The following is a 113945-nucleotide window of genomic DNA, read 5'->3' on the forward strand; positions in this document are numbered from 1 at the left end:
GGCTGCTCATGCCGCTGCCCACCAACGAGGCGCAGGAGTCGATCGCCCGCCGGCTCGCCCAGCACCGCAACGTCGCCGTGCAGGGGCCACCCGGCACCGGCAAGACGCACACCATCCGTAACCTGATCTGCCACCTGATGGCGCACGGCAAACGGGTGCTCGTCGTCGCCCAGAAGGAGGACCCGCTGCGGGTGCTGCGCGACGGCCTGCCGGCGGAGATCCAGCCGCTCTGCCTGGCGGTGCTCGGCCGCTCCACCGACCAGCTCGTGCAGCTCCAGCTCGCGGCCCGGGAACTCTCCGACCGGGGCGCCACCCTGGACCGTCGCGCCGAACAGCAGCGGGTGGACCGGCTGCGCCGGCAACTGGAGGAGGCCGAGCGGGACCTCGGGCTCGCCCTGGCCGGCCTGCGCGCGCTCGCCGAACACGAATCCGCCCGGTACGAGATCGACGGCGTCCGGCTGTCCCCCGGCGACGTGGGCGGGTGGCTGCGCGAACGGGCCGACCGGTACGGCGACATCCCCGACCCGCTGGCCGCCGACCTGGACACCCCGCTGACCGGGGAGGAGTTCAGCGACCTGCTCGACATCGCCCGGCGTACCCGGCGACCCGACCGGGCGCAGGCGTTGCGGGAGTTGCCGACGGCGGCCGACCTGCCGACCGCCGAGGCGATCCGGGACGACCGCCGGGAGCTGGCCGCGACCCGGCACGAACTGGACCGGCTCGCCGACGCCGGGGTGCTGATCGCCGAGGTACGCGCCGTCGGGCAGCTCGCCCTGGAGGAACTCGGCGGGCAGCTGCGGGAGGCACTGACCCTGCTCACCGAGCGGGAGGGCGCGTGGACCGACCGGCTCGGCGCGCTGTTGCAGGCCGACGCGAACTGGCGGATCCGGTGGGAGGACCACGTCGCCGCCAGCCAACAGGCGCTCGCCGACCTGGCCGCCGCCGCCCGGGTCATCGCCGGGCACGAGGTCGCCGTCGCCGAGCTGCACCTGACCGAGCCGCGCCGGCTGCTGGCCCTGCTCGACGAGCTGCGGCAACGCTTCGCCGCCGGCAAGGGCGTCAACAAGCTCTTCCAGGGCACCCTGGCCCGGATCGCCACCGACTGCCGGATCGACGGCGAGGTGCTGCGCAGCGCCGACGACGTCGACATCGTCGTCGCGTACGTCACCCGGCGTCGGCTGCGGCAGGCCCTGGCCACCCGGTGGGCGGAGTGGCGCGCGCCGCTCGGCCTGCCCGCCGAGGTCGGCGACGAACCGGAATACTGGACGGGTCGGCTGCTCACCGCCGCCGCCACCGCACTGGACTGGGACCGGCGGCGCTGGCCGACGCTGCTGCGCACCGTCCGCCGGGTGCTGCCGCGCGCCGAACACACAGTCGACGTACGCCGGCTGACCGCGCTGATCACCCTGCTCGGCCGGGCCACGGCGGTGTTCGTCCACGACGAGCTGGTGGCCGAGGAGCACCGGCTCGACGCGCTGCTCCAACGCGGCATGTCCGGCGTGGACGCCAGCGACCTGTGGCGGCTGCTCGACCACAGCTACCAGGGTGACCTCGACGGCTGGGACGCCCTACTCGACGAGGTGCGCCGGCTCGCCGCCCTGCGCCCCGAGGCACAACGCTTCGCCCAGCTCACCGGGCGGCTGCGGCCCGTAGCCCCGGACTGGACCGCCCAGCTCGAGGACGGGACCGCCGCCGCCCTGCACGGCACCGGCGCGGACTGCCTAGACCGGTGGCGGTGGCGGCGCGCGCAGACCTGGTTCGACCAGGTCGTCGGCAGCGTCGACCCGGTGGCGCTGGGCCGGCGCGTCGACCGCACCCGGGAACGCATCCGCCAGCTCACCCGGGAACTCGTGGTCGCGTCCGCCTGGTTGGAGGTGTCGCTGGCGCTGGACGACCGGCGGCGGGCCGCCCTCGCCGACTGGACCACCGCCCTGCGCAAGATCGGCAAGGGGACGGGGAAGAACGCCGCCCAGTGGCAGGCCCACGCCCAGAAGGCGATGACCGCCGCCGTGGACGCCGTGCCCGTGTGGGTGATGTCCGTCGACCGGGCCATCGAACAGTTCGCCGGTGGGGCGCGGTTCGACGTGGTCATCGTCGACGAGGCGTCGCAGGCGGACCTGTTCGCCCTGCCCGTCCTCACCCTGGCGCAACGGGCCGTCGTGGTCGGCGACGACCAGCAGATCGGCCCGCAGCTCTCCTTCGTCGGCAGCGTCACCGGCCTGATCAACTCACACCTGGTCGACGTGCCGTCGGCCGAGCACTTCGACCCGGAGAGCAGCCTCTACGACCACGCGGTCCGCCGCTCGCCCGAACGCATCCTGCTCACCGAGCACTTCCGGTCCGTCCCGGCGATCATCGGCTTCTCCAGCGACACCTACTACGGCGGCGAGATCGAACCGCTGCGCACCGACCGGCCCGCCGGCATCGGCGACCCGGTCGTCGCCGTGCACGTGCCCGAAGGCATCCGTCAGGACCTGCCCACGTACGGCAACGTCAACGTCGCCGAGGCCGAAGCCCTCGTCACCCGGGTCGCCGCGATCGTCGCCGACCCGGCGTACGCGGGCCGCAGCGTCGGCGTGGTCAGCCTGCTCAGCACCAGCGGGCAGGCCCTCTACCTGCTGGCCCGGCTGCGCGAGGAGATCGGCGAGGAGGAGATGGAACGCCGCCGGCTGCGCGTCGGCGACTCCTACACCTTCCAGGGCGACGAACGTGACGTGGTGCTGGTGTCGACGGTCGTCTCCCCGCACCAGGGACCGGTCGCCGCCTTCACCAAGCGCGACCACCACCGCCGGGTCAACGTCGCCGCCTCCCGGGCCCGCGACCAGCTCTGGGTGTTCCACTCGGTGCAACCCGACGACCTGCGCCCCGACGACGCCCGGGGGCTGCTGCTGCGCTACTGCCAGAACGTCACCACCGCCGAGGAGGCGTACGACGACCTGGAGCGGCGCTGCGACAGCGACTTCGAACGCGAGGTGCTGCGGCGTGTGTTGCGCCGGGGGTTCCGGCCGCTGCCGCAGTTCCGGGTCGGCTCGTACCGGATCGACTTCGTGCTGCCCGCTCCGGACGGGCGGCGGCTGGCGATCGAGTGCGACGGGGACGCCTACCACGGGCCGGAGCAGTGGGAGAGCGACATGCGCCGGCAGGCGGTGCTGGAACGGGTCGGCAACTGCGTCTTCGTACGGATCCGGGGGAGCGTGTTCAGCCGGGACCCGGAGGCGGCGCTGATGCCGCTGTGGCAGCGCATCGAGGAGCTGGGCATCGAGGGGAGCAGGGCGGCCGAGACTTCCCCGCGTGCGTGACTACCGAATGATCCGGCACCTGACGAAGCGGATTCCTGGAGACGCGTTGGCGACCCTGCCGCAGCACACAGAGGCAGGATTCGGGTGTCGCTGACGGAGGACCACCGCTCCGATCTATAGCATCAATGCTATGACCTGGGGTGGCGTGGAGCTGGAACCAGAAGTTCGAGAATGGTTGGAGGAACTGCCAAGCGCAGACTTTGCCCGGGCGGCGTTTTTATATCGACCTCCTTGCCGGTCGAGGTGTTCTTCTCAGCGAACCCCACACCAGGCAGCTTGACGGCAAATTCAGGGAGTTGCGCTTCTACCTGGAGCACGGCACGGTGCGGGTGACCTACCGGATCACCTCCGGACGCAGGATCATCCTGCTCACGGTGTTCCGGAAGTCGCGGATGCGGGAGGACCGGGAGATCCGGCGGGCTCGACGGGCGCTTGAGCGGTGCATAGCCGAGCGACATATCGTGAACGAGGGGGCAGAGCGGTGAGTGACCGCGTCGACTGGAACGATCTGCGTGACCGCCGGATGGCCGAGCCTGGCGTCGCCGAGACGTACGAGGCGACCCGGATCGCCTTCGAACTGGGTCAGGAGGTGCGGCATCTGCGGGAGGCCGGTGGTTGGAGCCAGAGCCAGTTGGCCCGAGCCGCCGGGATGACGCAGTCCGCCGTGGCGCGATTCGAGGCTGGTGGGACGGTCCCCACGCTGCCTGTCCTGGAACGGCTGGCCCGTGCCCTCGACATGCGGCTGGACGTCAGGTTCACCCCGAACGCCGACGCTGCCTGAACAACTCGACGCAGCACCCCGCTCAGGCGGCGATGGTGCGGGCCGCCGCGTACAGGTCGGGCGGTAGCGGGGTCGCCAACTCCCACACGATCCGCATCGGCCGTTCGCCGCTGTGCTGCCGGTAGGTCATCGGCCCGGCGTACAGGTAGGCCGGAGCGCCGAGGTCCCGGTCCGGCACCCGGGTCTCCCGCACGAACAGGTGCACCGTCGAACCCCGCGCCGCGTGGTGGACGTACCGCTGCCCCGTCGCCGAGGACTCCGACGTGGTGCTCTGCGACTCCCACTGGAACAGCCGCTCGGTGATGGCCCGGTCGGCGTACATGGTGGTGGGGGAGTAGTGCTGCTCCGACTTGACCAGGGTGACGAAGAACAGGTCCGCCTGCTCGGCTGGCAGCCACTTCACCCCTTCCCGCAGCGACCCGGGGTTGGTCATGCCGAACGCCGCGCACGCCTCGTTGCGGCTGTACCGGGCGTGCACCCGCAGTACGCCGACCGGCGCGGTGACCCGGTGGATGCGGTCCCGCAGCACCTCGGCGACCTGGCGCAGCTCGGCGCAGCGGGCCGGCTCCGCCCACAGCCGGTTGAGTCGTTCCTCCCCGGCGGCCAGCGGCGCTTGCGGCCCCCACAGGTCGAAGTGCAGCATGTGCCACAGCCGCCCGTCCGGCGGCGGCTCGCCGGCGGCGACCCGGGCCAGCAGGTCGAGCCGGTCGACGTCGTCGAGGTGCAGCATCCGTCCGATGGCCCGGCCCAACTCGCGGTCGGCCGGCCCGGGGGTCGAGGTGTCCAGGCCGGCGAGCCGCCGCAGCCCGGTCCACCCACCGGTCGACGCGGACCGGTAGATGTCCTCCACCTCCAGGCCGGTCTCCCGCAGGAACTCGGCGAGGCCGATATCGCCGAGTTGCCGCAGCTCGGCCACCAGGCCCTTCTTCGAGGTGGGCAGCGCGGTGCGCAGGTTGTCGAGCACGATCTTCTCGGCGACCCGGTCGAGCTGCACGTGGCAGCCGCTGGGCAGCGACGGAAAGCCCTGCTCCACGGCCGCCTTGATAGCCCGACGACTGACCCCGGTCAGCGCCCGCCAGCGCAGGTCGAACCGGAAGTTGGCGTGCTGCGCGCCGATGAAGTCGAGCACGGTCAGGCACGGCTTGTCGTCGTCGAGGCGCAGCCCACGGCCCAACTGCTGAAGGAAGATGGTGGCGCTCTCGGTGGGCCGCAACATCAGGATCGTGTCGACCATCGGTAGGTCGACTCCCTCGTTGAACAGGTCGACCGTGAACAGCACCCGCAGCTTCCCGGCCTTGAACTCCCGCAGCAGCCGGTCGCGCTCCGCGCGGTCCGCCCGCGAGGTCACCGCCGCCGACGGTACGCCGTGCCGGCTGAACCAGTCGGCCATGAACCCGGCGTGCCCGATGCCCACGCAGAACCCGAGCGCCCGCATCCGCCCGGCGTCCACGGTGTCCCGCACGGCCTTCAGGATGATCCGCGCCCGTGCGTCGTCACCGGTGTAGACGCCGTCGAGGTCCGCCAGGTCGTACCCCTGGCCGCGCCGCCACCGCAGGTGCGACAGGTCCGTGTCGTCGTGCACCCCGAAGTACTGGAACGGCGCGAGCAGTTGCCGCTCCAGCGCCTCCCACAGGTGCAGCTCCACGGCCGCCCGGCCGTCGAACCACCGCCGCACGTCGCCGCCGTCCGCCCGGTCGGGCGTCGCGGTGAGCCCCAGCAGTACGCGCGGAGCGAGCCGCTCCAACAACCGGGCGTACGTCGGCGCTTCCGCGTGGTGGAACTCGTCGACGATCACCATGTCGTACGCCTGCGGGTCGATCTCCAGCCGGTGCAGCGACTGGATCGAGGCGAAAACGTGCGTCCAGTCCTTCGGCACCTGGCCGCCCACCAGGGTTTCGCCGAAGCTGCCGTCCCCCATGACCTGCCGGAACGTCGACAGGCTCTGCCGCAGGATCTGCTCCTGATGCGCGACGAACAGCAGCGAGTCGACGGTTTTGTTTCTGTGTAGCCGCCGGTAGTCCAGGGCGGCGACGACCGTCTTGCCGGTGCCGGTCGCCATCACCACCAGGTTGCGGTGCCGGCCGTGCACCTGCCGCTCGGCGTCCAGGTCCGCCAGGATCTCCGCCTGGTACGGGTACGGCCGCACGTCCAGGTTGGCGATGGGTGTCGGTGCGTCCTCGCGCCGTTCCCCGCGCAGCGCGTTGCGCAGCCGCTCGGCGTCCCGCCCGGCGTCGTAGGTCTCGAACGCCGGGTCGTTCCAGTAGTCCTCGAACGTGGCGGTGAACGTGTCGATGACGTGCGGCTGCTCGACGTTCGAGATCCGGACGTTCCACTCCACCCCGTCGACCAGCGCGGCCTTCGACAGGTTGCTCGACCCGACGTACGCGGTGGTCAGGCCGTTGCCCCGGCGGAACAGCCACGCCTTGGCGTGCAACCGGGTGGTCCTGGTCTCGTAGGAGACCTTGACGTCGGCTCCGAGTTCGGCGAGCCGGTCGAGGGCCCGTTGGTCGGTCGCGCCCAGGTAGGTGGTGGTGATGACCCGCAGTTTGCCACCGCGCCGGATCAGCTCCCGAATCGCCGGTTCGACGATGCGCAGGCCGTACCACTTGATGAACGCGCAGAGCAGGTCGACGCGCTGCGCCGACGCCATCTCGTGGCTGACCTCGTGGCCGATGCGGGGCTGGTGCCTGCCGTTGACCAGCAGCGCGCCGGTGGAGAGCGGGGTGGTGGGGCGCTGCGGGAAGGTCGGTTGTGCCGGGGGTGTGGGTGGGGCGGCGATGGCGTGCAGGAGGTTTCTGGCGTCGGCGATCTGGTCGTGGTGGTCGGTCGCGGCGGGGCTGAGGGTGGCGACGGCCTCGGCGATCCGGTTGGTCAGCTCGACCTGGTGGCGCAGCTTGTCATCGCCGTTCGGGACGGCTTGCAGGGCACGGCTGATCAGGGCGGCGAGGTGACGGGTGAGGGGGTGGTGGGAGTCGGCCGGGTCGAGGGGGTGGTGCTGGACCCGGGTCGGATCCAGGGAATTGAGGCGTGCAGAGAACTGGTGGGTGACCAGATGCTCGTAGATACCTGCCTCAAGCTCGTCCATAATGGTGGAGGTTAACGGGTCCCCCCGTCGGCGCGGGTGGCTGGATCGTCAGCCGTAGGCGTTTGTTGGCGTGACCACGCAGCACGTACGGCCGCGACGGCACGTGGGGAAACGATCCGAGTCGAGCAATACCATCGCTTCCCGCGAATACGCCGTTGTCGGCGCTCGATACCATCCATTGCTGTGGATGATCTGACGGTCGAGCAACGGGCCACCAAGCTTCTTGGGGGCGGAAACGCCGACAAGGAGGACGTGCGATTCTTCCTGTCCCGTCTGTTGCAGATCCAGGAGGATCAGGGGCGCAGTGCCAGCCGGGCGCTGGCACGGGGAGTCGGCCTCGGGCTGGTATTCGTCGTCCTCACCTACGGCAAGCTGCTGGAGGTGGAGTTGCTGGGGGTGAAGGTCCAGGACATCTCGGCCGTGCGGGTCGTCATTCCGATCGCCGTGATGTTCATGGTGCTTCGGGCGGTGACCCTCCTGCGACTCTCCCTCTTCTACCGCCGCGTCTTCGGCGAAGTAGTGGGGCGGCATCTGCCGAGCTGGCAGGACTCCGGGCTCGTCCCGTTGCTCAGCCCCTGGAACGGACCGATGTCGACCCATGCCAGCGCGGTACGACTCGATGTCGGCGAGCACCCCGGAATCAACCGCCTGCACCGGGCGATGAGATCCCTGGACGCATGGTCGGGCGTCGTTGTTCTGACGGGTTTCCAGGTCTACGCATTTGTCGTGCTGTTTGACGATCCGAAGATTCCCGCCGTCGTCGCCCTCGTCTCGCTCGCCGTGTCGTTGGTGCTGATGGCTTTCGTCGCTGTCTACCTGGTGCTCGCCAGGCGAGGCATACCCTCGGCTGCGGCGAGCAGCATTCTGGCGTAGTGGCCGAGGATTCCACCGGGATCCTGGAGCCGCCCAACGATTTCCTGACATTCCGGCCGTACGTTTCCGGCATGACATCGAAGCCAATGTCCGGCCTGCGGAACCGTGTCGGCGTCGGGGGCGTGCTCACCGCGCTCGTGACGACGACGCTGGCCGGGATCGCTCAGCAGCCCGCCACCGCCACACCCGGCCCCGTCGCCACCCATGTCGTGGCCGGCACCGCCGCCGAGCGGCAGGCGGTGCTGGCGTACTGGACGCCGCAGCGGATCGCGGATCTGAAGACCCCGTCGGCGCAGGTACCGCCCGTGGCGAAGCCCGACGGCGCACCCTGGACCCGGGCGGACGCCGTGTCGCGTACCGTCGGCAGGCTCTTCTTCACCGACCACGGCGAGGACGCCAGCTGCACGGCGACGGTGCTGGACAGCGCCAACCGCAGCACCGTGGTGACCGCCGCGCACTGCGTCAACAACACCGACCTCATCGGTGAGGACAACCAGTGGTCGCGCAACGTGCTGTTCATCCCCGGCTACCGGGACGGTCGGGCACCGTACGGCAGGTTCGTCGGCCGGCTCTCGGTGGCCCCGTCGACGTGGCTGCTCAACGACCAGATCGAGAGCCTCTACGACTCGTACGACCAGGCGTTCGTGGTGCTCCACCCGAACAGCGACGGACGCCGCGTGCAGGACGCGGTCGGCGTCGCCCAGCGGATCGGCTACGACGTGCCCGGTGCGCGGGTGGTGCACCAGTTCGGCTACCCCCGGGCCAGCTCCGACGAGGCCCGCGAGGGCCTGCCCGAGTACACCGGTGAGCGCCTCGCCTACTGCGTGGGTCCGGCGGTGGAGCAGCAGGCGACCGAGGACTGGCCGGAGCCGCCCGGCCAGTGGGGGACCGCGTGTGTGATGGGTGGCGGCTCCAGCGGCGGCCCGCGTTTCGTGGACTTCGACCGGCACACCGGGCTCGGCACCGTCGTTGGCGACAACTCCCACGGCTACCTCCCGGGTAAGCGCTACCTGGTGGGGCCGCAGTTCAGTACGGCGATCACCCGCCCCCTCTTCCAACGGGCGCAACACAGCTGATCCGGTCCGGGTCGCCCGTCGAGATCGGCACGCCTTCCGGGGGGAACACCAGCACCCGTACGTCGGGCAGGTCGGCGAGCGCCTGCGTGATCATCGGCTCGACCACCGTCCAGTCGAGCCCGCCGGCACCGCAGCCGAGGGCGGGCACCGCCACCGAGCGGATCTGCCGTTCCCGGACGACCCGGGCGAGGTCGGACAGGCCCGACCGGATGTCGGGCAGCTTCGCGGCGGCCCGCCAGTGCCCCTTGGTGGGGAAGTTGATGACATAGCGGTGGCGGCCGGCCCGGCCGGAGTCGACCACGAACATCCGGCCCAGCCGCACGTCGTTCGCCGCGCAGGCGGCCCGGTAGGCGGCGTAGTTGGCGGGGTGGGCTTGCTTGAACTGGAGGGCGATCCCCTTGCCCATCACCCCCACGGTGTTGACGGCGTTGACGAGCGCTTCGGCGTCAGCGGTGAGCAGGTCACCGTCGCTCAGGACGATCATTCGTACCTCCCTTCCCTGGTGGTGCTGTCGTACCAGTCGGGTGTGACGTGGACGTCCTGTCGGCGCAGGCCGGTAGGGTGCCGGGAACGCTGGGGAGGAGAGGTCGATGCTCGGGCTTGAGGTGCCGCCCGCCGTCGAGGCGGAACGGGTCGTCGCGGCCGTCCTGGCCGACCTGCGCGCCGGGGACCACCGGGGCGTGGTGGTCGACTCCCCGCCCGGGGCCGGCAAGTCGACCCTCGTGGTGCGGGCCGCCGTCGAGCTGGCCGCCGCCGGCGAGCCGCTGATGATCGTGGCGCAGACCAACGAGCAGGTCGACGACCTCATCGACCGGCTCGCCACCAAAGCTCCTGAGCTGCGTATCGGCCGGCTGTCGGCGACCGACTACCGGCCGTCGGAGCGGGTGCGGGGGCACGACACGGTCCGGGTCGCGTCGAAGGTCGCCGATCTGGGCGACCCGGCCGTCACCATCGGTACGGCGGCGAAGTGGGCCACGGTCACCGAGGGGCGGTGGCCGTGGGCGATCGTCGACGAGGCGTACCAGATGCGCTCGGACGCCCTGCTGCGGGTGGCCGGGCGGTTCGAGCGGGCGCTGTTCGTGGGCGATCCCGGGCAGCTCGACCCGTTCTCCACGGTCGAGACGTTGCGCTGGACGGGCCTGAGCTGGGACCCGATGCAGGCGGCGGTGGCGGTGCTGCTGCGGCACAACCCGGAGTTGCCGGTGCACCGGCTGCCGGTGTCCTGGCGGCTGCCCGCCTCGGCGGCCCCGGTGGTCGCGGCGGCGTTCTACCCGTTCACCGGCTTCCGCGCCGGCACCGGCCCGGCCGACCGGGCGTTGACGCTGACCCGGCCGGGGCCGGGCGACGCGCTCGACGCGGCGGTGGAGTTGGCCGCCGGCACCGGCTGGGCGTTGCACGAGCTGCCGGCGCGGCACACCCTGCGTACCGATGCGGAGGCCGCCGCCGCGTGCGCCGCGCTCGCCCTGCGGGTGCTGGCCCGGGGCGCGGTCGCGGTCTCCGAGCATGCGCCGGACGGCGCGCCGGTGACCGCCGACCGGATCGCCGTCGGCGCGGCGCACCGCGACCAGGTCGCCGCGATCCGCGCCCACCTCGGCCCGGCCGGGGCGGACGTCACGGTGGACACCGCCAACCGGCTCCAGGGCCGCGAGTACGACGTGACGATCGTGCTGCACCCGCTCTCGGGCCGACGGGACGCGACGAACTTCCACCTGGAGTCGGGGCGGCTGTGCGTGCTGACCTCCCGGCACCGGCACGCCTGCATCGTGGTGGCCCGCGCCGGCATCGGTGAGCTGTTGGACGCCCACCCGTCGACGGAGTCGGTGCACCTGGACGTGCCGGTGAAGTTCCCCGACGGCTGGGCCGCCAACCAGACCACCATGACGTTCCTGGCGGGGCACCGGCCGTCGACGGGACGGTGAACTGCCGGTACGCGACGATCCGTACTGAGGGGTGTGCGGACGACGGAGTTGGTCACCTGCCCCCGGAGCGCGTTCGACTGGCTCGGGCCGGCCGGGGTGCGCGCGGTGGTGATCCGCTGGCTGCGCCTGGTCGCGGCGGACGCCGAGCTGGCCCCGTTCCTGATCGGGCTGGACCGGCCCCGGCTGGCCGGCCGGCTGACCGCCCAGCTGGCCTCGGCCCTGGGCGGCCCGGCTGGCGGCCCCGGCTCCGGTGGCGGTGGGCGGGCGGCCGGTGGGGCGTGGCGGCGGCTCGGGCTGACCGACGAGCAGCACTGGCGGGTGCTGGACTACCTGGCCGCCGTGCTCTGCGGCCTGGGACTGCCGGTCGACACGATCGTCGCGGCCCAGCGCGCCGTCGCCGGGGAAGCCCACGCCTGACGGCGGTCAGCCCCAGGTGTCGCCGTACTCGCGGACCCCGTCGACGTCGAGGGTGATCCGGCTGTTGGCGGTCCACGCGCCGGTGGCCGCCTGCCAGCTCGGGTCGTCGCGTTCGTCGATCGCCGTCCAGTTGGGCCGGTGCAGCCGGAGCTGGATCGGCCCGGAGGACGCGCCGGGGGCCAGCACGCCGGTGTCGAAGGTCAGCTCCACCCAACCGGGGAAGGGGGTGCCGGGCACCGGGTAGACGGTCGGGGTCGGCGTCGGGCCGGGCGGCGGCGCGGGCGGCGGAAAATACTGGAGGGTACGCCGGATGTGCTCGCAGCCCAGCGTCGCCCAGTCGCACTCGGTGGTCAGGGCGGCGTTGCCGTTCTCGAACCGCAGGTGGTAACGGACCCGCACGGTGGTCAGGTCCAGCGGCCGGCTGCCGGTGTTGGTGACGTTCAGGCGGAACTGGGCCTGGTTGTCGGTGGGCGCCCAGTCGAGGTTGAGGTAGTCGACCTTCGCCCGCCCGTACGCGGTGCGCACGGTGGTGACCGGCGAGGTGTCGGAGTAGCCGCCGACGGCGTACGCCTGGAGCGCGATCCGGTAGTCGGTGCCCGGCGCGAGGTCGGTCAGGGTGACGGCGTTGGTCTCCGTGCTGCCCAGCCCCCGGTAGGCGTTCGGCCCGATCGGCGAGCGCACGTCGTAGGTGATCGTGCCGCCCGGCTCGCCCTTCCACGTCGACGGGGTCCAGGTCAGGCTGAGCCGGTGCGGCTCGTTGGCGACCACCACGGGTGCGCCGGGGGTGGTCAGCGCCGGGGTGTCGTCGGCGCGGGCGGCGCCGACCGCGACCAGGCTGGCGAGCGCGGCGGCAGCGGCGGTGGCGGTGACACGACGGGCACGCATACCCCGGATGGTACGGATATCGATGCACGTGCATCAATGACGGAGATGGTGTCGCTGATTCGCCAACGTCGTCAGCTCGACAGCGTCCGACCACCATCTGCCGTCCCGGCAGGGAGCGCCACCGGTGGCCGGACGCGACGGAGCGGAACCCTGGCCCGGGCCCGCTCCGTGGTCGCGCCGCGTCCCGGCGGCGGAGGTGTTCGCTCAGGCGGGGATATAGTCGAACTCGTCCGGGTTCGGGCCGGTCCGGCCGGCCTCGCCCTTGTCCAGCCCGCTGATCCGCTCCATCGCCGTGTCGTCCAGGGTGAAGTCGAAAAGCTGGAAGTTCTCCTCGATCCGCTTCGGGGTGGTCGACTTCGGGAAGACGATGTCGCCGCGCTGCACGTGCCAGCGCAGCACCACCTGGGCGGGGGTACGGCCCACCTGCTCGGCGACGTCGACGACCGTCGGGTCGTCGAGCACCCTGCCCTGGGCGATCGGAGACCACGCCTCGGTGAGGATGTTGTGCTCCCTGCCGTACGCGCGCACCTGCTCGTTGGTGAGGTACGGGTGCACCTCGACCTGGTTGACCGCCGGCACCACGTCGGCCTCGGCGGCCAGCCGCTCCAGGTGCGGCACCTGGAAGTTCGACACCCCGATCGAGCGGGCCCGGCCGTCGCGCTGGAACTCCTCGAGCGCCTTCCAGGTGGAGACGAAGTCGCCGTCGTAGCGGGTGGGCAGCGGCCAGTGGATGAGGAACAGGTCGACGTAGTCCATCTTCAGCGCGGCCAGCGTCGACTCGAACGCCCTGCGGGCGTCCTCGGGGCGGTGGAAGCCGTTGTTGAGTTTGCTGGTCACGAAGACGTCGCCCCGGTCCAGCCCGGAGGCGCGGACCGCCTCGCCGACCTCCGCCTCGTTGCCGTACATCTCGGCGGTGTCGATGTGCCGGTAGCCGATCTCCAGCGCCCGGCCGACGGCCTCGGCGGTGTCCTTCGGCTCGATCTGGTAGACCCCGAAGCCGAGCTGCGGGATGGTGTTGCCGTCGTTGAGGCTGATGTCGGGAACGGTGTTGGCCATGTCGGTGGGTTACCCGGTCGGGCGGTTTCCTCACCGCCCGACCGGGGTGATCTGAGACAACCGGCCCGTTCAGCCCCAGATCGCGGTGGCCCACTCCGGGTGGTCGACGAACGGGTTGCGGTTGCCCTGCCAGCGTTCGTAGATGCGCTGGTTGCGGCGCTGCTCGAAGGCGTCGGGCGGGTCCTGGCGGTGCCACTGCAGCAGCACCGGCAGCCGGCCCAGGTAGGGCGCGGAGCCGTTGGTGACCGAGTTGTTCATCTCCAGGTTCGGCCAGCCGTCGTCGCCCTCGTACCGGATCGCCATATACATGATCATGCGGGCGACGTCGCCCTTGACCGCGTTGCGGGGCTCGAACGAGTCGGCGTCGCTGTAGCTGCCCGGGGCCTCGGCGACCGCGCTGCCGCCGGTGTCGAAGTCCTTGTTGCCCCGGGTGGAGTTGACCGTCACGTCCTCGGGACGCAGGTGGTGCACGTCGGTGCCCGGCCCGGTGGCGGTGCCGAAGTCACCGTGCGACTTGGCCCAGACGTGCTCCCGGTTCCAGTCGTTGGCCCCGCCGCCGTTGCTGCTCTTGCTCTGCGACCGTCCGCTGTAGAGCAGGATCACGTTGTTGGCGTTCGCCGGGTCCTGGTCGGTGTCCTTCAACGCCTCCCACACCTGGTCGTAGCTGAGCTTCGTCTGGGTCCTGATGATGGTGTGCAGGGACGTGCGCAGCGCGCTGCCGGTCTTGCCCATCGCGTTCGCGTAGTACGTCGAGTCGTAGGGCCCGGTGGAGCCCGTCGGCACCGGGGTGGGGGAGGCGGTGGTGGCGGTGGGCGTCGGGGTGCTGCCGCCGCCGAGGCTCATCGCGGTCGGGCTCTTCAACCCGCCGTGACTGAAGTACGCGGTCAGCGTCCCGGTCGCGGTGACCTGCCGGCCGCGCAGCGACGGGTTGGTCAGCAGCCCGAACGTGCTGCGGTAGTCGGCGGTGATCTGGACGTAGAGCATCCGGCTGGTGCCGGTCTCGGTGGCCGTGTCGGCCAGGGCGATGGCGGTGTCGGCGGTGTAGCCGGAGGTGAGCACCGTGCTGGTGGCGGTCGGCTGGCCGATGACGTACCCGGTGACCGTGGCGGTCCGGCCGTCCTGGGTGGCGAGTGCCTGCGCCACGGTCGACGTGGCCGCCGCCGACGCCGACGTCGCGACCACCGCCACCGGGACCGCCAGGGTGACGGCGGCGGTGAGCACGGTGACCAGCCGCCCGGTTCGCGGGCGGATGCTGCTCTTCATATCCATGCCCGGCGATGTTATCGGCCGGAACCCGCCTGGCGGGAGGTCGCCGAGGTGAATTCCCGTCGCGGCGTGGTGCCGGGCCGCGCCGGACGCCGGTCGGGCCGGGACCGTGCGGTCCCGGCCCGTCGCCTCACTTGACCAGCGGCTGGCCCTGCTTGTCGCGGAACGCGCCGACCAGGATCATGATCAGATCGATGAACGCCCAGATGCCGAACCCGCCGATGGTGATCAGCTGGAGCACGCCGGTGCCGACCTTGCCGGTGTAGAACCGGTGCGCGCCGAGCACACCGAGGAAGAAGCAGAGCAGCAGCGCGACGACCCAGGACTTCTGGGTGGTGACAGGAGCGGTCACGACGGTCCTTTCTCAGGTGGAGACAGCCGCGGGAGCGTATCCACCGGCCCGGTGCCGCACAAGATCGAGACCGGCGGCTCCGTCCGGACGGACGAGCAGGTCCGGGCCGGTCAGGCCGGCTTCTCCCGTCTGCGGGCCGACGCCGCGTCGCCCGCTGCTCCCGGCCGGCGCGGCCGGGCCGGGGCCGGTTCAGCGGGCGCGGACGGCGGCGGAGGCGGCCCGGAACCCGATCGTCCGGTCGACCAGCCGTTCCACCAGTTCCGCCTTGCGCAGGCCGGCCACCCCGCGCAGGCCGAGCCGGGCGGCCAACGCGCGCAGGTCCCGCATCGCCCACGGCGTCAGGTACTCCGTACCGTCCCGGCGGTGGACGAAGGCGTCCAACGTGGCCGACGCGGCGGCCAGGTCGACGCCCGACGGGGCGGACGGTCCCGCCCCGACCGGCCGGTCCGGACCGTCCCGGAGCGGGGCCACCGGGGCGACGACCAGCCGGGCCCGCCCCTGCGCCAGCGCGAGGGCGTCGGCGGCCGACAGCCCGGCCAGTAGTTCCCCCACCCGGGCCAGGACGACGACCGCGACGTCCCCCGCCGACTCCGGACCGCTCACACCGTCACCTCGCGGGGTTGCAGGTGGGCGATGAACTCGGTGGTGATCTGCCGCAGTTCCTCCTGCACCACCGGTGCGGTGACCCGGTGCCGCAGCACCACCGGAACGCCGCGCGGGGTGTTCCCGGCGAACAGCGTGACGTTCTCCCGTAGCGCGGTGGGGAAGACCGGCAGCCCGAGCGCCCGTACCTGGTCCAGGTAGCCCTGATGGGCGGCGATCGGCCGCTGCGCCGTCAACTGGATCATGGTGAAGACCACCCCGGCCACGTCCGGGGCGACCTTGTGGTGCCGGCGACTGGTGGCGAACCGGCGGGCGTCGGCGTTGTACCGGTCGACCAGTTCCCGGACGCTGCCGCAGAGATGGTCGATGCCGAGGGTGGACAGGTAGTCGGCCCGGGCCGGGATGAGCAGGTGGTCGCTGGCGATGACGGCGGACTGGGTGACCACGTTGAAGTTCGGCGGGCAGTCGATAAGCACCAGGTCGTAGCCGTCGAGCGCCGCGTCGTGCAGCCCCTCGGCCAGCGCGCCACGGACCCGGAACAGCTCCCGGTCGTAGTCCTCCCCGTCGGCCACGCCCCGGGCCAGCGCCAGGTCGATGTCGGCCAGGCCGAGGTGCGAGGCGATCAGATCCAGCCGGCCGGCCCCGGTCAGGTGGGCGTTGGCCGGGCCGGGGGAGACCACCAGCTCACCCAGCGTAACCGCCGGGGTGTCCCCGCGCAGGCCGTCGTACCAGCGTTTCACGGTACGGCCATCGCGCAGCCGTTCCCGCCAGTCGTCCGGGTCGTAGAAGCTGAACGTCAGACTGGTCTGCGGATCGAGGTCGATCAGCAGCACCTTCATCCCCCGGTTCGCCAGTTCGGCCCCGAGGTTCGCGGTCACGGTGGTCTTGCCGACCCCGCCCTTGTAGTTGATCACGGACACGACGTACACCGACGGCACCTCCCCAGAGGGGGAACCGTAGCCGCCCGGATGGCGTCTGACCATCCATGATGCCCATCCCGGCCGGTCACGCTCCGCGATCGGGCGGCCGGCTCGCCGCCGTCGGCGTCGGGCTCGCCGCCCTGGCGGTGCCGCTCTGGGCGGTCGGCATGACCGTGTGGCAACCGCTCACCGAACCGGTCGGCCCGTGGTCGGAGCGGCTCCCCGAGGCGTCCACCTACTGGGCCCGTGACCTGCGTTTCCTGGCACTGATGGCGGTAGCGTCCGGGCTGGTGCTGGCCGGTGGCGGCCGGCGTTCGTGGCTGGTGCCGGCCGTGCTGCTCGGCGGTGGCGCGCTGGCCGCCGACGTCGCCGTCGACCGGGCCGACCCCACCGGCCCCGGCGCGACCGTGTCACTCGTCGCCGCCGGCTGGCTGGCCGTCGCCATCACCGTGCTGCTCGCCGTACGCCGGGACGGCGCGACCGGTGTGGACGGTCCCCACCGCCGGGCGGACGGGACCGGCCCGGGAGACACGCCCGGCGCGGCGGTAGTGGCCAGGTCGGACCGTACCGTCTTTCCGGCGGGCCCGCTCCGGACGGGCGGCCGGGACCGGGCCGTCCTGGCCGGGGTGGCCGCCGTCGCGGCGGCGCTGGCGCTGACCGCCGTGCTGACCCGGTCGCCGACCGACCGGGAACCCGCCCTCGGCCCGGCGACCCTGGCCACCGCTCTGCTCCTGCTGGCGGTGACCGTGGCCGGTGCGCTGGCCGCCGCTCCCGCACGAGGTCGACGTCGCCTCGTGCTGGCGGTGGGGCTGGCCGTGGCCGGTGGGGTCGGCCTGCCGCTGATCCGGCTCGTCGGGCCGGCCGACCGGCTCGTGCCGGTGGCGCTGCTCGGCGCGGTCCTGCTGCTGTGGGTGACGCTGCTGACCCGGCCCGCCCTGCCGGCGCGGCGCTACCCGCTGCCCGGCGCGGTGGCCCTGCTCGCCCCGGGCGCGCTGTGGCACGTCGCGCTGCTGGTCAGCACGGCCCTCTCACCGGGCGCGCCGTTGACCGCGTTGGCCGGCAACAGCCCGGTCGGCGGTGGCGACCCGGACGTGCTCCCCGCGCTGGCCGGCCTGGTCGCCGGCCTCGGCACCGCGCTGTTGCTGGCCCGGACGGCGGGCGTCCCGGGGCGGCGCGGTCACCGCCCGGATTTGTCGGCCGGTGGGTCGGCGCGCCCGGCCAGCGCCGAGCGGCGGTACCCGTAGCACGCGTAGATCAGCCCGCCGAGCAGGAACCAGGCGGCGAACCGCAGCCAGGTGACGTGGTCGAGGAAGCTGATCAGCCAGATCGAGAAGATCACCCCGAGCGCCGGCACCACCGGCATCCCGGGCAGCCGGAACGTCCGTGGGGCGTCCGGGCTGCGGTAGCGCAGCACGATCACCGCGACACAGACCACCACGAAGGCGAGCAGGATGCCGATGTTGGTCAGCTCGGCGGCCTGCCGGATCGGTAGGAAACCGGCGATCACCGCCGAGGCCACCCCGACGATCCAGGTGACCCGGGTGGGCACCCGTCGGACCGGGTGCACCTTGGCGAACCAGGCCGGCAGCAGGCCGTCGCGGCTCATCGAGAACCACACCCGGGTCACCCCGAGCATGAAGGTGAACATCACCGTCAGGATGCCGATGATCGCCCCGACGGCGATGACGCTGGCCAGGCCCGAGAGCCCCACCGAGGCGAACGCGGAGGAGAAGCCGCTCTCCGGGTCGATGTCCCGGTAGTTCTGCATCCCGGTCAGCACCAGGGTGGCCAGCACGTACAGCACCATCGAGATGACCAGCGACCAGACGATCGCCTTCGGCATGTGCCGGCGGGCGTCGCGGGACTCCTCGGCGGCGGTGCTCATCGCGTCGTAGCCGAACACGGCGAAGAAGACCGTGGCCGCGCCGGTGAACGCCCCACCGAGCCCGAACGGGAAGAACGGCGAGTAGTTGGCGGTGCGGACGTGGAAGAAGCCGACCACGATCACCAGCAGCACCACGGCCACCTTCACCCCGACCACGACCGTCTCGAACCGGGCGGCGGTCCGGATGCCCAACGTCAGCAGGAAGGCGATCAGCAGGCAGAGCAGCACGGCGAACAGGTCCACCACGTGCCCGTCGCCGGTGCCCGGGGCGCCCAGCATCCAGGCCGGCAGGTCGACGCCGAGCTGCCCGACGAGGAAACCGAAGTAGCCGGAGATGCCGATCGCCACCACCGCCACGATCGCGGTGTACTCCAGCAGCAGGTCCCAGCCGATGAACCAGCCGACCGCCTCGCCGAGCACCGCGTAGCCGTAGGTGTAGGCCGAGCCGGCCTTGGGGATCATGCCGGCGAACTCGGCGTACGACAGCGCCGCCGCCGCGCTGGCCAGCCCGGCGATCAGGAACGACACCAGCACGGCCGGCCCGGCGGTCTCGTTGGCGACCGCCCCGGCCAGGGCGAAGATGCCGGCCCCGATGATGCCGCCGACGCCGATCGCGGTGAGTTGCCACAACCCCAGCGAACGGGACAACCCCTGGTCGGTCTCGTCGGCGATCTCCTCGACCGGCTTGCGGCGGAAGATCCCGCCGCGGTCGACTGTGGAGGCCATCGTCGTCCCCTTCCGCCGGAGTACATCCACCTTGGTTGATACTCCCTGTGCGGCGGATGCACAATCGGCAACGACCCGGTCACGCTCGAACGGGACGCCGGGCCGGGGCACCGGGCTACGGCTGCGGCGGGGCCTGCCCACCCGGGCGCGGAGCCGGCCGCCAGTACTGCCGTCCGCCCTCGTCCCGGACGACCACCCCGATCCGGGCCAGCTCCCCTCGCAGTTCCCGGACGTCGCGCGCCCGGTCGGCGTCGACGGCCCGCTGCCGGGCGCGCAGCAGCGGGTCCGCCCCCGGCGGCAGGTCGGGCAACCCCTCCACCCACCGCCGGTACGCCTCCCGGTGCGGGTCGGCGTCCCGCCACGGCCACCCGTGCCCGTCGAAGGCGTCCCGCAGTCGCCGCCGGCTCAGGTCGGAGCGTTCCCGGGCCAGCTCCGCGCCGGCCGGACCGAGCAGCACCAGCTCCCTGCCGTCGACGAAGACGGCGGTGACGGTGCGCCGGGGCAGCTCGCGGTCGACGCCGTCGCGCCGCCACCGCACCCCGCCCCGGTCCACCGTGACGATCAACCGTTCCCGGGTGCCGACGTGGGCGACGAACAGGCCGGCCAGCACCCCGAGCGTCACGCCCCCGGCCAGCGCCCGCCGGTACGGCAGCCCGGCGACCAGCTCGAACCACCCCTGCACCGGAGCCCAGGGCAGCCCGGCCACCCAGTCGGCGACCAGCGGCAGCAGGCCACCCACGGCGACGCCCAGCAGCGGGAAGCCGACCCACAGCACCACCAGCTCCCCGACGTCACCACCGACCCTGGTCGCGGCGTCCGGCTCCCGCCCCCGCATGGTCAGTGCACCTCACGCCGCAGCGTGCGCACCATTCCGACGGCGAGCGGCGCGACCACCCAGACCAGCAGGGACACTCCGAGCCGACCCCACTGCCCGGCGGTCATGTCCGGGCCGAGCAGCGGCTCCATGGTGATCGAGGTGTCCAGCCAGCGGGCCGGGCCGTGCAGGGCCGCGATCATCGCGGACAGGATGCCCCACACGGTCGGCAGCAGCAGCGAGGTGACGATCGCCAGCGGGGTGTTGAGCAGCAGCAACCCGAATCCCGCGCCGATCAGCACGTTGATGGACTGGAACACGGCGGCGTGCCCGGCCAGTGTCCAGTCGAAGTCCCAGCTCCCCGACCCGCCGGTGACCCCCGAGAGCACTGTGCCGACGGCGGCGACGGCCAGGCTCACCAGCACCGACGCCAACGCGGCGAGCAGCACGGCGGCGAGCTTGGCGACGATCACCCGTTCCCGGCGCGGCACCAGGGCGAACGTGGTCAGCGCGGTGCGTTGGGACCACTCGGCGGTGATCGACAGGATGCCCAGCACCGGCAGCAGCAGTGCCACCGGCGCCAGCGACGCGGTGAAGAAGTTGGTGAAGGTCTGCGCGGCGTCGTCGACGAAGCGCAGTTGCAGCGCGACGATCGCGGCGGCGATCAGCCCGATCGAGGCCAGCAGCCAACGGCCGGCCCGGGTGTCGCCGAGCTTGCGCAGCTCCACCCCGACCAGCCGGGTCAGGGACGGCCCGGCCACGACCGGCCGGACGGTGGTGGGGGGAGTGGTCGTCATGGTGGTCACTGCACGGCCTCCTTGGTGCTCGCGCCGGCGGTCAGGGTGAGGAAGAGCTGTTCCAGGCCACCGCCGCCGGCCGGCCGCAGCTCGGTCAGGACCAGTCCGGCGTCGGCGGCGGCCTGCCCGACGGCGTCGGGTTCGGCGCGGACCACGCACCCGCCGTCGGCGCTGGCGGTGGTGTCCAGCCCGGCCCGGTCGAGGGTGAGCCGCAGGGCGTGCGGGTCGCGGGCCCGGACCAGGGTGCCGGCCCCGGCCAGCAGTTCGTCCTTGCCGCCCTGGGCGACCACCCGGCCGCCGCCGATCACCACCAGCCGGTCGGCGACCGCCTCCACCTCCCGCAGCAGGTGGGAGGAGAGCAGCACGGTGCCGCCCCGGTCGGCGAAGTCGCGCAGCAGGCCGCGCATCCAGAAGATCCCCTCCGGGTCCAGGCCGTTGGCCGGCTCGTCGAGGACCAGCACCCGGGGCTCACCCAGCAGCGCCAGCGCCAGGCCGAGCCGCTGCCGCATCCCCAGCGAGTACGCCCCGACCCGCCGCTTCGCCGCCACCGGGTTCAGGCCCACCCGGTCGAGCACCGCGGGCACCCGGTCGGCGTCCACGCCCATGATCCGGGCGGCCAGGAACAACGTCTCCCGCCCGCTGCGCCCGACGTGCTGCGCGGAGGCGTCCAGCAGCACGCCCACCTCGCGGCCCGGGTTGGGCAGCTCGCGGTAGGGCTGACCGGCGACGGTGGCGGTGCCGGAACTCGGGCGGGTCAGCCCGCAGAGCATCCGCATGGTGGTGGACTTGCCCGCCCCGTTCGGGCCGAGGAAGCCGGTCACCGTGCCCGGTTCGCAGCGGAACGAGACGTCGTCGACGGCGGGATGCGGGCCGTACCGCTTGGTGAGGTGGTCAACTGCGATCATGCCGTCGAGCCTGTCCCAGCCACCCGGCCGGGCGCTGCGGCCGGCGGTCGAGGGCCGCCCCTACCTCGGTCTACCCGAAGACCTCGACTTTGGTTGGTGTCCGCGGCGCCGTTCGGCTTTCTAGCATGGGTGGGTGAGTGCTGCCGTCGTACCCGATCATCCCTGGCTGCTGCCGGGGGCGCTGACGCCCGAGGCGAGGGCGGCCCGGCGGACGCCCCGGGACTGGCTGGTCGACACGGTGGCCTTCCTGCTCGCCGTCGGCTGGGCGCTGGTGGCGTTCGGGGACGCGATGTCGCCCGACCCGCAGTTCGCCCACAACGCCGGGCCGTCCTGGCTGGTCGGGGTGGACCTGGCGGCGGGCCTGAGCTACTGCGCGGCGCTGTGGCTGCGTCGGCGCTGGCCGGTCGGGCTGGCCGTGGCCGGCCTGCCGCTGGCGCTGTTCTCGGTGACCGCCGGGGTGGCGATGCTGGTCGTGGTGTTCACCGTGCTGATCCACCGGCCGCTGCCGATCGGCGCGGCGCTGGTCAGCTTCCACCTGGCGGTCATCCCGCTCTACACCGTCGTACGCCCCGACCCGACGCTGCCCTACTGGGCGACGGTGGCCTGGACGCTGATGTTCGTCGGGATCGTGGTGGCGTGGGCGCTGTTCGTCCGCGCCCGCCGGCAGTTGGTGCTGTCGCTGCGGGACCGGGCCCACCGGGCCGAGGCCGAGCAGCAACTCCGCGTCGACCAGGCCCGCCAGTTGGAGCGCACCCGGATCGCCCGGGAGATGCACGACGTGCTGGCGCACCGGATCTCGCTGCTCAGCCTGCACGCCGGGGCGTTGGAGTTCCGCCCGGACGCGCCGCCGCAGGAGGTGGCGCGGGCGGCCGGGGTGATCCGGGGCAGCGCCCACGCCGCCCTCCAGGACCTGCGCGAGGTGATCGGGGTGCTCCGGGCCGACACCGCCGGCGGCGACGCCGCACCGGAACGCCCCCAGCCCACCCTCGCCGACGTGCCCGCGCTGATCGCCGAGTCCCGGGCCGCCGGGGTCCGGGTCACCCTGGTCGACGAGGTCGCCGAACCGACGCGGGTGCCGACGGCGGTGGGGCGCAGCGCGTACCGGATCGTGCAGGAGGGGCTGACCAACGCGCGCAAGCACGCCCCCGACACGACGGTCGGCGTCCGGCTGGCCGGCGGCCCGGGGCGGGAGCTGGCGGTGGAGATCCGCAACCCCTGGCCGGTGGGCACCTCCGCGCCGGCCCTGCCGGGCGCCGGCACCGGGCTGGTCGGCATCGCCGAGCGGGTCACCCTGGCCGGTGGCCGGCTGACCCACGGCCGGGACGGGGCGACCGGGGACTTCCGGCTGGCGGCCCGGCTGCCGTGGCCGGCATGAGCCGCCCGGCCGGTACCGCCGCCCGGCTGCCCGGCGGTGCCCGGTGACCGGCACGACGGACGGCGACGCCGCCCCGGTGCGGGTGTTGATCGTCGACGACGACCCGCTGGTCCGCGCCGGGCTGTCGATGATCCTCGGGGGTGTGCCGGACGTCCGGGTGGTGGGCGAGGCCGCCGACGGCGACGAGGTCCCCGCCGCCGTCGCCCGGTGTACGCCGGACGTGGTGCTGATGGACATCCGGATGCCCCGGGTCGACGGGCTGGCCGCCACCGAGGCGCTGCGGGCGTTGCCGGACCCGCCGGAGGTGCTGGTGCTGACCACCTTCGACGCCGACGAGCAGGTGCTGCGCGCGTTGCGGGCCGGGGCGGGTGGTTTCCTGCTCAAGGACACCCCGCCCGCCGAGATCGTCCGGGCGGTGCTGCGGGTGGCCGCCGGTGAGGCCACCCTGTCGCCGACGGTGACCAGGCAGTTGATCAGCCACCTGACCGTGGGGCCCACGCCGGGTCCGGACCGGCGTCGGGACCGGGCGCTGCGGCTGCTGGCCGGGCTCACCGAGCGGGAACACGAGGTCGCGGTGGCGCTCGGCCACGGCCGGACCAACGCGGAGATCTCGGCGGAGCTGTTCATGAGCGTGGCGACGGTGAAGGCGTACGTGTCCCGGCTGCTGACCAAGCTGGCGCTGAACAACCGGGTCCAGGTGGCGCTGCTGGTCCACGACGCGGGCCTGGTGTGACGATCTGAAGCACCCAGATTCGATGACCCTCATTTTTGGTGGTATCAAATCTGGGTGCATCGGAGCGGGGTATGCACGGCTTCGTGGGGCGGGACCGGGAACTCGCCCTGCTCGACGGCATGCTGGCCGAGGTCAGCCGGGGAGGGCGGGCTGGTCGCCCCGGGCGGGCACTGCTGATGCGGGGGCGGCGTCGGGTCGGCAAGTCCCGCCTGGTCGAGGAGTTTGTCGACCGGGCCGGGGTGCCGGCACCTGTTCTTCACCGCGTCCGCCCAGCCCACCGCCGACCCGTACCTGCGCTTCTGGCTCACCTTTCTCGGCCCGTACCTGCCTAAGATCGAGCGCGGGCGGGGCGATCTCACCCTGGCCCGGCTGCGTACTTCCTGGACGTCCTGGCGGGGGCGGGCGATCGAGCCGGTGGTACGGGAGTCGCTGCGCCGGCTGCCCGCCGGCCACCTGCCGGCGGACACCGGCGTGGTGGGCGGCTACTGGACCCGGACCAACGATCCGGAGATCGACCTGGTCGGGGCGGACCGTGGACCGGTCGCCCGGCGGATCACCGTCGTCGGCTCGGTGAAGTGGCTGGAGAACCGGCCCTTCGACGGGCACGACCTGGGACGGCTCACCCTGCACCGGCCCCGGCTGCCCGGTGCCGACGAACAGGTGCCGCTGCTGGCGGTGACCCGGGCCGGCGCGGTGGTGGACGGGGTGCGGGTGTTGACGCCGGAGGATCTGCTCACCGCGTGGGGGGATTGAACCGCCGCCGGTCACCGCCCGTACCACTGCGCGAGGATGCGTTGCGGCGATTCAGCCGCAGTCGCTGCCGAGTTGCGGGAGGCCTGCCGTGCGAGTTGGTGAGCAGTCGACGGACCCCATCGATCAGGTTCTGGGCGAGGTGCCGGTGCCCGCCTCGTTGACACCCGAGGACGTCCGGCTCGCGGTGCGAGCGGTCGTGGTGCACGCCGCCGAGGAATGGCCCAACGGGCCGCTGTGCCGCAACGACGGCGCGTCGTACCCGTGCCGGCTGCACCGCTGGGGGCGGCGGGTGCTGGAGAACCACGGGCTGAACGAGCGTCAGATCGACGCGCTGATCCGGCACGGGAACCCGTTCGTGCACGTGCCCTTCCCGTTCACCTACACCACGCCCCGGCCCGGCGCGGCCCCGGCGCGGACCGCCCCGGCGGCCGGCTACCCGGCCCGTGGCCAGGCCGGTCGGCCGGTCGCGCCCGGGGCGCGGCCCGCCGCGGCGGGGATGCGGCCGGGTGTGCGCTCCGGCGTTCCCGGCCGGCCGGTGACGCCCCCCGCCGCCGCGCCGCGCTGGCCCCGGGCGAGCTGAGCGCCCGGCCCCGGTGCCCCGACGCCGGCCCGGCCCTGGTGATCCCGTGGGGCCGGACCGGCGTCGGCCGTCGTCTCGGTCAGCGGCTCACGCCGCAGTCCGGAGCGGCCCAGCTGGTGCGGTTCGTCGAGTTGTCCCGGTTGTTCTCCCGCCGCGAGTCCACGTGGACGTGGTCGTCGTGACCGGGGTAGCCGGGGCCGTAGATGCCGCTGAACCCGTGGTCGCGGGAGGCGCGGGCGATCTCGCAGAGCGACCTGTTCTGCGAGGTCACGTCGGCGGCGTTGCCGTAGAGGTGCTGGCTGTCCGAAGCCCCACCGACCTGCTTGTTGCAGCTGGAGTCCCGGAACCCGCTGGTGACGTTGAGCGGCTTGTCGCCCAGGCCGCGCCGCAACGCCTCCAGTTTCCACATGGTGCGCACCGCGTTGGCCTTGGTGTCGGTGGCGGAGAGCGGACCACCGCTCCAGCCGCCCTTGCCGCAGCCGCCGTCCAGCTCCCGGTAGCTGAAGTGGGCCGGCGTGCAGTCGTTGTCCTGCAACTGGTAGAGCTTGCTGAAGGTCTGCTTGCCGGCGACGCCGTCGCTGCGCAGCCCGTACGCGCTCTGGAAACGCTTGACCGCGGCGGCGGTCTCGGGGCCGAAGTCCCCGTCGATCCGGACGGTTCCCCCGCGCCCCGCCCAACCGGCCACCCGGATCTGCAACTGGCGGACGTCGTCTCCGGAGCGCCCCTGGTAGAGGTCGCGTTTCCAGGTGTAGCAGCCGTCGGCGTGGGCCGCTGGCGCGGCGGCCACCGTGGCGATCGCGGCTCCCGGCAGAGCCAGGGCGAACGCGACGAGTGCCCGCTTCACAGTGTTCTGGCGCACAGAAGTCCTCCCGATTGGAAGTGAATGGGGTGGTGAACAGGCCATCGCCCGGGACGTCCTGCAACTTCCACCTTGACAGCTACCTGGACGATTCGCGGCAATAAAGGGGAATCGTCCTCGCAGTCGGCGATAGCTGGGTATTGCCTGTGAATGGCGATGAATGGCGATTCGGGCAGGAGGGGTCAGCCGGTGACGGGAGGGACGCCAATTCCGACACCGGTGAAGTGCCCCGAAACGGATCAGCCGGGCACCGAGGGTGATGTGGGTCCGTGACCCGGACCCGGTAACGTCGTCCCGGCGGCGACGGGGAGGTGGGACGGTGGCGCGGGGCGGGGTCTTCTGTGTCGAGGGGCAGTGGCACCGCGACCTCAACGAGCGCGGTTCCGTGCTGCCCACCCTCGACCTGCTCGAACGGCTCGGCCGCATCCGCTACATCCACAAGGACGCCGCCACCCGCGACGAGCTGTTCTACTTCCTCGACCGGTGGCTGCTCAAGCAGTACGCCGACCACCGGGTCGGCTTCTTCGCCATGCACGGCGAACCCAGCCGGCTCTGCCTCACCGACTGGGACTCCGTCGAGCTGTCCGACGTCGCCGAGCGGATGGCCGGCCGGGGCGAGGGCCGGCGGCTCTACTTCGGTAGCTGCTCGGTGCTGCGCGCCTCCGACGCCACCCTGCGCGATTTCCTCGACGTCACCGGCGCGGCCCTGATCTGCGGCTTCACCCGCGAGGTCGACTGGGTCGAGTCGGCCGCCTTCGAGACGGTGCTGCTCGACGTGCTCGCCAACGGCCAGCGGCACAACGCCGCCGAGCTGCGGATGGGTTCGGCGCACTGGGCTCCGCTCGCGGCGTACCTCGGCTTCCGGGTGATCTACGCCAACGGGCGCGCCTGGCGGCCCGCCGCCCGGCCCCGGGTCCCCGCCCAACCGGGCCGGGTCGGCGGCCGGTCCGGCTGACGCCCGGCGGGCCTGGTAGAACCGGGGGATGGCACGCAGCGTCGCAACCAACACCCGGGTCGACCGGGACGCCCTGCTCGACTTCGTCCGGCCCCGGCACCGGGTCCTGCTGATGACCACCCGCGCCGATGGCCGGCCACAGTCCTCCCCGGTCGCCTGCGGCGTGGACGCCGCCGGACGGCTGGTGATCTCCACCTATCCGGAACGGGCCAAGGTCACCAACATCCGCCGTGACCCCCGGGTCTCCGCCTGCGTGCTCTCCGACGACTGGGACGGCCCGTGGGTGCAGGTCGACGGCGTGGCCGAGGTGCTCGACCTGCCCGAGGCGCTGGACCCGCTGGTGGAGTACTTCCGCAGCATCGCAGGGGAGCACCCGGACTGGGACGAGTACCGGGCGGCCATGACGGCGCAGGGCAAGTCGCTGATCCGGATCACCGTCGAGGGCTGGGGCCCGATCGCCACCGGCGGCTTCCCCGCCCGCCTCGCGGACTGACGTCCGGTACGACGCCGGCCGCCGCTCCGACACGCCGGCCGCCGTCGCGCCGGCCGTCGTCGCCCGGTCAGTACGCCGCCGTGAACCGCATGTTCTCGTAGCGGGGCTCCTCGATCTCGTCCACGATCGCCACCGCCAGGTCCTCGTAGCTGAGCACCGAGCGGCCCTGCCCGTCGGTGACCGGGTGCTCGGTGCCGGTGCGGTACCGGCCGGTCCGCTCGCCGGGGTGGAACTCCACCGGCGGCGGCGAGACGTACGTCCAGGTCACCCCGTCGGCCGAGGAGCGGTACAGGGCCAGGGCGTCGGCCTGCCCGAGCGCCGGTTCCCGGTACCCGTCGGGGAAGTCCGGCTCGTCGAGGAACGGGGTGTCCCGCGCCGTCAGCAGGGTCGCCCCGCCGCCGACGTGGATCACCCGGGGCGGATCGGGCAGGTCACGCAGGACGGTGACCAGGTTCTCCGCCGCGGTACGCCACAGCGCCCGCTCACCGCCGCCGACCGCCACCACGATCACGTCGGCCTCCGGGGCCAGTTCGGCGACGCTGCGCGCCGAGGTCACGTCCCCGGTCACCACGCGTACCCCCGCCGGCAGCCAGGTGACCGCCTCCGGGCGACGGACCGCCGCGGTGACCCGGTGCCCCCTGCCGGCCGCCTCGGTGGCGATCCGTGAGCCTGCGGTGCCCCCGGCGCCGTACACCACCACGTTGCCCATGCCGTCCAGGCTAGGCAGCGGGTCGCCGTCGCGGTGGTGTAACGGGCGATCCGGCCGGTACGGGGAGTGTTGCCAACATCGACTACGGTCGGTCCGGTTCCGATCCATCGACCACGGGGGAAACATCATGACCGATCTCTCCGTACCACGCCGGTTGCTCGCCTGGAGCGCTCCGGCGGCCCTCGCCCTCGCGGTGACCGTGCCGGCCGCGCCCGCACTGGCCGCCCCGGCCGACCGGCATCCGACGCCGGCGGTCGCCGGCCCGGTCGACCGGGACCTCGACGGCGACGGGGTGCCGGACCTGGTCACCGTCGGCGGCACCGTCGGTCTCGGCTCCGGTGTCTGGTCCGCGACCGGCCTGACGTCCCGCCGCACCGGCGTCGGCACCGGTCGGGTGCACACGCCGGCCGGCAACATCGGGTTGTTCGGCAACGGCGTCGGCGGCACCAACTCGCCCGCCGAGTTCGACGGGGCGCAGGTGGTCACGGGACGCTTCTTCGGCGGCGACCAGCAGGACTTCCTCGCCTACTACCCCGGCGGCGCCGCTGCCGGGTACGCCAGCATCATCCGGGGAGCCGGCGACGGCACCATGCTCAACCCGTACCTCAGCGGCAACCAGATCTCCGTCGGCAGCGAGCAGCTCGTGGACGACGACGGCAACGCGCCGCTGCAGGTGGCCAACGCCTACGGAGCCGACGGCGTCAACCCGGAGTATCCGGATCTGATCTCGGTGACCGGCGACGCCACCAACGGTCACCGGCTGGTCTACCACCCCAGCTTTCCGGTGCCCGGCGGCTACCTCTTCCGGGTCGCGTTGGCCGACGCCACGCCGACCGGGGGCACGGACTGGCAGAACTGGACCATCGCCAGCACCGAGACGGCCACCGGGGTGGCGATGTACCTGCGCAACGCGGCCACCGGCGACCTCTTCCTCTGGACCGGGGTCACCCTGGTCGACAACGGTGACGGCACCGGTTCGCTGACCCACACCCAGTACCACGTCGCCAGCAACTGGAACACCGCCACGACGATCACCACGATCTCGGTGGCCGACGTCAACGCCGACGGCGTCCCCGACCTGTGGGCCGTCCGCCCGGACGGCACCGTCCGGGCGTACCTCGTCTCCGGCCTGTCGGCCGGTGGTCCGGCGACCGTGCGGGCCACCCGCGTCCAGCACCTGGTCTGAGCCGCGATCGGGCCGCCACCCGGTGGTGGCGGCCCGTCGGCTCAGCCGACCAGGGCGGCGTAGACGAGCTGGCGGAGCTGGGAGCGCAGCGGGTAGGTGCTCGACGGCATCAGCTGGGTGAACAGCAGCGCGGTGATCTCCTCGGCCGGGTCGACCCAGAACGCGGTGCTGGCCAGCCCGCCCCAGTAGTACTCGCCGACGCTGCTCGGCACCTTGGCCGGGACCGGGTCCTGCACCACGGCGAAGCCCAGGCCGAAACCGATGCCGTCCAGCACCGTCTCGGCGAACCCCTGCGGCTGGAGCGACGCCAGGTCGCCGCCGCCGGGCAGGTGGTTGCGGGTCATGTAGCGCACCGTGCGGGGCCCGAGCAGTCGTACGCCGTTGAGCTCGCCGCCACGCAGCAGCAGCTGGGTGAACCGGTGGTAGTCGGCGGCGGTGGAGACCAGCCCACTGCCGCCGGAGAAGCACTCCGGGCGGGTCAGCGCGGCGGCGCCGAGCTGGTCGGCGCGGACCGCCCGGCCGGTGCCCGGGTGCGGGGTGTAGAGGGCGGCGAGCCGTTTGGCGTCGGCCGGGTCGACCCAGAACCGGGTGTCGGTCATGCCCAGCGGGGTGAGGACCCGTTCGGTGAGGAAGTCGGTCAGGCTCCGCCCGGAGACCACCTCGACGAGCCGGCCCAGCACGTCGGTGGAGACCCCGTAGTTCCAGCCGGTGCCGGGCTGGAACAGCAGCGGCAGTTTCGCCATCCCGGCGCTGGCCCCGGCCAGGTCGAGCCCCGGCGGGACGCCGAGGTCGTAGCCGGCTGCCCGGTAGAGCGCGTCGACCACCGAGGTCTGCGCGAACCCGTAGGTCAGCCCGGCGGTGTGGGTGAGCAGGTGCCACACCCGGATCGGCTCGACCGCCGGCACCGTGTACGGCTTGAGCGCCGACCCCTTGTCGAAGACCCGGACGTCGGCGAACTCCGGTAGCCAGCGGCTGATCGGGTCGGTCAGCTCGAACCGTCCCTCCTCCCACAGCATCATCGCCGCGACCGAGGTGATCGGCTTGGTCATCGAGTAGATCCGCCAGATGGTGTCCGGCTCGACCGGGGTGCCCGCCTCCACGTCGCGCAGCCCGTACACCGAGGAGTGCGCGACCTCGCCACGGCGGGTGACCACGACCTGCCAGCCGGCCAGCCGGCCGTCGTCGACGTACCTGCCGAAGTGCTTGTCGATGCGGGCCAGCCGGGCCGGGTCGAAGCCGGTACGGGCCGGGTCGCTGCTGGGTGCCACGCTCACCCGCCGAACCTACTAGCCGGTACGCGCCGGACGGAAGGTGCGGCGGCGGTGTCGGTGCTCGCACCTAGGGTGGGACGGTGCCGCAGACCATCGAGGACGAGACGTTCCGCCACACCGACTGGTACGCCGAGGAGCTGACCGACAGGCACTTCGTGCGTTGCGTCTTCACCGACGTCGACCTGACCGAGGCGGTGAGCCGGGGCGCCTCGTTCACCGGGTGCGACTTCGGCGGGGTGTCGTTCAACGCCTCCCGGCACACCGACTCGGCCTTCGTCCGCTGCGGGTTCCGCCGGTGCAACCTGTTCGAGGCCGAGTTCACCGGGTGCAAGCTGGTCGGCAGCACGTTCGACCAGTGCGCGCTGCGTCCGCTGCGGGTGTCGGGCGGGGACTGGTCGTTCGTCGGGTTGCCCGGCGCCGACCTGCGGGGCGCGCAGTTCAGCGACGTACGGATGCGGGAGGCCGACCTGTCCGGGGCGGACCTGAGCGGCGCGACCCTGGCCCGGGTCGACCTCTCGGCCGCCCAGCTGCGCGCGGCCCGGTTCACCGGGGCCGACCTGCGGGGCAGCGACCTCACCGCGCTCGACCCGACGACCGTCGAGCGGGCCGGCGCGGTGATCGACCCGCAGCAGGCGATGGTGCTGGCGCAGGCGTTGGGTTTCGAGATCCGCTGACCGGCCCGGACCTGTCCATCTCTCCGTCATTGCGGCTCTGAGCTGCACTTTTCCATCGGGTAGGAAACTTTCCATCGGGATCACTCGGTAACAAACTGGAAACGCCCACCCGCTGGCATATGGCGCATCACGGCCCTGAAATGAAAACGTGAGAACGCTCACGCCGCGACCGCACCCCCTCCCCGACCGGTCGCGGGCGTCGGGCTGGGGAGTGGGACACGCGTGAACGACCAAGAGACCTGGCGGATCGGGCCGGGCCCGACGACGCGCAGCGCGCAGCGGCGGGAGGCCCGTCGTCGGCAACGTCGCCGCTGGGCGATCGAGGCGGTGGCCGCCCTGGCCTGCCTCGCGGTGCTGGTGACCTATCTGGGCCCGGATTCGGACCCGCCGGAGCCCGATCTGGTGCTGCCGGCCGGCGCGCCGACGCCGGCCGGTTATCCGACCGGGGCGGCGGGGCTGGGCGAGTCGGCCGAGGCCGGGATCGCCACGCCCGGCCTGCAACCCCGGGAGCGCACCCCGTCGCCGAGCGAGCCGCCGACACCGACGGTCACCCCGGCGGCGTCCTCGTCGCCGGCCGCGCCGACGCTGGGCGTCTCCCGGGCCGACGTGCCCGCCGAGGTGGACCTGACCGCGCTGGGCACCCGGGACTGGGTGCACTGGGGGCTCAACCGGCCGGAGACCGTGGTCCGCAAGAGCGGCGGCACCGGCGAGATCCGGGACGAGGGCGGCCGGGGCGCACGCGACCGGTACGACACCAATCCCGAGCTGTTCGGGTGGCGCGACGGGTCCCCGGTGCCGGCCGTCTCCGCCACCGGCGCCGGGGTGTTCGTCTGCGGTGCGGGCAACGGGTTCGCGCTGTCGGTGGCCGGCGACGGTGAACCGCGTACGGTGCACCTGTTCGCCGGGATCTGGATGGCCCAGGGGCGGCTGGACGTGCGGTTGTCCACCGGCGGGTCGACCCGCACGCTGCGGCTGGAGGACCCGCACACCACGCACACCGCCCAGTTCGTGATCAAGTTCCGGGTGCCGAAGGGCGAGCGGCTGCTGATCCGCTGGACCGTCGAGGGGACCTTCCGGAACAGCTGCGGCAACGTGAACCTTCAGGCGGCGGCGGTGCGTTGAGCCGTTCGCCCCTTTCCGGGGCTTATGTCGGGATAGCGTGGCCGGGTCGATGCCCACGAGCCACCCGGAGACGCCGATGCCGACCGACGAACAGGTGCTGGACAGCCCCGAGGGCTGGGTCGCCGACCACATCCGCCGGTACGTCGCCACCGGCGGCGCGGAGGGGCACGAGTGGCAGCCGGGCGTGTTCACCCTGCTGCTGACCACCCGGGGCCGGCGCAGCGGCCGGCTGCGCCGTACCGCCCTGATCTACGGCCGGGACGGCGACGACTACCTGATCGTCGCCTCCCAGGGCGGCGCGCCCCAGCACCCCTCCTGGTACCTCAACCTGCTCGACGATCCCGAGGCGGAGGTGCAGGTGGGCCCGGAGACGTTCGGCGTGCGGGCGCGCACCGCCGAGCCGGCCGAGCGGGCCCGGATGTGGCCGACGATGACCGCCATCTGGCCCGCCTACGACGAGTACCAGAGCAAGACCGACCGGGAGATCCCGGTGGTGGTGCTGCACCGGCGCTGACCGGGCCGGCCGGGCTCAGCAGACGATCGGCTTGACCCAGGAACACTCCCGGCCCTCGGGCACCCGGGGCGCCTCCGGGGCCACCGGGGGTGCGGCCCGCGCCGTCCCGCCGTCCCCCTCGCGGTAGCTGGCCAGCGCGATGGCGATCTGGTCCTCCAGCCCCTTCACCGACGAGGTCAGGTAGTTGTTGAACACCACCGAGAAGGCGAGCAGCCGACCGTCGCCGTCGGTGGCGTAACCGGAGAGGCCGGACACCCCGGTCAGGCTGCCGGTCTTGGCGCGCACGTTGTCCGCCGCCGGGGTGCCGCGCATCCGGCTGCGCAGGGTGCCGCCGACGAGGCGGTCCGGGTTGCCGGCGACCGGCAGGGCCGCGTACCAGGTGTCGAACCAGGGTTCCCGGCGGACGGCGGCGAGCAGCGCGACGAACTCGCCGGCCGGGATCAGGTTGCGCCGGGACAGCCCCGAGCCGTCGAGCTGACGCAGGACGCCGGTGTCCACTCCGGTGTCGGCGACGTACTCGCTGATCGCGGCGAGCCCGGCCGGCCAGCTGCCCGACCCGGAGATGACCCGGCCGATCTCCTTGGTCAGCACCTCGGCGTGCCCGTTGTTGGACAGTTTGAGGAAGGGCACCAGCAGCTCGGCCAGGGTCATCGAGTCGTGCCGGGCCACCGGGGTGGCGTCCGTCGGGGTGGCCCGGCCGGGCACCGTCCGCCCGAGCACCCGTACCCCGTGCCGGCGCAGCGCGTCCCGGAAGACGGCGGCGGCGTAGCCGGTGGGCTCCCCGACGGTCATCCAGTCGCTGACCGCCGCCGCGCCGGCCGCGATCCGGCCGGTGACCACGATGGTGTTGCCGCCGTGCGTCCGCTCGAACGACAGCGTCGTCTCGCCGTCGGCCACCGTCTCGGCCCGGTTGTCGATCCGCAGGTAGCCGTTGGGCGGGGTCATGGTGACCACCGGCCGTGCCCCGGCACTGCCCGCCGGGGCGGCCCGCACGATCACCGTGCCCGCGTCGTAGTCGGTGTCCGGGGCGAGGGTCAGCGCGGAGACCTGCGCCGCGTAGTAGTACGACTCGTCGTCCCAGGCCCACTCCGCGCCGAGCCGGGTGGCGTCGTAGCGGGTGTCGTCGGCGACCAGGTTGCCGGTCACCATCCGTACGCCGCTGTCGGCGACCTGGGCGGCCAGCGCGTCGTAGTCGGCGGCCAGCATCGTCGGGTCGCCGCCGCCGCGCAGGTAGAGGTTGCCGGAGACGAGGCCGGCCCGTCGGCGGCCGTCGGTGAGCACGTCGGTGCCGAACCGGTGCCCGGGGCCGAGCAGCGCCAGGGCCGCCGTCGAGGTCAACAGCTTGGTGTTGGAGGCGGGCACCAGGCGGCGGTCGCCGTTGCGGTCGTAGAGGGTCCGGCCGGTGGCGGTGTCCACCACGACCACCCCGGCCTGCGCCCCGGCGAGCAGGGGGTCGGCGAGGACGGCGTCGATGGTGGCGTGCAGCCGGGTGGCCGCCGGGGTGGGTGACTCGGCGGTCGCCGGCAGCGCACCGGCGGCGGCCACGGTGGCGACCAGCGCCACCAGCGCGAGCGTCCGGGGGAAGAGACGACGATGCATGCGACGACGCTGCCACGAAGGTTTCCGTCGGGCAAGCCTCGGCACCGTAGATTTTCTTCCGTGGCTGGTGGCCCCGGGCCGGTGGTCGGCCGGTGGGTCAGGTCGGGTCCGGCGCGGCCGGGTCGGGCGCGTCGGGTTCGGCGCGGAAGTGCCGGCTCGGCTTCACCAGCAGCGGTGCGGCCAGCGCGGCCAGTGCCCCGCCGAGCAGCGGGAAGACGATGAACACCCACAGCTGGCGTAGCGCCGCGCCCCCCTCGAACACGGCCGGGCCGAACGACCGGGCCGGGTTGATCGAGGTGCCGTCGAGGGTGATCCCCACCAGGAGCACCGCCACCAGCGCCAGGCCGATCGCCAGGCCGGCGAAGCCGGCGTGCTCGACCCGGCTCGTCACCACCAGCACCACCAGTACGAACAGGAACGTCAGGACGACCTCCAGCACCGCCGTGCCGCCCTGGTTGATGTGCACCCCGTAACCGTTGGTGCCCAACACCCCGGTCTGGTCCGCCACCCCGCCCCAGCGGACCAGCCCCCAGATGGCGAAGCCGGCCACCGTGGCCCCCACGAACTGCGCCAGCCAGTACGCCACCGCGCCGACCGCGGAGATCTTGCCGGAGAGCAGCACCCCCAACGTCACCGCGGGATTGAGGTGCGCGCCGGAGAGCGGGCCGATCGCGTACACCAGCCCCACCAGGACGAACCCGAAGGCCAGCGCCACGACCACCACGCCGCCCTGAAGCTGGGCGAACACGGCGGTGCCCACCCCGACGAAGACCAGCAGCAGGGTGCCGATCAGTTCGGCGGCGTACCGTCGGGCAGCGTCCATGCGTTCAGGGTAGAAAGCCGCAGGGCCGTGAGGAGCGGAAACGGGGATCTCCGACAGACCCCGCTCTATTTGACGAACCCCTGGGCAGGGGGCACGGTGGGGGGAGAGGGCCGCGCGGCGGCGCCCCCGGAACGCCCGGCGGGCACCGGTCCGCCGCAGGGGCGCGCATCTGTCGTCGCGCCACGTTCCGCCCGACAACTCCCGAGGAGTCCCATCATGCTCACCATGACCGACAACGCCGTGCTCGTGATCCGTGACCTCGCGGCCCAGCAGGACGTCGCCCAGGACGGTGGGCTGCGGATCGCCGCCGACACCGAGGCCGGCGCGCTCACCATCGAACTGGTCCCGGTGCCGGCGCAGGGCGACCAGGTGGTCGACACCGAGGGGGCGCGCATCTTCCTCGACGCCGAGGCCGCCGAACTGCTCAACGACAGCTCGGTGGACGCCTCCGTCGACGACGAGGGCGTGGTGCAGTTCGGGTTCACCGAGCAGGAGTGACCCGGTCAGCGGCCCCGCCGGTGCTCACCGCCCCGGTGCGGGCGGGTGAACCCGGTGCGGTCCTCGGCGGACGTCGGCGGGCCGCGACGCCGCCCGTCGGCCGGGCCGGTCAACGCCGCCAGCACGTGCGCCAGGTGGTGCGACGTGCTCCACGCCGTCCAGTTCGCCGGTGAGCCCGCGCCGGTGACCCGGCGGGCCCGGCGCAGCAGCTCGTGGTCGCCCCAGGAGAGGCCCGCCCCGGCGGGCGGCCAGTGCGGGGCGGTGACCAGCGTGCGGCACAGGTCAGCGAACCGTTCGTCGCCCCGGCCGCCCCGCCGCGACCAGCGGTAGATCCACCAGCCGTCCTCGGCGGTGTACCGCACCGTGGGCAGCCGGTCGCCCGGCTCCACGCCGCCCGGCGGCGCGGGCGACACCCCGTAGTCGCCGTACCCCACGCCCAGGTCGGCCAGCCGACTCCGGAGCAGCCAGTCCCAGCGGTCCACCCGGACCGGCTCGTCGGTGGGCAGCCGGGACAGCGACGGCGGCATCCCGCCGGCCGCCACGGTCACCGTGCGCCAGGCGTGCCGGCGGGCCCAGTCCACCACCCGGCGCACCCGGGGCTCGGCGACGCGCAGGTCGGCCGGGCAGCAGACGTCACCGGCGTCGACCAGCAGGTCGCACTGCTCCGGGACCAGCCCGGTGCGCCGCCACACCCGCTCCACCGCCGCCGTCGTGGCGTCCGGGCCGGTGCGGTCCCGGCCGGGCCGCAGCCGGACCACCGCCCCCCGGGCGTACGCCCGGCACGCCGCGCCGTGCGCGGCCAGCCGCCGGTCACCGCAGGTCAGGCCGACCACTGGCTGCACCGGTACGCCCCACCGGGCCAGCTCGCCGGCCGGCCCGTCGGGCAGCGCGCACACGTCGACGGCCGGCACCAGCCCGGCGGGCAGCCGGCGCAGCACCTGGGGCAGGCCGGTGTCGGCCGGGGACACGTCGAGGACCGGGACGACCAGGGGAGCGTGGGCGCTGTCCAGATGACCCAGCGCCTCCAGCTCACCGCGTCTGCTGGTGAGGATGGGGCGGTAGACGGGCTCCGCCACCCGACCCCCGGGGGCGGGCACCATACCTCAATCTACCGGGCCGACCGCCCCCGTCACAGGGGTTGCCCGGCAATCGTGGTGACGGATCGGCGTCGCATCCGGGCCCTCCACATCGGGCATTGACAGTGGTCGGTGACGGTGGTGGCATGGGTGGGCGGTACGCCGGGCGTGGAAGGGCATCCGAAAACCCATGTCCCCGCTCCCTGCTGCCCGGAAGGCGTACCCCCTCATGACAACGTCGCGTCACCGTGCCGGCCTGCTCGCGGCGCTGACCGCCGCCGCCGCACTGCTGCTGGTCGTCCCGCTGCCCGCCGGGGCGCTCGCGGTACCCGAGCCGACCACCCCGGTCACCGGCAACGCCACCCACTTCGACGCCCTCGGCGCACCGTACGGCGGCTGCGGCCTGCCCCAGGCGGAGCTCGACGCGCCGGACTTCGTCGCGCTCAACGCCTACGACCTGCCCGGCGACTACTCGTCGTACCCGATGCGGCCGATCCCGGCCAGCCAGGCGGCGAAGATCGGGCTGTGGAACAACGGCCTCAACTGTGGCCGGTTCGTGCGGGTCACCGTCGGCGACTACTGCACCGGCGTCAACGACGGCGCGCCCGGCCAGCCGTTCTGCCGCAACGGCTCGTGGACCGCCGACGCCTACAGCGGGGCCACCCTGACCATGGTGGTGGCGGACAGTTGCGGCGACGGCAACGCCTGGTGCCGTGACGACCCCTACCACCTGGACCTCTCCACCGCCTCGCTGAACCGCTTCGTGCGCAACGGGACGCCGGTGGGGGACATGAACCCCGCCCACTGGAACAACCGGCACGTCTCCTGGTCGTTCGTCCCCGCCCCGAACTACTCCGGCGACATCCGGATCGGCTTCATGAGGGGCGCCCAGCGGTACTGGCCGGCGATCGCCGTCTCGCACCTGGCCAACGGCATCCACGGGGTGGAGTACCTGGCCGGTGGGGTGTGGACGGCCGCCACGATGAACAGCGACATGGGACAGTCGTACGTGATCGGGGCGACCGCCGCCGGGGGCACCGACTTCCAGATCCGGGTCCGCGACGCGGCCGGCGTTCTGATCAACAACGGTCGGGTCTACCGGTTCGCCCTGCCCGCCTCCTGCGGCGGGACGTGCTCGGCGGCGTACACCCGGGTCGACTACACCACCTCCGACGGGCCGACCCCGACCCCGACCGGCACCCCCACGGCCACCCCCACCGCGACGCCGCCGGTCACCCCCACCGCGACCCCCACCGGCACCCCGGCCCCGGTGACCGGTTGCTCGGCCGCCTACCGGGTGACCGGCTCGTGGTCGGGCGGCTTCCAGGCGGAGGTCACCGTGCGCAACCTCGGCGCCGGCGCGATCACCGGCTGGGCCACCGCGCTGACCTTCGCCGGAAGCCAGCAGGTCGCCTCGTCGTGGAGCGCCACGGTCAGCCAGTCCGGCCGGCAGGTCACCGCGACCAACGCCGCCTACAACGGGAGCCTGATCCCCGGCGCGACCACCAGCTGGGGGATGGTCGTCACCGGCGACAACCAGCCCCCGACGGTGGTGACCTGCGCCGTCCGGTGAACCCCCGGTGGCCGGCCCGCCCGTGGTGGCGGGCCGGTCACCGCCCCGGCGCTACGTCCCGGGCGCGGTGAGCCGCACCCCGACCCCGCGTACGGTGTGCAGGTAGCGGGGTTGCTGGGCGCTCTCCCCGAGCTTGCGGCGCAGCCAGGACAGGTGCACGTCGACGGTCTTGTCCGCGCCGCCGTAGGGGATCTGCCAGACCTCGGTGAGCAGTTCCCGTTTGGTCACCACCGTGCCGGGGCGGCCGGCGAGGTGGTGCAGCAGGTCGAACTCGCGCGGGGTCAGCTCCACCGGCGTGCCGTCCAGGGTGACCTGGCGGGCGCGCGGATCGATCCGCAGCCCGCCGACCACCAGCACGGGCTCGCCGTCGGGCCGCTCGGCCCCGCCCCGGCGCAGCACCGCCCGGACCCGGGCGTCGAGCTGGGCGGCGGTGAACGGCTTGACCAGGTAGTCGTCCGCCCCGGCGTCGAGCAGCCGGACGATCTCCCGTTCGTCGTCCCGGGCGGTGGCCACGATCACCGGCACGGCGCTGACCGCGCGCAGCATCCGCAGCAGCTCGCCGCCGTCGAGGTCGGGCAGGCCGAGGTCGAGCACGACGAGGTCGGGCCGGTCGTCGAGGGTGTGCCGCAGCCCCTCCATCGCGGTCGACGCGGCGGCCACCGCGTGCCCCCGGTCGCGCAGCGCCCGGACCAGCGGGGCACGGATGGTCAGATCGTCCTCGACGAGCAGCAGGCGGGCCACCCCAGCAGGCTAGCCCCGGGGGGCGGGCCCGGCCGCCGACCGGGCCGGGCCGGACGACCACGTCGGGACGACCCGCCCGGGCGCGCACCAACTGCCGCCGCGACTCATGAGACGGGTGTTTTCGCAGCTCAGCACGGGTGGGTGTCGGCTACTGGACAGTTGGTCGGGTGGTCGCAAAAGGCGCAACCGACATATTTTCGAGGTACGCGATCCGGTCGGTCGGCGTGGATCGCCATCCCACCCCCCATCGCTCCCGGCCCGAGAAGGTGGCCGGCAGGCAGGAGCACCACGATGTCCAGCACCGGTTCCCGGCGTCGCCCGGTCAACCAGCCCGTCCCCTGCCGCAACGACCTGGCCAGGGCCGACGCCCAACTGGCCAGCGACCGGCGGGTGGGACTACCCCCCTCGGCCCGGATGCTCTACGCCGTGGTGCACGCGAACGGCACCCTGGCCCGTGGTCTCGGTGCGGCGTCGGCCACCCGACTCGCCCCCGGCATGTACCAGGTCGTCTTCGACCAGGACGTGAGCACCGCCGGCTACGTGGGCACGATCGGATTGGCCGGCAGCGCCGGGCTCGCGCCGCCCGGGGGGATCAGCGTGGTCGGCCGGACGGGAATCCCGAACGGGGTGTTCGTCAAGACGTTCGCCAGCGACGGCAGTGTCTCGGACCGTCCGTTCCATCTGGCGGTCCTGGCCTGAGGCCGGCGGATACGGGCGCACGGCGCCGTACGGCACACCGGCCGTCCGTCGCCGCGCTCCGACCGTCTCCCACCACCGCAGCCATCCGGCGGTACGCCAGCGGGGACCTGGTGCGACCGGTGCGGTGCCCGCGCCGGTCTGGGGTGCACGTTGCCCGATCCGGCGGCGCGCAAACCTGCCCGGGGCCGGGAATTGCCTCATCTGCACGACACGGCGTGATCCGTCGCCGTTGCGGGTATGAGCGGGACATGGAGCATTTCACGATCGCGACGGTCGCCCAGAAGAGCCCGGACTTCCGCCGGGTGCTCTGGACCGGCGAGAAGACCCAGTTGGTGATCATGACCATTCCGCCGGGAGGGGAGATCGGCGAGGAGGTCCACGACGGGATCGACCAGATCCTGACCTTCGTCAGCGGCACCGCGGAGGCCCGGGTCGGCGGGGAGACCCGGGACGTCGCCCAGGGTGACCTGGTGGTGGTGCCGGCCGGGACGAAGCACAACTTCGTCAACACCGGGCCCAACCCGCTGGTCCTCTACACGGTCTACGGCCCGCCGGAGCACGCCGACCAGGTGGTGCACCACACCAAGGAGGAGGCCGACGCGGCGGAGGCCGCCGGCGAGGACGAACCGCCGACGTCCTGAGCCGCCGCCGGACCGTTCCGCCGCACCGGCGTCCCCGGTGGGACGCCGGTGCGGGCGGTCAGCCCACGGGTACGGCGGAGACGTCCACCGTCTCCGGATACTTCAGCCCCGACCCCGTGTTCAGCACCACCACCCGCTCGTCGGGGCGGATCCAGCCCCCGGCCCGCAGGTGCCGGGCGGCGGTGAGGCAGGCCGCCCCCTCCGGGCAGAGCAGCAACCCCTCCCGGGCGGCGAACTCCCGCAGGTCGGTGAGGATCTCCGCGTCGTCGACGGCGACCGCCGTCCCACCGCTCTCCCGCAGCGCGGTCAGGATCAGCTCGTCGCCGAGGGGCGCCGGCACGGTGATCCCGAACGCCACGGTGCGCGCGTCGGCCCAGGGGCGGGCCCGGTCCTCACCGGCGGCGAACGCCCGGACGATCGGCGCGCAACCGGTCGACTGCACCGCCACCAGCCGGGGCAGCCGGTCGCTCACCCAGCCGAGTTCGCGCAGCTCGTGCAGGGCCTTGTGGATGCCGATCAGGCCGACCCCGCCACCGGTGGGATAGATGATCACGTCGGGCACCTGCCAGCCGAGCTGTTCGACGATCTCGTACCCCATCGTCTTCTTGCCCTCCAGCCGGTAGGGCTCGCGCAGCGTGCCGGCGTCGAAGACCGCGCCGTCCGCGCCGGCCACCAGCTCGGCCACCCGGCGTCCGGCGTCGCTGATCAACCCGTCCACCAGGAGCAGGTCGGCACCGGCGGCCACGCACTCGCGGCGGCAGATGGTGGGCGCGTCCAGCGGCATCACGATGGTCGCCGCCATCCCGGCCCGCGCCGCGTACGTGGCCCAGGCCGCTCCGGCGTTGCCGTTGGTGGGCATGGCGAACCGCCGTACGCCCAGCTCCCGGGCCCGGCTCACCCCGACGGCGGCGCCCCGGGCCTTGAACGACCCGGTCGGGGTGAGCCCCTCGTCCTTGACGATCAGGTCGGCGACGCCGATCTCGTGGCCGTACGCCGGCGCGCGCCACAGCGGCGTCCAGCCCTCACCCAACGTGGTGACGTGCCGCTCGTCGGCCACCGGCAGCAGCTCCCGGTAGCGCCACAGGTCGGCCGGGCGCAGCCCGAACCGTTCGGGCGTCACGGCGGCGGCCACCGCCGCCAGGTCGTAGCGGGCCAGCAGCGGCGACCCGCAGTCACACAGGTTGGTGAGCCGGTGGGCGTCGTGTTCCCGGCCGCAGCGGGGACACTCCAGGTGGGTCAGGTACACGATGCTCCTCGCCGTCGGCCCGGTCGGTGCTCGGCACACCGGCATTCTCCGGCAATCGGCCCGGGTTCGCCGCTCGCCCGGCATGCCCACGCCGATCATGGGTAGAACCGTCGGCATGGACCTCGACCAACCCACCGTCGGTCTCCCCGGCGACGTCCGGATGCCGCTGCTCGGCTTCGGCACCTGGCAGGCGACCGGCCGGGCCGGCTACGACGCCGTGCTGGCCGCGTTGGACGCCGGCTACCGGCACCTCGACACCGCCACCATGTACGGCAACGAGGAGGAGGTGGGTCGGGCGGTGCGGGAGAGCGGACTGCGCCGCGAGGACGTCTTCATCACCACCAAGCTGCCGCCGGACCGGGTCGGCCGGGAACGGGAGACGATCGAGGCGAGCCTGCGGGCGCTGGGCACCGACCACGTCGACCTCTGGCTGATCCACTGGCCGCCGTCGTCGCCGTCGGACAGCATCCCGGTCTGGCGGGAGCTGCTGGCCGCCCGGGACGAGAACCTCACCCGGGCGGTGGGGGTGAGCAACTACGCCACCCCCCAGCTCGACGAGCTGATCCAGGCGACCGAGGAGAACCCGGCGGTCAACCAGATCCGGTGGAGCCCGTCGCTGTACGACCGGCAGCGGCACGCCGAGCACCGGGACCGGGGGATCGTGCTGGAGGGTTACAGCCCGTTCAAGACCAGCGACCTGGCCGACCCGGTGCTGACCCGGATCGCCGCCGCGCACGACGTCTCCCCGGCACAGGTGGTGCTGCGCTGGCACGTCGACCACGAGATCGTGGTGATCCCCAAGTCGGTGACCCCGGAGCGCATCCGTGCCAACGCCGACATCTGGAACTTCTCGCTCACCGCCGAGGAGATGCGCGACATCGACGCCCTGGGTGGCTGAGCCCGGACGGGGTGCGGGGGGCGTGACCGGCCGGTCACGCCCCCCGCGTGGTGGTGGGTGGTGTGGGGTCAGGCGCGGGAGCAGGCGACGCCGTTGAGCGAGAAGCTGGTCGGCGCCGAGTACGTCCCGTTCAGCGAGCCCTGGTAGCCGAAGCTGGCGGTGCCACCGGGGGAGACGCTGCCGTTGTGCGAGGCGTTGCGGGCGGTCACCGTGGACCCGCTCTGGGTGACGGTGGCGTTCCAGGAGCTGGTGATCTGCTGCCCGCTGGGCAGGCTGTAGGTCAGCGTCCAGCCGTTGATGGCGCTGGAGCCCCGGTTGGTGATCGTCACGTCGGCGGTGAACCCGTTGTTCCACGAGTTGGACGTGTACTTCACCGCGCAGCCGCCGCCGTTGCCCGGGGGCGTGGTCGGCGGGGCGGTGGTGGGCGGCGGGGTGCCACCGGTGTTGACGGTCTGGGAGAAGTTGGTGACGGCCAGCCCGGCGCCGCCCTGCCAGGGCTCGAAACCGGCCTGGATGCTGGTCAGGTACCAGTCGTTGGTGATCGCCCCACGGTTGCGGGTGTCGGCGATGAAGTCCAGCACGTTGAAGCTCATGGACCCGATGGCCGACGGCGCGACGTACGAGATGACGTTGTTGCCGCCGTTGTTGCCGCGCCACACCTCCCAGCTGCGGCCCGCGATGTTCGCGTTGCCCACCGGCGAGCCGATCGGCTGGATGCTGCCCTGCCGGTTGAACCAGATCATGATCTCCATCGCGTTGACCCCGTCCCGCTTGGGCGACGGGTCGAGCCAGATGTCGTAGGCGGCGTCGTAGATCGCCCCGCCGACGTAGTTGAAGGAGATGCTGCCGGGCGCGCTGCTGATCGACTTCACCTGGGCCGGCAGGTTGGTGCCCGGCGAGCAGTTGGTGTAGTGGCAGCCGACGAAGATCGACGGGTACGACACCGGCGCGCCGTTGGTCGGCGCGGAACCCTGCTGGCTGGCGATGCTGAAGCCACTGCCGGTGACGTTGATGCACTGCTGGGCGGTGGTGCCCCAGCGGTTGTTCTGGACCACGTACCGGCCGCCGATGACGGTGGAGCCGTACTGCTCGCAGATCTGGGTGTCGGCGGAGGCGGTGCCGCCGACGGCGACGGCCACGATCGTGCCGACGGCCAGGAGACCGGCGGCGGCGAGGGCCCGCAATGGACGCTTCATGATGCTCCTTGGCTGCGGCGCGGGGACGCCGGAGGTGTCTCGGACGTGACCGGGAGCGCTCCCACGGTCCTGAACACATTTACATACTTGAAACTGTGACGCAACTGAACCGGTTAAGTTCGCGGCCGATCTCGTCCACGTACGTGAACCGCGTTCTACAGGTTGGGCGCGAGCAGCGTGCGCGCCGTCCGGGCCTGCGCCGCCGCCTCCCGCAGCGCCGCCGCCAGCCGGGTCCGCGCCTCCGGCCCCAGCCGGTCCACCGGCGCGGCCACCGAGATCGCGTCCACCGCCGGCTCCCGCAGCGGTACGGCCACCGCCACCGCGGCCAGCCCCGGACTGCACTCCTCCCACTCCTCGGCCCAGCCCCGCCGCCGCACCGCGGCCAACTCGGCACGCAGCGCCTCCGGCGTGGTGACCGTCCGCCCGGTGAACGCCGGCAGCGGCCACTGCAACAGCCGGTCGACCTCCTCGTCGGAGCGCGCGGCGAGCAGCGCCTTGCCGGCCGCGGTGGCGTGCGCGGGCAGCCGGCGACCCACCGCGCAGACCGGCCGCACGATGTGCGCCGAGTCCCGCCGGGCCAGCAGCACCACCGCGCTCCGGTCGAGCCGGTAGAGCTGCACCGTCTCGCCGGAACACTCGGCCAGCCGGTCCAGGGTCACCTCGTACAGGGCGGCGACGTCCGCGCCGGCCAGGAACGTCGCGCCCACCTCCAGCGCCCGCAACCCCACCGAGAACCGGGTGCCGGTCGGGTCGGCGGCCACCCACTCGCGGTCCAGCAGGGTCCGCAGGATGGCGTGCAGGCTGCTCTTGGGGATGCCCAGCGCCCGGCTCAGCTCCACCGGTGAGCGGGGGCCGTCCGGGGTGGCGAGCGCCTCCAGCACGTCCAGCGCCCGACCCGCCGACTTGACCGAGCGGTATGACTCGTCCGTCGTCACGCCGTCACTGTAGTGAGACGGACGACATCCGGCCGATGGGTATTCTTCGATCGAACCTCGTTCAGCTGGCTGAACAACTTTCTGTCCAGTCCGGAGCGTCCCGGGTGGGGGATCATCGGCCCTGGTGTGCGCCGATCGCGCGGAGTAGTGTCTTGCCTTCACCGCGTACCGATCCCCTCCGGAGGCGTACACCACCATGCGTGGCTCCCCCCTGCGCATCCTCGTCGTCGGCGCGGGCATCGCCGGTCTCGCCGTCGCCCGGGCCCTGCGGTTGGCCGGCTTCCGACCGGACGTCACCGAGAAGCTCCCCCCGAACGAACTCGCCGACACCGGCCTCTACCTGCCCGGCAACGCCGCCCGCGCGCTGCGCCGGCTCGACCTCGACGGCCCGGTCCGCCCGCTCGGGCAGGTGATCCACCGCCAACGCTTCCTCGACGCCGCCGGTGACCCGCTCTGTGAGGTGGACCTCGACACGCTCTGGGCCGAGGTGGGGGAGTGCCGGGCCCTGCCCCGCCGCGACCTCTACCAGGTGCTGCTCAGCGGCGCCGGGGGCGCTGTCCGGCACGGGGCCGAGGTGAGCACCGTCGAGCTGCTGCCCGCCGGGGTCGCGGTCACCTTCACCGACGGCACCGGCGGCGAGTACGACCTCGTGATCGGTGCCGACGGCCCCCGCTCGGCGGTCCGTTCCCTGGCCGCGCTCGGCGGTCCGCCCCGCCCCGCCGGCCAGGTGGTCTACCGGGGCGTGGTGCGCGACGGCCCCGACGTGGCCGACTGGACGGCGCTGCTCGGCCGGCGGGCCGGCTTCCTGGTGGTGCCGCTCGGCGCCGGCCGGCTCTACTGCTACGCCGACGAGGCGGGCACCGTCGCCCCGGCCGACCCGGTCGCCCGGCTGCACGAACTCTTCGGCGGCTACGGCGGCCCCGTCCCGGCGGTGCTGGCCGCCTGGCGCGACGTGCAGGTCGGGCTCACCGACGAGGTCGAGCTGGGCCGCTGGCACCGGGGCCGGGTGCTGCTGGTCGGCGACGCCGCGCACGCCACCGCGCCCACCCTGTCCCAGGGGATCGCGATGGCGCTGGAGGACGCGGTGGTCCTCGCCGAGTCGCTCCGCGCCGCCGGCAGCGTCGAGGCCGCCCTGGTCGCGTACGAGAGCCGCCGTCGTCCGCGTACCCGATGGGTGCGGGACCGGACCCGCGACCGCAACCGCACCCGGGACGTGCCGCCGGCGCTGCGCGACCCCTTGCTGCGCGGGCGGGGCGGGCGGATCTTCGGCGAGCACTACCGGCTCCTGGTCGGCCCGCTGTAGGTGCGGCGGGTGACCGGACATGGTGCCAGAGCACCCCGAGCGGTGCTGCCACCTGCCGGGGACTAACATCCTTTCGGATGACGGCCCGCAGCTGACGAGGCGTGCCGAGCGGGACAACCGAGAACCGGAGGCCATTCGTGACCACCGTCGCACCCAAGCCGGTCGTGACCCGGCCATGGCCGGTCCGAGAGCCGGTCAAGGGGTCGGCCATCGCGCGGCTGCTGCGCACCACGGACGCGAAGCAGATCGGGATCATGTACATGGTCACCGCGTTCGTGTTCTTCATGATCGGTGGCCTGATGGCCCTGGTCATGCGAGCCGAGCTGGCGCGGCCGGGCATGCAGTTCCTGTCGCCGGAGCAGTACAACCAGCTGTTCACCATGCACGGCACGATCATGCTGCTGTTCTTCGCGACGCCCATCGTGTTCGCGTTCGCCAACTACGTCGTGCCGCTGCAGATCGGCGCCCCCGACGTCTCGTTCCCCCGGCTGAACGCCTTCGCCTACTGGCTGTACCTGTTCGGCGGCACGATGGCGACCGCCGGCTTCCTCAGCCCGGGTGGTGCCGCCGACTTCGGCTGGACCGCCTACACCCCGCTGAGCAGCATCGAGCACTCGCCCGGCGTCGGCGCGAACATGTGGGTGGTCGGCCTGGCGATCTCGGGTCTGGGCACGATCCTCGGCGCGGTCAACCTGATCACCACGATCCTGACCCTGCGGGCCCCCGGCATGACCATGTTCCGGATGCCGATCTTCACGTGGAACATGCTGGTCACCAGCCTGCTGGCGATCCTGGTCTTCCCGCTGCTGGCCGCCGCGCTCTTCGCGCTGGCCGCGGACCGGCTGCTCGGCGCGCACGTCTACGACCCGGCGACCGGCGGCCCGATGCTGTGGCAGCACCTCTTCTGGTTCTTCGGCCACCCCGAGGTCTACATCATCGCGCTGCCGTTCTTCGGCATCATCACCGAGATCATCCCGGTCTTCTCCCGCAAGCCGATCTTCGGTTACAAGGGTCTCGTCGCCGCCACCATCGCCATCGCCGCCCTGTCGATGAGCGTCTGGGCGCACCACATGTTCGCCACCGGCCAGGTGCTGCTGCCGTTCTTCAGCTTCCTCAGCTACCTGATCGCCGTGCCGACCGGTATGAAGTTCTTCAACTGGATCGGCACCATGTGGCGGGGCCAGATCACCTTCGAGACGCCGATGCTGTTCGCCATCGGCTTCCTGGTGACCTTCCTCTTCGGTGGTCTGACCGGGGTGCTGCTGGCCAGCCCGCCGCTCGACTTCCACCTGCACGACAACTACTTCGTCGTGGCGCACTTCCACTACGTGCTCTTCGGCACCATCGTGTTCGCCGTCTTCGGTGGCATCTACTTCTGGTTCCCGAAGATGTTCGGCCGGATGCTCGACGAGCGCCTGGGCAAGATTCACTTCTGGCTCACGATGATCGGCTTCCACACCACCTTCCTGGTGCAGCACTGGCTCGGCGCCGAGGGCATGCCCCGCCGGTACGCCGACTACCTGCCCAGCGACGGCTTCACCACGCTCAACATGATCTCCACGATCGGCGCGTTCATCACCGGTATCTCGACCCTGCCGTTCATCTGGAACTGCTGGAAGTCGTACAAGACCGGGCCGGTCGTCGAGGTGGACGACCCGTGGGGCCACGGCAACTCGCTGGAGTGGGCGACCAGTTCCCCGCCGCCGCTGCGTAACTTCGACCGGATGCCCCGCATCCGTTCCGAGCGCCCGGCGTTCGACGCGAAGTTCCCCGAGCTGGCCGCCGGGCAGAGCCTCGCCGGCCCGCCGGAGGGTGGTGCCAAGCCACTGACCAGCGAGGTCAACGGCGGCGCCAGCTACCAGGAGGACACCGCCGGGAACCTCGACCAGCGCTGATCCGCACCGACATCGCCGACGGGCGTCGTACCCACCCGGGTACGACGCCCGTCGGCTTTCCCTGCCCGGTGCGGGGTCGACCGGGTGACCTTTCCGCGTCACCGACGGTTCCCGTGTCACCGGCCCTATCCGGGACGCTGACGGCAACCGACGATGACGGTCGGGCCGTGACATGCCCTCAAGGGCTCGATGCCACAGCGGCATAGATATGACTCTGTGGCATATCACTTCACCGGAGGACATGCCGCTGAGCTGCTGAGCCGTCGAGCCGGGCGATCCGCTGGTCCGGCCGTCGGGCCGCCGGACCCGGCCGGTCGTCGGGTCGCCGGGCGAACCGTCGGCGGGAGGCGGTATCAGGGAGTGGCGGGGGTCAGGTCGACGGCGGGGTCGCTGGTGGCGGGGACGACCGCCGACCCGGTGGCGGCGGTCGCGGGTGGGCGGCGGTGGGGCAGCACCACGGGCAGCACCGCCAGGGTCACCAGCAGCCCCACCGCCCCGGTGACCACGAAGCCCCAGAGCGGCACCGAGGCGTCGATCACCGCGCCGGCCAGCGGAGCGCCGAGCGCGATGCCGACCGTGGTGGCGGAGCCGTGCAGGCCCATCGCCTCACCGCGTACCCCGGCGGGGGCGAGCCGGCTGACCGCGTCGGCGGTGGCGGCGATGGTGGGGGCGCAGAGCAAACCGGCCGGGAGCAGGGTCAGACAGAGCAGCCACCAGTGGCCGCCGCCCAACCCGACCGGGATGGTGCAGAGGCTGAGCAGGGCGGCCAGGGCCAGCGGGGAGAAGGAGCGGCGGACGGCCCCGTACGCGAAGCCGCCGATCAGCGACGCGATCGCCCAGGCGGTGAGCACCGCACCGGTCCAGCCGACCTCGCCGCCGGCCCGCAGCACCGCCACCACCGCCACGTCGGTGCCGCCGAGCACCAGGGTCGCGGCGGCGCTCACCGCGAACACCGCGAGCAGGCGACTGGTCAGCCACTGCCGCCGGGGCACCCGGGGCTGCGGCCCGACCGACTCGTCGGCGCTGCGGGTCGGCGGGTCGAGCAGCCAGAGGACGATGCCCGCGCCGACGATGCCCGCGCCGACCGCCCAGAGCGTGACCCGGGGCGAGACGGCGGTGGCCAGCGCCACGGCCAGCGCCGGCCCGATCATGAAGGACAGCTCCATCGACATCGAGTCCAGCGCGTACGCGGGGCGGCGGCGCTGGGCCGGCACCAGCGCGGCGATCGACTGCCGGACGACCGAGAACACCGGCAGCGCGAACAGCCCGGCCACGAACGCGGCGGGCAGCAGCAGCGGCAGACTCAACGTCGGGGCGCTCACCCAGAAGGCCGCCTCGACGACGGTGGTCACCGCGACCACCGGGCGTAGACCACGCCTGTCGACCAGCCGGCCGAGCAGGGGGGAGCCGATGGCCGCGCCGGCGACCGATGCGGCACCGACCAGGCCGGCGGCGCCGTAACCCCGGCCCAGCTCCAGCACCACGTAGAAGGTGAGCGTCACCCCCGTCGCGGTGAGCGGGATGCGGGCCAGCACCGCCACCAGCAGCAGGGCCCGCAGACCGGGCTGGGCCAGGGCCTGCCGGTAAGGCGTCAACGTCATGATGCTCCGTACCTCCGGCGGTCATCCTGGACCGGGGGTACGACATCGGCAAGCGATTACCGGCTCATGCGGCGCTGATCACCGGCTCCCCGCGCAGGGTCACCCCGGCGCCGTCCATCGCCCGCAGCGCCACGTCCAGCGTCGCCGGCGCGACCGCCGCCGTCAGGTCGAGCAGCACGGTGGTGGCGAAGCCCTCCCGGGCGGCGTCCAGGGCGGTGGCCCGTACGCAGTGGTCGGTGGCGATGCCGACCACGTCGACCCGGTCGACGTCGTGCCGGCGCAGCCAGTCGGCCAGGCACTCGCCGTCGTCGGCGTGCCCCTCGAACCCGGAGTACGCGGCGGCGTGCTCGCCCTTGTGGAAGATCGCCTCGACCCGGTCGGTCACCAGGTCGGGGTGGAACTCGCTGCCCGCAGTGCCGACCACGCAGTGCCGGGGCCACGACTCGACGTAGTCCGGCGGGTCGCCGAAGTGCGCCCCCGGGTCGACGTGGTAGTCCTTGGTGGCGACCACGTGGTCCCACCGCTGCGGCTCCCCGGCCAGCAGGCCCGAGATGCCGGCGGCGACGCCCGCGCCCCCGGTGACGGCGAGGGAACCGCCCTCACAGAAGTCGTTCTGCACGTCCACGATGATCAGCGCGTTGGCCATCGGTGCCCTTCCTCTCCGCTCGCCGCCGGTGACCCCACCTGCGGCAGGACCCAGTCTGCCCCGACGGCTCAACCGGCCGGCACGACCGTGACCGGGATCGCCGGATCACCGGCGGAGAGCTTCAGCCCCTCCCACGGGATCGAGATCAGGCACTGGCGCAGGTGCTCCCGGGACTCGGCGATGGTGGGCAGGTCGACGGGTTCGCCGTCGACTACGTACGAGTGCTGGAGCAGCCGGTCGTTGGCCTGCCGGTCCGGCACGCCCTGCGAGACCACGACCTCCTCGGTGGCGGTGCCGGTGGGCTTGTGCCGGCGTACCGCGACCTTCCGGCCCCCGATGGTGGCCTTGTTCTCGGAACGCTTGACCACCGGCCGCCCGTCCACCTCGACCAACTTGTAGACCAGGCTGGCGGTGGGTGCGCCGGAGCCGGTGACCACGGCGGTGCCCGCGCCGTACATGTCGACCGGCTCGGCGGCGAGCGCGGCGATGGCGTACTCGTCGAGATCCCCCGAAACGATGATCTTCGTCTCGGTGGCGCCGAGCGAGTCGAGCAGTTCCCGGGACTGCTGGGCGATGACCGCGAGGTCGCCGGAGTCGATCCGGACCGCCCGCAGTTGCGGCCCGGCCACCTCGATGGCGGTCCGGATGCCCTGGCTGATGTCGTACGTGTCGACCAGCAGCGTGGTGTCCCGGCCCAGGGTGGCGACCTGCGAGGCGAACGCCGTCCGCTCGTCGTCGTGCAGCAGGGTGAACGCGTGCGCGGCGGTGCCGGCGGTGGGGATGCCGTACCGCTGGCCGGCCGCGAGGTTGGAGGTGAACCGGAACCCGGCCAGGTACGCCGCCCGCGCGGCGGCCACCGCCGCCTCCTCGTGGGCCCGCCGGGAACCCATCTCGATCAGCGCCCGACCCCGGGCCGCGGTGACCATCCGGGCCGCCGCCGCGGCCACCGCGCAGTCGTGGTTGAGCACCGACAGCACCAGCGTCTCCAGCACCACGCACTCGGCGAAGCCGCCGGAGACGGTGAGGATCGGGGAGCCGGGGAAGAACAGCTCGCCCTCGGCGTACCCGTCGATGTCGCCGGTGAACCGGTAGTCGGCCAGCCAGCGGGCGGCCGGCTCGTCCACCACCCCGGTACGGAGCAGGAACTCGACCTCCTCCGGGGCGAACCGGAACTCCCTCACCATGTCGATCAGGCGGCCGGTCCCCGCGACCACCCCGTACCGGCGTCCGGCGGGCAGGCGTCGGCTGAACACCTCGAAGGTGCACCGGCGGTCGGCGGTGCCGTCGCGCAGGGCGGCACTGACCATGGTCAGCTCGTAGTGGTCGGTCAGCAGCGCGGGGCGAAGGTGGCTCACCAACCCAGCCTAGAGTTCAGCCGGTCGGACCGTCGCCGTGGCCCGGGATCGCCCGCAGCGCGGCACCCAACTCGGCCCGGCCGGTGATGCCGAGCTTGCTGTAGACCCGCTGGAGGTGATTCTCCACCGTCCGGGGCGACAGGAACAGCCGGCCCGCGATGGCCCGGCTGGTCACCCCGGCGGCGGCGAGCGCGGCGACCTCCAGCTCCCGGTCGCTGAGCGTGGGCCGCAACGCGTCCAGCGCCGGGGTTCGGATCTGGTCGCAGCGGGTGAGCAGGGCGGCGAGCTGTTCGTGGGCGGCGGCGGCCGACGTCGACCGGTCCCGCCGCCAGCCGTGCAGCGCCGTCGCCGTGGCGTCGACCGCCCAGACCGTCAGGTCGAGCTTCGTGAGGCCGTCCGCCACCTCCAGCAGGGCCTCCCCGTCGCGTGCGGCGGCGGCCCGCGCGTACCGGGCGAGCAGCGGGGTCAGCGTCCCGTCGACGGTCTCGGAAAGCTCGGTCAGCCGCTGCGCCACCGTACGCCGGTCGCCGTCGGTGCAGGTCGGCCCGACGGGGGCGGTGGCCCGGCCGAGCCGGACCAGGTCGTGCAGCACCAGCACCTCGTGGCCGGCGAACCCGTCGGCGCGCAACCGGTCGGCCAGCCCGCCGAGGTGCCGTGCCGCCCCGGCCAGGTCGCCCCCGGCGGCCAGCACCGCGGCGCGGGCCTGCTCCAGCCACGGTTGCAGCACCGCCATGCCGGGGGCCTGGGTGCGGTCGGCCTCGGCCATCGCCTCCACGGCGGTGGCCGGGTCGCCGCGCAGCACCGCCGCCTGGGCCCGTTCGGCGTGCGCCAGCCCCGCGAAGACCCGGCTGGTGGCGAGCACCGCGCACGCACCGAGACTGGCCTTGAGCGCGTCGTCGCCGCGACCGCGCAGTCGCGCCGCGTACGCCTGGAGGATGGACAGGTAGCCGGTGCCGAGCCGGAAGTCCCCGGCGCCGGCCTGGTCGGCGAACTCGTCGGCCACGATGGCGTCGATGCCGGCGAGGTCCCCGGAGAGCGCCAGCCGGGTGCCCCGGGCCAGTTCCATGGCCAGTTGCAGGTACGGCATGTCGGCCCGCCAGTTCGCCGCCTCCGCCTGCACCCGGTCGATCGCGGTGGCGCTGGCACGGAACCGGCCGCGCACCGCGTCGGCGTGGGCGATGGTGCACCGGGCCAGCTCCCGGGCGGCGACGCTGGCCGCCGGCCGGTCCAGCACCGACCGGCCGAGCCGCAGCGCGGTGTCGACCTCCAGGCCGTGCAGCCGCATGATCGCCTCGAAGGCGCGCACCCTGGCCTGGTGACCGGGGTCGGTCAGGGCGCGCCCGGCCGCTGCGATGGTGTCCACGGTGGATCGTTCGCTGAGCCCCCAGTAGCTGACCATCCCGCGTACGGTGAGCCAGCGGCTGCGGCGTTCCTCACAGGCGATGTCGTCGGCCACCGCGTCGAGCACCCCGATCGCCTCGGCCGGCCGGTCGCCGAACATCAGGATGGTGGCGAGCAGTTCGGCGGCGTCGTAGCCGCCGTCGGCGTCGAGCGCGGCCCGGGCCAGCCGGGTGGCCAACGGCACGTCGTACCGGGTGAACGCCTGGACGGCCGCGTGCAGCAGCAGGGCCGGGTCCTGGGCGGTGCCGGAGTCGAGCCGCCACACCGCCACCCGGAGCAGGTCGCCCCGGCGGCGGGCGCCCGCCGCCTCCACCCGCTCGGCGAGCTGCGCCTGGAGGCGGCGGGTCCGGCTGACCGGGCAGCGACGGCGGATCACCTCGCCGTACAGCGGGTGGGCGAGCCGGACGTCCATCCGCCGGTCGTCGGGTACGACGGTGATCAGCCCGCGTTCCTCGGCTACCTCCACGGCGGTCGGGTCGGCGGCGCGGTCGAGCAGGCGCAGGCCGAGCGGTTCACCGAAGGCGACCAGCTCCACCACCGCCCGGACCCCGGGGTCCAACTGGCCGATCCGGGTGTCGATCAGGTCGGTGAGGCTGGGGGCCAGCTCCAGCCGTCCGGTCCACCGCCACACCCCGTAGGTGCGGACCAGCTCACCCCCGGTGGTGGCGGCCAGCACCAGCTCCCGCAGCAGCAGCGGGTTGCCGGCGGAGAGCCGGAACAGCCGCTCGGCGGAGCCGGCGTCGACCGGCCCGTTCAGCAGGGCGGCGAGCAGGCCGGTGGTCTCACCCTGGCCGAGCGGGGCCAGCTCGGCGTGCGCGACCAGGTCGTCGGTCCACAGTGCCCGGATCGGCAGCGGGATCTGCTCGCCGCTGCGCAGGGTGCCCAGCACGGTGGTGTTCTCGGCGCGGGCGAGCAGGTGGACCAGCGCCGCCGAGGGCGGGTCGAGCAGGTGGGCGTCGTCGATGGCGAGCACGATGCGCCGCCCGGCCGCCTGCTCGTGGAGCACGTCGACGCCCCAGCGCAGCACCCCGGCGGGGGAGAGCCCGGGTGGCTGCTCGGCCGGCAGCACCGGGGCGAGCCCGCCGAAGGGGAGCGCCGCGGTGGCCGTGCTGGCCGCGACGAACGACAGCGCGTACCGCTCGGGAGGCAGTGCGGCCACCGCCTCGCGGAGCAACCGGCTCTTGCCGACGCCCGCGCTGCCGCTGAAGAAGATGCCGTGCCCCTGGCCCTCGTGCACCGCTGCCAGCAGACGGTTGAGTTCATCCGTTCGGCCGACGAAACTCCACCGACTCATCCGAGCAGCATATCGATGTAAATCGGTCCGGAGGTACCTGGTCACGCTGTGAAGTTGAGTAATGTCGCAGTTACTGCTGAGTATCCGAGATGTTCCGGTGGAAACGGGTGCGGCCCGTAACCTTCCCGCAGCCCATCGTCACCGATCGGACGTCCTACCGCGGGTGCAGCCAGTCGCCCGCGTCGAGCGGAGGCCGAATGAAGCCCGGTCCACTCCCCGGGGTCGACATGACCGACGACCCGTCCGACCATCCCGACGCCGTCGGGCTGCCGCCCCGGGGCCCGCTCCCGGCCCACGCGCAGGCCACCGAGGTCGACCCCGACGAGCCGCTCGCCGTGGTGGCCGCCGGCCCCGCCGGGGCGGCCCGCCGCGAGGTGCTCGCCGCGCTGCTCGGGGTCCCCTCCGGAATGCTCGTCACCCCGACGGGCAGCTGCCTGCTGGTCCGGCACGCCCGGGTCGCGACCCGGGCGGCGTACGTGCCCGGCTACCGCCAGCCGCACTCCTACGGCGCCGACCAGGCCGCCGCCGGCCCGGCGCTGGCCCGCGCGCCCCGCCGGGTCGAGCTGAGCCTGCCGGAACCGCTGCTGCGGCACTTCGCCGTGCTCGACACACCGGACACCGACACCCTCGGCGTGGCCGGCGGCCGGGTCCTGCTCGACGCGGTCGTCCGGTCCGGCGCGCTGCTGTTCGTGATCGGCGCCGACCAGACCTTCACCGCCGCCGACCTGCACCTGCTCGCCGAGGTGGCGCGTACCCGGGTACGGGTCTTCTTCGTGGTGACCCCCGGCGCGGGCGGCTGGGCGGCGGCGGAGCCGGCCGCGACCGACGACACCGGGGTGGCGCTCGCGTCGCCGCCCGACGCGCCCCCGGCCGGCGGCCCGGTCGACCCGGTCGCGGTGACCGTCGCGGCGCACCGGGCCACGCTGCTGGCCGCGGTGCCGGGGCTGGCCGAGGCCAACTGGTATCCCGTGTACCGGGCCGAGCATCCGGCGCTGCGCCGGGCACTGGTCGGCTGGTCGGCCATCGAGGGGCTGCGCCGGGCGAGTTCCCGGCCGCCCGTGCCGCCCGGCGCGCACGGGCGGGTGCCGGTGGCCCCCGAACCACCCGGCGACGACTGGGCCGACCGGTTGGAACGGCAGAGCCGCCGCTACGCCCGGAGCATCCGTCAGCAGCTCGCGCTCGAACTGGCCAACATCCACCTGCGGACCGTCCAGGAGATCGTGTTCGGGGTGGGCTGCGCGGGCCTGCCGCAACTGCTCGACCGGGAGCTGGAGGCGCTCTCCCTGCTCGCGACCGAGCAGCAGGACCGGGCCGTACGGGAACTCCTCGACGGGGCCGCCGCCCGGATCTTCGGCGCACCGCTGGCCGAGGGGGTACGCCAGCGCATCGGCGCGGCCGTCCGCTGGGGGTTGGCCGACCATCCGTCCGGTCAGGAGCTGGACCGGGTGCTCCTGGTCACCGGTACCGCCGGGGTGGCGGCGCTGCCCGGGGCCGGCGCGCTGGACGCCCTGCTCGGTCATCCCGGCGCGCCCCGGGGCGAGGTGCTGCCGCGCATCGGGGTCGCCCTGTCCGGCGGCTGCTGGCAGCACTGGCGCAGCCCCGGCAACGACGATCCGAACGCCGCCCGGTCCTGGGCGCAACGGGCGCTGCGCGAGGTCGAGCTGGAGTTGTCCCGCGAGGTGTCGCGGCGGTTCGAGGCGTTCCGGCTCGCGCTCGACGCGGTCCTCACCGACGCCCTCGACCATGGCATCCTGCTCGCCTGAACCGAGCGTCCCGGTGCGTATCCCCGCCGTGTCCGTAGCCCTCCCGGTTTCCGCAGCTCGGGAGGGTGATCCGGGCCGCCCCGGCGTTCCGGTTCATCGGATCGCCACTTCCGGTGGCACGATGGGGGGCATGGCCGCTCCACAGGTTGCCCCGGTCGAGACGCCGGACACCGACGAGGTGCCGGTCGAGGACCGGCAGTGGGTGACGATCGTCTGGGACGACCCGGTCAACCTCATGACGTACGTGACCTGGGTCTTCCAGAAGTTGTTCGGTTACAGCCGGGAGAAGGCCGAGAAGCTGATGCTGGACGTGCACCACAAGGGCCGGGCGGTGGTCTCCAGCGGTGCCCGGGAGCGGATGGAGCACGACGCGTCGCAGTTGCACGCCTACGGCCTCTGGGCGACGGTGGACCGGTCGTGAGCGCGAGGAGCGAGCCGGTGTCGCGAGCCCCGCAGTCGCGAACCAAGGTGGTCCGATGAGCATCGGGAGCGAGCCGGGCCTGCGGGTCCGGCGGTGGCGATGGGGGTTGACGCGGTGAGCATGTTCCGCCGCCAGGGCGGCTGTTACGTGGCGACCTTCGCCGTCGACGAGGTCCGGGTGCTGCGCAAGGTCGCCACCGAGGTGGTCGGCCTGCTCACCGACGGGTTCGACCACACCGACCCGGTCGTCGGGCGGCTCTTCCCCGACGCCTACCCGGACGATCCGGCCGGCACGGCGGAGTTCCGCCGGTACACCGAGGGCGACCTGAAGACCGCCAAGATCGACCAGGCGGGCGCGGTGCTGGCCGCGCTGCCCGAGTCGGCCGGTGGCGAGGTGCGGCTGGACGCCGAGGCGGCCGAGGCGTGGCTGCGGGCGCTCAACGACGCCCGGCTGGCGATGGGCGTCCGGCTGGAGATCAGGGACGGCACCGACCTGGGTGAGGAGCTCGACGACGCGGTCGCCGACGATCCCACGTCGTCAAGGGTGTTCCAACTGTCGGTCTACGCCTATCTGGGTTATCTCCAGGAATCCCTGCTCAACGCCATGATCGACTGAACTGTGACGGTCACCGCCTCGCCGGGCGCGGCGGGTGGGCGCTAGGCTGGGCCACGTGCTGAGCATCGACCGGTCGATCGTCGACGCGATCGTCGCCCACGCGCGCCGGGACCACCCGGACGAGGCGTGTGGGGTGGTCGCCGGACCCGTGGGCGGCGACACCCCGACCCGGCACATCCCGATGGACAACGCGGCCCGCTCGATGACCTTCTACGAGTTCGACTCGATGGAGCAGCTGCGGGTGTGGCGGGAGATGGACGACCGCGACGAGGAACCGGTCGTCATCTACCACTCGCACACCGCCACCGAGGCGTACCCGTCCCGCACGGACGTCGCCTTCGCCGGTGAGCCGGGCGCGCACTACCTGCTGGTCTCGACCCGCGAACCGGACACCGAGGAGATCCGTTCCTTCCGGATCGTCGACGGCGTGGTGACCGAGGAACCGGTGCGGATCGTGGACGCGGGGGTGGACCCGCACGCGGTCCAGTCCTACATGTTCGGGCAGAGCCCGGCGACGGTCGACTACGAGTGTTCCGGCAGCTGACCCCAGCTCCGCACACCCTGTTCCGTCCGGCACCGAGGCACACCCGACCAAGGAGTACGTCATGGCCATCGAGGTTCGCATCCCCACCATCCTGCGCAGCTACACCGGCGGCGCGAAGGTCGTCGAGGGCGCCGGGGACACCCTGGGCGACCTGCTCACCGACCTGGACACCCGGCACGCCGGCCTGAAGGCCCGGCTGGTCACCGACGCCGGTGCGCTGCACCGCTTCGTCAACGTCTACGTCAACGACGAGGACGTCCGTTTCCTGGGCGCGCTGGACGCCAAGCTCAACGACGGCGACAGCGTCACCGTCCTGCCGGCCGTCGCCGGTGGGGCGTTCGGCTTCGCCGCCGCGGCGGCGATCAGCCAGCACCGTGCGGCCACCGCGGCGGTGGCGGCACGGCGCGCGGCCGTCGCCCCCCGCTGAGGGCGGGCGTCATGGCGCGGTACGACAGCCTGCTCGACGCCTGCGGCGGCACCCCCCTGGTGGGGTTGCCCCGGCTCTCGCCGACGGTGCCCGACGGGGCGCCGCCGGTGCGGCTGTGGGCCAAGCTGGAGGACCGGAACCCGACCGGCAGCATCAAGGACCGCGCGGCCCTGTTCATGGTCCGCGCGGCGGAGCAGGCCGGCCGGCTCCGGCCCGGGGACACCATCCTGGAGCCGACCAGCGGGAACACCGGTATCTCGCTGGCCATGGTGGCCAAGTTGCGCGGCTACCGGCTGGTCTGCGTGATGCCGGAGAACGTCTCCACCGAGCGGGTCCAGCTGCTCCGGATGTACGGCGCGGAGATCATCTTCTCGCCGGCGGCGGGCGGCTCGAACCAGGCGGTCGCCACCGCGAAGCAGATCGCGGTCGACCACCCGGACTGGGTGATGCTCTACCAGTACGGCAACGAGGCCAACGCCCGCGCCCACTACGAGACCACCGGCCCGGAACTGCTGCACGACCTGCCCACCATCACGCACTTCGTGGCGGGCCTGGGCACCACCGGCACCCTGATGGGCACCGGGCGGTTCCTGCGGGAGAAGGTCGAGGGCATCCAGGTGGTGGCCGCCGAGCCGCGCTACGGCGAACTCGTCTACGGCCTGCGCAACATCGACGAGGGTTACGTCCCCGAGTTGTACGACGCGGCGGTGCTCACCCGGCGCTTCTCCGTCGGCACCCGGGACGCGGTGCTGCGTACCCGGCAGTTGGTGGAGGTGGAGGGGATCTTCGCCGGTTTCTCCACCGGGGCGATCCTGCACGCCGCCCTGTCCGTGGCGCACGAGGCGGTCCGGGACGGCCGACGGGCCGACGTCGCCTTCGTGGTCTGCGACGGCGGCTGGAAGTACCTCTCCACCGGGGCGTACGGCGGCACCCTCGCCGACGCCGAGAGCTCCCTGGAGGGGCAGCTCTGGGCATGACCCGTCGCGGGGCCGGCCGGCGGACCGTCGGTCGGCCCTGTGGGTGTCACGTTGATGACAACTTCCAGAAGATGATTCTTGCCCTGCCGTCGCTGCGCGTAGGCTGCGCACCGTGGCGTACGCGTCGGTAGAGATCATCATCGGTGCTGACTCCGGCGTGTTGACTACGTACCGTAATCGTGGGGCGACCGGATGCGGCTGACCGTCCTGGGCTGTGCGGGAAGCTTCCCCGGCCCCGAGTCCCCCTGCTCCGCCTACCTCATCGAGGCGCAGGGTTTCCGGCTGCTCGTCGACTTCGGGCCGGGCTCGCTGTCCACGCTCCAGCGGTACGCCGGCCTGCACGCCCCGGACGCCATCCTCCTCACCCATCTGCACTGCGACCACATCCTCGACGCCGCCTCGTACGTGGTGGTCCGGCGGTACGCCCCGGACGGCCCCTACCCGCCGCTGCCGGTCTACGCGCCGCCGGGCGCCCCGGACCGGCTCGCCACCGCCTACGGCCAGGACGACAGCAGCGTGGAGGACGTCTACCAGTTCTACGGCCTCCAGCCGGGCACCTTCCCGATCGGCCCGTTCACCGTCACCGTCGACCGGGTCAACCATCCGATCGAGACGTACGGGGTGCGGTTGGAGCACGAGGGCCGGGTGCTCTGCTACTCCTCGGACACCGCCCCCTGTGACGCGCTGCTGCGCCTCGCCCAGGACGCCGACGTCTTCCTCTGCGAGGCCAGTTACCTCGACGGGGTGGACAACCCACCGGATCTGCACCTGACCGGCCGGGAGGCGGGCGAGACGGCCACCAAGGCGGGGGTGGGCCGGCTGCTGTTGACCCACCTGGTGGCGGCCTGGGGCAGCGAGTCGCACACCGTCGCCTCGGCGGCCGGGTCGTTCACCGGGCCGCTTGAAGTGGTGCGGGCCGGCGCCAGCTACGACATCTGAGCGCACCCGGGCACCCGGGCATGCGCCGATCATGCGACCGCATAGGGTGCAGGGATGGCACGACCTGACGGGCGGCGGCCCGACCAACTCCGACCGGTGACGTTGACCCGGGGCTGGAGCACCCACCCGGAGGGCTCGGTGCTCGTCGAGTTCGGCGGCACCCGGGTGCTCTGCACCGCCAGCGTCACCGAGGGTGTGCCCCGCTGGCGCAAGGGCTCCGGGCTCGGCTGGGTCACCGCCGAGTACGCGATGCTGCCCCGGGCCACCAACACCCGCTCCGACCGGGAGAGCGTGCGCGGCAAGATCGGTGGGCGGACCCACGAGATCTCCCGGCTGATCGGCCGCAGCCTGCGCGCCTGCGTCGACCTCAAGGCGCTCGGCGAGAACTCGATCGTGCTCGACTGCGACGTGCTCCAGGCCGACGGCGGTACCCGTACCGCCTCGATCACCGGCGCGTACGTGGCGCTCTACGACGCGGTGAGCTGGCTGGCCGCCCGCAAGTCGTTGGCCGGTAAGCCGGAGAAGGTGATGCACCGGTCGGTGGCCGCGGTCAGCGTCGGGATCGTCGCCGGGGAACCCCTGCTCGACCTCTGCTACGTCGAGGACGTCGCCGCCGAGGTGGACATGAACGTCGTCTGCACCGGCGAGGGCGACTTCGTCGAGGTGCAGGGCACGGGCGAGGACGGCGTCTTCTCCCGGGCGCAGCTCGACGCTTTGCTGGACGTCGCGTCGTTGGGTTGTTTGGAACTGGCCGAGGCGCAGCGGAAGGCTCTCGCATCATGAACAAGGTCCTGCTCGCCACCCGTAACCGCAAGAAGCTGGTGGAGTTGCAGCGCATCCTGGACGGCGCGCTCGGCGCGCACCGGATCGCCCTGCTCGGCCTCGACGACGTCGAGGAGTACCCGGAGCTGCCCGAGACCGGCCTCACCTTCGGCGAGAACGCCCTGATCAAGGCGCGGGAGGGCTGCCGGCGCACGGGCCTGCCCACCATCGCCGACGACTCCGGCATCGCGGTCGACGCGCTCAACGGCATGCCGGGGGTGTTCAGCGCCCGCTGGGCCGGGCGGCACGGCGACGACCGGGCCAACCTCCAGCTGGTGCTGGACCAGATCGCCGACCTGCCCGACGAGCACCGGGGGGCGTCGTTCGTCTGCACCGTGGCGCTGGTGCTGCCCGGCGGCAAGGAGCACCTGGTCGACGGCCGTCAGCCCGGCCGGCTGCTGCGCGCGCCGCGCGGCGAGGGCGGCTTCGGGTACGACCCGATCTTCGTCGGCGACGGCCAGGAGCGGACCAACGCGGAGCTGACCCCGCAGGAGAAGGACGCGATCAGCCACCGGGGCAAGGCGTTGCGCGAGTTGGCGAAGCTGGCCGCCAAGGTGCTCCCCGCCACCTGACGCCCCGCGCGCCTCGTCCCACCGGCCCCGCCCGCGTCCCGTGGGCGGCCCGGCCCGCCCGGCCCATGAACGGCCCGGCGTCGTCGGCATCCAGCACCGCTGGCTGCCGGCGCGTGGGCGGCGTGGTCCGTGGCCGTTCTGCCCGCCTGCGCGGTTGCCCCCACCCGCCGCTGCGCGCCGCACCGCGAGGACACGGTCCTCTTCGTCCGCCCCGGACACCCGACGCCAAGCTCCATCTGATCGCCGACGGTAATCGTCGGGCCGGCGGGACGGAACGGTATACGCATCCTTTGCTCTGCTGCCCTTTAGGCGATGCGCACGAAGAGTCACTGGTCCTTCCAGGAGTGATTCGCGGCGCGGCCCGGATTCTTGCTGGTGAGAGTGATGTCGCTTCTATGGCAGCAGAGCAAAGGATGCTGGTGCGGATTGGTGGGGGTGGCGGCTGAAGCTACTGCCGGTCACGTCGCCGGATCGGAGGTGTCATCACGGAATGTGATGATGCTGCGAGCGGCAGGCCAGCCGTGGGCGGCGGGCCGTCGAGGGTGGTGGGCGGAGGTGGGAGGGTCCGGGAGGGTCGGGGTGGTGGTCAGCCCAGTGGGCCGATCTCCCGCTCGATGGCGGTACGCAGGTCGGGGCCGGCGAGCACGGCGCGGGCCGCTTCCAGCACCGGGGCGAGGAAGACATCGGGACCGGGCTCGCCGGCCGCACCGCCGAGCGCCGCCACGGCGGCCCGGCCGGCCGGTGACGGCTCCAGCGGTGCGCGCAGTTGCAGGCCCCTGACGGCCGCCAGCAGTTCGACGGCGAGCAGGCTGGCCAGGTTGTCCAGCACGGTCCGCAGCTTCTTGGCCCCCGCCCACCCCATCGAGACGTGGTCCTCCTGCATACCGCTGGTGGGCAGCGAGTCCACCGAGGCGGGCGCGGCCAGCCGACGGTTCTCCGCGACGATCCCGGCGGCCGTGTACTGGGCGATCATCAGCCCGGAGTTCACCCCGGCGTCGGGGGACAGGAACGCCGGCAGGTCCCGGTTGCGGGTCACGTCGAGCAGCCGGTCCACCCGGCGTTCGGCGATCGCCCCCACCTCGGCGGCGGCGATCGCCAGGTAGTCGGCGGCGAAGCCGAGCGGAGCGCCGTGGAAGTTGCCCGTCGACTCGACCCGGCCGTCCGGCAGCACCACCGGGTTGTCCACCACCGAGACCAGTTCCCGGCCGGCCACCGTCGCGACGAAGTCGAGGGTGTCGCGGGCCGCCCCGGCCACCTGCGGGGCGCACCGCATCGAGTACGCGTCCTGCACGGCGTGCGCCAGGTCGTCACGGTGCGAGTCCATCACCCGCGAGTCCTGGAGCAGCCGGTGGATGTTCGCCGCCGACGCGGCCTGCCCGGGGTGTGGCCGGATCGCGTGCAGTTCCGGCAGGAACGGCCGTTCCGAACCGAGCATCGCCTCGATGGCCAGCGCGGCGGTCACGTCGGCCATGGCGAACAGGTGCCGGGCGTCCGCGATGGCCAGCAGCAGCATGCCGAGCATGCCGTCGGTGCCGTTGATCAGCGCCAGCCCCTCCTTGGCGGCCAACGCCACCGGGGCCAGCCCGGCCGCCCGCAACGCGTCGGCGGCGTCGACCCGCTCGCCGCCCGGACCGAGCACCCACCCCTCGCCGAGCAGCACCAGCGCGCAGTGCGCCAGCGGCGCCAGGTCACCGGACGCGCCGAGCGACCCGTGCTCCGGCACCCACGGGGTGACATCGGCATTGAGCAGGTCGACGAGCGCCTGCGCGACCAGCGGCCGGACCCCGGAGCGGCCCAGCGCCAGCGAACGGACCCGCAGCAGCATCATCGCCCGGACCACCTCGCGGGGCATCGGCGCACCGATCCCGGCGGCGTGTGAACGGATCAGCGCGTGCTGCAACTCGGCCCGGCGCTGCGGGGCGACGAACGTGTTCGCCAACGCCCCGAAGCCGGTGGAGACGCCGTACACCGGGCGGCCGGCGGCCTCGATGCCGTCCACGATGGACCGGCTGACGCGCATCGCCTCGACGGCGGCCGGGGCGAGGACGACCCGGGCGTCGCCGCGCGCCACGGCGAGCACGTCGGCGGGGGTGATTCCGGTGGGCTGGACGGTCACAGTCGACATTGCGGCACTCCGTTGTGCAGAACCTGGCGGATCAGGGGAACACCCGGCCGGTAGGCCAGGTGCAGGTGGGACGGGGCATCGAGGATCATCAGGTCGGCCCGCGCCCCGGGGCGCAGCACGCCGACGTCGGTGCGGCGCAACGCCCGCGCGCCGCCCGCCGTCGCGGCCCGGACCGCCTCCGCCGGGGTCATCCGCATCTCGCGGACGGCCAGCGCGACGCAGAACGGCATCGACGAGGTGTACGACGATCCGGGGTTGCAGTCCGTGGCCAGCGCCACGGTCACCCCCGCGTCGAGCAGCCGCCGGGCGTCCGGGTACGGCGACCGGGTGGAGAACTCCGCCCCCGGCAGCAGGGTCGCCACGGTGGGATCGTCGGTGGTGGCCGAGCCGGCCAGCGCGTCGACGTCGGCGTCGGACAGATGGGTGCAGTGGTCGACGCTGGCCGCGCCCAACTCCACCCCCAGCCGCACCCCCGGCCCCGGGCCGAGCTGGTTGGCGTGCAACCGCAGCCCCAGCCCGGCGGCCTGCCCGACGGTGAGGATGGCCCGCGCGTGGTCGGCGTCGAACGCGCCCCGCTCGCAGAACACGTCCACCCAGCGGGCGTACGGCGTGGCGGCGGTGAGCATCGGCCCGCAGACCAGCCCCACGTAGTCGTCGGGGCGGCCCGCGTACTCGGCGGGGACGACGTGCGCGCCGAGGAAGGTGGTCTCGGCGGTCACCTCGGCGGCGATCCGCAGCGAGCGGGCCTCGTCGGCGACGGTCAGGCCGTACCCGCTCTTGATCTCCATGGTGGTGGTGCCCTGCCGCATCGCCTCGTCGCGCAGCCGGCGTACGGTGTCCCGCAGGTCGTCGTCGGAGGCCGCGCGGGTCGCGCCGACCGTGGTCCGGATGCCACCCCCGGTGTACGGCTCGCCGGCCATCCGGGCCGCGAACTCGGCCGCCCGGTCCCCGGCGAACACCAGGTGGGCGTGGCTGTCCACGAACCCGGGCAGCACCGCGCCGCCCTCGGCGTCGATCCGCCGGTCGGCGGCCGGGGCGTAGCGGGTCGGCCCGATCCAGACGACCCGACCCGCCTCCACCAGCAGGGCGACGCCCCGCCGGATGCCCAGCGGCCCCTCGTCGCCGACGGTCGGCACGTTGGTGACCAACTCGCCGATGTCGTCGACCAGCAGACTGCTCACGCCACCCCTCCCGTCCCGTACCGGCCGCCCCCGCCGCGCGTCGCCGGCCGCTGCCCGGCCCCGGCCGGGGCGCGGCTAGTCACCGGTCACCGCCGCGACCGCCGCGCTCAGCTCCGCCGGCACGTCCACGCTCAGGTGCCGGCCGTCACGCACCACCTGCCGCCCGTCGACCACCACCTGGTCGACGTCGGCGGCGGTGGCCGCGAAGAACACCCCCACCGGCGGTACCCCGGCGGTACGCGGGCTGTCCAGCCGTACGGTCACCAGGTCGGCGCGTTCCCCGACGGCGATCCGGCCGGCGTCGGCCCAGCCCAGCGCGGCGTGCCCGGCGACGGTGGCCGCGTCACGCAGCGCGGCGGCGGTGAAGTGCCCGCGTCGCCGGGTACGCAGCCGCTCGTCCAGCTCCACCGCGCGGGCCTCCTCGAACAGGTCGACCACGGCGTGACTGTCGCTGCCCAGGCTCAACGGGATGCCGGCGTCGGCCATCAGCCGGGCCGGCCCGATCCCGTCGGCCAGGTCCCGTTCCGTGGTGGGGCACAGGCACACCCCGGTCCGGTGCCCGGCCAGCAGGGTCAGGTCGGCACCGGTCGGGTGGGTGGCGTGCACGGCCGTGACGTCGGGGCCGAGCACCCCGTGGTCGGCGAGCAGCCCGGTCGGGGTACGCCCGTGCGCCGCCCGGCAGGCGTCGTTCTCGGCGGGCTGCTCCGACAGGTGCACGTGCAGCGGGGTGCCCTGCCGGTACGCCCATCCGGCGACGGTGGCGAGCTGCTCCGCCGGCACCGCGCGTACCGAGTGGATCGCCGCCCCGCGCAGCGCGTGCGCCCCGGCCGGGCGGAACCCGTCGACCCGTTCCGCCCAGCGCAGCGCGTCCCCGTCGCCGAAGCGCCGCTGCACCCCGGCCAGCGGCTCGCCGGCCACCGAGGCGGTCAGGTAGCAGGTGTCCAGCAGGGTGATCCGGATGCCGGCCTGCGCCGCCGCCTCGACCAGCGCCGCGCCCATCGCGTTCGGGTCGTCGTACGGCCGGCCGTCGGGGCCGTGGTGCAGGTAGTGGAACTCGCCCACGCAGGTCACCCCGGCCAGCGCCATCTCGGCGTACGCGGCCCGGGCCAGCGCCAGGTACGAGTCGGGGTCGAGCCGGCCGGCGACGGCGTACATCTCCTCCCGCCAGCTCCAGAAGTCACCCCGACCGCCGTGGGTACGCCCGCGCAGCGCCCGGTGGAAGGCGTGCGAGTGGGCGTTGGCCAGGCCGGGCAGGGTGAGTCCGGGCAGCCGTACCGCGTCGGCGAGCACCTCCACCCCGGTGTGCGGCGCGTCGCCCCGGGCCAGCGGGGTGACGGCGGTGAACCGGCCGTCCTCGGCCTCGATCAGCACGTCCGGGGTCGGCGCGGCATGGTCGGGTAGCCACGCCTGCTCGGCCAGCCAACGGGTCAGTGGCATGCCAGCTCCTCCAGCACCCGGGCCAGCGCGACCACCCCGGCCGCGCAGTCGTCGTCGGTGGCCGACTCGGCGGGGGAGTGCGACACCCCGGTCGGGTTGCGCACGAACAGCATCGCGGTGGGCAGGTGCGCGGCGAGCACTCCGGCGTCGTGGCCGGCCCCGGTGGGCACCACCGGTGCGGCCAGCAGCCCCGCCAGCCGGTCGGCCAGCCCACCGTCGAAGGCGACCAGCGGGGTGGCCGACTCCCGGGTCACGGTCAGCTCGGTGCCGTCCCGGCGGGCCCGCTCGGCGGCCTTGGCCCGGACCGCCTCGACCAGGCCGTCCAGGGTCTCCGGCGCGGCGGCGCGGGCGTCCAGCCAGCCGGTCACCGTCGACGGGATCGCGTTGGTGGCGTTGGGTTCCACCGCCACCCGGCCGACGGTGGCGTGCGCGTCGCGCAGCCGGGCCTCCTTGTTCGCCGCGAGCACGGTGAACGCGAAGGTGAGCATCGGGTCGCGGCGGTCGGCCATCCGGGTCGTACCGGCGTGGTTGCCCTCGCCGCGCAGCTCGAAGCGCCACCTGCCGTGCGGCCAGATGGCGCTGCCCACCGCGACCGGCGCGTCGGCGTCGACCAGCGCCCGCCCCTGCTCGACGTGCAGCTCCACGAAGGCGGCGAACCGGCCGAGCAGCGCCGGGTCGGCCCCCGCCGGCCGGTGGCCCAGCGCCTCGGCGAGGCTCACCCCGGCCGCGTCGCGCAGCCCGGCCGCGCGGTCGGCGTCGATCGCGCCGGTGAGCAGCCGCGACCCCAGGCACGGTACGCCGAACCGGGCCCCCTCCTCCTCGACGAACGCGGCCACCACCACCGGCCGGACCGGGGTGACGCCTGCGGCCCGTAGCTCGTCCACGGCGAGGAACGCGCTGACGATGCCGAGCGGCCCGTCGTACGCTCCGCCGTGCGGCACCGAGTCGAAGTGGCTGCCGGTCAGCACCGCGCCCCCGGCGGCGGGGTCGCCCCACCAGGCGAACAGGTTGCCGTTGCCGTCCTCGCTGACCGGCATGCCCCGGCTGTCGGCCTGCGCCCGGAACCACTCCCGCAGCCGCAGCTCCGGCGCGGTCAGCGCGTACCGCAGATAGCCGCCGCTGCCGGCGTCCCGGCCGACCGGCGCGATCTCGTCCCACAACTCCCGGAACCTCACGGGGTTTCCCCCGCCATGGGGATGCGGACGTTGTCGCGGGCGGCGATGTCGCGGGCGGTGTCGTAGCCGGCGTCGACGTGCCGGATGACACCCATCGCCGGATCGTTGGTGAGCACCCGTTCGATCTTCTGCCCGGCCAGCGGGGTGCCGTCGGCGACGCAGACCTGGCCGGCGTGCAGCGACCGGCCGATGCCCACCCCGCCGCCGTGGTGGATGGACACCCAGGACGCGCCGCTGGCGGTGTTGACCAGCGCGTTGAGCAGCGGCCAGTCGGCGATCGCGTCGGAGCCGTCGGCCATCGCCTCGGTCTCCCGGTACGGGCTGGCGACGCTGCCGCAGTCCAGGTGGTCCCGGCCGATCACGACCGGCGCGGACAGCTCCCCTGCGGCGACCATGTCGTTGAACCGCACCCCGGCGACGTCCCGTTCGCCGTAGCCCAGCCAGCAGATCCGGGCGGGCAGGCCCTGGAAGGCGACCCGTTCGCCGGCCAGCCGCATCCACCGCGCGAGGGACTCGTTCTCGGGGAACAGGTCGAGGATGGCCCGGTCGGTGGCGGCGATGTCGGCCGGGTCGCCGGAGAGCGCCGCCCACCGGAACGGCCCCTTACCCTCGCAGAACAGCGGCCGGATGTACGCGGGCACGAAACCGGGGAAGTCGAACGCCCTCGCGTACCCGCCCAACTGCGCCTCGCCCCGGATCGAGTTGCCGTAGTCGAACACCTCCGCGCCCGCGTCGAGGAAGCCGACCATCGCCTCGACGTGCTTCGCCATCGACGCCCGCGCCCGGTCGGTGAACTCGGCCGGCTTGGCCGCCGCGTAGTCCCGGGCGTCGGCCAACTCCACCCCCTCCGGCAGGTACGACAGCGGGTCGTGCGCGCTGGTCTGGTCGGTGACCACGTCGACGGCGACGCCCCGGCGGAGCAGTTCGGGGAAGACGGTGGCGGCGTTGCCGACCACGCCGACGCTCAGCGCCCGCCGGTCCCGCTTCGCGGCCAGCACCCGGGCGACGGCGTCGTCCAGGTCGTCGGCGACCTCGTCGAGGTAGCGGTCGTGCACCCGCCGGTCGAGCCGGCTCCGGTCGACGTCCACGATCAGGCAGACGCCGTCGTTCATGGTGACCGCGAGGGGCTGCGCCCCGCCCATCCCGCCGCAGCCGGCGGTGAGGGTCAGCGTCCCGGCGAGGCTGCCGCCGAAGCACTTCGCGGCGACGGCGGCGAACGTCTCGTAGGTGCCCTGGAGGATGCCCTGGGTGCCGATGTAGATCCACGAGCCGGCGGTCATCTGCCCGTACATGGTCAGGCCGAGGGATTCCAGGCGGCGGAACTCGGGCCAGGTGGCCCAGTCGCCGACCAGGTTGGAGTTGGCCAGCAGCACCCGGGGCGCCCACTCGTGGGTCCGCAGCACCCCGACCGGACGGCCCGACTGCACCAGCATCGTCTCGTCGTCGCGTAGGTCGGTGAGGGTGCGCACCAGCGCGTGGTACGACGGCCAGTCCCGGGCGGCCTTCCCGGTGCCGCCGTAGACCACCAGGTCGTCGGGGCGTTCGGCCACCTCCGGGTCGAGGTTGTTCATCAGCATCCGCAGGGCGGCCTCCTGCGGCCACCCCTGCGCGGTACGGGTGGTGCCACGGGCGGCGCGGACGGGCTGGTGCATGGCGTACTCCTCTCAGCCGAGGAACAACTGACGGCGGGCGGCGGACGACTCGAACGCCTCCAGGCGGCGCTGGGTCTGGATCGGGGCGGCGTCGCAGATCGCCTGGAGCACCACCATGGCCAGGGTCATCGGGGCGGTGTGCAGGTCGAAGACGAGGTCGGTGCCGACGGCGGCGGGGAGCACCAGCTCGGCGTACTCGGTGGCGGGGCTGACCGGGGAGTCGGTGATCGCGACGACGGTGAGGCCGGCGTCGCGGGCCGCGCGCAGCGCGTCGAGGGTCTCCCGGGGGTAGCGCGGGAGCACGAAGGCGAGCAGCGCGTCCGCCCCGGCCGAGGCGGCCTGTTCGAGCCGGTCGGCGAGCAGGCTGCCACCGTCGTCGAGGACCCGGACGTCGGGCAGCACCTTGGCGGCGAAGTAGGCGAAGTAGGCGGCCAACGGTGCGGCGGCCCGCAGGCCGAGCACCGGCAGCGGGCGGCTCGCCGCGAGCAGCCGGCCGGCGGTGGCGATCCGGTCCCGGTCGGCCAACTCCCCGGCCAGCCGGTCCAGGTTCGCCATCTCGGCGCGTACCGCGCGTTGCAGTTCGTTGCCGTCGTCGGCGCGGCCGTCGGGGCCGGCGGTCAGCTCGCGCAGCCGGCGGCGCAGCGCCGGGTAGCCGTCGTGGCCGAGTGCCACGGCGAACCGGGTCACCGACGGTTGGCTGACCCCGGCCAGCTCGGCCACCTCGGCCGCCGACAGGTAGGCCACGGTGGCGGCGTGCTGCACCAGGCAGTGCGCGATGCGCCGCTGGGTGGGGGTGAGCCGGACCCCGTGGAACAGGTCGAGCAGCCGGTCCGGTGGCGCGGCAACGGCTCCTTCATTCATGCCGCGACTCTATGCATGAAAAATTTCAGAGGCAAGCACCGGCTTCCCGCCCGGGGGCAAGCACCGGCTTCCCGCCCGGCGGGGGCGACGCCGGGCTCAGCGGGCGGCGCGGACGATCTCGGCGGTGGCGTCCCGGCGGACCGCGTCGTAGAACGCCTCGGACTTCTGCTCGTCGGCGAAGACCACGCTCTCGGTGCCCACCCGGCCGGTGCCCCGCGACGGGCTGGTGACGAAGGTGAGGTTGCCGCCGCGCAGGCCGCGCAGCTCGGTCGCCAGGTCCAGCAGCGACATCTCCCGGTCGACGGAGACCGACGCCGAGGCGGCCCGGACGAAGTCGTTGAGCTTTCCCGGGCTGGTGAGGATGCCACCGCCGGCCGCCTTGTCGAGGATCGCCCGGATCACCTGCTGCTGGTGCCGGATGCGGGCGAAGTCGCCGTCCGGGAACTGCTTGCGCTGGCGGGAGTAGTCCAGCGCCGTCGCGCCGTCCATCGTCTGCCGGCCGGCCGGGAAGGTGCGCAGCGGCGGGTGGATCGAGGTGAACCGGTGGTCGACGGTGATGTCCACCCCGCCCAGCGCGTCGATGATCTCCTGGAACCCCGCGAAGTCGACCACCGCCACGTGGTCGACGTGGACCCGGGTGAACTCCTCGACGGTCTGCACCATCAGCGGAATCCCACCCCAGGCGTACGCCGCGTTGATCTTCGCGGTCCGGCCGCCGTGCCGGCCGTCCGCCGACCGGGGTACGCGGACCCAGGTGTCCCGGGGGATCGAGACGAGCTGGGCGCTCTTCCGGTCCTTCGGCAGGTGGGCCAGGATGATCGTGTCGGTGCGGGACCCCTCGGTCCGCTCCGGGTCCCGGGAGTCGCTGCCCAGGATCATGATGTTCATGGCGTCCCGGGCCACCACCGGCGGCCGGTTCTCCGTCGGCACCCCGGTGAAGGCGTCCACCCGCTCGACGTCCTTGTCGACCGAGCGCAGATAGAGCGCGCCCGCGCCGACGCCGCCCGCCCCCAGCAGGGCCAGCGCCAGCAGCGCCACCAGCGCGATCCGCCAGCCCCGCCGACGCCTCGGTGGCGACCCCGGGATGTCGTCGGACGGGGTCGGGGTGGAGTCCGAAATGTTCTCGCCTGCGGGCATGGCCGCATGTTACTGAGTCGTCACTGAGTTCGGCAGCCCGCGTACGCCCGACGGGCCGAGGCCCGAAGAGTCGCCGTACGCTGGACGTTCAGCCGCCCGTCACCTGCGGCTGGTAGAACCGCGCCGTGGACGCGACGAGACTGCGCCGGGCCATCGCCCGCACCCCGCTGGCACCGGTGGCCGCCTTCCCCGGGCGGCTCGCCCGGGTCGCCCGGTACGACGCGAAGGTGCTGCGCACCTCGGCCCGCTGGCTGGCCACCTCCCGGGAGCACCACAACTACACCTACGAACTGACCCGGCTCAGCCGGGAGCACCTCACCTGGTTCGTCAGCTTGGTCTGTGACGTCCCGGTGGCCCGGGTCCGGGCCCATCTCGCCGAGCTCACCGGTGACGCGGCGCTGCGCCGGCACATCGAACAGGCCACCGCCCGGTCCGCCCGACGCGGCCTGGCCGACCGCCGGGTCCGCTACGCCCGCCGGATCGGCTGGTACGCGATCGTCCGGGCCACCCGACCGGCCCACGTCGTCGAGACCGGCACCGACAAGGGGCTGGGCAGCTGCGTCCTCGCCGCCGCCCTGCTGCGCAACGCCGCCGAGGGTCACCCCGGCCGGCTCACCTCGCTGGACGTCAACCCGGAGGCCGGCTACCTGGCCCGCAGCGCACCCTGGGCCGACGTGGTCGACCTGGTGGTCGGCGATTCGGTGACGGCGATCGCCGCCCTCGACCGGCCGGTCGACCTGTTCCTGCACGACAGCGACCACAGCCACGACCACGAACGCCGCGAGTTCGACGCCGTCGAGCCGAAGCTGGCCCCCGGCGCGATCCTGCTCACCGACAACGTCACCACCACCGGGGTGCTCGCCGAGCACGCCGAACGCACCGGCCGCCGGTTCCTCGCCTACCGGGAGACCCCGCTCGACCACTGGTACCCCGGCGACGGTATCGGCGTCGCCTGGTGAGATGCCCGCCCTCCGGAGCCGGGGCGGCCGGGGTGGCCGCCCGGGACCGGCCGGGGCGCGGCGCGGGCCGCCACGCCCGCGCGGTGCCGGACGGCCGAGCCGTCCTCGGCCGCCCGGGTGTTGCCCCCGGGACGGCGCCGGATCGATGATTGCCGAATCGCCACCACCGACGGAGGAGTCGGCATGCAGGTTCTCCACCACCCCCGCGTGGCCTGGGACACGGCCCGCCTGATCGTCGCGACCGTCCCCGACGACGAACTCTTCGACTGGCTGCGCAGCGAACTCGGTGAGCTGCTCGGCCCCGACCACGCCGGCTCCCTCCAGGACACCCGGCGGCGGCTCCAGCCGTGGGCCCGGACCACGCCCGAGGCCGCCGCCGTCGAAGCCGGCCGCTGGCGGGTCCGCCTGGAGGACCTGCTCCGCACCCGGCCGGAGGCCGCCGAGCCGCTACGGTCGCTCATCGTGATCGCGTCGGAACTCCACCGCAACCGGACCGGCCGACCGGCTTAGCTTTCGCTTAGCCGGCTTGTCGCCGGGCCGTCCGCTGCGGCAGCATCGGTCGGCGTGACCGACGGCAGCGTGTCCCAGGAACCCGAACCCGGGCCGGGCAGCCGCGCCCCCGCCGGGCGTCCCGGGCCGGGGCGTCGCCGCGCCCGTGGCGGCGGACGTCGCCGCTGGCTGGCAGCCGGTGGCGTGGCCACGCTCGCCACCGTGCTCGGGCTGAGCCTCGCGCTACGTTCCGGCGCCGCCCCCGCCTGCGCCGCCCCACCGGTCGCGCTGGCCGGTGCCGGGCCGGTGGCCGCCGGGCCGCTGCCCCTGGCGGCCCCACCCACCGGGAGTACGGTCCACAAGGGAAAAGCCACCTTCTACGACTCGAAGGGCGCCGGCGGGAACTGCTCCTACCCGTCCGCCCCGGCCGACCGGATGTACGTGGCGCTCGGCCCCACCGAGTACAGCGCCGGTGCGGCCTGCGGCGGGTACCTCGACGTCACCGGCCCCCGGGGCACCGTCCGTGTCCTGATCATGGACCAGTGCCCGGAGTGCGCCCCCGGGCACGTCGACCTCTCCCGGGAGGCGTTCGCCCGGATCGCCGACCCGGTGCAGGGCATCGTCAGCGTCAGCTACCGCGCGGTGGTCGACCCGCCACTGTCGGGTCCGCTCACCTTCCGGATCAAGGAGGGCGCGTCGCAGTACTGGTTCGCCGTGCTGGTCGCCGAGCACGGCAACCCGCTGCGCGCCGTCGAGGTACGGCAGGGCTCCGGTGCCTGGCGTACCGCGGCCCGGCAGGACTACAACTACTGGCAGATCGACTCCGGTGCCGGCCCCGGCCCGTACGCCGTCCGGGTCACCGACGTGTACGGCCACCGCGTCACCGCCGGCGGCGTCACCATGTCCCCCGGCCGCGTCCAGCGCAGCACCGTGAAGATGTACGGCGGCAGCGCCCCCGCCGCGCGGAAGAACCCGACCAGCCGGCCGTCCTCCCCGAGCCCCAGTGCCAGCCCGACCCGGGCCACCGCCAGCCCGTCGGCGGTCGCCCCCACCGGGTCTCCCAGCACGCCGCAGGTCAGCGCCCCACCCGTGCTCGCCGCCTCGGCGGAACCGGGCGCAGGCCGGCCGGTCGACTGCGCGTCCCGGGGCTGACTCCCCCGGGCGCTGCCCGACCTACGGCTCGGTCGCGCGGGACCGGTCTCCCACCGCGTCGGCCTCGCGGCGGTCGGGCGGCGGCCGGCGGACGGTCAGGTCGGGGTGCCCAGGTCCCGCCACATGAGGATCTCGTCGCGGTCGTCGTCGGGTGCCACCCGCAGCGCGCCCGGCAGCCGGCCCACCTCGCGGTAACCGAGCCGGTCGTAGAACTTCTCCAGGCCCAGCCCGCCGCGCACCGTCACGTGCAGCGCCCGCCAGCCCAGCTCCGGCGCGCGCCGGGCGGCCTCCCGCATCAGGGCCTGCCCGTGGCCGCGCCCCTGGGTGGCCGGGTGCACCATCACCCGCTTGAGGATGCCCCAGTGCGCCTTCAAGCCGAACCGGTTGTCGGCGAGGAACAACACCGCGACCGGTCGGTCACCCGCGTAGCCGACCAGCATCCGGTCCGGACCGTCGGTGACGGCGGCGAAGGTCGCCTCGGCGACGGGGCGCACGTCGGCGGTGGTGACCGGGGCGACGAAACCGACCGCACCGCCGGCGTTGGTGACGTCGACCCAGAGGTCGACGATCTGCTCACGCAGTGCGGGGGTGAGGTCGGGGTCGAGGACGAAACGCAGGCTCACCCTGCCGATCCTGCTGCCCCGACGCGTCGTACGCCCGCGATCGTGACCCTCCCGACAGGGCCGTGTGGTGCGGGAGGGGGGACTTGAACCCCCACGTCCTTTCGGACAATAGGACCTAAACCTACCGCGTCTGCCATTCCGCCACTCCCGCTCGGGTCAGAGTTTAGAGCGTCGCGCGGAAACGGTGGAGAGCCCGGCCCGGCGCAGGATGTTCGATACCGTCCCGTGACTGACGACGCAGGTGTCGCCCGTCGCCGTACGGATGAACGCGGCGAGTTTCCGGGGCCCCAGATCGGGACGGGCCAGCGCGTACCGGATGACGGTCCGCTGGTGTGCCGGGCCGTCGCGCGGTCGGGGCGGGGCGGCGACGGTGCCGGTGGCGGCGAGCCGGCGGCGGAGCCGGGCGACGTGGTTGCGGTGGCAGCCGATCCGCCGGGCCGCCCCGCTCGGCCCGAGGGCACCCGCCTCGACCTGCCGGATCACCTCGGCGACCCGCTCCGCGCCGACCGGGGCCGGGGCCGGGGCCGGGGCCGGCGGACGGTACGCGGCCGGCGGCGGGGCGGTGATGTCGGGCACCGTGCCGGCCGGGCGGGCCCCGACGCCGGACCGGTGGCGTCCGGCGTAGGTCGGGGTCTGGCTGTGGCAGTTCGGGCAGAGCAGGCGCAGGTTCGGCGGCCGGTTGTCGAGGAAGTCGCCGCTGAGGTGGTCGACGTGCAGGGTCAGCGGCCGGCCCTGCCAGACCGGGCCGGTGCCGCACCCCTCGCACTCGTCGGGGACGCCGATGTCACGCAGCGCGGCCTTGAGGCGGGCCCCCGGCACGCGTCGGGAACCCGCCGGCAGCGGACGCAACACCTGGGTCGACGGGGTGCGCCGCCCGGACGGTCTGCCGCCCCCGCCCGTCCGGCGGGTGAAGTGGGAGGTGTCGATGCCCAGTCGTTTGAGCTGACGACTGATGTGCGCATGCGAACCCCCGCTGAACCGCACCCCGAGAACGCGCAGGACGTCGGCGACGCTGCGGGACTGCGCCGCCGCCTCGGCGAGCATCTCCGGCGTGTACCTGTATCGGGTCATGCGCGGAAAGTAGCGGCGGGGTGTGACGCGTTCAGTCGAGGCCGAGGTCGCGGCGCAGCTTGGCGACGTGGCCGGTGGCCTTGACGTTGTAGAACGCGTGCTCGATCTTCCCGTCCGGGTCGATGACGAAGGTGGACCGGATCACCCCGGTCACCGTACGGCCGTAGGACTGCTTCTCGCCGAACGCGCCGTACGCGGTGAGCACCGCCCGGTCGACGTCGGCGACGAGCGGGAAGGTGATGGCGTCACGCTCGCGGAACTTCGCCAGCTTGGCGGGCTGGTCGGGGGAGATGCCGACCACCTCGTAGCCGGCGGCCTGGAGCGAGGCGAGCGAGTCGCGGAAGTCACAGGCCTGCTTGGTGCAGCCGGGGGTCATCGCGGCCGGGTAGGCGTACAGGATGACCCGGCGACCGCGCAGCGCGGCGAGGGAGAGCGTGTCCCCGGTGTCGGTGGGGAGGGTGAAGTCGGGAGCGGGGTCGCCGGGGGCGAGCCGGTCGGGCGCGGTCATGGCGACGACCCTACCGCCGGGCGGCGGCACCCCGGCCGATCCCCGCCGGGACACCCGGGCGTTCCCCACCACGCTGTCGTGGCGGGCGCGCACGGAACCCGGGTGGGGCTGGCCGGTGGCCCGGCGGTGAACAACGCCTGGCCTTGTTGCCGCATCTTGGCAACAACCCGCACCGGGAAATAGGCTGGGCCTGCCGGCCAACTGGAGGTCACGTGGAAACCCTGGCGATGCACATCTCGAACGGCATCATCAACGGTCCGGTCGCGGGGATCTTTGCCGCCGTCGCGCTGGCCGCCCTGACCTTCTGCGTGCTGCGTGGCCGGCGTGACCTGGACGACCGGCTCGCGCCGATGGCCGGCCTGGTCGCCGCGTTCATCTTCGCCGTGCAGATGCTCAACTTCCCGATCTTCACGGCCGGGGTCTCCGGTCACCTGCTCGGCGGCGCGCTCGCCGCGCTGCTGGTCGGCCCCTGGGTCGGCGCGCTCTGCGTCTCGGTGGTGCTGATCGTGCAGGCCCTGGTCTTCGGCGACGGCGGCGTCGCCATGCTCGGCCTGAACATCACCAACATGGCGCTGCTCGGCACGGCGGCGGCGTACCTGCTGATCGCCGGCCTGCTGCGGGTGCTGCCCCGCACCCCCACCGGCCTGGCCGTGACCGCCTTCGTCTCGGCGCTGGTCAGCGTGGTCGTCGCCTCCCAGGGGTTCGTCGTGCAGTACTGGCTGGGCGGCACCACCGACCTGGGCGGCAACCTGACCGGCCTGGCCGGCACGATGGCCGGCGTCCACCTGCTGATCGGCATCGGTGAGGGGCTGATCACGGCGACCACGGTCGCCACCGTCGCCAAGGTCCGACCCGACCTGGTCTACGCGTTGCGCGCGCTGAAGCCGGCGACCGCGCCGGCCCCCGTCCCGGCTGTCGGAGGTGCCCGGTGAGGAAGCGGTCCTGGGGTTTCGTGGCGGTCGGCCTGCTGGTCGCCCTGCTGCTGGCCGGGGTGGTCAGCAACTACGCCTCGTCGCACCCCGACGGGCTGGACTCGTCGCTGCTCAAGGGCTGCACGGTCAACGCCGACGACGAGATCACCGGCGGCTCCTGCCCGGCCCGGCAGGCGAAGGACCACGAGTTGGCGGACAGCCCGCTGGCCGACTACGGCATCCGGGGCGTGGACAACGGCTTCCTCTCCACCGGCCTGTCCGGGGTGGTCGGCGTGCTGCTCACCTTCGCCGTCGGCGGTGGCGTGTTCTGGCTGCTGCGCCGCCGTGGCCCGGCCGACACCGCCGACCGGCAGTCCGCCGGCACCGCCGGCTGACCGGGCGGTACGACATGGGTGCCGGACACGCGCACGTGCTCTACCGGGACACCCCCTCCCCGGTGCACCGGCTGGCGCCCGAGGTGAAGATCGCCGCGATGGTGCTGTTCACCGTGGCGGTGGTGGCCACCCCGCGCGAGGCGTTCTGGGCCTTCGGCGGGTACGCCCTGCTGGTCGCCGCCGTCGCCACGCTGGCCCGGGTCGGCCCGCGCTGGCTGCTGCTGCGCGCCACGATCGAGGTGCCGTTCGTGCTGTTCGCCGTCGCCCTGCCGTTCCTCGGGGCGGGGCCGCGTACCGAGTTCGCCGGGTTGAGCCTGTCGGTGGACGGCCTGCACGGGGCGTGGAACATCGTCGCCAAGGGCACCCTGGGGGTGCTCGCGTCGCTGCTGCTGGCCGCCACGACCACCACCCGGGACCTGATCGTCGGCCTGGACCGGCTGCGGTGCCCGCAGATCGTCACCCAGATCGCCACGTTCATGCTGCGCTACCTCGACGTGCTGGTCGGCGAGGCCCGCCGGATGCGGGTGGCCCGGATCTCCCGGGGTGACGACCCACGGTTCCTGTGGCAGTTGCGGGGCTTCGCGGCCGGGGTGGGCGCGTTGTTCCTGCGGGCCTTCGAACGGGGCGAGCGGGTCTACCTGGCGATGCTCTCCCGGGGCTACACCGGGCGGATGCCGGCGGTCTGGCAGGGCTCCGGGGCGGCGACCGCCGGGCAGTGGGTGGCGGCGGCGACCGTGCCGCTGGCGGCGGTGACGATCGCCGCCACCGCCGTCGTCCTGACATGATCGGGGACGTGCAGACCGCTGTCTCCCTCGACGTCCGTGGCGTCCGGTACGCGTACCCGGACGGTCACGTCGCCCTGGCCGGGGTGGACCTGGCCGTGCCGCGCGGTGGGCGGGTGGCCCTGCTCGGCCCGAACGGCGCGGGCAAGACCACGCTGGTGCTGCACCTCAACGGCATTCTCACCCCGACTGAAGGGTCGGTGAGCGTGGGCGGGCTGACGGTGTCCCGGGACCGGGACACCCTGGCCGAGATCCGCCGTCGGGTGGGCGTCGTCTTCCAGGACCCGGACGACCAGCTCTTCCTGCCCACGGTCGCCGAGGACGTGGCGTTCGGCCCGGCCAACCTGGGGTTACGCGGTGCCGAGCTGGTCGCCCGGGTGGACGAGGCGTTGACCGCGGTGGGGATGGCCGAGCACCGGGACCGCGCCCCGCACCACCTGTCGTTCGGGCAGCGGCGTCGGGTGGCGGTGGCCACCGTGCTGGCGATGCGCCCGGAGATCCTGGTGCTCGACGAGCCGTCGTCCAACCTGGACCCGGCGGCCCGCCGGGAACTGGCCGGGATCCTGCGCGCCCTGCCGGTGACCCTGCTGATGGTCACCCACGACCTGCCCTACGCGGCCCAGCTGTGCGAGCGGGCGGTCATCCTGGACGCCGGCCGGATCGTCGCCGACGCGCCCACCGTCGACCTGCTCGCCGACGCCGACCTGCTCTCCCGCCACCGCCTCGAACTGCCCTACGGCTTCCACCCCCGACCGATCGGCTGACCGGCCGACGGGCGGGGCACGGTGCCCCGAACGGCGTCCGGTGGCGGGTCAGGTCCGGGCCGGCTCGTCGGCGGGCCGGGGCCCGGCGGCGCGGGCGGCGGCGTGCAGCCGGAGCAGGCCGGCGGCGACCGCCCCCACCCCGGCGACCAGCACCCCGGTCAGCAGCACCCGCGCGGTGCCGCCCGACCAGGGTGCCGGGGCGACGGCGCGGGACAGCACGGTCAGGTTGGCGACGCCGACGACGAGGGCCAGGCACGCGCCGGCCAGCGCGAGCACGAAGTCGCCGGCGGGCCGGCGGGCCAGCGCCCACCCCCCGGCGGCCACCGCGCCCAGCCCGGTCAGCAGCGGCCAGAGCTGCCCGGCGGCCAGCCCGAGCAGCACCCCGCCGACGCCCTGCGCCCCGGCGTCCAGCTCGCGGCCGAGCACGAGGGCGACGGCGGCGGCCCCGCCGAGGGCGAGCACCCCGCCGACGCCGCGTAACGCCCGGGTACCCGTGCGGGTGCCGGCCGGCGGCAGCCCCGCCGCGCCGACCAGCAGCGCGCCGAGGGTGGCGGCCACCCACCAGGGGTACGGGTCGGGTGGCGGCACCCAGTCGAGGGTGCCGCGCAGCTCCACCGGCTCGTCGCCGTCACGCAACGCGACGCTCCACTCCCGGACCCGGTGTTCCCGGCCCGGGTCGGCGGCCACCGGGGCGGGCACCCCGGACTCCCGCCACAGGGCCCGCTGGTCGTGCCAGCGGACCCGCCGGTCGTCGCCGATCCGGCGCCACTGCGGGGCGGCGGCCGGGTCGGCGGTGGCGGGCAGCGCGGTGTCCCCGGCGAGGGTGCGGTTGAGGTACGTGGCGGGGGAGCGGACGTTCTCGTACACCCCGCCCGGCCCGACCCGCAGGTACGGCTCCCCGGAGTAGCCGATCACCTCGACGTCCCGGTCGGAGTGGTTGACCAGTTCGAGCCGGGCGCCCGCCTCGACGGCCCGCGCGGTCAGCCCCGGCCGGGCCGGGGTGATCCCGGTCACCGTGGTGCGGTAGTCGGTGCCGTCGGGGGCGTCCGCCCCGTGCGCGTACGCCGGTGCGGCGCCGCCGAGGAGGCCGAGCAGTACGGCGGTGACCAGCAGTACGGCCCGCCGCAGGGGTGCCGGGGTCACTTGCCGGCCGCCTCCACGGCGGCGGTGATGCCCGCCGGGCTGCGGTCCTCCACGGCGGTGCCGTTCACCTTGATGGTCGGGGTGCCGGTGACCCCGGCCTTGCTGGCGTCGTCGGTGACGTGTTCGGTCCACGCCGTGTACGTCCCGTCCCTGACGCAGGAGCCGAAGTCGTCCTTGTTCAGCCCGACGCCCGCGCCGATGTCGATCAGCTGGTCGTTGCTCAGCCCGGCGCTGCCCTCCGGCGGCTGTTGGGCGAACAGCGCGTCGGTGAACTCCTTGAACTTGCCGCCCTTGGCGGCGCAGCCGGACGCGGCCGAGGACCGGGTGGAGTATTCCGTGGTGGAGAACCGGTTGAGGTAGGCGACCGGGTGGAAGACCACCTTGGCCTTGCCGGAGCTGACCAGCTGGTTGACGGTCTCCCCGCTGGTCTGCTGGAACTGCTTGCAGGCCGGGCAGAGGTAGTCCTCGTAGAGGTCGATGGTGACCGGGCCGGTGCCGAGCACGACGCCGGTGCCGGCGTCGTTCGCGCCGGGCGGGGCGGTGAAGGTGTCCGACTTCTGGCTGGAGTAGACGCTCCACCCGACCAGGCCGGCGATGACCAGCACCACCACCGCCCCGACGGAGGTCCAGAGGGTCCGCTTGCGACGCTTCTCCCGGGCGATCTGTTCGCGGACGACCCGCGCGGCCTGGTTGCGTCCCTTACGACTACTCATCGTCGTCCTCCACGGATGGGTCGCCCGCGAGCCAGCCGTCCACCGAGAACGGGGTGCGGGGCCAGATCAGCAGGAATCCGGCCAGGGCCAGGAATCCCAGGTCCCGGAGGATCTCCGGGAGGTAGCTCGGGGACTGGCCGGCGGCGAGCTGCCCGCCGCTGCCGAAGCACCCGCAGTCGATGGCCAGGCCACGGGCCCAGGCCGAGGCGATGCCGGCGATGAAGACCACCAGCAGCGCGGCGGAGATCCCGGCGCTCAACCGGGTCGCCAGCCCGGCGAGCAGCAGCAGGCCCAGCGCCAGTTCCACGAACGGCAGCGCGGCCCCGATCGCCGTCGCCACCTCGTAGGGCATCACCTGGTACGCGTTGACGGCCCGGCCGGAGGCGGCGAGGTCACCGACCTTCGTCGCGCCGGCGTACAGCCAGACGGCGGCCAGGCCGAGCCGGGCGGCGACGCCGAGCCAGGGGCGGACGAGCGGCCAGCGGCCGGCCGGGGTACGCGCGGTGGTCACGCTCATTGGTCGTCCCGCCCGGCTCGCGGGTTCCCCGGGGTGACCGGTCGCCGGGTCGCCGGCCGGGGCACCGGGGGCCGGTCGGGGCCGGGCGGTGGCCCGCTACGGCCGGTGGCGGAGGGGTCGCGGTGAGCGGGGATCACGACAAGCCAGGCTACGCGGCGTGGCGGGGGCGGGCAGGGTCCTTCGGCCCTTTCCATGGTCCCGCTCACGTCGGGAACTTTTTCCCGCTGCCGTACGACTACCTGCTCATGACGCCCCACCACCTGCGGCAGGCGCCCCGGCCGCCGTGGACGCCCCGTGCCGTCGCGGGGTGGCCGGGTGGGCGTACCGGCCCGCCGTCAGCGAGCATGGCGGGATGAACGCAGTCGATCGTCGCCGGCTGGCCCGGCTGGGGGCCGCCGCCGGCCTGCTGGTCACCCTCGTCGCCCTGCTGCTCGCCCCGGCCGGGCCGGCGGGCGCCCACGCCGTGCTCTCCAGCAGCAGCCCGGTGGCCTCGTCCGTGGTGCCGAGCGCCCCGTCAGAGGTGGTGCTGACGTTCAGCGAGTCGGTCCGCAAGGTGCCCGACAAGGTACGCGTCATCGCGCCGGACGGCTCCCGCGCCGACCGGGGTGAGCCCCGGTTCGAGGGGTCGGTGGTGACGATCGGGGTGGACCCGGCCGGCCCGCAGGGCACCTACCTGGTCAGCTACCGGGTGATCTCCGCCGACAGCCATCCGGTGTCCGGGGCGTTCACCTATTCGGTGGGGGCGCCGTCGACGCCGCCGACCGACGCCGGCTCGGACAGCCGGGCCGATCCGGTGGTCGGCGTGGGCGTGAAGGTGACCAAGTACCTGGGGTACGCCGGCCTACTGCTGGTGGTGGGTCCGGCGCTGGTGCTGGCCGCGCTCTGGCCGCTGCGGCTGTCCCGGCGCGGGCCGGCCCGGCTGCTCTGGTCCGGCGTGGGGCTGCTGGCCGTCGCGACGGTGGCCGAGGTGTGGATGCAGGTGCCGTACACCGCCGGTGGGGGGTTGTTCGACGTCACCGGGGAGGGCCTGTCCGAGGTGCTGGGCAGCGGGTACGGCACCGCCCACCTGATCCGGCTGGGCCTGCTCGCGGCGGCGGTGTTCCTGCTCCGGCCGCTGACCCGGGGGCCGGTGGGGCGTACCGACGGGATCATCCTGACCGGGCTCGGGGTGGCCGGGTTGTTCACCTGGCCGCTGGCCGGGCACCCGGCGGCCTCCCCGGCCCCGGCGGTGTCGGTCCTCGTCGACGCGGTGCACCTGGGCAGCATGGCGGTCTGGCTGGGCGGCCTGGTGATGCTGGCCGGGTTCCTGCTGCGCCGGGCCGACGAGCGGGAGCTGGGGGCGATCCTGCCGATCTGGTCCCGCTGGGCGGCGCTGGCGGTGGCGGCGCTGCTGCTGGCCGGCGTCGTGCAGGGGCTGATCGAGGTGGCCAGCGTCGAGGCGCTCACCGGCACCACGTACGGTCGGCTGCTGCTCGCCAAGATCGGGCTGTTCGCGCTGGTGGTGGCCGTGGCCGCGTACTCCCGGCAGTTGGTGCGCCGGCGGACCGCGGCGGCCCGGCCGCTGCCGGTGCGGCGCGCGGTCTGGGTGGAGCTGGCGATCACCGCGGTGATCCTGGGCGTGACGGCGACCCTGGTGCAGACCCCGCCGGCCCGGACCGCAGTCGACGGGGGTTCCGGTGCCGACGCCGGCTACTACTCGACCACGCTGACCAGCCCGATCTACTCGCTCCAGGTGGAGCTGGACCCGGCCGAGCGGGGCAACAACTCGATGCACCTGTACGCGTACACGCCGGACAACCGGCCGCAGCCGGTGGTGGAGTGGAAGGCCACGGCCGCGCTGCCCTCGGCCGGCGTCGAACCGATCGACATCCCGCTGCTCAAACTCACCGACAACCACGCGACGGGGGAGTTCAGCTTCCCGTCGGCGGGCCAGTGGCAACTGCGCTTCACGGTCCGTACGTCCGATATCGACCAGGCCACGGTGACCGCCACCGTGCCGATCAAGTAAAGAAGGGCCCGTCCCCGATGATCCGTCTCCGGCGCTCCGCATCCGCCGCCACGCTCACCCTCGCCGCCGTCACCGCCACGGTGCTCGGCTTCGCCGGGCCGGCCGCGGCGCACGTCACGGTCAACCCGAAGGAGGCGACCCAGGGCAGCTACGGCCGGTTCGCCATCCGGGTGCCCAACGAGAGCGACACCGCCTCCACCGTCAAGATCGAGGTGAACCTGCCGGAGAACGCCCCGGTCGGCTCGGTCTCCACGATGCCGGTGCCGGGGTGGACGGTGGCGGTGGAGAAGCGCAAGGTGGACCCGCCGATCGAGGTGCACGGCAGCCAGCTCACCGAGGCGGTGTCGAAGCTCACCTGGACGGCCGCCGCCGGTGGGGGCGTCAAGCCGGGCGAGTTCCAGGAGTTCCCGGTCTCGTTGGGTCCGCTGCCGCAGGTGGACAAGATGGTCCTCAAGACGCTCCAGACCTACTCCGACGGCAACGTGTCGCGCTGGATCGAGGAGCCCACGCCGGGTGCGGAGGAGCCGGAGAACCCGGCGCCGGTGCTGACCCTGACGGCGGCGGCCGCGTCCCCCTCGGCGGCCCCGGCGGCGGCGGGCGCGCCGGCCGCGAAGGACGACGACGATGACGACGACTCGGGTTCGACGGCGGTCGTGCTGGGTGTCGCCGGGCTGCTGGCCGGCCTCGGTGGGCTGGCCCTCGGCGGGCTGGCCTTCGCCCGGACCCGGCGGGAGCCGACGCCGAAGTCCTGACCCGTACCACCCGCACCGGCCCGTCGGACCCCGTCCGGCGGGCCGGTCGCGTCGTGCGGTGACGTCGGACGGGCCCGGACGCGGTGACGGCCCTCCGCGCTGCCGACGCGGAGGGCCGTCTCACCGGGGGATCGGTGTGCCGTGGGTCGTGACCGACTGAGCCCAGATTAGCGCCAAAGGTCGGACAAGGGAATGTCTGTCCTATTGGTGCTGCCGGTGGGCGGTCGGCACGGGCGCCCGCTCCCGCTGTCGCCGGACCGGCAGCAACACGAGCAGCAGCAGCGCCAGCAGCACGTACGCGTTGCGCAGCAGGAACTCCCAGGGGTTGTCCGTGCGGGCCGGCGCCACCCCCCAGTCGTAGAACGAGACCACCCCGTAGACGATCACCAGGCCGGTGCCGACGGCGAGGGTGAGCAGCCGCCGCCGGCGGCGCGCCCCCGCCGGGGACTGCGGGTCGGCGTCGAGCGCCGCGTCCACCAGCACCACCACCGCCGGGATGAACCAGTAGATGTGGTGGGTCCAGGTGATCGGGCTGACCAGGCCGCCGACCAGTCCGGTGAGGGTGAGGCCGGTCAGCCAGTCACCGGCCCCGGCGGCGCGGGCCGCCCGCCACAACCCGTACCCGAGGATCGCCACGACCAGCACCAGCCAGAGCAGCCGGTTCGGCTCCTGCGGCGCGTCGATCCGGCTGAGCAGGCCGAACAGCGACTGGTTGCCGGTGTAGTCGGTGCGCCCCACCCGGTCGGTGGCCCACAGCTCGTGGGTCCAGAACCGCCACGAGTCGCGGGGGGCCACCGCGGCGGCCAGCAGCGTCGCCGCCGCCGCCGTGACGCTCGCCACCGCCGCCGCCCGCCACCGCCGGGTCACCAGCAGGTAGACGATGAAGATGCCCGGGAACAGCTTGAGCGCCGTGGCCAGCCCGACGCCCACCCCGGCCCAGCGCCGCGCCTGCGGTACGGCGAACAGCAGGTCGGCCAGGATCAGCACCACCAGCAGCATGTTGATCTGACCGAAGGTGATCGTCTCCCGGGTGCTCTCCACCGCGAAGACCAGCAGCACCGCCACGGTGAGCGCGTACGTCCGGCGCAGACCATGCCGCTCGATCACCGGCAGCACCAGCCACCGGGTGGTGACCACGACGGCGACGCAGGTCAGCGCCGTGAAGATGACGATGGTCAGGCCCAGCGGCAGCACCCCGAACGGCCGCAGCAGCAGGGCACTGAACGGCGGGTACGTGAAGTACAGCTCACCCTGCACCCGGTCGGGCTGCACGTAGTCGTAGAGCGGGTGCCCGGACGCCCACCAGTCCATCGCCCGCATGTAGATCTTCAGGTCGAAGAAGTCGTGCACCAGGCCCGGCAGGTAGAGCGCCGGCAGCACGGCGGCCAGCGCCAGCACCGTGACGACCCGACGGACGGTACGGCTCCGCTGGTCCTCCGGGGTGGTGACGGGGGGAGCGACGGATTCGGCGGGCACGGGGAAACCCTAGCGGTCCCACCCCCCGACAGTGCCGAGGCGCGGGGACCTGGGCTGCGCGTAGTCTGTCCCGGTGGCTGACCTTCTCGTCTGGATCGACTGTGAGATGACCGGGCTCGACCTCGGCAGCGACAAGCTGATCGAGGTGGCCGCACTGGTCACCGACCCCGACCTCAACGTGCTCGGGGAGGGCGTGGACGTGGTCATCCACGCCGACGAGGCGGCCCTGGAGGCGATGCCGGAGATCGTCCGCACCATGCACGCCAAATCCGGGCTCACCGAGGAGGTGCGCCGCTCCACGGTCACCCTCGCCGAAGCCGAGGACCTGGTCCTGGAGTACGTCACCAGCCACGTGAAGGACCCGCGTACCGCGCCGCTGTGCGGCAACTCGATCGCCACCGACCGGGGCTTCATCGCCCGGGACATGACCCGGCTCGACGCCCACCTGCACTACCGCATGATCGACGTGTCGTCGATCAAGGAGCTGTGCCGGCGCTGGTACCCCCGGGTGTACTTCGGCCAGCCGCGCAAGGGGCTGGCGCACCGGGCCCTGGCCGACATCCGGGAGAGCATCCGCGAGCTGGAGTACTACCGGCGCACCCTGTTCGTGCCGCTGCCCGGCCCGGACGTCGAGACGGCGAAGGCGATCGCGGCGCAGCTCTAGGCCGGTGCCCGCCGATGGGCGCAACCCGCTGGACGGGCGCCGCCCGGGTGTGGCTATTATTAGTCCGCACCCGCCCGGGAAACCGGCGCGGACGGCATGGTGGCTGTAGCTCAGTTGGCAGAGCACCGGGTTGTGGTCCCGGTTGTCGTGGGTTCAATTCCCATCAGTCACCCGGTTAGTGGATGTTATCCACCACAGGCCCCCTCACATGAGGGGGCCTGAGTCGTTTCCGGGCCTGAGTCGCCTCAGGGCCGGGGTGTCGTGCACGCGAACCGGCCCCCGCCTGGTGGCGGGGGCCGGTCCGGTGCGGTCTGCCGCAGGGGTCAGGGCGTCGGCTCGGCGCTCGGCGTCCCGGTGCTGTTCCCGGCGTCCGGCTGCCCGGCGTCCGGGTCGTACGGCAGTGCGCTGCCCTTGACGTACTGGTCCCAGCTCATGTTCCAGTCGGTCCAGCCGTTGCCGTTCTGGAGCTTGCGCTCGGTGCCCTTGACGGTGATCGGGTCACCGACCTTGGTGTTGGCGAACAGCCAGGCTCCGTCCTTCATCGACACGTTCACGCAGCCGTGCGAGACGTTCGTGCTGCCCTGCTGCCCCTCCGACCAGGGGGCGGCGTGGATGAACTCGCCACCCCAGGTGAGCCGCTGGGCGTAGTCGATCTTGGTGCGGTAGCCCTCCTCGGGGCCCAGCTCCTCCATGGTGTCGAAGACCGTCTTGCGGAGCTTCTCGATCACCACCATCGTGCCGCTGGACGAGGGGGTGCTCTTCTTGCCCAGGCTGACCAGGATGGTCTTGACGACCTTGCCGTCCTTGGTGACGGTCATCCGCTTGGTCTTGTTGTCGACCTGCATCACGACCGACGGGCCGATCTTGACGTCCACGGTCAGGTCGGACCGGCCGTACCAGCCGTCGCCCATCGGCAGCCCACCGGCCTGCACCCGGTACGAGACCGTCGTGCCCGGCTGCCAGAACTCCTTGGGGCGGTAGCGGACCTCGGTGGGGCTGACCCAGTGCCAGACGCCCTCCTGGGCCGGGGTGCTGGTGACCGTCATCCGACGCTGCACGTCGTCGCGGTAGTCCTCCGGGACGGCCCGACCGAACTTCACGATCAGCGGCATGCCCACGCCGACCACCTGGTTGTCGCCGAGGAAGCTGGTCACCCGCACCTGCTTGTCCGGCTTGGCCATCACCGTGAAGGCGCTGGTGGCCGTGGCCGGCTTGCCGTCCTCACCGGTCGCCGTGACGGTGGCGGTGTACTTCTCGCCGTACTCCAGGGCGCCGGTGGGCAGCCAGCTCGCGCCGTCGGCGGCGAGCTTGCCCTCGACGGCCTTGCCGGCGGCGTCGGTGAGCGCGACGGTGGTGTCCTTCGCGTCCTTGGCGGTGAAGACGATGCCGGTGGAGGCCGGGACGTCGGTGGCGTCGGCCTTCGGTTCGGTGATCGTCGCGCTGGCCTTCGGCGCGGCCTCCTCGCCGCCGCCCTGCCAGCTCGACGGCTTGTCGCCGCCGGAGCCGGTGCAGGCGGAGGTGAGGGCCAGCGCCGCGGCGAGGACCCCCGCCGCGAGCACCCGGCGTCGACCGGTACGCCCGGTCAGGTGGTCCTGGACAACTCGCATGATTCCCTCACAGTTGTGGTCCCCGATGTCCCATCGTCCCTCACAGACGCGGCGGCACGCCCGTCGGTTGCGAAGGGTGAACTGAAACACGCCGCCGAGCGGGGCGCGACCACGCTGGGTCATCGGCCCGTGCCGGTCCGGGTCGGCGCGGCGCGCCGACCCGGACCGGAGGTCAGACCAGTGGACCCGAGCCGCCCTGCGGCACCGGCACCGCGCTGCCCTTGACGAAATCCGCCCAGGTCAGGCTCCATGCCGTCCACCCGTTGCCCGGTTCGAGCTTGCGCGGGGTGCCCTTGACCGTGATCGGGTCGCCCACCTTCGTCTGGGAGAAGAGCCACCGACCCATCGCCATCGACACGTTGACGCAGCCGTGCGAGACGTTACGCCGGCCCTGCACCCCCTCGGACCACGGTGCCGCGTGGATGTACTCGCCGCCCCAGGTCAGCCGCTGGGCGAAATCGATCTCGGTGCGGTACTGGTTGGCCGGGTCCGGCTCGTCCATGGTGTCGAAGACGGTCTTCTCCTTCTTCTCCATCACCACCATGGTGCCGCTGGACGACGGGGTGCTCTTCTTGCCCAGGCTGACCGGCAGCGTCTTGATCAACTGGCCGCCCTGGAAGACCTCCATCTGCTTGGTGGCGTTGTCCACCTTCATCTCGAAGGACCGCCCGATCTTGGCGGTGGCCGACCGGTCGACGTTGCCGTACCGGCCGTTGCTCAGCGGAATCCCGGCCAACGCGATCCGGACGCTCAACGTCGTCCCCGGCTGCCAGTACTCCGGCGCCCGGTAGTACGCCTGCGTGCCGTTGGAGACCCAGTGCCAGGCCCCCGGCTGCGGCGGATCGGTCTTGACGAACATCCGCTTCTGGACGGCCGCCCGGTCCTTCTTCGGGATGCCCGGGCTGAACTCGGCCACCACCGGCATGGCCACGCCGTACGTCCGGTCGTCGAAGAGGTACAGGCCGGAACCGATCATCGACTTCGGCTTGGCCATCGTGGTGAACCTACTCACCCCCTGCCGGGGCTGACCGTCCGCGCCGGTGCCGGTCACCGTGGCGGTGTACCTGGTGTTGTACTTCAGGGCCGACGACGGCACCCAGGAGCTGCCGTCCAGACGCAGCTTTCCGTCGACCTGCTTGCCGTCACCCGTGGTGAGGGTGACCGAGGAGACCTTTCCGCCATCCGGGAGGCTGGCGCTGATCTCGGTGCTGACCGGTCTGCTCTTCGCCCCGTCCGCCGGGCTGACCGTCAGACCGTCCGCCGTCGGCGCCGACGGCGACGCGCCGCCGGACTGCTCCGGGGTTGCCGCCCCGGCGCTCGGCGTAGCCACGGTGCCGCCGACGAACTCGGCTTCCTTCTTCTGGTCGCCGCCGCAACCGGCCAGAGCCAGCGACGCCGCCAGGACGAGAGCGCCCGCCATCGCCCCGCCCCGCGTGAACCTGCCCATCCCCACCTCTGTTCTCGCGTGCCTGGCGGACATCGTGCCCCATGCCGGCCACCGGCTCGATCCCGGACGTGCGCTGTCGGGGGGATGTGGGAGCTTTTGCCCGTTAAGCTCGCCCGAAGGGTGGAGCCGGGTATCGGATTGGAACCCCGCTCATGGCCCGTGCTAATGTTCTCTCCGTTGCCAACGAGCGCCGCTAGCTCAACTGGCAGAGCAGCGGACTCTTAATCCGCGGGTTCGGGGTTCGAGTCCCTGGCGGCGCACCACAAAAAGGCCCTGACCAGCATGTAGCTGGGCAGGGCCTTGATGTTTGTCTATGTAGTTTTGAACCGCCCCCCGTAAACCCCTCAGTAACGCCGTGGGGCGATCACATTCGACGGGGCGTGTGGTGCTGCCGCCGCTGCCCGGCTATGCGGTCGGCTGCGGGCCAGGGCCGGGTTTCTCCGGATCGCCTGACGTTGGCCTTCCGCCGAGCTGTTCGAGGATGGCGGAGCTGTCCGGGGCGAGGGCGGCCTTGACGATGTAGTGCTTCTTGGTGATCTCGTTGCTTCCGTGCCCGAGCTGGGCGGCGGCGCTGTCGGTGTTGGCCTCCCTGTCGATCAGGGTGGCGACGGTCTTGCGGAAGGTGTGCGGGGTGACCCATTCGAGGCCGGTGTCGGCGCGGGCTGCACGCCACTGCCGGCGGACGTTCGGCGGGGAGAGCCAGGTGCCGCGTCGGGAGGCGAAGATCGCGTCGTGGGGGTTGTCGGCGGCGTCGAGCTTGCGGGCCATCAGCATTCCGACCGCGAAGCGGGGCAGGACCACTGACCGGAAGCCCGCGTCGGTCTTCGTCCACTCCTGGCGGAAGAAGCCCTGGCCTTTGACGTAGATGATGGTGCCGCAGATCGTCAGGACGGGGTGTTCGACGGCGAGATCCAGGTCTTCCCACCGCAGCGCCAGGATCTCGCCGATGCGGGCTCCGGTGGCGAGCATGAGGTCAACGATGTCGGCCAGGTCGCTGGTCGGGCGAGGGCCTGACTTGCCGGGGGTCGGCTGTTGCCACCTCCGGATCGCCGCGCGGACGTCGTCGAGTTGTTCCCGTTCGAGGGCGACGACGGTCTTGCGTGGCTTGCGTAGGCGGCTGGTGTCGCGGATGGGGTTGGTGGTGAGCGCGCCGCGCCGTACGGCCAGGGCCAACATCTGGCCGAGGACCACCTTCGCGCTCTTGGCGGCCGACGGGCGATCCTCGGCGATCTTGCGCAGGAACTTGTCGATGCGGCCCGCGCTTGCCTCTCGAATCCGTAGATCACCCAGGGCGGGCACGATGGAGACCCGCACGCTGATCTCGTACCTGCTGATGCTCTGCGGCGAGACACGCTCCTCTGCGGTGATCTCTTCCAACCACCGAGCAGCGAGCGTGCTGACGTGCGTCTCCCGGGTGATCTCGTCGTCGTTGGGGGCCACCCGGTCACGTAACTTGATCTTCAGCGCGCGAATGGCGGCCGGGCCGGTGGTGTCGGTGGCCTCGACGTCACGGGTCTTACCGTCGTGATCGCGGTAGCGGGTTCGGGCGCAGTACCGGTTGGGGCCGAGCTTCTCGGTGCGGATGTTGCCCCAAGTGCCGATGGGTAGCGGAGGTCGGGCCATGGGTCAGCGCTCCGGGTCGGTGTGGGCGTCGAGCCAGCGTTCGACCTCGCTGCGTCGGTAGCGCAGGGTGTTGCCGACGCGGATGGCGCGTGGCCCTTTGGCTCGGCTGTGCCAGGCGTAGAGGGTGTTCTTCGGCTTGCCCAGCCAGGCCGCGACGTCATCGATGGTCAGGAGGGGGTCAGGCCGCCACTCGGCGGCCGGGGCGCTCACTGCGGGCCCGTCGCGGTGGGTGAGCCGGGCTGGGGGTATGACCTGGGGGGATCGTCGGACCACCGGCGGTCGGTGGGGGCGCGTCGTACGTCCCCTGGAGTGGGGTGCAGATGGGGCGGGCACGGATCGGGTGTCCTTTCATCGTCCCGGTCCGGGTGGGACCGGGGATCGATGGCGCTGCCGCCGGGATTGGCGTTTCCGCGGGGCACCGCCTGTGCACGTCGATCCACGTCATGCGGGGCGGAGGCATCAAGCTGGTCGGCGTGCGCGGTGGTGCCGTCTGGCCAGCTCTCGGCATCGTGTGCGCTGGAGTTCGTCGGGCGGCGGAAAACGGCGACGTCCTCGTGTTGCAGGAGCCATTGCGGGTCGCCGGTGGCGATGGCGTCGCGGATGTTCTTCTGCTGGAAGAACGAGGCGCGGGGGATGATCCGGCCGTCGCGGACGCCGCAGATGAGGGCGATGCACTCCTCGACGAGTTCGAGGCCGGCGTTGGTGCCGGCGGCGGCGACCATGCCGGGGATGTCGATGAGTTCGCCGTGGCGGCGGTAGGGGCGGGCGGTGACGATGACGTGTCCGCCGGGACGCAGGAGTTGGTGGCAGCCGGTGAGGATCGCGGTGAACCCGTCGGCGAGTTGGCCGGGGGTGCGGTAGGCGAGGTTGTCGCTGCTGCCGTACCTGTGGTTGATCTTGCGGACCTGTCCGCGTCTCGGGCCTGGTGTGCGGACGTGGCCGTGGGTGGACGGCCCGTAGGGCGGTGAGGTGATCACCAGGGACACCTGTCCGTGCAGGCTTGCCGGCAGCAGGGCCGGTAGGGCGGTGGAGTCTCCGTGGTAGATCTCGCCCCGGCCTGGTGCGCCGCCTTGGTGGGTGTGGCGGATGTTGTCGGCTGCTTTGGCGACCCATTCGGCTTCGTACTCGATGCCGACGCCGTGGCGGCCGAGGTGCATGGCTTCGATGATGGTGGTGCCGATGCCGGCCATGGGGTCGAGGACCACGTCGCCGGGGTTGGTGTAGGTGCGGATGGCGTACCGGGCGATGGTGGGCAGCATCTTGCCGGGGTGGGTCAGTGACTCGGGGGTGTATCGGCCGCGTCGTAGGTCGCGGGACGGGTGCTGGCCGGTGAGCCAGACCGTGCCGAGGTAGCCCTCGGCGAGCAGGGCCGCCAGATCGGGCCCGTCAGGGTACGGCGGTGTGGAGTTGTGCAGGCCGGTGGCCCGTTGCGACGGACGAGGCTCAGGCATGGGCGTTCTCCTCACCGGTGGCGGTGGTCCCGAACACGACCAGGTCCCGGAACGTCGGAAGGTGCCGACCGGCGAGCAGCCGCCGTCGGTCGTCGCCTTCGTCGGGGCGTTCCGGGTCGCTGCGCGGTTCGTGCTCGGGGAGCGGGACGAGGACGGCGGGGATGTGTTGGTGGTAGAAGAGGCCGGCGGCGCGGGCGGCGGCGATGACCGTCGCGCGGTAGCTGAACCCGCCGGGTGGGGGTGGCGCGGTGGTGAGTCCGGCGATCAGGAACCCGCCGGGGCGCAGCAGTGGCTGCCAGGTGCTCATTGCGGTGTTCACGTCGTCGTGAAGTTGCTCGATCGTCTGTGGTAGTGCCGCCAGGATCAGGTCGACACCCTGATCGGGCCGATGAGGCACGCCGGAGTTCGGCCGTGCGGAAGGTGGGAGCCACAGGCGCAGACCGTGGGGGTCGGTGTGCAGCTGAGCTGGTATCCGGTGCAGGTAGGTGGTCGCGGCGAGGACGGCAGGGTGCGCGTCGAGGTCGAGAACCACATCCCCGGCGTTGGTGTATCGGCGGATGAGATAGGCGAGGTGGTTCGGGGATAGTCCGTGCCAGTCCGGCACTTCCGGGCGGTGCGTGCGCGGTGTGCGGGCGTGGGGGAGGAGCAACCCGACCGGTACCGGCTGAGGCCGGTCGTCGGGAGCGGTGGAGCTGGGCTTCGGCATGGCGTGTGGGCCACGTCCGCCGACGAGCGCTGACACCAATGGATTACAAATCTGGACCTCGGATTGGAAACCAGACCCCTGCCGGCGTACGGGTCCAAGATGTGCCTAAGCAGGTACGGCCGGAGCGCTTAGTACTCCAGCCTCACCTGATGAAGTTGGAGTCTTCGCTGGTAGTGGGCTGTTCTGGCGCGGTACTGGTGTCGGCGTCGCCATCGTGACCATCGATGTATGTGGTCGAAGGTTCGGGTGGTGGTGATCAGGTGTGCCAGGAGACGGCGGACCTCGCCGAGGGTGAGGGGGATGAGGCCGTCATCGGATTCGGCGCCCCCCTTTGAGCGTGGGCGGCGGTGACGGCGAGGTAGGCGTGGGCGCACAGAACGAGAGTTATGTGCCGGTACCAGGCGTCGTACCGGCGGGCCTGGTAGTGATCTAATCCGACCTCACGCGCCCTTCGAGGTGCTGCAGTTGCTAGTCAATGCCAGTGAGGTCGGCTAGCTGCCGCCCTGAGCGACATTCGCAGGGGGCGGCTGGATGGGGAGATCGAGATGTGGCGGCCCGACGTGGGGGGAGCGGTAGTGCGGTGGCGGTGCCGCGACCAGCCGCGATTCAGCCAGCCGATGGGGCCTGCTGGGCCACGAACTTCCCCTTCGTGCCACGTGCTGGCTCCGCGCTGGTCGCCACGATGACGTCGGGGCAGCAGACGGCGCACCGTTTGCGTCGCGGTGCCTCCGGCCCGAGGACCTCCGGCACACGGACGTAATGCTCCTGCCGGTGGGTGCATCCTGCGGTCAACGCGTCGGAGGCGTCGTTGACGTTCCTCTTGAGGGAAGGGCAGCCCACGGCGTGGGTGCGGCCGTCGGTCTCGACGAAGGCATCCTTGGAGCCGACTGCCGCCAGGTAACGATCGAGTAGCGGCCGTGTCTCGGCAGCCCACCGACTGTACTGAGCGCAGGCTCCGCACATGGCCTGCCCGCTGTAGGGGTGGTTGCAGCCGCACTCGCTACAGCAGACGCATGGAGTGCAGGGATGCGCTACTCGCTCGGCGTTCAGGAACATCGGTTGCGGGTCGCCGGCCACAGAACCAACCCGTCGAATGCCGACACCGACGCCACCGTTCTGGAAAAGGATCTCGTACGAGCCGGGCTCGCCAATGTCGACGATCCCAATCACATGCCAACCTTGGCTGACGCCCACGACCACCTCGCGAAGATCCGTCTCTACACCGGTGCTCCCGGCGGTCGGCAGCATAGTGGCCACGTCGGGCGACGGGTCGTCCGGTGCCGGGCGGCCACCGTCCGGTCCGGGCAGTGGCGGATGTTGCCACAAGGGGACAGATTGCGGGAGTACTTAGTACTCCAGCCGCACCTGCCTGATCTGAAGTTCCCGCAGTTCATCGCCGTGGTTGATGCCTTCCCGGCGTCGGCCGGGTAGCTGCGGATGTCGATGCTAGTCGCGGGGTGAGCGGGTGAGCGCACTTCCTGTCTGTTGTGGTCAGTCGTAGGGCGGGCAGGCTTCCATGCTATCGCCCGCCTCCACTTACATCATCCGTGACACCCGCACCGTTGCCAGGCAACGCCATCATCGAGTTACGAGACATCCTGGACGGACCCGCCCAAATCCTACTTACCTCGTCTTCAGTCCAGAACTTCCACTTGATCTAAGAATAGTCGCCGGCGAGTAACGGAGAATGCTTCATTATCTTCCGGTCGCATCGCTTCTACCAAGCTTCGGGTTCGGTTCATCGTCCGATAATTGCCTTCCTGGCGGAGCATCGCTAATTCCTGCACCACCCCCACGGTACGTGGATGTTGGGGTCCGAGAGTGCTTTCAAGGGCCTTAACGAGGCGTTCAAGCAGGTTCTGTGCCTGATTCACATCACCCGTGCGTCGTGCAATCGACGCAAGATTATGCAGAGCTTCCATCGTAGAAGGATGGTGGGTGCCCACGGCGTCAGATCTGCGAGCGTATGCACGTTCTGCAAAGACGAAAGATGCTCCGGGGTCTCGGATGTCATCGCTCAATGCTGCTAGCAAATCGAGGGCGCTGAGGGTAATTGCGTGGTATTCGCCCAGCGAGCGCTCAGCATTTTTGAATGCGCTCTCAGCTAGCGCCATGGCTCCTGCAAAGTCGCCTCTTTTGCGCAATATCTGAGTCAAACCTAGAAGAGTCACTAGCGTCTCTGGGTGCGTCGATCCGTACTCGACATGCTTGCAACTCAACACTTCTCGGTAGACGGACTCGGCCTCCGCAAATCTGCCCAATTCGTCAAGAACGGTGGCCCAATTATGCCGTGCGGCGACGAGCGCTGAAGAAACCTCCGGATCTAGGCTCGAGGCTATCTTAAGACCATCGTGCAGGCGCCGGAACATGTCATCCGCATCGTCCAATCGGCCTGAATCGGCTAACGCGGCGGCGACATTGCTGGCGAAGGTCACGAGAGAGGCATCGATCGTAGTTGCGGATACTGCGCCAATTCTACGCTGGATAATCTGGATGCCTACCTCGACTGCCTGCGCCCAGTCTCCTTCCTCGGCACAGAGAACAGCAAGGTCGTTCAAGATTACATCGCTGGCATCTGCGGGTGACGTCGCGGATCTAAGCATTGCGGCAGCAGCGCGTTGTAAGTATAGGATTGCGGAGCGGCTATCACCTCGCGAGTAAAAGTACTTGCCTAAGCGATGCAGGACGAGCTGAGCGGAAGATTTTTCATCGCTATCCTTGTCCTCAAGGAGTGAGGCAGCGTGTGGTGCCAGGCTTCCGCATACCCTCCAATGTCTTCTGTCGTCCGAGCGTTCTGGCAGGTTATTCACAATCCAACGCAGAAGATGTTTCTTGATCTCGTCTTCTTTTTGCTCAGATAAATGCTCCCGGATGACCTGCTGAACTAGGGGATGAACAATAGTGCTTTCGTTGGCGGCGAACTCAATAAGCGCATAGCGAGAGAGAAGCCGCAATGGCCGCAGCGAGATCTTCAGGGAAGGCTCGAGATCTCGCACGAGATCAAGTTCGAGTGGTGTCGTATCGAGGAAGGAAAAACTCTCTAGGAGACCCTTTGTTCTCGGGTCAGCTTCTGCTGCCGCATCAATCGCGAGCTTGCATGAAGCAGCCAACCCTGCAGTAATGCGTTGTTCGGTCGAGAGCTTTCGAAGGCGGCTTTGTCGAAGGAGTTGACGAAGGGAGCGGCGGCGATACAATGTGAATTGGCGAAGGTAATCGCCGAACCCAATGCCAGTGGCCGCGATGTACGCAGATGCCTGTTCAAGTGCTAAAGCAAGGTAGCCAAGCTGGCGCGCGACCTTCTTTGCGCCGCTATCGTCGGTAGCGCCCGTTCTAGATAGCAGGAACTCGACTGCAGCATCTACCGGCAAGACGTCCACGAAGACCGGACGAGCATTGAACGGAACATCCGATGAGTTGCGTGTGGTTATAAGAACGTGCCCGTGCCCCTTTGAGGGAAGCGCTCGCTGCACGATGTCAGGTTCGACGACGTCATCAAAGACAAGCAGCCATCGGCTTTTTGTGGTTTCTAGCCACTCACGTACCTTTATGCCGGCGTCCTGCCACCTGTTACGGTTGGGTGCCCATACTCCAAGCTCTTCGCCTAGGCGCGCCAAGTCCTCGTTCATCGTTGACTGGGCTGATGAGCGCACCCACCAAACTAGATCATAGTCTTGACGATGGCGATGAGCATACTCTGCGGCCAAGCGGCTTTTGCCGACGCCTCCACGCCCAGTCAGACCGTGAGTTAGTATCGCGGACCTGCTGGTCATCGCTTCGCGGTAAAGGATATTGAGCAAATCGCTTCGGCCAGTAAAGTACGTTCTAGAATCAATTGGAACGTGCCATATGGGCGAGCGTAGACCGCTGCTGCTCGTTGCGTCGTCGCTTTGCGTCGCGGACAACAGGGACCTTTTGGCGAGGATGCCGACTATTCGATTTGTGCTTCGGTTGGGCGGTGGCGATAGCTGGCGGATCGTTCTGATGATATCGTCAGAGGTTAGCGAATCCGCATGTAAAAGCTCGAATGGCCCTAGGTAATACTGCGCGTCAACATCATCCAATACCATGGGAACGACCGGTGTGCGCCGACCCAAGGTGCAGGTAATCCAGTCGTTTCGACTGAAACCTGCAGTTGCGGCGTATAGGTGGCTAATCAGGACAACCACCGCATCCGACGTGGCCGTTGCATGGTCGAAGATCGACAAGAAGTCTCTACCGGGTCGCACATCCAACGCTTCTAGTCGAACGTCGCAGCCAGCCTTGCTCAGCACTGTTGCAACCTCGGCTGCCCGTGCAGCGTTTCCCTGCGCGTAGCTCAGGTAGACTCTGGTGAGCGCGCTGTCCTCGATGCGAGTCATGCACCACCCTCGATCCGTCGACTGTCTGCCAGAGTAACCCGCGGCAGGCGGGAGCGCGATAGCGCAGTCGGCTTCTTGCTTATCAACCGATCGGCGGGGAAGCTTGGCGCCGAAGGCTTCAGGTGCCTTCTTGCGGCTAAGCCCTCAAGCAGGGCTTCTTTGATCTCATCTTCAGAAGAGTGCCCACGTAGATCGACGGGCTCAATATGGTAGATAAAGTCCGGTATTCTGGATGTATCTATGCGTACCGGAATAACGTCGCCAGGGATTTCGCCGGAGCTTATCAATTCGAGCTCGGTCTTGTGGGAAGGAGAGTCGCATTTAAAAGTTGAGGTGGATAAAAGTACTATCATGTCGCTGTACTTCTCGTGTGCTTCGCGAAGTAGCGGAATGTAGTTCATTCCTGGGCGGACGTATTCTCCTCTTACGCGAACTCCGAGACCTTCCTGGCGTAGGACGTCTCCAATCCAGCGAGCAATCTCCAAGTCGGCGTTGCTGTGGCTAATGCAGTACCCATGCTCGGGCTCTTTGGCGACAATTACCAGTTCGCCGATAGATTGCAGATAGCCGGATTCTTTAAGTATCGCTGAAATGGGCGTAGCGTAGACTGTGCCACCTATTGCTAAGTCAGGCGCTTCTGGCTGCTGCGGATTCCACCGTATTAAGCCAGTGGCAGCTAGCTCGTTTCCTCCAACAAGCACGGGTGCCCCGCTATAGCCATGCAGGGACAACGTTTGCGCTTGTACGCAATAGAGTTGGAGGGCGGGTGCATCGTCGAATATCTTGCAAGCGGCGTTCACGATCTCGCCGGAAATCGCCAAATAGTGCGATGAGAAAGGGCGACTGGCTGGCCAGCCGATGGTTGTGAACTTTGACGGGACAGGCGTGGCTGAGGCTACCGAGACAGGCGTCAAGGTGTCTGGCAAGTCCTCTTCGATTTCAAGCACGGCCACGTCTATTCCTGGTAGGCGGTCCACGACGTTGGCATACAGGAATCGGTCGTGGAACCAAATGCCTACGCGCTGATTTTTGACGGTCCCGGAGTCTCTATCTCCGATGCAATGAAATGCCGTGAGGGCAATCGAATCTGATATAGCGAAAGTGCTGCCGACGAGCTTGTCTACATCGGGGTTATCCGCATCGAGGCAAATTCCACCTATTGCCGGAAGCGCATCCGCCATCAGCTTACTCGCGGCTCCAGCTCAATGACACTTCAAAGCTTGCGCCTGCGGACGTTCGTGAAATAATCACTCCAGCCTCGGCCTCTAAGTCAAGGGAGAATGTTATTTGCGCCTCCGAGAGGTGCCATGCAGCTCCCGGTTCTTTCTTCTCTGCCTTTGCCAGTTGCCCCTGCAGTTGCGCCGAGACTTCAAGGATTGAATCCCCCAATTCCCCAATGCGGTCCTTGAGGTTCTCGATCAACTTGCTGCCGGACAGGTCACCTCTTGTCCCGTTCTTTGGCACGACCTGAACATGAATCTCGCTCATGTCCGCTCCACCCTCAAGCTCGACGTTGGGGGAGGGAGCTTATCAGCCAGCATTAGATTGGCAAAAAGCCCGACGGAGAGCCATGTGGCCAGAGCTTTGTCGCCGCTGGATGGCAGAACGTGGGCTGAATCCGGGGTCGTCGTCGCCTTTCTGCAGGTCATGTAATAGGCAATCGCAATAAGGGCGTAGCGTCTAAAGCGTGCATAGCTCACACACCTGGTCTTATTGACCAAGCGCTAGGGGTAGCGATGGAAAGCTAAACCCTCGGTCGTCTACCCGACAGTCCCTCTCTCTGCGCTCACTCTGCTCTCGGCGAAGGGAGCCTCAGTCAAGTTAGTGGCGGAGGGCGGCGGTTTCCCTCTCTGACCTAACTTGTTCGTCGGGCAGGCGACTGGCCTGCCCGAGAAGGATCATGCGATGGCAGACAAGTGCTGCTCAGCCTCCGCAACCGTCGGCGGCGGAGCGAGAGTTGTTTCGGCTGGCGCAACTCCTCGCCGTCTTGGCGATTCGCCGCAGGTGGGCCTTGCGGGCGCTGCTGCACATCGCAAAGGTTGGCCGCCACGCTGCTTGGAGTTGCCGCCGTCACCGCCGGCGCCAGGGCGCCACCCATGCTGCCCTGGTCGCTGCGGACTCGCCGCTCGATGCCCTCCCGCCCATCGCCGGCGGCCACAATCGCTCTCGGCGAGGGGGCGATGTCGGTAGCCCTACGGATTTGCGGCAATTGGCGCTGGCAGAGGGTAAGCCTTCGGATGTAGACCAAACTCGGCGAAGGTGTCACGCGACGCCGTCCGCCCTGAACAAGATCCTCAGTGATTGAACAAGATCATTTCTGCGTGCGCCGTCGGAACCTCTCTGACCGCCTCAGCCTTGAGCAGCATCGCCATGGGGCGCGGTGGGAAGTCCTGCCCGCCTTCCTCCGCGATGCCAGGGGCTCGGTCATGGTCGGCGTGTGTTCAAGGGGCGCAGCCTCTGCGTGGGTGCGCTGGCACTGTGGTCTGTGAACGGCCTGGCCACGGATTGCACGCCGTGGAGCGCAACGTCCTCCGGTTCATGCCGCGGTGCGTTGACGAGTGACGGCGAGGTCCAGGGTTGAACACGCGTCGAGACGCCTAGAGCGAGATCAGCAGTGTTCATGATCTGTGCAACGACCCTGTTGGCGTGGTGGCACTCCGCCGATCGGCACTCCCGCCGACCGGCACATGGTCACCACGAGGGAGCACCACCATGGACCGTCGTATTTCCGCCCCCGGCTCGGCTGCCGGGCGACGTGGCGAGACGCTGCTCAACGACATCGAGTACCGGTTCCGGCTGATGGGGCAGGGGCCGAACCCGCTGTCGGTCGATGGCCGCAGCCTCGGCCTGGGCCTGCCCCGCCGGACCATCGCCCTGCCGGAGCTGTCGGCGATCCTGATGCACCCGTCCTGCGGCTACGCCGCCCGGGACGCCGTGTGGCGGCTGCTGGTGCAGCACTCCCGTACCGGAGACCTGGCGTGGCGTGCCGGTGCGGTGGGCGTCGCGTTGCCGGGCCTGCGGTTCAAGGCGTACCTACTGGCGAAGCTGTTCACCGGTGATGTTCAGGCCGCCATCGTCGAGCACTTCCTCCGCGCGCTCGGCACGGTCGACCTGGACAGGTCGGGCGTGGTCGGAAACCTGTTGTCTGCGGCGTTCTCCAAGGCCCGCACCGAGCTACGTGGTCTGGAACCGGCCTCGTCCGGGACGCCGAGCCGCGCCCCGGGGGCGGTGTCGTCGCCGGCCGCGCACGGGCATCCGGATGTCGTTCTGGCTCGCGCGGTTGCCGCCGAGGTGATCAGCGCCGACGATGCCGAGCTGATCGGTGCGACGTACCTGGAGGACGTCAGCCTCACCGCCTACGCCGAGCGCGTCGGTGAGTCCCGCTGGAACCTTTACAAGCGGCGGTCTGCTGCCGTCGCTCGGCTCAGGGCCGCGATCGAGTCCGGGGCGTTGTCTGACCCGTACGCCGAGGTGATCACCGAGGCCACGTCGATGGTGGCTCTCGACGCGCCGACGGCCCGTAAGCGCCCGTAAGTACCCGCCTTGAGCTGCGGGTTTCCAATCCGAGGCTGGGATGTGTAATCCCCTAGTGCGGGACTCTTCCGCGTAGGTGACCTTGTTTTCGACCGGACCGCTGACGGCGCTGACACCCGTACGGTCCCTGGCCCACCCGTCGTTTCTGGTGAGGAGGATGGCCGCGCCGGTCGGCACCACGGGTCACCGATGAGCGCACCGCCCGGTCCCGCGTCTTCGCCAAGCCCATTCGCGCCTACGCCCCGATGCGGGCTGCCCAGGCGTGCGCTCCGGAGGTGCATAACCATGGAGAATGTCCGTTTCCCGTGCCCCGAGGCGGCGACCCGTCGCCTCGGGGCCGGCACACACGGCCGATCGATCGTCTGCCGCCTCCGTCCCCGTCCTCTGACGGTGGGTGCGCTGATGCTGTGCGTGGCCGCTGCGGTGACGGTGGCTCTGACCTTCACTCCTCACGCGGCGTATGCGGCGCAGCCTGGTCCGGTGCTGGCCGTCGAGTCGATTCAGCAGGTTGCCAACAACATCCGTGTCTGGCTCGTCGGGATTCTGGTTTCCGTCGCCACCCTGTTCCTCACCGTCGGTGGTCTGCGTTACCTGGCCGCGAACGGTGAACCCGGCGAGATCGAGAAGGCGAAGCTGGCGATGCGGTCCGCCGCGATCGGTTACGGCCTCGCGCTGCTGGCACCGCTGTTCGTGACCATCGTCGGTAGGTGGGTGGCCTGATGGCAACCGTCACCGACCTCTTGCGCCGCATGAGGTATCCGGCGGTCGTGCTGCTGCTCGGCGTTGTGATCGTCGCCGGCTTGGCCGTCGCCGGGGCCGGGCCGGCACACGCCGAGCCGACCCACCCTCCGGCCATGCCTACCGCACCGCCGACGACGGACGTGCCTGATCCCGGCGTCCGCCCGCCGGGAGCGGCACCGGCTCCGTCCGCGACGCCGGCACCCACGCCCGGCCCGGCCCTCGGGCGGCCGTCGTACGACGACGATCCGGCGTGGTACGACATCGGAGGTCAGGTCCGTACCGCTGTGGTGGACCTGGTGGTGTGGGCGGCGGAGCAGGCCCTCCAGCCGGTGCTGGAGGCGCTGGGCAACTCGTGGCTGTCCACCCCGGATCTCACCGGCAACGAGCACGTCAAGGCGTTCTGGACGACCAGTCTCATCGCCGCCAACGGTGTCTTCGTCCTGTTCATCGTGGCCAACGGGTTCCTGGTTACGACCCGGGAGACCCTGCAGACCCGGCATGGCCTCAAGCAGGTCCTACCCCGCATCGCCGTCGGCGCGGTGCTGGCCAACAGCAGCCTGATCATCGGCCAGAAGGCCATCGAGGCGACCAACGCGCTGACCGTGGCCCTCGCGGGCAACAGCGTCGACGGTCCGGCCGCCGCGACCGCGATTCGGCAGATCACCGATGACGCGCTACGGGGCCAGGGGTTCCTGATGGTATTGCTGGTCATCGCGGTGGTCGTGATGTGCCTCCTGCTGGAGTTCACCTTCGTGCTCAGGCTGGCCGCGCTGGTCGTCCTGCTCGGTATCGCCCCGGCCGCACTGATCTGCCACGCCAGCCCGCTGACCGAGGGCCTGGCCCAGCTGTGGTGGCGCGCGTTCCTGGCCTGCCTGGGCCTGCAGCTCGGCCAGGCCGTCGTCGTGATGGCCACCGTCAAGGTGTTCCTCACCCCCACCGGTCCGACCGTGCTGGGCGTCCCCTCCACCGGCAACGGGCTCCTCGGTGTCGTGGTCTGCCTAACCATGTTGTGGCTGCTGATCAAGCTGCCGGGCTGGATGCGGCAGTTCGTTCTCGGTCCGCTCGGACAGAGCAACGGCCGAGGGCTGCTCGGACAGCTTGTCCGCGCCTTCGTGATGACCAAGACGTTGGGTGCGGCGGCCGGCATCCTGGGACGGACGGCAGCATCGTCCCCGGCCGCCGGGCGGACGCCGCCCCGTCCGCCCGGAAGCCGTCCACCACCTGGTGGCCCTCGTCCGTCCCGTCCGCCGCGCCCGTCCCGTCCGGGGTCGACTCCCCGTCCGCCGTCCCCGGCAGGGCCGGTCGCCTTCAGCCATGCCCCGGTCACGCACACGCCGCTGCCCGCACCGGCCGGGACGAACGCCGCCCCCACCTTCAGCCACCCGGCGGACCCGTCCATCCCGACAGCCGCGCCGTCCGGTGCTGCCCCGCCGGTGCGGTTCTCCCACCCGGCATCGCCCCAGTCGAGTCCGCCGTCCCCGGCCCTCCCACCGGCCCGAGTCGCGTTCAGCGACGCCACGACCACCACCGCGCGGCCAGCAACCAACAGCCCGGCACCGGTAGTGACGTTCTCGTCAGCACCCACGCCGCAGACTGCGCCGCGCCGGCCACCTGGCCCCGTCACACCGGTGTTCTCCACCGCCCCGGCGGTCAGCGGCCCACGAGCCTCGACCCCTCGGACACGGCCCACGGCGGCGCAGCGCGCCACCCCAGACGGCCCGGCCGCCGCCACCCCGGCCGCCCCGTCCACCGCCCGGCGAGCCCCGTCCGCCGGCCCGCGCCGACCCCGGCCACCAGCCTCGTCCGCAACACCGTCCCCGGACGGGCGTGGCGCGGCGGTCCCCACCCCGTCACGACCGTCCCCGGCGACAGGCACGACAGCGGCGGGTACGGGTGCCGTCCGCAGCGAGTCGTCCCCGCCGCCGGCCCGTCCGTCCGCCCCGGCGCGACGCCGGTCATCGCGCCCGAGGAGTGATCAGTGATGAGTCGTCGCGACGACGAGGCGCCGATGCGGGCTCGGGTGCCCGCAGACATCGACCGGCCGGACCGGATCGCGTTCGGCCTGTCCGGACGGCAGTTGGTGATCCTGGCGGTCACGGGCCTGCTGCTCTACGCGGTGTGGACGGCGGTGGCCACGGTGGTGCATCCGCTGGTGTTCCTCGCCGGGGCGGTGCCTGTCGCCGCTGCGGCGTTCCTCCTCGCGGTCGGCCGCCGTGACGGTGTCAGTCTCGACGCCTGGGTCCTCGCCGCGTTGCGGCACCGTTACGGCCCACGTCGCCTCGTGCCGGCCGACAGGCCGATCATTCCCGCACCGGCGTGGGTGAGCACGACCGGTGGCCCGGGTGACCGGATTCCGCTGCCCGCGCCGCTGTGCCTGCCCGCGAGGGGCGTCACCGGCGACGGGTTGATCGATCTCGGGGCGGACGGCACCACTGGCTTGGTGGCCGCGTCGACGGTGGCGTTCGGGCTGCGTACCCCCGCCGAGCAGAACGGCCTGGTGACCGGGTTCGCCCGGTGGCTGCACAGCCTCGACAGCCCGGTGCAGATCGGTGTCCGGGCGCAGCGGGTCGACCTGACCTACCTCGCCGAGCGGTTCCTCACCGCTGCCCCAGGGCTGCCGCATCCCGCGCTGGAGGAGGCCGCCCGCGCGCACGTGGCGTTCCTCGCCGACCTGGCCGGGCAGCGGGAGCTGCTGCACCGGCAGATCACCGTTGCGGTGCGCAGCCGGAGAGGCGCGCACTACGCCGTCCACCAGGCGGCCGAAACGGTCCGCGCGTTGGGCGGCTGCGAGGTTCCCGCCCGGCTGCTCGACGGGCGGGACGCCGTGGCCCGGCTCGCGACCAGCCTCGACCCCACCGCCCCGACCCGCATCCCCTACGCCCCACCTGACGGAGGTGACGACCGGTGAACCTGTTCTCCGCGCTGCTGCCGGCGCGGCGGCGTGTCACACCCGCGTCGGCCACGGTCCTGCCCGGCTCGCCGGACGCTGTCGATGTCGACGGACGCCACGTCCGGGTGGGGGACGGCTACCTGGCGACCCTCGCCGTTGTCGGCTACCCGGCCGAGGTCGGCCCCGGCTGGGCTGAGCCGCTGCTGTCCTATCCGGGCCTGGTCGACGTCACCTTCCATATCGAGCCCGTCCCGCCGGTGGTGGCCTCCGAACGGCTGCGTAAGCAGCGGGGCCGGTTCGAGTCCTCCCGCCGCCAGGATGCCGCCAAGGGGCGACTCGACGATCCCGAACTCGATGCCGCCGCGGCTGACGCCGCCGAGTTGGCTACCCGGGTCGCCCGAGGTGAGGCCCGCCTGTTCCGTTTCGGCCTGTACCTGACCGTCTACGGCAGCAGCCCGGACGATCTCGCCGATCGGGTGGCGGAGGTGCGGTCCCTGGCCGCGTCGCTGCTGCTGAACACCGCGCCGGTGACGTGGCGTCAGTTGCAGGGCTGGATCAGCGGCCTCCCCCTCGCGTACGACGCACTCGGGTTGAAGCGGGTCTTCGACACCGATGCCCTCGCCGCGGCGTTTCCGTTCACCAGCCCCGACCTGCCCGACACCGCAGGGGACACCGGCATGGGGGTGCTGTTCGGGTTGAACCTGCACTCGGCCGGGGTGGTCGTGTGGGACCGGTGGGCGCAGTCCAACTACAACGCCGTCATCCTGGCCCGCTCCGGGGAGGGCAAGTCGTACCTGGCCAAGCTCGACCTGCTGCGCAACCTGTGCCTCGGGGTGGAGGCGTTCGTCATCGACCCCGAGGACGAGTACCTGCGGCTGGCCGATGCGGTCGGCGGGACGGTCGTCCGCCTCGGCGTGGCCGGTGTGACCATCAACCCTCTGGACCTGCCGGCCGGTGACGACGACGCCCTTCACGATCGGGCACGGTTCCTGCAGACCCTTGTCGCGGTCATGGCCAGCGGCGACACCGCTGTCGACGCGCCGTTGCCCGGCGACGAGGCCCGTGCCCTCGACGTGGCGGTGCTGGCCGCCTATCGGGCCAAGGGCATCACCACCGATCCGCAGACCTGGAGGCGTCCCGCACCGCTGCTGCGGGAGGTGATGGCAGCCCTCGACGACACCGATGAGGCGGGCCGGCGGGTCGCCGCCCGCCTGCACCCGTACGTGATAGGCAGCATGAAGGGACTGTTCGACGGACCGACCACCACCGCCCCCGAGGGGCACCTGGTGGTGTTCGCCCTCAAGGACCTGCCCGAGCAGCTGCACCCGGTCGGCACGCTGCTGACCCTGGACACGATCTGGCGCACCGTACGGGGAGCCACCTCCCGTGGCGGTCGCCCGGACGTGCTGCGGATGGTGCTGGTCGACGAGGCGTGGAAGCTGTTGTCCGGTGGCCGTGGCGGCCGTTTCCTGCAGACCCTGGCCAAGTCCGCCCGCAAGTACGGCACCGGCTTGACCGTCGTGACCCAGGACGCCGCCGACGTTCTCGCCACGACCACCGGCCGGGCCGTCGTCTCCAACGCCGCCACGCAGATCCTGCTGCGGCAGGCACCGCAGGCCATCGACGCCGTCACCGAGGCTTTCGGCCTCACCTACGGCGAGCGGGCGTTCCTGCTGTCCTGCCAACGGGGGGATGCGCTCCTGTCGGCCGGGTCGGCGCGGGTGGCGTTCCACAGCCACGCCTCGGCCACCGAACACGAGCTGATCCTCACCGGCCCGGTCGCCGGCCCCCGCCCGTCGTCGACCGGCAGGTGAGCGCTTCTCGAACGGAGATGTCCATGATTGCCGCCATCGCTCTGTATGTGTTGGTGCCGCTTCCTCCCGCTGTGTGCGTGCCCGGCCGTGAGGGGGTGCCCGGGTCGTTCGTCGGTGAGCTGTGGTGTGGCACCTGGGGTACCGGTGCTACCGACGCCGGATGGCACCTGGTGCGGGATCGGTGGCCGCTGCTGCTCGCCGCCCTGACCATGCTCGCCGCCGTACGGGTGGGGTGGGCGGTGTGCCGGCGGCAGGTCTGGCGTCGGCATGCCGCGCGGGCGCGGTGGTTGGAGATCATCCCGCCGGTGACCGCGACTCCGGCCGCGACGGTCGGCCTGTGGCGGCTGCTCGCCACCGTGTTACCCGCCCCACGCCGGTGGGCGTTGCGGCCGACGCGGATCGTCTGGGAGGTTGCCGCCGACCCGGACGGGCTGCGCTGTGGGCTGTGGCTCCCGCCGGGGGTCAACCCGACTGCGGTGGTGCGGCTGCTGCACCGAGGCTGGCCGGGCGTCCGCGCTGCCCAGTGCGCGCCTCCGGCGGTGTCGACGGTGGGGGCGGTGGTCGCGCTTGCGGTGCGGCCCACCCGACCGGAGTGGCTGCCGCTGGTCGACGACACCACCCCGGCGTCGCGGCGGGGGATGGACGTCGCTGCCCCGGAGGACGATCGGCTGCGCGCCGTCTACGGCGGGTTGGTTTCCGCCGGGCGCACCGGCGGCGCGTTGCTGCAGGTCCACCTCGGTCGGGCACCGGCCCACCGGCTGCGGCAGCTCCGCCGGGCGATGACCCACCCGCACTATGCCCGCCACCCCCGAGGCGTCGCCCGCGCCGTCCTCCAGGCGACGCTTGACCTGATCACCCCTGGTCTCGGCATCCGTCGGAACCCCACCGGTCGGCTGGACCCGTACGCGGCGGAGCTGGCGCGGCAGGCGCGGGTGAAGTTCACCGACGCGCCGCATCTGCTGGTGGCCGTGCAGACGGTCGCGGTCGGCCCGACCCGGGCTGCCGCGTCGGCTGCCGCCGCCGATGCGAGTTCCGGCTTCGGGCTGCTGTCGCCCCACTTCACCCGCCGTCGGCTCCGGCGCGGCACCCGTGCTCTGGTCGACCGGTGGGTGCCGGTGTCCCGGATGAGCCTGGCCGGCATCGGCGACGCCGCCGCGCTCGCTGGCCTGCCCGCCGAACCTACCGCCTACGGCCTGCCCGGCGCGGCATCGCGCCGCCGGGCCGCCACCCGCGAGGTCTTCCGCACCACCGGCCACGCCACGGACGGCCCCGACACCGCACCGGTCGAGGCGACCACCGTCGACGCACCCACCGTCTGGAGCAACCCATGACCCTCACGGACCCGGGGGTGACCCCGTCCGATCCCGGCCCGGCAGGCCGCCGGCTGCGTCTGGTGCCGCGCGAGCAGCGGCACGGCCTGGGCGGCAAGGTCATCGGGGTCGCCAACGCGGGGCCCGCGATGCGGGTCGGGATCTCCCTGACCGACTGCCGCTACCACGTGCACGCCCTCGGCCCGACCGGCACCGGCAAGACGACCCTGCTGATGCGGATGATCCTCGACGATGTCGAAGCCGGGCGCGGCGTGGCCGCGTTCGACCCGGCCAAGGGCGACCTGATCCGTGACCTGCTCGCCCGGCTACCCGCGTCGTGTGGTGACCGCCTGGTGCTCATCGACCCCGACGAGCGGGCCGCGCCACCGGCGATCAACCTGCTCGACCCGAGCGTGCACGGCGGCAGCGCGCACGACGTGGCCGCGAACCTGACGGCGGTGATGGCGAAGGTGTGGTCGCGGTGGTGGGGGCACCGCACCGCCGACATCTGCTACCACGGCCTGCTCACCCTCGCCCACTTCGACGACGCCACCCTCGCCCACCTACCGAGGCTGCTGTCGGACGCCTCGTGGCGGAGCGACCGGGTGAACGCGGTGGTCAGCAGGTTGAACGCGTGGGAGGGCAACACCCTCGGCGAGTTCTGGGAGGGGTTCAACGACCTGCCCGCCGCGCAACGCTCCGGTCTCGTCGCTCCGCTGTTGTCCCGGCTGCGGCTGGTGATGGCGCACCCGATGGCGAACAGCCTGTTCGGCGTGCCGGCGACCACGTTCTCTTTCGCCGACATCCTCGACGGTGGTGTGCTGTTGGCCCGGCTACCCAAGGGCATTCTCGGTGAGGACGGCACCCGCCTGGTCGGCTCCCTGCTCCTGGCCGGGCTGTGGCAGGCCACCACCGCTCGCGCCCGCATCCCCGAAGACGACCGCCCCGACGCGATGATCGTGCTCGATGAATGCCACAACTTTCTGCACCTGCCCATCGGCATCGATGACGCCCTCGCCGAGGCCCGTGGCCTGCACACCTCGTTCGTCCTGGCCCACCAGTACCTCGGGCAGTTGTCGGCGGACATGGTGGCCGCGATCGACGCGAACGCCCGCAACAAGGTGTACTTCGCCCTGGCCCCCCGCGACGCCATCGACCAGGCCCGTCACCTGCGTCCGTACCTCGACGACGGGGACCTGATCCGCCTCGGTGGCTACGAGGTCGTCCTGCGGCCGGTCGCCGGCGGTCGGGTCCTGCCACCGGTCACCGCTGACACCGAGCCGCCACCACCGGCGCAACCCGGCCGCGCGCACGCGTTATGCCGTGCCGCCCGCGACCACACCGGCCTCGCCGTCGCCGAGCGGCGGCGACTGCTCGGCGAAGCCGCCACCTCCTCTGCCCACGTCGAGCCACCGGTGCCCGCCGACCCTGCCGTCACCGAGTTGGTCGGCCACAACACGTTCGTCGACCCCGGGTGGTCTAACGAGAGCTCCAACGAGCGATCCAACGAGTACTCCAACGACCGTGACCAGCCGGGTGAACACACCCCCATGAACACGTCGTACGGGCACGTCGACGGCGGTGAGGAGGACTGGTGGACCGGAACCGACTGATAAGAGATATCCCTCCCACCCGCACGTCAGCCACCGGTAGGTCCCGCCTCACGGCGTCCGTCGTGGCCGCCGAACTCGGCCGGCTCACTCCCCGAGACCGGCTCCTGCTCGACCTGCTCGACCAGCACCGGACCTTCACCACCGACCAACTCGTCGACCTCGCGTTCGGCTCGGTCGGCCGAGCCCGCAACCGCCTCAACACCCTCCACGATCGAGACATCCTCGACCGGTTCCGCCACTACCAGCGGCCCGGCTCGCAAGCGTGGAGGTGGACCCTCGGCCCGGTCGGCGCGGCCCTGCTCGCCGCCGGACGAGGCGCGCCGTTGCCCCGTCCCGCCGCCGTGCGCGACGCTACCGCCCGACTCGCTATGTCCCCGACGCTGGCGCACCTGCTCACGGTGAACGGGTTCTTCGTCGCGCTCACCGCCCATGCCCGCGCGCACCCCGGCGCGCGGTTGGCGCGGTGGTGGAACGAGGCGCGCTGCCGTGAGGCGTGCGGCACCCTGGTCCGCCCGGACGGACACGGCGTGTGGACGGACCAGGGTGCGGTGTTGCCGTTCTGGGTCGAGGTCGACCTCGGCACCGAAGCCCTGAGCCGGGTTGTGGGCAAGCTGGGCGGCTACGCCGCACTGCCGCCCCGCCGCGCGTATCCGGTGCTGTTCTGGCTGCCCACCGCCGCCCGTGAGACAAACGTGCACGCCCACCTACGCCGGGTCGGGCTACCCGACGGGGTGACCGTCGCCACCGCCACCGCCGACCTCCGGGGTCCGGCGGGGCCGGTCTGGCGGGTGGTGGGTCACCGGGACCGGGTGAGCCTGGCCGAGCTGCCCGCGCCGATCACCGACGGTGTGCCGTGGGACGGGTAGCCGTGGCGATCGCGGTGGGACTCGCCGGGGCATTGCTGCTGGTCGCCGCCGCCACCGCTGGAGTCGTCTCGTCAGTGATCGGCGGCGGGGGTGCGGGTAGTTGCGTCGGGGCGGTGCACCCGGACGCGTACGCCACACACGAGACGCGGGCGACAACAGCCGGTGCGACGTCGCCTGTCTGCGCGGGGGTGTCGGTCGGCGGGTGGACCCGTCCGGTGGTGGGGGAGGCGGGCTCCGGCTTCCGCACCGGCGACCGGCCCGGCCACGACGGGGTCGACATCATGGCGGCGAGAGGGACGGTTGTCCGGGCGGCGGCGGGCGGTGTCGTCGTGCGGGTGCGCTGCAACGTCGGCGGTGACTCGTGGGAACCCACCGGCGGGCCGATGCCGTGCGACAGCGACGGATACCCCGGCCTCGGCGGGTGCGGCTGGTACGCGGAGATCCGCCATCCGGGCGACGTGGTGACGCGTTACTGCCACCTGATCCGACAGCCGACCGTGACGGTAGGTGAGCCGGTGACGGCGGGACAGCCGATCGGCCACGTCGGCAGCTCCGGAAACTCCTCCGGCCCGCACCTGCATTACGAGGCCCACGAAGGTTATCCCGCCACCGAGGACAACGCCGTTGACCCCATTCCGCTTATGCGACGCAAAGGGGTGCCCCTGTAAAGCGGTGAAACGATTTTCCGCACCATACGAAAGTGTCCACGACGGCCGCCGTCCGCCGCGCATTCCGGCCACAGGTACGGGGAGTGTCGCCGACAGTGGGGAGGATGCCGCCCCGCCCTGCCGGCGTGTCGCCGCCGTCCCTGTGCAGCGGTAGGGGGGGGCGGCGCGGCAGGGGCGTGGCGGCGATGTGAGGGTCGTCAAATGGCATCGCGGCACGCGGTCGCGGATTTCCGAATGGAGCGCGACGCGAACCATTTAAAGAGTCTTGGTGGGTGGGGTTGACAACTATCGGGCGTCGAGCGTCCATGGACGTGGGCAACAAAAACCGCCCCAGCGAAACCGCAGAAAAGGATGCGCGCCGCGCATGCGGAATCGCTATTGTCGACCCCTTTTTGTGGAGGTGTTCTGCCATGACCGCAAACATCAGTCTCACCCCCGGCACCCACGAGGCCCGGTCCGCCGTCGTCGAGGAACTGCGTCGCCACCCGGGCGTCACCGCCCGCAAGTTGGCCGGACAGGGGAACCTGCCGCTGTCGGTGGTGACCGAGGCGCTCGCGGCCATGGAGGCCGCTGGTACCGCCGCCCGCACCTCCGACCCGGCCAAGGGCAACCGTAAGAGCGCTGACGTCTGGCACCTCACCCCCGACGCCCCGGCGGCCGATGACGCGTCGCCGGACACCGCACCCGAGCAGGAGGCCCCGGACACGACGCCGGATGCCGCCATCGAGCCCGCCGCCCTCACCGACGACGCTGCGGCGGCCGATGACGCGACGTCCGACCCGACCGACGCGCCGTCGCCCACCGGTGACGTCCCGGCGGCTGACGCGGTGACCACGCCCGACGCGGCTGTCACCGACGATGCCCCGACCGGCGGCGATGCGCCGACGCCCATGAGCGACGCCCCGACGGCTGAGACGACGATGCCGGAGGCTCCGGTGTCCGGGGTGCCCGCCCCGGTGTCCGGCGTGCCCGTGTCCGGGGCACCGGTCGGGGCGCAGCCCGACCTCAAAGTGCTGATCATGGCAGGGGTGCTCGGTGGGCACCCAGACGGCATCACGGCCGACTCGGCGATCAACGAGAGCGGCCTGTCGGTGGCGATGGGTGACACGATCCTCGCCGCGATGGAGGTTGCCGGGGCCGCCCGTCGCCTGCCGGTCACCGAGGACGGTGACGAGCTGTGGGTGATCGGCGACGGCGACCTCGCCACGGTGGACCCGGCCAACGCCCCGACGCACTCCACGTGCCCGACGTGCGGGCACACCCGCAAGATTCGCCGCCCGTCGGCGCGGCGGGTGGCCGGCACCGGTCGTGGAACGGGTGAGGTCAACAGCGACGGGTCGGCCAAGCTGGGCAAGAACGAGTTGCGTAACCGGGTCGAGGCGTTCATGCGTGACCTCGGCCCCGGCCACGAAGTCACCCCCGGCACCGTCGCCCGGGAGATCGGCGGACGTAGCCCCGGGGCGGTCCGCAACGGCATGGACAAGCTGACCGGGTTCGGGGTGCTGATCCTGACGCGGGAGGCCCCGGAAACCTACGCCCTCGCGGACAACCCGCCCGCCCCGACTGTCGAGGTTTGCGCGTTCATGGCCGCGCCCCAGACCGACACCACCTCGCCCGCCGGTGACGAGACCAGCGCCGACGAGGCCGGCACCGATGAGGCCGCCGCCGTGCCGGTGGCGGCCTGACCTACCGCCTCGCCGGGGCCGGGCACCACGCCCGGCCCCGGCACCCGCACGCCCACCCACCAGCGCCACGGAAGGAACAGACCATGGCCACCCCCGACGACCACCCCCACGGCCCGGTGCACGCGCCGGGGTCGCTGCGCTGCCCCGAATGCGGGGAACCGGCCCGGACCGTGCCGCCGCGTGACTGGACCCTCGACGGGTTCGCCTCACGCCCGGTCGCGTCGCACCACGACGGCACCCCGCTATGCCCGGTGCCCGGCCCGAACGGTTCGCAACCGGCGGACCCGATCGGCGTCCCGGCACGGCTGACCATGTGGCAGGCCGTACGGCAATCGTGGCTCATCCACCCTGACTGGACCGTCGCCGATCACCTCGCGTGGCTCGATGACGAGGACTACGACACCGCCACCCTGGCCGGCGACCCGGCGGAGGTGGTCGGGCGGTGGCTGGCCGAGCACCGCCGTGCCGCCCCGGTGGCCTCACTCGCCGATGACCCTCGCGTCTATGTGGTTGCCGGGGGCGACATGGTGGCCGTGTTCGACTCGGCGGACGAGGCCGACGTCATGGCCGTGACGATGACTGCCGCGCACCTCGAACCGGTGAGCCGGTGTCTGACCGAGGCGCAATGGGAACAGGCGCACGCCGTACTGCGGGCGCAGCTACCGCACGTCACCGTGACCGATGCCCGGCCCACCCGCGCCGACGGTGCCTCGTGACCGGCCCATCGGCTCCCGGCCCGGCCGCCGACCGGCCCGGCATCCCGCCCTCGCTGGCCGCGCGTCCTCACGACGCGCGGCGCGGCCTGCCCATCCCGCCGGTCAACATCCACCCCGACTCGACGGGCGGCGGGTCACATGTGGACTTCACCACGATCAACACCACCGTCTCGACCCGCCTTGCGGTCGAACGGAGGTGCTCGCTGTGCGGTGAGCCGATGGGCTATTGGGTGGCGTTCCTCGGCGGCCCCCGGGCCGCTGAGCTGATGCGCTACGCGGACCCGCCGGGCACCCCGAGTGCATGACCGCCGCCCTGTCACTCTGCCCGCACATCGCGCTTGGTCGGCACCGCCGCGCCCGAGCCGACCGGCCCGGGGCGGGCATCGTCCCGCCGGGGTCGCACGGCGACAAACCCGACCGGTACCTGTTGGGCATCACCCGCGCGTATCGGACCCGGTTCATCCCCGAACACGGGTTCACCGTGTATCTACCGGCCCCGTTCAAAACCGTGCACACCTACGTGTACGGGCCGGACGGGCGGCTACGCCCGGCCACCGACACCCGGTAGGCCGCGCCCGGCGGTGGGCGTCAGATTCGCCGCAGAAACCTCCATCGACTCGAACCGATCGCCTTGATCGACACGTGGAGGTAGGAAACATTGATATTGACGGCGCGGCCGGGGGCGCCACCCCGGCCCGCCGCCCACCCGAACACCACACGACAGGGAAGGGGTGCCACCGTGGCACACGAACTGGAAACCCTCGCCAACGGCCAGACGGCCTTCGCCTCCGCACGGCTGACCGCCTGGCACCAACTCGGCACCGTCACCGACTCGTGCATGACCGCGCAGGAGGTCATGAGCAAGGCGTGGCTCGGCGGCTGGGAGGTTCGCAAGATCGCCCTTCAGGGCATCGAGGTCACCGAGCGTGGGGTGACGAAGGTCGACTGCCCCGACAAGTACATGACGGTGCGCACCAACCCGGCCACCGGGCAGACCGAGTACCTCGGGGTGGTCGGCGAGGACTACTCGGTGGTGCA

109 protein-coding genes and 3 tRNA genes (2 of these 112 only partly in view) are annotated in these 113945 nt (G+C 72.2%); 62 read left to right on the forward strand and 50 right to left on the reverse strand.

What is annotated here, in order from left to right:
• The 3 genes from FJK98_RS05625 to FJK98_RS05635 form a co-directional block, all read left to right on the forward strand.
• Nucleotides 1-3299, forward strand: the 3' portion of a protein-coding gene (locus FJK98_RS05625; RefSeq protein WP_145918076.1) for an AAA domain-containing protein. 1006 nt of this gene lie to the left of the window's left edge; only the last 3299 of its 4305 coding nucleotides appear in the window; its start codon lies beyond the left edge, outside the window; its stop codon occupies nt 3297-3299.
• A 140-nt stretch (nt 3300-3439) separates the two neighbouring features.
• Nucleotides 3440-3784, forward strand: coding sequence for a type II toxin-antitoxin system RelE/ParE family toxin (locus FJK98_RS05630; protein WP_205789398.1), 345 nt, complete (start codon nt 3440-3442; stop codon nt 3782-3784).
• On the forward strand, nt 3781-4080 hold the full coding sequence (locus tag FJK98_RS05635) for a helix-turn-helix transcriptional regulator (RefSeq protein ID WP_145918077.1): 300 nt from the start codon (nt 3781-3783) through the stop codon (nt 4078-4080). Before FJK98_RS05630 ends, FJK98_RS05635 begins: the two co-directional genes overlap by 4 nt.
• Nucleotides 4081-4102: 22 nt before the next feature.
• On the opposite strand, the gene FJK98_RS05640 is transcribed toward FJK98_RS05635, so the two are convergent.
• Nucleotides 4103-7165, reverse strand: a complete 3063-nt coding sequence (locus FJK98_RS05640; protein ID WP_145918078.1) for a DUF3427 domain-containing protein — start codon at nt 7163-7165, stop codon at nt 4103-4105.
• Between the two features lie 183 nt (nt 7166-7348).
• Here FJK98_RS05640 and FJK98_RS05645 point away from each other — a divergent pair, with 183 nt between their 5' ends.
• On the forward strand, nt 7349-8038 hold the full coding sequence (locus FJK98_RS05645) for a hypothetical protein (RefSeq protein ID WP_145918079.1): 690 nt from the start codon (nt 7349-7351) through the stop codon (nt 8036-8038).
• Nucleotides 8039-8109: 71 nt separating this feature from the next.
• Nucleotides 8110-9114 (forward strand): serine protease, encoded by a 1005-nt coding sequence (locus FJK98_RS05650; RefSeq protein ID WP_145918080.1) that lies wholly within the window; start codon nt 8110-8112, stop codon nt 9112-9114.
• On the opposite strand, the gene FJK98_RS05655 is transcribed toward FJK98_RS05650, so the two are convergent.
• Complete coding sequence (locus FJK98_RS05655) at nt 9077-9598, reverse strand: macro domain-containing protein (RefSeq protein ID WP_145918081.1); 522 nt, start codon at nt 9596-9598, stop codon at nt 9077-9079. The two genes, FJK98_RS05650 and FJK98_RS05655, sit on opposite strands and share 38 nt — an antisense overlap.
• Nucleotides 9599-9704: 106 nt before the next feature.
• Here FJK98_RS05655 and FJK98_RS05660 point away from each other — a divergent pair, with 106 nt between their 5' ends.
• On the forward strand, nt 9705-11033 hold the full coding sequence (locus FJK98_RS05660) for an AAA family ATPase (protein ID WP_145918082.1): 1329 nt from the start codon (nt 9705-9707) through the stop codon (nt 11031-11033).
• Between the two features lie 33 nt (nt 11034-11066).
• Nucleotides 11067-11450: a globin gene (locus FJK98_RS05665; RefSeq protein WP_194822776.1), complete on the forward strand. Its 384-nt coding sequence runs from the start codon at nt 11067-11069 to the stop codon at nt 11448-11450.
• 6 nt (nt 11451-11456) lie between these two features.
• Here the strand turns inward: FJK98_RS05665 and FJK98_RS05670 are convergent, their stop codons facing one another.
• The 6 genes from FJK98_RS05670 to FJK98_RS05695 form a co-directional block, all read right to left on the reverse strand.
• Entirely contained in the window at nt 11457-12335 is an 879-nt protein-coding gene (locus FJK98_RS05670; protein ID WP_145918083.1) for a cellulose binding domain-containing protein, read from the reverse strand.
• Between the two features lie 204 nt (nt 12336-12539).
• Nucleotides 12540-13391: an aldo/keto reductase gene (locus tag FJK98_RS05675; protein WP_145918084.1), complete on the reverse strand. Its 852-nt coding sequence runs from the start codon at nt 13389-13391 to the stop codon at nt 12540-12542.
• A gap of 69 nt (nt 13392-13460) precedes the next feature.
• On the reverse strand, nt 13461-14660 hold the full coding sequence (locus FJK98_RS05680) for an endonuclease (protein WP_145918085.1): 1200 nt from the start codon (nt 14658-14660) through the stop codon (nt 13461-13463).
• 127 nt (nt 14661-14787) lie between these two features.
• Complete coding sequence (locus tag FJK98_RS05685) at nt 14788-15009, reverse strand: TM2 domain-containing protein (RefSeq protein ID WP_145918086.1); 222 nt, start codon at nt 15007-15009, stop codon at nt 14788-14790.
• Nucleotides 15010-15198: 189 nt separating this feature from the next.
• Nucleotides 15199-15612 carry a Rho termination factor N-terminal domain-containing protein gene (locus FJK98_RS05690; RefSeq protein ID WP_145918087.1) on the reverse strand — a complete coding sequence of 138 codons (414 nt, stop codon included), beginning with the start codon at nt 15610-15612 and terminating at the stop codon, nt 15199-15201.
• Entirely contained in the window at nt 15609-16541 is a 933-nt protein-coding gene (locus FJK98_RS05695; protein ID WP_145918088.1) for a ParA family protein, read from the reverse strand. The genes FJK98_RS05690 and FJK98_RS05695 overlap by 4 nt, the downstream gene beginning before the upstream one ends.
• A gap of 56 nt (nt 16542-16597) precedes the next feature.
• Between FJK98_RS05695 and FJK98_RS05700 the strand changes: the two genes are divergently transcribed.
• On the forward strand, nt 16598-17776 hold the full coding sequence (locus FJK98_RS05700; protein ID WP_145918089.1) for a hypothetical protein: 1179 nt from the start codon (nt 16598-16600) through the stop codon (nt 17774-17776).
• Here FJK98_RS05700 and FJK98_RS05705 read toward each other — a convergent pair.
• From FJK98_RS05705 to FJK98_RS05720, 4 genes are all read right to left on the reverse strand, one after another.
• Nucleotides 17710-19143, reverse strand: a complete 1434-nt coding sequence (locus FJK98_RS05705) for an amino acid permease (RefSeq protein WP_145918090.1) — start codon at nt 19141-19143, stop codon at nt 17710-17712. The two genes, FJK98_RS05700 and FJK98_RS05705, sit on opposite strands and share 67 nt — an antisense overlap.
• Nucleotides 19144-19258: 115 nt before the next feature.
• Entirely contained in the window at nt 19259-19978 is a 720-nt protein-coding gene (locus FJK98_RS05710; protein ID WP_145918091.1) for a hypothetical protein, read from the reverse strand.
• 2 nt (nt 19979-19980) lie between these two features.
• Nucleotides 19981-20754, reverse strand: coding sequence for an ABC transporter permease (locus tag FJK98_RS05715; protein WP_145922593.1), 774 nt, complete (start codon nt 20752-20754; stop codon nt 19981-19983).
• 5 nt (nt 20755-20759) lie between these two features.
• A complete protein-coding gene (locus FJK98_RS05720) occupies nt 20760-21659 on the reverse strand; it encodes an ABC transporter ATP-binding protein (RefSeq protein WP_145918092.1) in 900 nt (299 codons plus the stop codon).
• Between the two features lie 133 nt (nt 21660-21792).
• Here FJK98_RS05720 and FJK98_RS05725 point away from each other — a divergent pair, with 133 nt between their 5' ends.
• The 4 genes from FJK98_RS05725 (at nt 21793) to FJK98_RS05740 (ending at nt 25100) form a co-directional block, all read left to right on the forward strand.
• Nucleotides 21793-23034 (forward strand): sensor histidine kinase, encoded by a 1242-nt coding sequence (locus FJK98_RS05725; protein ID WP_145918093.1) that lies wholly within the window; start codon nt 21793-21795, stop codon nt 23032-23034.
• A gap of 127 nt (nt 23035-23161) precedes the next feature.
• Complete coding sequence (locus FJK98_RS05730) at nt 23162-23767, forward strand: response regulator transcription factor (protein WP_145922594.1); 606 nt, start codon at nt 23162-23164, stop codon at nt 23765-23767.
• A gap of 222 nt (nt 23768-23989) precedes the next feature.
• The gene (locus FJK98_RS05735) at nt 23990-24520 is read left to right on the forward strand and encodes a DUF234 domain-containing protein (protein ID WP_145918094.1); all 531 of its coding nucleotides are present in this window, start codon (nt 23990-23992) and stop codon (nt 24518-24520) included.
• A gap of 88 nt (nt 24521-24608) precedes the next feature.
• The gene (locus FJK98_RS05740; protein WP_145918095.1) at nt 24609-25100 is read left to right on the forward strand and encodes a hypothetical protein; all 492 of its coding nucleotides are present in this window, start codon (nt 24609-24611) and stop codon (nt 25098-25100) included.
• A gap of 79 nt (nt 25101-25179) precedes the next feature.
• On the opposite strand, the gene FJK98_RS05745 is transcribed toward FJK98_RS05740, so the two are convergent.
• Entirely contained in the window at nt 25180-25959 is a 780-nt protein-coding gene (locus FJK98_RS05745) for a D-Ala-D-Ala carboxypeptidase family metallohydrolase (protein ID WP_145918096.1), read from the reverse strand.
• Nucleotides 25960-26278: 319 nt separating this feature from the next.
• Here FJK98_RS05745 and FJK98_RS05750 point away from each other — a divergent pair, with 319 nt between their 5' ends.
• On the forward strand, nt 26279-26914 hold the full coding sequence (locus FJK98_RS05750; protein ID WP_145918097.1) for a hypothetical protein: 636 nt from the start codon (nt 26279-26281) through the stop codon (nt 26912-26914).
• Between the two features lie 28 nt (nt 26915-26942).
• Nucleotides 26943-27407, forward strand: coding sequence for a PPOX class F420-dependent oxidoreductase (locus tag FJK98_RS05755; RefSeq protein WP_145918098.1), 465 nt, complete (start codon nt 26943-26945; stop codon nt 27405-27407).
• Between the two features lie 67 nt (nt 27408-27474).
• Here the strand turns inward: FJK98_RS05755 and FJK98_RS05760 are convergent, their stop codons facing one another.
• The gene (locus FJK98_RS05760; RefSeq protein WP_145918099.1) at nt 27475-28116 is read right to left on the reverse strand and encodes an NAD(P)-dependent oxidoreductase; all 642 of its coding nucleotides are present in this window, start codon (nt 28114-28116) and stop codon (nt 27475-27477) included.
• Between the two features lie 127 nt (nt 28117-28243).
• Here FJK98_RS05760 and FJK98_RS05765 point away from each other — a divergent pair, with 127 nt between their 5' ends.
• Nucleotides 28244-29302 (forward strand): hypothetical protein, encoded by a 1059-nt coding sequence (locus tag FJK98_RS05765; RefSeq protein WP_145918100.1) that lies wholly within the window; start codon nt 28244-28246, stop codon nt 29300-29302.
• 41 nt (nt 29303-29343) lie between these two features.
• Here the strand turns inward: FJK98_RS05765 and FJK98_RS05770 are convergent, their stop codons facing one another.
• A complete protein-coding gene (locus FJK98_RS05770; protein WP_145918101.1) occupies nt 29344-30576 on the reverse strand; it encodes a serine hydrolase in 1233 nt (410 codons plus the stop codon).
• Between the two features lie 77 nt (nt 30577-30653).
• On the opposite strand from FJK98_RS05770, the gene FJK98_RS05775 reads away from it, so the two are divergent.
• The 3 genes from FJK98_RS05775 (at nt 30654) to FJK98_RS05785 (ending at nt 32883) form a co-directional block, all read left to right on the forward strand.
• Nucleotides 30654-31247, forward strand: coding sequence for a pentapeptide repeat-containing protein (locus FJK98_RS05775; protein ID WP_145918102.1), 594 nt, complete (start codon nt 30654-30656; stop codon nt 31245-31247).
• 222 nt (nt 31248-31469) lie between these two features.
• On the forward strand, nt 31470-32369 hold the full coding sequence (locus tag FJK98_RS05780) for a hypothetical protein (RefSeq protein ID WP_240762619.1): 900 nt from the start codon (nt 31470-31472) through the stop codon (nt 32367-32369).
• A 76-nt stretch (nt 32370-32445) separates the two neighbouring features.
• Nucleotides 32446-32883, forward strand: a complete 438-nt coding sequence (locus FJK98_RS05785; RefSeq protein WP_145922596.1) for a nitroreductase family deazaflavin-dependent oxidoreductase — start codon at nt 32446-32448, stop codon at nt 32881-32883.
• Between the two features lie 15 nt (nt 32884-32898).
• On the opposite strand, the gene dacB is transcribed toward FJK98_RS05785, so the two are convergent.
• Nucleotides 32899-34482, reverse strand: coding sequence for a D-alanyl-D-alanine carboxypeptidase/D-alanyl-D-alanine-endopeptidase (gene dacB / locus FJK98_RS05790; RefSeq protein ID WP_145918103.1), 1584 nt, complete (start codon nt 34480-34482; stop codon nt 32899-32901).
• Nucleotides 34483-34579: 97 nt separating this feature from the next.
• On the reverse strand, nt 34580-35305 hold the full coding sequence (locus tag FJK98_RS05795; RefSeq protein WP_145918104.1) for an MIP/aquaporin family protein: 726 nt from the start codon (nt 35303-35305) through the stop codon (nt 34580-34582).
• 216 nt (nt 35306-35521) lie between these two features.
• Between FJK98_RS05795 and FJK98_RS05800 the strand changes: the two genes are divergently transcribed.
• A complete protein-coding gene (locus tag FJK98_RS05800) occupies nt 35522-35803 on the forward strand; it encodes an adhesin (protein WP_088641796.1) in 282 nt (93 codons plus the stop codon).
• A gap of 5 nt (nt 35804-35808) precedes the next feature.
• Here FJK98_RS05800 and FJK98_RS05805 read toward each other — a convergent pair whose 3' ends face one another.
• Complete coding sequence (locus tag FJK98_RS05805; RefSeq protein ID WP_370517006.1) at nt 35809-36879, reverse strand: beta family protein; 1071 nt, start codon at nt 36877-36879, stop codon at nt 35809-35811.
• 229 nt (nt 36880-37108) lie between these two features.
• Here FJK98_RS05805 and FJK98_RS05810 point away from each other — a divergent pair, with 229 nt between their 5' ends.
• Nucleotides 37109-38452, forward strand: a complete 1344-nt coding sequence (locus FJK98_RS05810) for a cellulose binding domain-containing protein (RefSeq protein WP_145918105.1) — start codon at nt 37109-37111, stop codon at nt 38450-38452.
• A 51-nt stretch (nt 38453-38503) separates the two neighbouring features.
• Here the strand turns inward: FJK98_RS05810 and FJK98_RS05815 are convergent, their stop codons facing one another.
• The gene (locus tag FJK98_RS05815) at nt 38504-39193 is read right to left on the reverse strand and encodes a response regulator transcription factor (protein ID WP_145918106.1); all 690 of its coding nucleotides are present in this window, start codon (nt 39191-39193) and stop codon (nt 38504-38506) included.
• A gap of 291 nt (nt 39194-39484) precedes the next feature.
• Between FJK98_RS05815 and FJK98_RS05820 the strand changes: the two genes are divergently transcribed.
• Nucleotides 39485-39892 carry a hypothetical protein gene (locus tag FJK98_RS05820; RefSeq protein WP_145918107.1) on the forward strand — a complete coding sequence of 136 codons (408 nt, stop codon included), beginning with the start codon at nt 39485-39487 and terminating at the stop codon, nt 39890-39892.
• Between the two features lie 248 nt (nt 39893-40140).
• Complete coding sequence (locus tag FJK98_RS05825) at nt 40141-40533, forward strand: cupin domain-containing protein (RefSeq protein ID WP_088641792.1); 393 nt, start codon at nt 40141-40143, stop codon at nt 40531-40533.
• 58 nt (nt 40534-40591) lie between these two features.
• Here FJK98_RS05825 and FJK98_RS05830 read toward each other — a convergent pair whose 3' ends face one another.
• Nucleotides 40592-41779, reverse strand: coding sequence for a threonine synthase (locus FJK98_RS05830; RefSeq protein ID WP_145918108.1), 1188 nt, complete (start codon nt 41777-41779; stop codon nt 40592-40594).
• 115 nt (nt 41780-41894) lie between these two features.
• Here FJK98_RS05830 and FJK98_RS05835 point away from each other — a divergent pair, with 115 nt between their 5' ends.
• Entirely contained in the window at nt 41895-42677 is a 783-nt protein-coding gene (locus tag FJK98_RS05835) for an aldo/keto reductase (protein ID WP_145918109.1), read from the forward strand.
• A gap of 68 nt (nt 42678-42745) precedes the next feature.
• Here FJK98_RS05835 and FJK98_RS05840 read toward each other — a convergent pair whose 3' ends face one another.
• Entirely contained in the window at nt 42746-43873 is a 1128-nt protein-coding gene (locus FJK98_RS05840; RefSeq protein WP_145918110.1) for a cellulose binding domain-containing protein, read from the reverse strand.
• A gap of 155 nt (nt 43874-44028) precedes the next feature.
• On the reverse strand, nt 44029-44808 hold the full coding sequence (locus FJK98_RS05845) for an IclR family transcriptional regulator (RefSeq protein WP_240762620.1): 780 nt from the start codon (nt 44806-44808) through the stop codon (nt 44029-44031).
• 196 nt (nt 44809-45004) lie between these two features.
• On the opposite strand from FJK98_RS05845, the gene FJK98_RS05850 reads away from it, so the two are divergent.
• Nucleotides 45005-46111 (forward strand): FAD-dependent monooxygenase, encoded by a 1107-nt coding sequence (locus FJK98_RS05850; protein WP_145918112.1) that lies wholly within the window; start codon nt 45005-45007, stop codon nt 46109-46111.
• Nucleotides 46112-46248: 137 nt separating this feature from the next.
• A complete protein-coding gene (ctaD, locus tag FJK98_RS05855) occupies nt 46249-48006 on the forward strand; it encodes a cytochrome c oxidase subunit I (protein ID WP_145918113.1) in 1758 nt (585 codons plus the stop codon).
• A 353-nt stretch (nt 48007-48359) separates the two neighbouring features.
• On the opposite strand, the gene FJK98_RS05860 is transcribed toward ctaD, so the two are convergent.
• The 4 genes from FJK98_RS05860 to FJK98_RS05875 all read right to left on the reverse strand — a co-directional run bounded on the left by FJK98_RS05860 (nt 48360) and on the right by FJK98_RS05875 (nt 54303).
• Nucleotides 48360-49607, reverse strand: a complete 1248-nt coding sequence (locus tag FJK98_RS05860; RefSeq protein WP_145918114.1) for an MFS transporter — start codon at nt 49605-49607, stop codon at nt 48360-48362.
• Between the two features lie 64 nt (nt 49608-49671).
• On the reverse strand, nt 49672-50253 hold the full coding sequence (locus tag FJK98_RS05865; protein WP_145918115.1) for an isochorismatase family protein: 582 nt from the start codon (nt 50251-50253) through the stop codon (nt 49672-49674).
• Between the two features lie 68 nt (nt 50254-50321).
• The gene (locus FJK98_RS05870) at nt 50322-51608 is read right to left on the reverse strand and encodes a nicotinate phosphoribosyltransferase (protein ID WP_145918116.1); all 1287 of its coding nucleotides are present in this window, start codon (nt 51606-51608) and stop codon (nt 50322-50324) included.
• 16 nt (nt 51609-51624) lie between these two features.
• On the reverse strand, nt 51625-54303 hold the full coding sequence (locus tag FJK98_RS05875) for a LuxR family transcriptional regulator (RefSeq protein ID WP_145918117.1): 2679 nt from the start codon (nt 54301-54303) through the stop codon (nt 51625-51627).
• A 197-nt stretch (nt 54304-54500) separates the two neighbouring features.
• On the opposite strand from FJK98_RS05875, the gene FJK98_RS05880 reads away from it, so the two are divergent.
• The 9 genes from FJK98_RS05880 to rdgB all read left to right on the forward strand — a co-directional run bounded on the left by FJK98_RS05880 (nt 54501) and on the right by rdgB (nt 61383).
• A complete protein-coding gene (locus FJK98_RS05880; RefSeq protein WP_145918118.1) occupies nt 54501-56066 on the forward strand; it encodes a hypothetical protein in 1566 nt (521 codons plus the stop codon).
• 130 nt (nt 56067-56196) lie between these two features.
• A complete protein-coding gene (clpS, locus tag FJK98_RS05885; RefSeq protein WP_088641781.1) occupies nt 56197-56487 on the forward strand; it encodes an ATP-dependent Clp protease adapter ClpS in 291 nt (96 codons plus the stop codon).
• A gap of 120 nt (nt 56488-56607) precedes the next feature.
• Nucleotides 56608-57102 (forward strand): DUF2017 domain-containing protein, encoded by a 495-nt coding sequence (locus FJK98_RS05890; RefSeq protein ID WP_194822040.1) that lies wholly within the window; start codon nt 56608-56610, stop codon nt 57100-57102.
• A gap of 55 nt (nt 57103-57157) precedes the next feature.
• Nucleotides 57158-57646 (forward strand): Mov34/MPN/PAD-1 family protein, encoded by a 489-nt coding sequence (locus tag FJK98_RS05895; protein ID WP_145918119.1) that lies wholly within the window; start codon nt 57158-57160, stop codon nt 57644-57646.
• Nucleotides 57647-57707: 61 nt separating this feature from the next.
• A complete protein-coding gene (locus FJK98_RS05900) occupies nt 57708-58073 on the forward strand; it encodes a MoaD/ThiS family protein (protein WP_145918120.1) in 366 nt (121 codons plus the stop codon).
• Nucleotides 58074-58084: 11 nt separating this feature from the next.
• Entirely contained in the window at nt 58085-59050 is a 966-nt protein-coding gene (locus FJK98_RS05905; RefSeq protein ID WP_145918121.1) for a PLP-dependent cysteine synthase family protein, read from the forward strand.
• A 192-nt stretch (nt 59051-59242) separates the two neighbouring features.
• Nucleotides 59243-59989 (forward strand): MBL fold metallo-hydrolase, encoded by a 747-nt coding sequence (locus tag FJK98_RS05910; RefSeq protein ID WP_145918122.1) that lies wholly within the window; start codon nt 59243-59245, stop codon nt 59987-59989.
• Between the two features lie 54 nt (nt 59990-60043).
• Nucleotides 60044-60772 carry a ribonuclease PH gene (gene rph, locus FJK98_RS05915; RefSeq protein WP_145918123.1) on the forward strand — a complete coding sequence of 243 codons (729 nt, stop codon included), beginning with the start codon at nt 60044-60046 and terminating at the stop codon, nt 60770-60772.
• Nucleotides 60769-61383, forward strand: a complete 615-nt coding sequence (gene rdgB, locus FJK98_RS05920; RefSeq protein WP_088641776.1) for an RdgB/HAM1 family non-canonical purine NTP pyrophosphatase — start codon at nt 60769-60771, stop codon at nt 61381-61383. Before rph ends, rdgB begins: the two co-directional genes overlap by 4 nt.
• A 586-nt stretch (nt 61384-61969) precedes the next feature.
• Here rdgB and hutH read toward each other — a convergent pair.
• The 7 genes from hutH to FJK98_RS05955 form a co-directional block, all read right to left on the reverse strand.
• On the reverse strand, nt 61970-63508 hold the full coding sequence (hutH, locus tag FJK98_RS05925) for a histidine ammonia-lyase (RefSeq protein ID WP_145918124.1): 1539 nt from the start codon (nt 63506-63508) through the stop codon (nt 61970-61972).
• Entirely contained in the window at nt 63496-64689 is a 1194-nt protein-coding gene (gene hutI, locus FJK98_RS05930) for an imidazolonepropionase (RefSeq protein ID WP_145918125.1), read from the reverse strand. The genes hutH and hutI overlap by 13 nt, the downstream gene beginning before the upstream one ends.
• Before the next feature lie 75 nt (nt 64690-64764).
• A complete protein-coding gene (locus FJK98_RS05935; RefSeq protein WP_145922598.1) occupies nt 64765-66120 on the reverse strand; it encodes a formimidoylglutamate deiminase in 1356 nt (451 codons plus the stop codon).
• Nucleotides 66117-67301: an allantoate amidohydrolase gene (locus FJK98_RS05940; RefSeq protein ID WP_145918126.1), complete on the reverse strand. Its 1185-nt coding sequence runs from the start codon at nt 67299-67301 to the stop codon at nt 66117-66119. Before FJK98_RS05940 ends, FJK98_RS05935 begins: the two co-directional genes overlap by 4 nt.
• Nucleotides 67298-68953 (reverse strand): urocanate hydratase, encoded by a 1656-nt coding sequence (gene hutU, locus FJK98_RS05945; protein ID WP_145918127.1) that lies wholly within the window; start codon nt 68951-68953, stop codon nt 67298-67300. Before hutU ends, FJK98_RS05940 begins: the two co-directional genes overlap by 4 nt.
• A 12-nt stretch (nt 68954-68965) precedes the next feature.
• Complete coding sequence (locus FJK98_RS05950) at nt 68966-69814, reverse strand: MurR/RpiR family transcriptional regulator (protein ID WP_145918128.1); 849 nt, start codon at nt 69812-69814, stop codon at nt 68966-68968.
• Between the two features lie 96 nt (nt 69815-69910).
• On the reverse strand, nt 69911-70951 hold the full coding sequence (locus FJK98_RS05955) for an LCP family protein (RefSeq protein ID WP_145918129.1): 1041 nt from the start codon (nt 70949-70951) through the stop codon (nt 69911-69913).
• 125 nt (nt 70952-71076) lie between these two features.
• On the opposite strand from FJK98_RS05955, the gene FJK98_RS05960 reads away from it, so the two are divergent.
• The 3 genes from FJK98_RS05960 (at nt 71077) to FJK98_RS05970 (ending at nt 73551) form a co-directional block, all read left to right on the forward strand.
• Entirely contained in the window at nt 71077-71910 is an 834-nt protein-coding gene (locus FJK98_RS05960) for an O-methyltransferase (protein ID WP_145918130.1), read from the forward strand.
• A gap of 183 nt (nt 71911-72093) precedes the next feature.
• On the forward strand, nt 72094-72420 hold the full coding sequence (locus FJK98_RS05965; protein WP_145918131.1) for a hypothetical protein: 327 nt from the start codon (nt 72094-72096) through the stop codon (nt 72418-72420).
• 54 nt (nt 72421-72474) lie between these two features.
• Entirely contained in the window at nt 72475-73551 is a 1077-nt protein-coding gene (locus FJK98_RS05970) for an expansin EXLX1 family cellulose-binding protein (protein ID WP_240762624.1), read from the forward strand.
• Between the two features lie 95 nt (nt 73552-73646).
• On the opposite strand, the gene FJK98_RS05975 is transcribed toward FJK98_RS05970, so the two are convergent.
• From FJK98_RS05975 to bcp, 4 genes are all read right to left on the reverse strand, one after another.
• Complete coding sequence (locus tag FJK98_RS05975) at nt 73647-74174, reverse strand: GNAT family N-acetyltransferase (RefSeq protein WP_145918132.1); 528 nt, start codon at nt 74172-74174, stop codon at nt 73647-73649.
• Nucleotides 74175-74239: 65 nt separating this feature from the next.
• Nucleotides 74240-74325, reverse strand: a tRNA-Leu gene (locus tag FJK98_RS05980).
• A gap of 5 nt (nt 74326-74330) precedes the next feature.
• Complete coding sequence (locus tag FJK98_RS33520) at nt 74331-75245, reverse strand: helix-turn-helix domain-containing protein (RefSeq protein ID WP_205789399.1); 915 nt, start codon at nt 75243-75245, stop codon at nt 74331-74333.
• Nucleotides 75246-75276: 31 nt separating this feature from the next.
• The gene (gene bcp, locus FJK98_RS05990; RefSeq protein ID WP_145918133.1) at nt 75277-75753 is read right to left on the reverse strand and encodes a thioredoxin-dependent thiol peroxidase; all 477 of its coding nucleotides are present in this window, start codon (nt 75751-75753) and stop codon (nt 75277-75279) included.
• On the opposite strand from bcp, the gene FJK98_RS34505 reads away from it, so the two are divergent.
• The 5 genes from FJK98_RS34505 to FJK98_RS06010 all read left to right on the forward strand — a co-directional run bounded on the left by FJK98_RS34505 (nt 75752) and on the right by FJK98_RS06010 (nt 78605).
• Entirely contained in the window at nt 75752-75883 is a 132-nt protein-coding gene (locus tag FJK98_RS34505; RefSeq protein ID WP_255470132.1) for a hypothetical protein, read from the forward strand. The genes bcp and FJK98_RS34505 overlap by 2 nt on opposite strands.
• Before the next feature lie 82 nt (nt 75884-75965).
• A complete protein-coding gene (locus FJK98_RS05995; protein WP_145918134.1) occupies nt 75966-76685 on the forward strand; it encodes an energy-coupling factor ABC transporter permease in 720 nt (239 codons plus the stop codon).
• A complete protein-coding gene (locus tag FJK98_RS06000) occupies nt 76682-77059 on the forward strand; it encodes a PDGLE domain-containing protein (protein WP_145918135.1) in 378 nt (125 codons plus the stop codon). The genes FJK98_RS05995 and FJK98_RS06000 overlap by 4 nt, the downstream gene beginning before the upstream one ends.
• Before the next feature lie 14 nt (nt 77060-77073).
• Nucleotides 77074-77844, forward strand: a complete 771-nt coding sequence (cbiQ, locus tag FJK98_RS06005) for a cobalt ECF transporter T component CbiQ (protein ID WP_145918136.1) — start codon at nt 77074-77076, stop codon at nt 77842-77844.
• Nucleotides 77841-78605 (forward strand): energy-coupling factor ABC transporter ATP-binding protein, encoded by a 765-nt coding sequence (locus tag FJK98_RS06010; RefSeq protein ID WP_145918137.1) that lies wholly within the window; start codon nt 77841-77843, stop codon nt 78603-78605. The genes cbiQ and FJK98_RS06010 overlap by 4 nt, the downstream gene beginning before the upstream one ends.
• 48 nt (nt 78606-78653) lie before the next feature.
• Here FJK98_RS06010 and FJK98_RS06015 read toward each other — a convergent pair whose 3' ends face one another.
• Genes FJK98_RS06015 through FJK98_RS06025 form a run of 3 tightly spaced genes read right to left on the reverse strand, consistent with a single transcriptional unit; the run spans nt 78654 to nt 80978 of the window.
• Nucleotides 78654-79748 (reverse strand): hypothetical protein, encoded by a 1095-nt coding sequence (locus tag FJK98_RS06015; RefSeq protein ID WP_145918138.1) that lies wholly within the window; start codon nt 79746-79748, stop codon nt 78654-78656.
• Entirely contained in the window at nt 79745-80461 is a 717-nt protein-coding gene (locus FJK98_RS06020) for a thioredoxin domain-containing protein (protein ID WP_145918139.1), read from the reverse strand. The genes FJK98_RS06015 and FJK98_RS06020 overlap by 4 nt, the downstream gene beginning before the upstream one ends.
• Nucleotides 80454-80978 (reverse strand): MauE/DoxX family redox-associated membrane protein, encoded by a 525-nt coding sequence (locus FJK98_RS06025; RefSeq protein ID WP_145918140.1) that lies wholly within the window; start codon nt 80976-80978, stop codon nt 80454-80456. The genes FJK98_RS06020 and FJK98_RS06025 overlap by 8 nt, the downstream gene beginning before the upstream one ends.
• 352 nt (nt 80979-81330) lie before the next feature.
• Between FJK98_RS06025 and FJK98_RS06030 the strand changes: the two genes are divergently transcribed.
• Both FJK98_RS06030 and FJK98_RS06035 read left to right on the forward strand, forming a co-directional pair.
• Nucleotides 81331-82986: a copper resistance CopC/CopD family protein gene (locus tag FJK98_RS06030; protein ID WP_145918141.1), complete on the forward strand. Its 1656-nt coding sequence runs from the start codon at nt 81331-81333 to the stop codon at nt 82984-82986.
• 17 nt (nt 82987-83003) lie between these two features.
• Entirely contained in the window at nt 83004-83738 is a 735-nt protein-coding gene (locus tag FJK98_RS06035) for a YcnI family protein (RefSeq protein WP_145918142.1), read from the forward strand.
• Nucleotides 83739-83939: 201 nt separating this feature from the next.
• Here the strand turns inward: FJK98_RS06035 and FJK98_RS06040 are convergent, their stop codons facing one another.
• Complete coding sequence (locus FJK98_RS06040) at nt 83940-85214, reverse strand: glycosyltransferase family 87 protein (RefSeq protein ID WP_145918143.1); 1275 nt, start codon at nt 85212-85214, stop codon at nt 83940-83942.
• A 106-nt stretch (nt 85215-85320) separates the two neighbouring features.
• Here FJK98_RS06040 and orn point away from each other — a divergent pair, with 106 nt between their 5' ends.
• Both orn and FJK98_RS06050 read left to right on the forward strand, forming a co-directional pair.
• A complete protein-coding gene (gene orn / locus FJK98_RS06045; RefSeq protein ID WP_228543009.1) occupies nt 85321-85878 on the forward strand; it encodes an oligoribonuclease in 558 nt (185 codons plus the stop codon).
• Nucleotides 85879-85977: 99 nt separating this feature from the next.
• Nucleotides 85978-86050 (forward strand) — tRNA-His (locus FJK98_RS06050).
• A 151-nt stretch (nt 86051-86201) separates the two neighbouring features.
• Here the strand turns inward: FJK98_RS06050 and FJK98_RS06055 are convergent.
• Together FJK98_RS06055 and FJK98_RS06060 are read right to left on the reverse strand one after the other, a co-directional pair.
• A complete protein-coding gene (locus FJK98_RS06055; protein ID WP_145918144.1) occupies nt 86202-87485 on the reverse strand; it encodes an Ig-like domain-containing protein in 1284 nt (427 codons plus the stop codon).
• Between the two features lie 172 nt (nt 87486-87657).
• Nucleotides 87658-88932 (reverse strand): Ig-like domain-containing protein, encoded by a 1275-nt coding sequence (locus tag FJK98_RS06060; protein ID WP_145918145.1) that lies wholly within the window; start codon nt 88930-88932, stop codon nt 87658-87660.
• Between the two features lie 187 nt (nt 88933-89119).
• On the opposite strand from FJK98_RS06060, the gene FJK98_RS06065 reads away from it, so the two are divergent.
• A tRNA-Lys gene (locus FJK98_RS06065) sits at nt 89120-89195 on the forward strand.
• A gap of 142 nt (nt 89196-89337) precedes the next feature.
• Here FJK98_RS06065 and FJK98_RS06070 read toward each other — a convergent pair.
• The 4 genes from FJK98_RS06070 to FJK98_RS06085 are packed head-to-tail and all read right to left on the reverse strand — an operon-like array spanning nt 89338 to nt 92712.
• Nucleotides 89338-90555, reverse strand: a complete 1218-nt coding sequence (locus FJK98_RS06070) for a site-specific integrase (protein ID WP_145918146.1) — start codon at nt 90553-90555, stop codon at nt 89338-89340.
• Between the two features lie 3 nt (nt 90556-90558).
• Entirely contained in the window at nt 90559-90765 is a 207-nt protein-coding gene (locus tag FJK98_RS06075) for an AlpA family transcriptional regulator (RefSeq protein ID WP_145918147.1), read from the reverse strand.
• Nucleotides 90762-92006 carry a TRM11 family methyltransferase gene (locus FJK98_RS06080; protein WP_145918148.1) on the reverse strand — a complete coding sequence of 415 codons (1245 nt, stop codon included), beginning with the start codon at nt 92004-92006 and terminating at the stop codon, nt 90762-90764. The genes FJK98_RS06075 and FJK98_RS06080 overlap by 4 nt, the downstream gene beginning before the upstream one ends.
• Nucleotides 91999-92712, reverse strand: coding sequence for a hypothetical protein (locus FJK98_RS06085; RefSeq protein WP_145918149.1), 714 nt, complete (start codon nt 92710-92712; stop codon nt 91999-92001). The genes FJK98_RS06080 and FJK98_RS06085 overlap by 8 nt, the downstream gene beginning before the upstream one ends.
• Before the next feature lie 1026 nt (nt 92713-93738).
• Here FJK98_RS06085 and FJK98_RS06095 point away from each other — a divergent pair.
• Nucleotides 93739-94143, forward strand: coding sequence for a hypothetical protein (locus tag FJK98_RS06095; protein WP_145918150.1), 405 nt, complete (start codon nt 93739-93741; stop codon nt 94141-94143).
• Between the two features lie 203 nt (nt 94144-94346).
• On the opposite strand, the gene fxsT is transcribed toward FJK98_RS06095, so the two are convergent.
• The 3 genes from fxsT to FJK98_RS06110 are packed head-to-tail and all read right to left on the reverse strand — an operon-like array spanning nt 94347 to nt 98558.
• Nucleotides 94347-97070, reverse strand: coding sequence for an FxSxx-COOH system tetratricopeptide repeat protein (gene fxsT / locus FJK98_RS06100; protein WP_145918151.1), 2724 nt, complete (start codon nt 97068-97070; stop codon nt 94347-94349).
• Entirely contained in the window at nt 97067-98251 is a 1185-nt protein-coding gene (locus FJK98_RS06105; RefSeq protein ID WP_145918152.1) for a TIR domain-containing protein, read from the reverse strand. Before FJK98_RS06105 ends, fxsT begins: the two co-directional genes overlap by 4 nt.
• 4 nt (nt 98252-98255) lie before the next feature.
• Nucleotides 98256-98558 carry a CU044_2847 family protein gene (locus tag FJK98_RS06110; protein ID WP_145918153.1) on the reverse strand — a complete coding sequence of 101 codons (303 nt, stop codon included), beginning with the start codon at nt 98556-98558 and terminating at the stop codon, nt 98256-98258.
• Nucleotides 98559-99782: 1224 nt separating this feature from the next.
• On the opposite strand from FJK98_RS06110, the gene FJK98_RS06115 reads away from it, so the two are divergent.
• The 14 genes from FJK98_RS06115 to FJK98_RS06180 form a co-directional block, all read left to right on the forward strand.
• The gene (locus FJK98_RS06115; RefSeq protein WP_145918154.1) at nt 99783-100604 is read left to right on the forward strand and encodes a hypothetical protein; all 822 of its coding nucleotides are present in this window, start codon (nt 99783-99785) and stop codon (nt 100602-100604) included.
• A 285-nt stretch (nt 100605-100889) separates the two neighbouring features.
• The gene (locus FJK98_RS06120) at nt 100890-101324 is read left to right on the forward strand and encodes a pilin (RefSeq protein WP_145918155.1); all 435 of its coding nucleotides are present in this window, start codon (nt 100890-100892) and stop codon (nt 101322-101324) included.
• A 308-nt stretch (nt 101325-101632) separates the two neighbouring features.
• Nucleotides 101633-103327 carry a hypothetical protein gene (locus FJK98_RS06125; RefSeq protein WP_145922600.1) on the forward strand — a complete coding sequence of 565 codons (1695 nt, stop codon included), beginning with the start codon at nt 101633-101635 and terminating at the stop codon, nt 103325-103327.
• Nucleotides 103327-104253 carry a PrgI family protein gene (locus tag FJK98_RS06130; protein ID WP_145918156.1) on the forward strand — a complete coding sequence of 309 codons (927 nt, stop codon included), beginning with the start codon at nt 103327-103329 and terminating at the stop codon, nt 104251-104253. The genes FJK98_RS06125 and FJK98_RS06130 overlap by 1 nt, the downstream gene beginning before the upstream one ends.
• Nucleotides 104250-106049, forward strand: a complete 1800-nt coding sequence (locus FJK98_RS06135; RefSeq protein WP_145918157.1) for a VirB4 family type IV secretion system protein — start codon at nt 104250-104252, stop codon at nt 106047-106049. The genes FJK98_RS06130 and FJK98_RS06135 overlap by 4 nt, the downstream gene beginning before the upstream one ends.
• A gap of 170 nt (nt 106050-106219) precedes the next feature.
• Nucleotides 106220-107380 carry a hypothetical protein gene (locus tag FJK98_RS06140; protein WP_145918158.1) on the forward strand — a complete coding sequence of 387 codons (1161 nt, stop codon included), beginning with the start codon at nt 106220-106222 and terminating at the stop codon, nt 107378-107380.
• Nucleotides 107377-108972, forward strand: a complete 1596-nt coding sequence (locus FJK98_RS06145; RefSeq protein WP_145918159.1) for a type IV secretory system conjugative DNA transfer family protein — start codon at nt 107377-107379, stop codon at nt 108970-108972. The genes FJK98_RS06140 and FJK98_RS06145 overlap by 4 nt, the downstream gene beginning before the upstream one ends.
• A gap of 62 nt (nt 108973-109034) precedes the next feature.
• The gene (locus FJK98_RS06150; RefSeq protein ID WP_145918160.1) at nt 109035-109838 is read left to right on the forward strand and encodes a replication-relaxation family protein; all 804 of its coding nucleotides are present in this window, start codon (nt 109035-109037) and stop codon (nt 109836-109838) included.
• Between the two features lie 2 nt (nt 109839-109840).
• Nucleotides 109841-110506 (forward strand): M23 family metallopeptidase, encoded by a 666-nt coding sequence (locus FJK98_RS06155; protein ID WP_240762626.1) that lies wholly within the window; start codon nt 109841-109843, stop codon nt 110504-110506.
• A 410-nt stretch (nt 110507-110916) separates the two neighbouring features.
• The gene (locus FJK98_RS06160) at nt 110917-112191 is read left to right on the forward strand and encodes a hypothetical protein (protein ID WP_145922602.1); all 1275 of its coding nucleotides are present in this window, start codon (nt 110917-110919) and stop codon (nt 112189-112191) included.
• 83 nt (nt 112192-112274) lie between these two features.
• On the forward strand, nt 112275-112907 hold the full coding sequence (locus tag FJK98_RS06165) for a hypothetical protein (RefSeq protein ID WP_240762630.1): 633 nt from the start codon (nt 112275-112277) through the stop codon (nt 112905-112907).
• The gene (locus FJK98_RS06170; RefSeq protein WP_145918162.1) at nt 112904-113212 is read left to right on the forward strand and encodes a hypothetical protein; all 309 of its coding nucleotides are present in this window, start codon (nt 112904-112906) and stop codon (nt 113210-113212) included. The genes FJK98_RS06165 and FJK98_RS06170 overlap by 4 nt, the downstream gene beginning before the upstream one ends.
• Nucleotides 113209-113475 carry a hypothetical protein gene (locus tag FJK98_RS06175; protein WP_145918163.1) on the forward strand — a complete coding sequence of 89 codons (267 nt, stop codon included), beginning with the start codon at nt 113209-113211 and terminating at the stop codon, nt 113473-113475. Before FJK98_RS06170 ends, FJK98_RS06175 begins: the two co-directional genes overlap by 4 nt.
• A gap of 171 nt (nt 113476-113646) precedes the next feature.
• On the forward strand, nt 113647-113945 hold the start of the coding sequence (locus FJK98_RS06180; protein ID WP_145918164.1) for a DUF932 domain-containing protein. Its footprint extends 688 nt past the window's final position; only the first 299 of its 987 coding nucleotides appear in the window; its start codon is at nt 113647-113649; its stop codon lies off the right edge, out of view.

This window comes from Micromonospora sp. HM134, assembly GCF_007833915.1.
In the GTDB taxonomy this organism is placed as follows: Bacteria; Actinomycetota; Actinomycetes; order Mycobacteriales; family Micromonosporaceae; genus Micromonospora; species Micromonospora wenchangensis.

Coding starts and splice junctions, on each gene's coding strand:
- FJK98_RS05835 (WP_145918109.1), top strand. CDS start 41,895: ATGGACCTCGACCAACCCACCGTCGGTCTCCCCGGCGACGTCCGGATG.
- rph (WP_145918123.1), top strand. CDS start 60,044: ATGGCACGACCTGACGGGCGGCGGCCCGACCAACTCCGACCGGTGACG.
- FJK98_RS05900 (WP_145918120.1), top strand. CDS start 57,708: ATGGCCATCGAGGTTCGCATCCCCACCATCCTGCGCAGCTACACCGGC.
- FJK98_RS05670 (WP_145918083.1), bottom strand. CDS start 12,335: ATGCGTGCCCGTCGTGTCACCGCCACCGCCGCTGCCGCCGCGCTCGCC.
- FJK98_RS06020 (WP_145918139.1), bottom strand. CDS start 80,461: ATGAGTAGTCGTAAGGGACGCAACCAGGCCGCGCGGGTCGTCCGCGAA.
- FJK98_RS05865 (WP_145918115.1), bottom strand. CDS start 50,253: ATGGCCAACGCGCTGATCATCGTGGACGTGCAGAACGACTTCTGTGAG.
- FJK98_RS06145 (WP_145918159.1), top strand. CDS start 107,377: ATGACCCTCACGGACCCGGGGGTGACCCCGTCCGATCCCGGCCCGGCA.
- FJK98_RS05655 (WP_145918081.1), bottom strand. CDS start 9,598: ATGATCGTCCTGAGCGACGGTGACCTGCTCACCGCTGACGCCGAAGCG.
- FJK98_RS06160 (WP_145922602.1), top strand. CDS start 110,917: ATGACCGCAAACATCAGTCTCACCCCCGGCACCCACGAGGCCCGGTCC.
- FJK98_RS05675 (WP_145918084.1), bottom strand. CDS start 13,391: ATGGCCAACACCGTTCCCGACATCAGCCTCAACGACGGCAACACCATC.
- FJK98_RS06080 (WP_145918148.1), bottom strand. CDS start 92,006: ATGCCTGAGCCTCGTCCGTCGCAACGGGCCACCGGCCTGCACAACTCC.
- bcp (WP_145918133.1), bottom strand. CDS start 75,753: ATGACCGCGCCCGACCGGCTCGCCCCCGGCGACCCCGCTCCCGACTTC.
- FJK98_RS05755 (WP_145918098.1), top strand. CDS start 26,943: ATGGCACGCAGCGTCGCAACCAACACCCGGGTCGACCGGGACGCCCTG.
- FJK98_RS05965 (WP_145918131.1), top strand. CDS start 72,094: ATGCAGGTTCTCCACCACCCCCGCGTGGCCTGGGACACGGCCCGCCTG.
- FJK98_RS34505 (WP_255470132.1), top strand. CDS start 75,752: ATGGCGACGACCCTACCGCCGGGCGGCGGCACCCCGGCCGATCCCCGC.
- orn (WP_228543009.1), top strand. CDS start 85,321: ATGACCGGGCTCGACCTCGGCAGCGACAAGCTGATCGAGGTGGCCGCA.
- FJK98_RS06025 (WP_145918140.1), bottom strand. CDS start 80,978: ATGAGCGTGACCACCGCGCGTACCCCGGCCGGCCGCTGGCCGCTCGTC.
- FJK98_RS05950 (WP_145918128.1), bottom strand. CDS start 69,814: ATGAATGAAGGAGCCGTTGCCGCGCCACCGGACCGGCTGCTCGACCTG.
- FJK98_RS05850 (WP_145918112.1), top strand. CDS start 45,005: ATGCGTGGCTCCCCCCTGCGCATCCTCGTCGTCGGCGCGGGCATCGCC.
- FJK98_RS05680 (WP_145918085.1), bottom strand. CDS start 14,660: ATGGATATGAAGAGCAGCATCCGCCCGCGAACCGGGCGGCTGGTCACC.
- hutU (WP_145918127.1), bottom strand. CDS start 68,953: ATGCACCAGCCCGTCCGCGCCGCCCGTGGCACCACCCGTACCGCGCAG.
- FJK98_RS05810 (WP_145918105.1), top strand. CDS start 37,109: ATGACAACGTCGCGTCACCGTGCCGGCCTGCTCGCGGCGCTGACCGCC.
- FJK98_RS05840 (WP_145918110.1), bottom strand. CDS start 43,873: ATGAAGCGTCCATTGCGGGCCCTCGCCGCCGCCGGTCTCCTGGCCGTC.
- FJK98_RS05905 (WP_145918121.1), top strand. CDS start 58,085: ATGGCGCGGTACGACAGCCTGCTCGACGCCTGCGGCGGCACCCCCCTG.
- FJK98_RS06095 (WP_145918150.1), top strand. CDS start 93,739: ATGCGCTACTCGCTCGGCGTTCAGGAACATCGGTTGCGGGTCGCCGGC.
- FJK98_RS05700 (WP_145918089.1), top strand. CDS start 16,598: ATGATGCCCATCCCGGCCGGTCACGCTCCGCGATCGGGCGGCCGGCTC.
- FJK98_RS05910 (WP_145918122.1), top strand. CDS start 59,243: ATGCGGCTGACCGTCCTGGGCTGTGCGGGAAGCTTCCCCGGCCCCGAG.
- FJK98_RS05820 (WP_145918107.1), top strand. CDS start 39,485: ATGTCCAGCACCGGTTCCCGGCGTCGCCCGGTCAACCAGCCCGTCCCC.
- FJK98_RS05730 (WP_145922594.1), top strand. CDS start 23,162: ATGATCCTCGGGGGTGTGCCGGACGTCCGGGTGGTGGGCGAGGCCGCC.
- FJK98_RS05795 (WP_145918104.1), bottom strand. CDS start 35,305: ATGGACGCTGCCCGACGGTACGCCGCCGAACTGATCGGCACCCTGCTG.
- FJK98_RS06035 (WP_145918142.1), top strand. CDS start 83,004: ATGATCCGTCTCCGGCGCTCCGCATCCGCCGCCACGCTCACCCTCGCC.
- FJK98_RS05640 (WP_145918078.1), bottom strand. CDS start 7,165: ATGGACGAGCTTGAGGCAGGTATCTACGAGCATCTGGTCACCCACCAG.
- FJK98_RS05825 (WP_088641792.1), top strand. CDS start 40,141: ATGGAGCATTTCACGATCGCGACGGTCGCCCAGAAGAGCCCGGACTTC.
- FJK98_RS06070 (WP_145918146.1), bottom strand. CDS start 90,555: ATGGCCCGACCTCCGCTACCCATCGGCACTTGGGGCAACATCCGCACC.
- FJK98_RS06165 (WP_240762630.1), top strand. CDS start 112,275: ATGGCCACCCCCGACGACCACCCCCACGGCCCGGTGCACGCGCCGGGG.
- FJK98_RS33520 (WP_205789399.1), bottom strand. CDS start 75,245: ATGACCCGATACAGGTACACGCCGGAGATGCTCGCCGAGGCGGCGGCG.
- FJK98_RS05880 (WP_145918118.1), top strand. CDS start 54,501: ATGAAGCCCGGTCCACTCCCCGGGGTCGACATGACCGACGACCCGTCC.
- FJK98_RS06010 (WP_145918137.1), top strand. CDS start 77,841: ATGATCGGGGACGTGCAGACCGCTGTCTCCCTCGACGTCCGTGGCGTC.
- FJK98_RS05760 (WP_145918099.1), bottom strand. CDS start 28,116: ATGGGCAACGTGGTGGTGTACGGCGCCGGGGGCACCGCAGGCTCACGG.
- FJK98_RS06130 (WP_145918156.1), top strand. CDS start 103,327: ATGAGTCGTCGCGACGACGAGGCGCCGATGCGGGCTCGGGTGCCCGCA.
- FJK98_RS06060 (WP_145918145.1), bottom strand. CDS start 88,932: ATGGGCAGGTTCACGCGGGGCGGGGCGATGGCGGGCGCTCTCGTCCTG.
- FJK98_RS06105 (WP_145918152.1), bottom strand. CDS start 98,251: ATGGCGGATGCGCTTCCGGCAATAGGTGGAATTTGCCTCGATGCGGAT.
- FJK98_RS05785 (WP_145922596.1), top strand. CDS start 32,446: ATGCCGACCGACGAACAGGTGCTGGACAGCCCCGAGGGCTGGGTCGCC.
- FJK98_RS06120 (WP_145918155.1), top strand. CDS start 100,890: ATGGAGAATGTCCGTTTCCCGTGCCCCGAGGCGGCGACCCGTCGCCTC.
- FJK98_RS05650 (WP_145918080.1), top strand. CDS start 8,110: ATGACATCGAAGCCAATGTCCGGCCTGCGGAACCGTGTCGGCGTCGGG.
- cbiQ (WP_145918136.1), top strand. CDS start 77,074: ATGGGTGCCGGACACGCGCACGTGCTCTACCGGGACACCCCCTCCCCG.
- FJK98_RS05860 (WP_145918114.1), bottom strand. CDS start 49,607: ATGACGTTGACGCCTTACCGGCAGGCCCTGGCCCAGCCCGGTCTGCGG.
- FJK98_RS06110 (WP_145918153.1), bottom strand. CDS start 98,558: ATGAGCGAGATTCATGTTCAGGTCGTGCCAAAGAACGGGACAAGAGGT.
- fxsT (WP_145918151.1), bottom strand. CDS start 97,070: ATGACTCGCATCGAGGACAGCGCGCTCACCAGAGTCTACCTGAGCTAC.
- FJK98_RS06030 (WP_145918141.1), top strand. CDS start 81,331: ATGAACGCAGTCGATCGTCGCCGGCTGGCCCGGCTGGGGGCCGCCGCC.
- dacB (WP_145918103.1), bottom strand. CDS start 34,482: ATGCATCGTCGTCTCTTCCCCCGGACGCTCGCGCTGGTGGCGCTGGTC.
- FJK98_RS05955 (WP_145918129.1), bottom strand. CDS start 70,951: ATGCCCGCAGGCGAGAACATTTCGGACTCCACCCCGACCCCGTCCGAC.
- FJK98_RS05800 (WP_088641796.1), top strand. CDS start 35,522: ATGCTCACCATGACCGACAACGCCGTGCTCGTGATCCGTGACCTCGCG.
- hutH (WP_145918124.1), bottom strand. CDS start 63,508: ATGTCGACTGTGACCGTCCAGCCCACCGGAATCACCCCCGCCGACGTG.
- FJK98_RS05765 (WP_145918100.1), top strand. CDS start 28,244: ATGACCGATCTCTCCGTACCACGCCGGTTGCTCGCCTGGAGCGCTCCG.
- FJK98_RS05710 (WP_145918091.1), bottom strand. CDS start 19,978: ATGCGGGGGCGGGAGCCGGACGCCGCGACCAGGGTCGGTGGTGACGTC.
- FJK98_RS05890 (WP_194822040.1), top strand. CDS start 56,608: ATGTTCCGCCGCCAGGGCGGCTGTTACGTGGCGACCTTCGCCGTCGAC.
- FJK98_RS05705 (WP_145918090.1), bottom strand. CDS start 19,143: ATGGCCTCCACAGTCGACCGCGGCGGGATCTTCCGCCGCAAGCCGGTC.
- FJK98_RS05875 (WP_145918117.1), bottom strand. CDS start 54,303: ATGAGTCGGTGGAGTTTCGTCGGCCGAACGGATGAACTCAACCGTCTG.
- FJK98_RS05720 (WP_145918092.1), bottom strand. CDS start 21,659: ATGATCGCAGTTGACCACCTCACCAAGCGGTACGGCCCGCATCCCGCC.
- clpS (WP_088641781.1), top strand. CDS start 56,197: ATGGCCGCTCCACAGGTTGCCCCGGTCGAGACGCCGGACACCGACGAG.
- FJK98_RS06115 (WP_145918154.1), top strand. CDS start 99,783: ATGGACCGTCGTATTTCCGCCCCCGGCTCGGCTGCCGGGCGACGTGGC.
- rdgB (WP_088641776.1), top strand. CDS start 60,769: ATGAACAAGGTCCTGCTCGCCACCCGTAACCGCAAGAAGCTGGTGGAG.
- FJK98_RS06175 (WP_145918163.1), top strand. CDS start 113,209: ATGACCGCCGCCCTGTCACTCTGCCCGCACATCGCGCTTGGTCGGCAC.
- FJK98_RS05715 (WP_145922593.1), bottom strand. CDS start 20,754: ATGACGACCACTCCCCCCACCACCGTCCGGCCGGTCGTGGCCGGGCCG.
- FJK98_RS06055 (WP_145918144.1), bottom strand. CDS start 87,485: ATGCGAGTTGTCCAGGACCACCTGACCGGGCGTACCGGTCGACGCCGG.
- FJK98_RS05660 (WP_145918082.1), top strand. CDS start 9,705: ATGCTCGGGCTTGAGGTGCCGCCCGCCGTCGAGGCGGAACGGGTCGTC.
- FJK98_RS06085 (WP_145918149.1), bottom strand. CDS start 92,712: ATGCCGAAGCCCAGCTCCACCGCTCCCGACGACCGGCCTCAGCCGGTA.